General features: G+C 63.3%; 90 protein-coding genes, 1 tRNA gene and 1 pseudogene (2 of these 92 only partly in view). 55 read left to right on the plus strand and 37 right to left on the minus strand.

Annotated features, from left to right (window positions below; translation table 11 throughout):
- The 3 genes from dtd to ACXJJ8_RS06070 all read left to right on the plus strand — a co-directional run.
- On the plus strand, positions 1-53 hold the end of the coding sequence (gene dtd, locus ACXJJ8_RS06060; RefSeq protein ID WP_499027683.1) for a D-aminoacyl-tRNA deacylase. It extends 388 nt beyond the left edge of the window; 53 of the gene's 441 nt are visible here — the last part of the coding sequence; its start codon lies off the left edge, out of view; the stop codon is at positions 51-53.
- Positions 54-114: 61 nt separating this feature from the next.
- Positions 115-1,974 carry an RNA polymerase sigma factor RpoD gene (gene rpoD, locus ACXJJ8_RS06065; RefSeq protein WP_499027685.1) on the plus strand — a complete coding sequence of 620 codons (1,860 nt, stop codon included), beginning with the start codon at positions 115-117 and terminating at the stop codon, positions 1,972-1,974.
- A gap of 53 nt (positions 1,975-2,027) precedes the next feature.
- Positions 2,028-2,318, plus strand: a complete 291-nt coding sequence (locus ACXJJ8_RS06070) for a DUF6916 family protein (protein WP_499027686.1) — start codon at positions 2,028-2,030, stop codon at positions 2,316-2,318.
- Here ACXJJ8_RS06070 and ACXJJ8_RS06075 read toward each other — a convergent pair.
- From ACXJJ8_RS06075 to ACXJJ8_RS06090, 4 genes are read right to left on the minus strand one after another with little or no spacing between them, the layout of a single operon-like run.
- A complete protein-coding gene (locus tag ACXJJ8_RS06075; protein WP_499027689.1) occupies positions 2,311-2,814 on the minus strand; it encodes a GNAT family N-acetyltransferase in 504 nt (167 codons plus the stop codon). The genes ACXJJ8_RS06070 and ACXJJ8_RS06075 overlap by 8 nt on opposite strands.
- On the minus strand, positions 2,814-3,353 hold the full coding sequence (locus ACXJJ8_RS06080; protein ID WP_499027692.1) for a phage tail protein: 540 nt from the start codon (positions 3,351-3,353) through the stop codon (positions 2,814-2,816). The genes ACXJJ8_RS06075 and ACXJJ8_RS06080 overlap by 1 nt, the downstream gene beginning before the upstream one ends.
- Positions 3,354-3,368: 15 nt before the next feature.
- Positions 3,369-3,896, minus strand: a complete 528-nt coding sequence (locus ACXJJ8_RS06085) for a phage tail protein (RefSeq protein WP_499027694.1) — start codon at positions 3,894-3,896, stop codon at positions 3,369-3,371.
- 19 nt (positions 3,897-3,915) lie between these two features.
- A complete protein-coding gene (locus ACXJJ8_RS06090; protein ID WP_499027696.1) occupies positions 3,916-4,461 on the minus strand; it encodes a phage tail protein in 546 nt (181 codons plus the stop codon).
- A gap of 256 nt (positions 4,462-4,717) precedes the next feature.
- Between ACXJJ8_RS06090 and ACXJJ8_RS06095 the strand changes: the two genes are divergently transcribed.
- The 6 genes from ACXJJ8_RS06095 to ACXJJ8_RS06120 all read left to right on the plus strand — a co-directional run bounded on the left by ACXJJ8_RS06095 (position 4,718) and on the right by ACXJJ8_RS06120 (position 14,907).
- Positions 4,718-10,546: a putative Ig domain-containing protein gene (locus ACXJJ8_RS06095; RefSeq protein ID WP_499027698.1), complete on the plus strand. Its 5,829-nt coding sequence runs from the start codon at positions 4,718-4,720 to the stop codon at positions 10,544-10,546.
- Positions 10,547-10,559: 13 nt separating this feature from the next.
- Entirely contained in the window at positions 10,560-12,188 is a 1,629-nt protein-coding gene (locus ACXJJ8_RS06100) for a flavin monoamine oxidase family protein (protein WP_499027700.1), read from the plus strand.
- Between the two features lie 67 nt (positions 12,189-12,255).
- Positions 12,256-12,331 (plus strand) — tRNA-Ile (locus tag ACXJJ8_RS06105).
- Between the two features lie 177 nt (positions 12,332-12,508).
- A complete protein-coding gene (locus ACXJJ8_RS06110) occupies positions 12,509-13,723 on the plus strand; it encodes a tyrosine-type recombinase/integrase (protein ID WP_499027702.1) in 1,215 nt (404 codons plus the stop codon).
- A gap of 121 nt (positions 13,724-13,844) precedes the next feature.
- Positions 13,845-14,447: a DarT ssDNA thymidine ADP-ribosyltransferase family protein gene (locus ACXJJ8_RS06115; protein WP_499027706.1), complete on the plus strand. Its 603-nt coding sequence runs from the start codon at positions 13,845-13,847 to the stop codon at positions 14,445-14,447.
- 55 nt (positions 14,448-14,502) lie between these two features.
- Positions 14,503-14,907 carry a GIY-YIG nuclease family protein gene (locus ACXJJ8_RS06120; RefSeq protein WP_499027708.1) on the plus strand — a complete coding sequence of 135 codons (405 nt, stop codon included), beginning with the start codon at positions 14,503-14,505 and terminating at the stop codon, positions 14,905-14,907.
- A gap of 44 nt (positions 14,908-14,951) precedes the next feature.
- Here the strand turns inward: ACXJJ8_RS06120 and ACXJJ8_RS06125 are convergent, their stop codons facing one another.
- The 7 genes from ACXJJ8_RS06125 to ACXJJ8_RS06155 form a co-directional block, all read right to left on the minus strand.
- Positions 14,952-18,350: a TM0106 family RecB-like putative nuclease gene (locus ACXJJ8_RS06125; RefSeq protein ID WP_499027711.1), complete on the minus strand. Its 3,399-nt coding sequence runs from the start codon at positions 18,348-18,350 to the stop codon at positions 14,952-14,954.
- Between the two features lie 146 nt (positions 18,351-18,496).
- Positions 18,497-18,922 carry a hypothetical protein gene (locus ACXJJ8_RS06130; protein ID WP_499027713.1) on the minus strand — a complete coding sequence of 142 codons (426 nt, stop codon included), beginning with the start codon at positions 18,920-18,922 and terminating at the stop codon, positions 18,497-18,499.
- Complete coding sequence (locus tag ACXJJ8_RS06135; RefSeq protein WP_499027716.1) at positions 18,922-19,104, minus strand: hypothetical protein; 183 nt, start codon at positions 19,102-19,104, stop codon at positions 18,922-18,924. The genes ACXJJ8_RS06130 and ACXJJ8_RS06135 overlap by 1 nt, the downstream gene beginning before the upstream one ends.
- Before the next feature lie 109 nt (positions 19,105-19,213).
- Positions 19,214-19,711, minus strand: a complete 498-nt coding sequence (locus ACXJJ8_RS06140) for a hypothetical protein (protein ID WP_499027718.1) — start codon at positions 19,709-19,711, stop codon at positions 19,214-19,216.
- A 272-nt stretch (positions 19,712-19,983) separates the two neighbouring features.
- The gene (locus ACXJJ8_RS06145; RefSeq protein ID WP_499027721.1) at positions 19,984-21,210 is read right to left on the minus strand and encodes an endonuclease domain-containing protein; all 1,227 of its coding nucleotides are present in this window, start codon (positions 21,208-21,210) and stop codon (positions 19,984-19,986) included.
- A 179-nt stretch (positions 21,211-21,389) separates the two neighbouring features.
- Positions 21,390-23,270: an ATP-dependent nuclease gene (locus ACXJJ8_RS06150; RefSeq protein WP_499027723.1), complete on the minus strand. Its 1,881-nt coding sequence runs from the start codon at positions 23,268-23,270 to the stop codon at positions 21,390-21,392.
- Positions 23,271-23,393: 123 nt separating this feature from the next.
- Positions 23,394-24,227, minus strand: coding sequence for a helix-turn-helix transcriptional regulator (locus ACXJJ8_RS06155; protein ID WP_499027726.1), 834 nt, complete (start codon positions 24,225-24,227; stop codon positions 23,394-23,396).
- Positions 24,228-24,316: 89 nt separating this feature from the next.
- Here ACXJJ8_RS06155 and ACXJJ8_RS06160 point away from each other — a divergent pair, with 89 nt between their 5' ends.
- The 12 genes from ACXJJ8_RS06160 to ACXJJ8_RS06215 all read left to right on the plus strand — a co-directional run bounded on the left by ACXJJ8_RS06160 (position 24,317) and on the right by ACXJJ8_RS06215 (position 38,913).
- The gene (locus ACXJJ8_RS06160) at positions 24,317-25,747 is read left to right on the plus strand and encodes a Wadjet anti-phage system protein JetA family protein (RefSeq protein WP_499027728.1); all 1,431 of its coding nucleotides are present in this window, start codon (positions 24,317-24,319) and stop codon (positions 25,745-25,747) included.
- Entirely contained in the window at positions 25,747-26,358 is a 612-nt protein-coding gene (locus ACXJJ8_RS06165; protein ID WP_499027731.1) for a DUF4194 domain-containing protein, read from the plus strand. The genes ACXJJ8_RS06160 and ACXJJ8_RS06165 overlap by 1 nt, the downstream gene beginning before the upstream one ends.
- The gene (locus ACXJJ8_RS06170) at positions 26,345-29,761 is read left to right on the plus strand and encodes an SbcC/MukB-like Walker B domain-containing protein (RefSeq protein WP_499027734.1); all 3,417 of its coding nucleotides are present in this window, start codon (positions 26,345-26,347) and stop codon (positions 29,759-29,761) included. The genes ACXJJ8_RS06165 and ACXJJ8_RS06170 overlap by 14 nt, the downstream gene beginning before the upstream one ends.
- Before the next feature lie 40 nt (positions 29,762-29,801).
- Positions 29,802-30,986: a Wadjet anti-phage system protein JetD domain-containing protein gene (locus ACXJJ8_RS06175; protein ID WP_499027738.1), complete on the plus strand. Its 1,185-nt coding sequence runs from the start codon at positions 29,802-29,804 to the stop codon at positions 30,984-30,986.
- Positions 30,976-33,534, plus strand: a complete 2,559-nt coding sequence (locus tag ACXJJ8_RS06180) for a DUF8426 domain-containing protein (protein ID WP_499027742.1) — start codon at positions 30,976-30,978, stop codon at positions 33,532-33,534. The genes ACXJJ8_RS06175 and ACXJJ8_RS06180 overlap by 11 nt, the downstream gene beginning before the upstream one ends.
- Before the next feature lie 8 nt (positions 33,535-33,542).
- A complete protein-coding gene (locus tag ACXJJ8_RS06185) occupies positions 33,543-34,811 on the plus strand; it encodes an McrC family protein (protein WP_499027745.1) in 1,269 nt (422 codons plus the stop codon).
- 345 nt (positions 34,812-35,156) lie between these two features.
- The gene (locus ACXJJ8_RS06190) at positions 35,157-36,113 is read left to right on the plus strand and encodes a DUF932 domain-containing protein (RefSeq protein ID WP_499027748.1); all 957 of its coding nucleotides are present in this window, start codon (positions 35,157-35,159) and stop codon (positions 36,111-36,113) included.
- Positions 36,114-36,126: 13 nt separating this feature from the next.
- Positions 36,127-36,447: a hypothetical protein gene (locus tag ACXJJ8_RS06195; RefSeq protein WP_499027750.1), complete on the plus strand. Its 321-nt coding sequence runs from the start codon at positions 36,127-36,129 to the stop codon at positions 36,445-36,447.
- 67 nt (positions 36,448-36,514) lie between these two features.
- On the plus strand, positions 36,515-37,489 hold the full coding sequence (locus ACXJJ8_RS06200) for a YqaJ viral recombinase family nuclease (RefSeq protein ID WP_499027752.1): 975 nt from the start codon (positions 36,515-36,517) through the stop codon (positions 37,487-37,489).
- Positions 37,490-37,505: 16 nt separating this feature from the next.
- Positions 37,506-38,408, plus strand: a complete 903-nt coding sequence (locus ACXJJ8_RS06205; RefSeq protein WP_499027755.1) for a recombination directionality factor — start codon at positions 37,506-37,508, stop codon at positions 38,406-38,408.
- A complete protein-coding gene (locus ACXJJ8_RS06210) occupies positions 38,405-38,641 on the plus strand; it encodes a hypothetical protein (RefSeq protein WP_499027758.1) in 237 nt (78 codons plus the stop codon). The genes ACXJJ8_RS06205 and ACXJJ8_RS06210 overlap by 4 nt, the downstream gene beginning before the upstream one ends.
- An 89-nt stretch (positions 38,642-38,730) precedes the next feature.
- Positions 38,731-38,913 (plus strand): hypothetical protein, encoded by a 183-nt coding sequence (locus tag ACXJJ8_RS06215; RefSeq protein WP_499027760.1) that lies wholly within the window; start codon positions 38,731-38,733, stop codon positions 38,911-38,913.
- Positions 38,914-39,208: 295 nt separating this feature from the next.
- Here the strand turns inward: ACXJJ8_RS06215 and ACXJJ8_RS06220 are convergent, their stop codons facing one another.
- The 16 genes from ACXJJ8_RS06220 to ACXJJ8_RS06295 form a co-directional block, all read right to left on the minus strand.
- Positions 39,209-39,958, minus strand: a complete 750-nt coding sequence (locus tag ACXJJ8_RS06220; RefSeq protein WP_499027762.1) for a MobA/MobL family protein — start codon at positions 39,956-39,958, stop codon at positions 39,209-39,211.
- A 243-nt stretch (positions 39,959-40,201) separates the two neighbouring features.
- The gene (brxL, locus tag ACXJJ8_RS06225) at positions 40,202-42,268 is read right to left on the minus strand and encodes a protease Lon-related BREX system protein BrxL (RefSeq protein ID WP_499027765.1); all 2,067 of its coding nucleotides are present in this window, start codon (positions 42,266-42,268) and stop codon (positions 40,202-40,204) included.
- On the minus strand, positions 42,258-44,879 hold the full coding sequence (gene pglZ, locus ACXJJ8_RS06230; RefSeq protein WP_499027767.1) for a BREX-1 system phosphatase PglZ type A: 2,622 nt from the start codon (positions 44,877-44,879) through the stop codon (positions 42,258-42,260). The genes brxL and pglZ overlap by 11 nt, the downstream gene beginning before the upstream one ends.
- A 2-nt stretch (positions 44,880-44,881) precedes the next feature.
- Positions 44,882-48,400, minus strand: coding sequence for a BREX-1 system adenine-specific DNA-methyltransferase PglX (pglX, locus tag ACXJJ8_RS06235; RefSeq protein WP_499027769.1), 3,519 nt, complete (start codon positions 48,398-48,400; stop codon positions 44,882-44,884).
- Entirely contained in the window at positions 48,400-52,017 is a 3,618-nt protein-coding gene (gene brxC / locus ACXJJ8_RS06240; RefSeq protein WP_499027772.1) for a BREX system P-loop protein BrxC, read from the minus strand. The genes pglX and brxC overlap by 1 nt, the downstream gene beginning before the upstream one ends.
- A 20-nt stretch (positions 52,018-52,037) precedes the next feature.
- Positions 52,038-52,616 (minus strand): DUF1788 domain-containing protein, encoded by a 579-nt coding sequence (locus ACXJJ8_RS06245; protein WP_499027774.1) that lies wholly within the window; start codon positions 52,614-52,616, stop codon positions 52,038-52,040.
- Positions 52,613-53,206, minus strand: coding sequence for a DUF1819 family protein (locus ACXJJ8_RS06250; protein WP_499027776.1), 594 nt, complete (start codon positions 53,204-53,206; stop codon positions 52,613-52,615). The genes ACXJJ8_RS06245 and ACXJJ8_RS06250 overlap by 4 nt, the downstream gene beginning before the upstream one ends.
- Positions 53,207-53,390: 184 nt before the next feature.
- Entirely contained in the window at positions 53,391-53,603 is a 213-nt protein-coding gene (locus ACXJJ8_RS06255; protein WP_499027778.1) for a helix-turn-helix domain-containing protein, read from the minus strand.
- Positions 53,604-53,731: 128 nt separating this feature from the next.
- A complete protein-coding gene (locus ACXJJ8_RS06260; RefSeq protein WP_499027780.1) occupies positions 53,732-55,225 on the minus strand; it encodes a YfjI family protein in 1,494 nt (497 codons plus the stop codon).
- A gap of 5 nt (positions 55,226-55,230) precedes the next feature.
- The gene (locus ACXJJ8_RS06265) at positions 55,231-55,638 is read right to left on the minus strand and encodes a hypothetical protein (protein WP_499027782.1); all 408 of its coding nucleotides are present in this window, start codon (positions 55,636-55,638) and stop codon (positions 55,231-55,233) included.
- On the minus strand, positions 55,635-56,075 hold the full coding sequence (locus ACXJJ8_RS06270) for a helix-turn-helix transcriptional regulator (protein ID WP_499027784.1): 441 nt from the start codon (positions 56,073-56,075) through the stop codon (positions 55,635-55,637). Before ACXJJ8_RS06270 ends, ACXJJ8_RS06265 begins: the two co-directional genes overlap by 4 nt.
- A gap of 197 nt (positions 56,076-56,272) precedes the next feature.
- Entirely contained in the window at positions 56,273-57,892 is a 1,620-nt protein-coding gene (locus tag ACXJJ8_RS06275; RefSeq protein ID WP_499027786.1) for a hypothetical protein, read from the minus strand.
- Positions 57,893-57,930: 38 nt separating this feature from the next.
- Entirely contained in the window at positions 57,931-59,025 is a 1,095-nt protein-coding gene (locus ACXJJ8_RS06280; protein ID WP_499027788.1) for a hypothetical protein, read from the minus strand.
- Entirely contained in the window at positions 59,025-65,147 is a 6,123-nt protein-coding gene (locus ACXJJ8_RS06285) for a hypothetical protein (protein WP_499027790.1), read from the minus strand. Before ACXJJ8_RS06285 ends, ACXJJ8_RS06280 begins: the two co-directional genes overlap by 1 nt.
- Positions 65,148-65,629: 482 nt before the next feature.
- Positions 65,630-65,764, minus strand: coding sequence for a hypothetical protein (locus ACXJJ8_RS06290; protein ID WP_499027792.1), 135 nt, complete (start codon positions 65,762-65,764; stop codon positions 65,630-65,632).
- A gap of 427 nt (positions 65,765-66,191) precedes the next feature.
- Entirely contained in the window at positions 66,192-66,704 is a 513-nt protein-coding gene (locus ACXJJ8_RS06295) for a hypothetical protein (RefSeq protein ID WP_499027797.1), read from the minus strand.
- Between the two features lie 157 nt (positions 66,705-66,861).
- Here ACXJJ8_RS06295 and ACXJJ8_RS06300 point away from each other — a divergent pair, with 157 nt between their 5' ends.
- From ACXJJ8_RS06300 to ACXJJ8_RS06345, 10 genes and pseudogenes are all read left to right on the plus strand, one after another.
- Positions 66,862-67,707, plus strand: a complete 846-nt coding sequence (locus tag ACXJJ8_RS06300; RefSeq protein WP_499027799.1) for a hypothetical protein — start codon at positions 66,862-66,864, stop codon at positions 67,705-67,707.
- Positions 67,704-69,191, plus strand: coding sequence for a DUF2779 domain-containing protein (locus ACXJJ8_RS06305; protein WP_499027801.1), 1,488 nt, complete (start codon positions 67,704-67,706; stop codon positions 69,189-69,191). The genes ACXJJ8_RS06300 and ACXJJ8_RS06305 overlap by 4 nt, the downstream gene beginning before the upstream one ends.
- A 185-nt stretch (positions 69,192-69,376) precedes the next feature.
- Positions 69,377-70,366, plus strand: coding sequence for a hypothetical protein (locus ACXJJ8_RS06310; protein ID WP_499027803.1), 990 nt, complete (start codon positions 69,377-69,379; stop codon positions 70,364-70,366).
- 166 nt (positions 70,367-70,532) lie between these two features.
- Positions 70,533-71,210, plus strand: coding sequence for an AAA family ATPase (locus ACXJJ8_RS06315; protein WP_499027805.1), 678 nt, complete (start codon positions 70,533-70,535; stop codon positions 71,208-71,210).
- Positions 71,211-71,216: 6 nt separating this feature from the next.
- Positions 71,217-72,887: a P-loop NTPase family protein gene (locus ACXJJ8_RS06320; protein WP_499027807.1), complete on the plus strand. Its 1,671-nt coding sequence runs from the start codon at positions 71,217-71,219 to the stop codon at positions 72,885-72,887.
- On the plus strand, positions 72,859-74,565 hold the full coding sequence (locus ACXJJ8_RS06325) for a GTPase domain-containing protein (protein ID WP_499027810.1): 1,707 nt from the start codon (positions 72,859-72,861) through the stop codon (positions 74,563-74,565). The genes ACXJJ8_RS06320 and ACXJJ8_RS06325 overlap by 29 nt, the downstream gene beginning before the upstream one ends.
- A 137-nt stretch (positions 74,566-74,702) precedes the next feature.
- Positions 74,703-74,987 carry a hypothetical protein gene (locus ACXJJ8_RS06330; protein WP_499027812.1) on the plus strand — a complete coding sequence of 95 codons (285 nt, stop codon included), beginning with the start codon at positions 74,703-74,705 and terminating at the stop codon, positions 74,985-74,987.
- A 127-nt stretch (positions 74,988-75,114) separates the two neighbouring features.
- Entirely contained in the window at positions 75,115-75,675 is a 561-nt protein-coding gene (locus ACXJJ8_RS06335; RefSeq protein ID WP_499027814.1) for an RNA-binding protein, read from the plus strand.
- Between the two features lie 20 nt (positions 75,676-75,695).
- On the plus strand, positions 75,696-76,085 hold the full coding sequence (locus tag ACXJJ8_RS06340; RefSeq protein ID WP_499027816.1) for a DUF1801 domain-containing protein: 390 nt from the start codon (positions 75,696-75,698) through the stop codon (positions 76,083-76,085).
- Positions 76,082-76,409 (plus strand): annotated as a pseudogene (locus ACXJJ8_RS06345) (low molecular weight protein tyrosine phosphatase family protein). Before ACXJJ8_RS06340 ends, ACXJJ8_RS06345 begins: the two are co-directional and overlap by 4 nt.
- A gap of 1 nt (position 76,410) precedes the next feature.
- On the opposite strand, the gene ACXJJ8_RS06350 reads toward ACXJJ8_RS06345, so the two are convergent.
- Entirely contained in the window at positions 76,411-77,058 is a 648-nt protein-coding gene (locus ACXJJ8_RS06350; RefSeq protein ID WP_499027818.1) for a helix-turn-helix domain-containing protein, read from the minus strand.
- Between the two features lie 189 nt (positions 77,059-77,247).
- On the opposite strand from ACXJJ8_RS06350, the gene ACXJJ8_RS06355 reads away from it, so the two are divergent.
- From ACXJJ8_RS06355 to ACXJJ8_RS06390, 8 genes are all read left to right on the plus strand, one after another.
- Positions 77,248-79,269 (plus strand): serine hydrolase domain-containing protein, encoded by a 2,022-nt coding sequence (locus ACXJJ8_RS06355; RefSeq protein WP_499027820.1) that lies wholly within the window; start codon positions 77,248-77,250, stop codon positions 79,267-79,269.
- A gap of 54 nt (positions 79,270-79,323) precedes the next feature.
- Positions 79,324-80,340 (plus strand): dipeptide epimerase, encoded by a 1,017-nt coding sequence (locus tag ACXJJ8_RS06360; RefSeq protein WP_499027822.1) that lies wholly within the window; start codon positions 79,324-79,326, stop codon positions 80,338-80,340.
- A complete protein-coding gene (locus tag ACXJJ8_RS06365; RefSeq protein WP_499027824.1) occupies positions 80,337-81,662 on the plus strand; it encodes a peptide MFS transporter in 1,326 nt (441 codons plus the stop codon). The genes ACXJJ8_RS06360 and ACXJJ8_RS06365 overlap by 4 nt, the downstream gene beginning before the upstream one ends.
- Before the next feature lie 64 nt (positions 81,663-81,726).
- On the plus strand, positions 81,727-84,051 hold the full coding sequence (locus tag ACXJJ8_RS06370) for a TonB-dependent receptor (protein WP_499027827.1): 2,325 nt from the start codon (positions 81,727-81,729) through the stop codon (positions 84,049-84,051).
- Positions 84,052-84,079: 28 nt separating this feature from the next.
- Entirely contained in the window at positions 84,080-85,096 is a 1,017-nt protein-coding gene (locus tag ACXJJ8_RS06375) for an N-acetyltransferase DgcN family protein (protein WP_499027829.1), read from the plus strand.
- Positions 85,093-86,220, plus strand: a complete 1,128-nt coding sequence (locus ACXJJ8_RS06380; RefSeq protein ID WP_499027831.1) for a YkvI family membrane protein — start codon at positions 85,093-85,095, stop codon at positions 86,218-86,220. Before ACXJJ8_RS06375 ends, ACXJJ8_RS06380 begins: the two co-directional genes overlap by 4 nt.
- Positions 86,221-86,246: 26 nt before the next feature.
- The gene (locus ACXJJ8_RS06385) at positions 86,247-87,845 is read left to right on the plus strand and encodes a serine hydrolase (RefSeq protein ID WP_499027834.1); all 1,599 of its coding nucleotides are present in this window, start codon (positions 86,247-86,249) and stop codon (positions 87,843-87,845) included.
- 46 nt (positions 87,846-87,891) lie between these two features.
- On the plus strand, positions 87,892-89,205 hold the full coding sequence (locus tag ACXJJ8_RS06390; RefSeq protein ID WP_499027838.1) for a metal-dependent hydrolase family protein: 1,314 nt from the start codon (positions 87,892-87,894) through the stop codon (positions 89,203-89,205).
- A 3-nt stretch (positions 89,206-89,208) separates the two neighbouring features.
- Here the strand turns inward: ACXJJ8_RS06390 and ACXJJ8_RS06395 are convergent, their stop codons facing one another.
- Entirely contained in the window at positions 89,209-90,876 is a 1,668-nt protein-coding gene (locus ACXJJ8_RS06395) for a TPR end-of-group domain-containing protein (protein WP_499027841.1), read from the minus strand.
- A gap of 143 nt (positions 90,877-91,019) precedes the next feature.
- Between ACXJJ8_RS06395 and ACXJJ8_RS06400 the strand changes: the two genes are divergently transcribed.
- From ACXJJ8_RS06400 to hemC, 4 genes are read left to right on the plus strand one after another with little or no spacing between them, the layout of a single operon-like run.
- Positions 91,020-91,700: an alpha/beta hydrolase gene (locus ACXJJ8_RS06400; protein ID WP_499027843.1), complete on the plus strand. Its 681-nt coding sequence runs from the start codon at positions 91,020-91,022 to the stop codon at positions 91,698-91,700.
- A 2-nt stretch (positions 91,701-91,702) separates the two neighbouring features.
- The gene (locus ACXJJ8_RS06405; protein WP_499027845.1) at positions 91,703-92,770 is read left to right on the plus strand and encodes a sensor histidine kinase; all 1,068 of its coding nucleotides are present in this window, start codon (positions 91,703-91,705) and stop codon (positions 92,768-92,770) included.
- Positions 92,771-92,783: 13 nt separating this feature from the next.
- A complete protein-coding gene (locus tag ACXJJ8_RS06410) occupies positions 92,784-93,527 on the plus strand; it encodes a LytR/AlgR family response regulator transcription factor (protein WP_499027847.1) in 744 nt (247 codons plus the stop codon).
- Positions 93,528-93,565: 38 nt separating this feature from the next.
- Entirely contained in the window at positions 93,566-94,474 is a 909-nt protein-coding gene (gene hemC / locus ACXJJ8_RS06415) for a hydroxymethylbilane synthase (protein ID WP_499027849.1), read from the plus strand.
- Here hemC and ACXJJ8_RS06420 read toward each other — a convergent pair.
- Genes ACXJJ8_RS06420 through ACXJJ8_RS06435 form a run of 4 tightly spaced genes read right to left on the minus strand, consistent with a single transcriptional unit; the run spans position 94,468 to position 99,407 of the window.
- On the minus strand, positions 94,468-95,418 hold the full coding sequence (locus ACXJJ8_RS06420; protein WP_499027852.1) for a dimethyl sulfoxide reductase anchor subunit family protein: 951 nt from the start codon (positions 95,416-95,418) through the stop codon (positions 94,468-94,470). The two genes, hemC and ACXJJ8_RS06420, sit on opposite strands and share 7 nt — an antisense overlap.
- A gap of 8 nt (positions 95,419-95,426) precedes the next feature.
- A complete protein-coding gene (locus ACXJJ8_RS06425; RefSeq protein WP_499027854.1) occupies positions 95,427-95,771 on the minus strand; it encodes a heavy metal-binding domain-containing protein in 345 nt (114 codons plus the stop codon).
- Between the two features lie 10 nt (positions 95,772-95,781).
- Positions 95,782-96,534 (minus strand): 4Fe-4S dicluster domain-containing protein, encoded by a 753-nt coding sequence (locus ACXJJ8_RS06430; protein ID WP_499027856.1) that lies wholly within the window; start codon positions 96,532-96,534, stop codon positions 95,782-95,784.
- The gene (locus tag ACXJJ8_RS06435) at positions 96,531-99,407 is read right to left on the minus strand and encodes a molybdopterin oxidoreductase family protein (protein ID WP_499027859.1); all 2,877 of its coding nucleotides are present in this window, start codon (positions 99,405-99,407) and stop codon (positions 96,531-96,533) included. Before ACXJJ8_RS06435 ends, ACXJJ8_RS06430 begins: the two co-directional genes overlap by 4 nt.
- A gap of 49 nt (positions 99,408-99,456) precedes the next feature.
- On the opposite strand from ACXJJ8_RS06435, the gene ACXJJ8_RS06440 reads away from it, so the two are divergent.
- The 9 genes from ACXJJ8_RS06440 to xerC are packed head-to-tail and all read left to right on the plus strand — an operon-like array spanning position 99,457 to position 108,698.
- Positions 99,457-100,425: a helix-turn-helix transcriptional regulator gene (locus ACXJJ8_RS06440; protein WP_499027862.1), complete on the plus strand. Its 969-nt coding sequence runs from the start codon at positions 99,457-99,459 to the stop codon at positions 100,423-100,425.
- Positions 100,425-101,336, plus strand: a complete 912-nt coding sequence (locus ACXJJ8_RS06445) for a patatin-like phospholipase family protein (RefSeq protein ID WP_499027864.1) — start codon at positions 100,425-100,427, stop codon at positions 101,334-101,336. Before ACXJJ8_RS06440 ends, ACXJJ8_RS06445 begins: the two co-directional genes overlap by 1 nt.
- A gap of 60 nt (positions 101,337-101,396) precedes the next feature.
- Positions 101,397-101,594, plus strand: coding sequence for a hypothetical protein (locus ACXJJ8_RS06450; RefSeq protein WP_499027866.1), 198 nt, complete (start codon positions 101,397-101,399; stop codon positions 101,592-101,594).
- A gap of 47 nt (positions 101,595-101,641) precedes the next feature.
- Entirely contained in the window at positions 101,642-103,810 is a 2,169-nt protein-coding gene (locus ACXJJ8_RS06455; protein ID WP_499027868.1) for a prolyl oligopeptidase family serine peptidase, read from the plus strand.
- Between the two features lie 21 nt (positions 103,811-103,831).
- Positions 103,832-105,973 carry a S9 family peptidase gene (locus ACXJJ8_RS06460; protein ID WP_499027870.1) on the plus strand — a complete coding sequence of 714 codons (2,142 nt, stop codon included), beginning with the start codon at positions 103,832-103,834 and terminating at the stop codon, positions 105,971-105,973.
- Between the two features lie 13 nt (positions 105,974-105,986).
- Positions 105,987-106,256: an LPS translocon maturation chaperone LptM gene (gene lptM, locus ACXJJ8_RS06465; protein WP_499027872.1), complete on the plus strand. Its 270-nt coding sequence runs from the start codon at positions 105,987-105,989 to the stop codon at positions 106,254-106,256.
- Between the two features lie 10 nt (positions 106,257-106,266).
- Positions 106,267-107,127: a diaminopimelate epimerase gene (gene dapF / locus ACXJJ8_RS06470; protein ID WP_499027875.1), complete on the plus strand. Its 861-nt coding sequence runs from the start codon at positions 106,267-106,269 to the stop codon at positions 107,125-107,127.
- Positions 107,124-107,798, plus strand: a complete 675-nt coding sequence (locus ACXJJ8_RS06475; RefSeq protein WP_499027877.1) for a DUF484 family protein — start codon at positions 107,124-107,126, stop codon at positions 107,796-107,798. Before dapF ends, ACXJJ8_RS06475 begins: the two co-directional genes overlap by 4 nt.
- Before the next feature lie 18 nt (positions 107,799-107,816).
- Positions 107,817-108,698, plus strand: a complete 882-nt coding sequence (gene xerC, locus ACXJJ8_RS06480) for a tyrosine recombinase XerC (RefSeq protein ID WP_499027880.1) — start codon at positions 107,817-107,819, stop codon at positions 108,696-108,698.
- Here xerC and ACXJJ8_RS06485 read toward each other — a convergent pair.
- Positions 108,695-109,888 carry an OmpA family protein gene (locus ACXJJ8_RS06485; protein WP_499027883.1) on the minus strand — a complete coding sequence of 398 codons (1,194 nt, stop codon included), beginning with the start codon at positions 109,886-109,888 and terminating at the stop codon, positions 108,695-108,697. The two genes, xerC and ACXJJ8_RS06485, sit on opposite strands and share 4 nt — an antisense overlap.
- A complete protein-coding gene (locus tag ACXJJ8_RS06490; protein WP_499027885.1) occupies positions 109,885-110,592 on the minus strand; it encodes a M23 family metallopeptidase in 708 nt (235 codons plus the stop codon). The genes ACXJJ8_RS06485 and ACXJJ8_RS06490 overlap by 4 nt, the downstream gene beginning before the upstream one ends.
- Positions 110,593-110,784: 192 nt before the next feature.
- Here ACXJJ8_RS06490 and hslV point away from each other — a divergent pair, with 192 nt between their 5' ends.
- Positions 110,785-111,324 carry an ATP-dependent protease subunit HslV gene (gene hslV / locus ACXJJ8_RS06495; protein WP_499027887.1) on the plus strand — a complete coding sequence of 180 codons (540 nt, stop codon included), beginning with the start codon at positions 110,785-110,787 and terminating at the stop codon, positions 111,322-111,324.
- 35 nt (positions 111,325-111,359) lie between these two features.
- Positions 111,360-112,703 (plus strand): ATP-dependent protease ATPase subunit HslU, encoded by a 1,344-nt coding sequence (gene hslU, locus ACXJJ8_RS06500; RefSeq protein ID WP_499028605.1) that lies wholly within the window; start codon positions 111,360-111,362, stop codon positions 112,701-112,703.
- Positions 112,704-112,715: 12 nt separating this feature from the next.
- On the opposite strand, the gene ACXJJ8_RS06505 is transcribed toward hslU, so the two are convergent.
- Positions 112,716-113,201, minus strand: a complete 486-nt coding sequence (locus tag ACXJJ8_RS06505; RefSeq protein WP_499027889.1) for a cupin domain-containing protein — start codon at positions 113,199-113,201, stop codon at positions 112,716-112,718.
- A gap of 83 nt (positions 113,202-113,284) precedes the next feature.
- Between ACXJJ8_RS06505 and ubiE the strand changes: the two genes are divergently transcribed.
- A complete protein-coding gene (ubiE, locus tag ACXJJ8_RS06510; RefSeq protein ID WP_499027891.1) occupies positions 113,285-114,043 on the plus strand; it encodes a bifunctional demethylmenaquinone methyltransferase/2-methoxy-6-polyprenyl-1,4-benzoquinol methylase UbiE in 759 nt (252 codons plus the stop codon).
- Between the two features lie 292 nt (positions 114,044-114,335).
- On the opposite strand, the gene ACXJJ8_RS06515 is transcribed toward ubiE, so the two are convergent.
- Positions 114,336-115,343, minus strand: the 3' portion of a protein-coding gene (locus tag ACXJJ8_RS06515) for a carbohydrate binding family 9 domain-containing protein (RefSeq protein ID WP_499027894.1). 1,245 nt of this gene lie beyond the right edge of the window; only the last 1,008 of its 2,253 coding nucleotides appear in the window; its start codon lies beyond the right edge, outside the window — the gene reads right to left on this strand; the stop codon is at positions 114,336-114,338.

A 115,343-nucleotide genomic window follows, 5' to 3' on the forward strand; every position in this document is an offset into this window, starting at 1 on the left:
TGGTCGTTCGTCTCGTCAATGACGGGCCGGTCACTTTCCTTCTCCGACCCTGATCACCCCCCGGCGGGTATAATGCCGGGTTCCCTCAGACCCTCATAAACGGTGGCGCACCACATGGCAACCGAACGCCAGGCCCCCCAGTCCGACATCAAGCAGCTGATCAGCAAGGGCCTGGAACAGGGATACCTGACCTACGCCGAAGTCAACGATCACCTGCCCGACGACGTCGTCGATCCCGAACAGATCGAAGACATCATCGGCATGATCAACGGCATGGGCATCGAAGTGCACGAAGTTGCACCCGACGCCGAAACCCTCCTGCTCGCCGGCTCGTCCGGCGGTGGCCGCGAAGTCGACGACACCGCGGCCGAAGAAGCCGCGGCCGCGTTGACCGCGCTGGACTCCGAAGGCGGCCGCACGACCGACCCCGTCCGCATGTACATGCGCGAGATGGGCACGGTCGAACTGCTGACGCGCGAAGGCGAAATCGCCATCGCAAAGCGCATCGAGGAAGGCCTCAACCAGATGCTCTCGGCACTGGCGAGCTTCCCGTGGTCGATCCAGCTGCTGCTGGAGGAGTACGACCTGCACAAGGCCGGCAAGAAGCGCCTGGCCGAAATCGTCGCGGGCTTCAACGACATCGAGGAGCCGGTCGCCGAGATCCCCGTCGCCGCCGCCGAAGTCGACGAGAACGCCGCGGAAACCGAGGAAGAGGAAGTCGCCGAAGGCGAGGAAGCCGCCGAGGAAACGGGCCCCACCGGTCCGGACCCCGCCGAAGTCCTGCGCCGCATGGATGCCATGGGCGCGCTCTACCAGAAGTTCCAGAAGTCCTACCAGAAGAACGGCCCGACCGCGAAGCCGGTCGCCAAGCTCCGCGAGGAGATGGCCGAGATCTTCATGACGCTCAAGCTGCCGCTGCCGCTGACCGACACGCTGGTCCGCAAGCTGCGCGACGTCGTGGGCGAGATCAAGGACCACGAGCGCCGCATCCTCGACCTGGCCACGCGCGTCGCGCGCATGCCGCGCAAGGATTTCCTGCGCGCCTGGGAAGGCAACCAGACCAACCTGGGTTGGGTGGACGACGTCCTCAAGCGCAAGCAGAAGTGGTCCTCGGGCCTGCGCGACGTCAAGGAACAGATCGTCGCCGAGCAGGAAGCCACCATCGCCGTCGAGCAGGCGCTGTACCTGCAACTGCCCGACATCAAGGAAATCTCGCGCGCCATGGCCTATGGCGAGGCGAAGGCCCGCAAGGCCAAGAAGGAGATGGTCGAGGCGAACCTGCGCCTGGTGATCTCCATCGCCAAGAAGTACACCAACCGCGGCCTGCAGTTCCTCGACCTCATCCAGGAAGGCAACATCGGCCTGATGAAGGCGGTCGACAAGTTCGAATACCGCCGCGGCTACAAGTTCTCGACCTACGCCACGTGGTGGATCCGGCAGGCCATCACCCGCTCGATCGCCGACCAGGCACGCACCATCCGCATCCCGGTGCACATGATCGAGACGATCAACAAGCTCAATCGCATCTCCCGCCAGATGCTCCAGCAGTTCGGCCGCGAGGCCACGCCGGAAGAGTTGGCGAAAGAGATGGACATGCCCGAGGACAAGATCCGCAAGGTCATGAAGATCGCGAAGGAACCGATCTCCATGGAGACGCCGATCGGCGACGACGAGGATTCGCACCTGGGCGACTTCATCGAGGACACCAACGTGGAGTCCCCGATCGAAAGCACCACCAACATCAACCTGTCCGAAACGGTGCGCGACGTGCTCGCGGGCCTGACGCCGCGGGAAGCCAAGGTGTTGCGCATGCGCTTCGGCATCGACATGAATACCGACCACACGCTGGAAGAGGTCGGCAAGCAGTTCGACGTCACGCGCGAACGCATCCGCCAGATCGAAGCCAAGGCGCTGCGCAAGCTCCGCCACCCCAGCCGGAGCGAGCAGCTCCGCAGCTTCCTCGACATCGATTGATCGCAACAAAAAGAAGCCCCGCGAAAGCGGGGCTTCTGCTTTAACATGCACGCATGGAACTGCTCAGCCTCGAACACTTCGCGCCGCACGTGAACACCATGTTCTCCGCGCATTACGCCGGGATGGAAGTGCCGTTCGAACTCGTCGAAGCGCGCGCGCTGCAGCAGCGCACGCCGCAGGGCATGCGGGCGCCGTTCTCGCTGTTGTTCCGCAATACCTCGGCGGTGGTGTTCCCGCAGCAGATCTACCCGATGCGCCACGACAAGCTGGGCGAGGTCGGCATCTTCATCGTGCCCATCGCGCAGGAGCGCGGCGGGTTCCTGTACCAGGCCGTCTTCAACTGAGCGACGCCGTCCACCGCATCAAGGCGTGCGTGCCCGTGTCGCCGGCCAGGGAAAATCCCAACTTCTCGTAGAGGCGCCGCGCATCGCGGTTCTGGTGCGCGACGTGCAGCGTCACGGCGCAGCCGTCGTCGGCCGCATCCTGCTGGCATTGCCGCAGCAACGCGCCGCCGATGCCGCGCCCGCGCCAGTTCGCCTGCAGGGCGATATCCACGATGCGCCACTCGCCCGCCTCGTAGGAGCGGTCCACGATCCAGCGCCCGATCGCGCCCTCGCTTTCATGTTCGATCGCGAGGAAATCCGCGCACGCATGGTGTGCGATGAAATGCTTGTGCTGCAGGCCGTACTGCTGCGCGATCAAGTGCTCGCGTGCGATGGGGGGCAGCGGAATCCACGTCAGTTCCGGCCGCGATTGCGCGAACAACGCGCGCTGCCATTCCGTATCGGCATCGGTGAGCGCGCGAAGGCGGCAGCCCAGCGCGCGCAATTGCGCGGGCATCAGTTGCGCGACGGGAAGATACCTTCCAGCGCGATGCAAAAGTTCATCGCGAGGTAGGGCTGGCTGTTTTCATGCGGCTGCGAACCGCCGGAGAGCGGGCCGAGCATGGTCGGCGCCATCGTCGTGTTCGGCGAGGCGTTGAACGTGCGCGAGGTGGTGCTTGCGGCCAGGAACGACAGGCCGCCGTTGGCCACCGGCGTGCCGGTACCGCTGCCCGCCGCCGTCTGCGAATACGCGTTGAGGCCGTGGGTGTGCGTGGGCATCTCCAGCTGCGTCAGCGCCACGGTTGCCGTGCCGAAGGTTTCGCCGATGACGCGCGACGTCAAACCGGGGCCCTGGCCCTCGGCGACGGCGGCGCGTCCCGCGAAGTTCGGCAGCTGGAAATTGGTCTGCCCGTTGCCGCCGTACGTCGTGCCGAGCAGCGAGAACAGCGCGGTGTTCTGCGCGATCGACAGCGTCGCGCCATTGCAGAACGCCCAGCCCATCGGATTGAAGTTGAATCCGAAGATCTGTATTTCGCCGATGAAAGGTTCGGTCACGTCAGTCTCCGCGGATCAATTCTGGCTCGGGAAGATGCCTTCCACCGCGATGCACCAGCGCGCGGTCAGGGACGGCATCGTGTTGTCGTGCGGCAGGCTGTTGCCGACGGGCGTGGTCGCTTGGGCCGACATCGCCGCGGCGTTGTTGCCTACGAGCGTGTTGACGTAGAACGTGTCGCCGCTCACCGCCGCGGGCAGCAAGCCCGGGCCGGGGGTCGTCGAAGTCGCCGCGGCCGTCGATGCGTAGATCGGATGCGTGTGCACTGGAACCTGCGCATTGGTCAGCATCACGGTTTCCGTGCCTGCGCGCTCACCGATCACGCGATTCGTCAGGCCGGGACCCTGGCCCTGGTGGATCGGCGCGCGGCCACGCAAGTCGGGCAGGGCAAAGGTGGTGATGCCGTCTCCGCCGTAAGTGGTGCCGACCAGCGCGAAGAGCGCATCGTTCATCGCGATCGACAACAGTTGCCCCGAACAATCCATCCAACCGCGCGGCGCGAAGTTGTAGGGGAAGAGGCGGATTTCGCCGAGATAGGGAGTCATGTCGCGGTCTCCTGCGGCATCAGCTGCGCGAGGGATAGACGCCCGAAAGGGCGATGCAGAAATTCAGCGCCATGTAGGGCTGCATGTTGTTGTGCGGCTGGTTCTGGCCGGAGAGCGCAACCGAAGATGGATTCATCTGCACCGTCGCGCCCCCCGCGGGCGCATACAACGGCACTGCGCTGCCCGCGGTGTTGGTGCTCTGCGCGAAGATGCGCGCACTCGGCAACCGGTTGTTGCCCGCGGCCGTGGATGCGGTCACCTGGTGCGCGTGCGAGGGCACGTTCGCGTTGGTGAGCGTGACGTTTTCCACGCCGCCCACTTGCCCTTGCTGCATGTTCGGTTGCCAGCCCGGATCGACGGAACTGCCCGCGCCCACCGGCGTGCGACCGCGCAGATCCGGCAGCGCGAAGGTCTGGACGCCATTGCCGCCGTACCAGGTGCCCAGCAGCGAGAACAACGCCGTGTTCTGCTGGATCGACATCAACTGGCCACTGCACTGCGCCCAACCTCTCGGCGCAAAGCCGAAGCCGACCAGCATGACCTGGCCAAGGTAGAACTCGGACATCGCGTTGTTTCCCCTGCGTCGACGAGGCGACGGATCCCGCGACGACACCGTTTCCCCCGGCCGTCGCGACGCGACACTGTGCAGGCAACACGGCTCGCGGGCAAGTACTGGAACGAATGTCTCCTTTCGGTAGCTGAAGGCGTCACGCTTTCCCTTGCCATCGCGACGTGTTTCAATCCCTGACGTTTTTGTAACCGCGCGCGTCGCCCCGGGGATGGGGCCGTGCGAGGGATCCGGGGAACCAGGGGACATCCGAATGCAGCTCTCGATCACGCGCCGCGCGTGCGACGTCCGTCGCTTTGCGTTTCTTTTTTCGTTGTTGCTGTGCTTCGGCGCGCTCTTCCCCTCCCTGGCGTTCGCGCAGGACTCGGCGTATTGCCCGCAGGTCTTCGCGACCGTTGCCAAGGGCGCGTCGGTCCAGATCGACGTGAGCGATTGCGACGGCCCCTTCGACGGCGGCATGAGCGAACCCTTCGCAGGCTTCGGCGCGAGCAGCGGCACCGTGACGATCGAGCCGAACAACGCCGGCACGCAGTTCGTCACCTATGCGCACGGCGGTAACACGGCGACGTCCGACACCTTCTTCCTCGAAGACAACGACGGCGCGATGGTGCAGGTCAACATGACCATCACCGCGCCGGCATCGGCGATCGTCGTGTCCCCCGCGAGCTTGCCGGCGATGACGGCGGGCACCGCGTTCTCGCAGGCGCTTTCATCCACCGGCGGCAATGGCACGTACGCCTACACACTCAACGGCGGCGCATTGCCCGTGGGTTTGAATCTCGCGCCGGGCGGCCTGATCAACGGCACGCCGACGCAACGTGGCCCCTACAGTTTCACCGTGCGTTCGACCGACGGCGCCAGCGCGTTCGTCGACAAGGGTTACACCGGCAGCGTTGCCAATCCGTCGCTCGCGCTGGGCGCATCGACGATCAACGTTCCGCAGAATGTCGCAACGTCGCAGTCGCTGACCGCCACCGGTGGCGTCGCCCCTTACGTCTTCACCATCGAATCCGGAACGCTGCCCGCGGGCCTCACGCTCTCCGCCGCCGGCCTGGTCAGTGGCACCACGAACGTGGCGACCGGCAACTACACGGTCACCGTCCGCGTCACCGATGCAAGCTCCGGCCCTGGCAGCTATTTCGAGCTCGAAACGCTGACGATCGCGGTCTCCGCATTGCCGTCGGTTTCGATTTCCGTCGCCCCGGCAAGCGTCGCCGAAGATGGCGCCACCAACCTGGTTTATACGATCAGCCGTGGCGCAGCGAGCAGCGGCGTGTTGACCGTGAACCTGACCTACGGCGGCACCGCGACGGCGGGCACCGATTACGCCGGCAACGCCGCGACGGTCAACATCCCCAACGGCAGCAGCAGCACGACGATCACGCTCGATCCTGCGAGCGATGCCACCGTGGAAGCCAATGAGACCGCGATCGTCACCGTTGCCACGGGTGCCGGTTACCTCGTCGGCGCCCCCGCCGCCGCCACGGGCACGATCAACAACGACGACGTCCCCTCGGTTTCGGTCACCGTGTCGCCGGCATCGGTGACGGAAGACGGCGTTGCGAACCTCGTCTACACCCTCACGCTCGACCAGCCATCGCTTGCACCGATTTCGGTCAACTGGGCCTTCGGTGCGGGCTCGGCGACGCCGGGCGTGGATTTCGCCAATGTCAGCGGCCCCCTGGTGATCGCCGCAGGCGCCACTAACGGCCAGATCGTGGTGGATCCGACGGCGGATGCGACGATCGAAGCCAATGAATCCGTTCTCGTCGTCCTCAACCCGGGCACCGGCTACACGATGGCGCCGCCAATCAACGCCACCGGTACGATTCTCAACGACGATCTTCCGACGCTGTCGATCAACGACGTTTCGATCGCCGAAGGCGACGCAGGCACCACGACTGCCACGTTCACCGTTTCGCTGAGCGCGCCCGCGCCGGCCGGCGGCGTCACCTTCGACATCGCCACGCAGGGCGGCACCGCGACCTCCGGCACCGACTTCGTCGCGCAGTCGCTCACGGGCCAGACGATTCCGGCGGGCAGCACGACCTACACCTTCTCCGTCGCCATCAACGGCGACGTGTTGAACGAAACGAGCGAAACCTACTTCGTCAACGTCACCAACGTCGTCAACGCGCTCGTCGCCGATGGCCAGGGCCTGGGCACGATCACCAACGACGATGCGGTGCCGTCGATTTCGATCGACGACCTGTCGACCAACGAAGGCAACGTCGCGACCACGGCCAACGCCGTCGCGGTCCGGCTGAGCGCGCCCAGTGGCCAGACGGTCACCGTGAACTACGCGACCGCCGACGGCACGGCAACCGCCCCCGGCGATTACGCGGCGACCTCGGGGACCGTCTCCTTCGCGCCTGGCGCGACGACGCGGACGATCGTCGTCGGCATCGTGGGCGACATCTCGCCCGAAGCGAACGAAACCTTCAACGTCAACCTGTCGGCGCCGGTCAACGCGACCATCGCCGACGCGAGCGCAACGGTCACCCTCCTCAACGACGACGTGCCGGTCAGCATCACGACGGCCACGTTGCCGAACGCCGCGGTCGCCGCGCCGTACACCCAGACGATCACCGCCACTGGCGGCGCCGCGCCGTATTCGTACGCAGTCACCGCGGGTGCATTGCCCGCCGGCCTGACCCTGTCGCCGCTCGGCACGGTGTCCGGCACGCCGACCGCCGGCGGCACGTTCAACTTCACCGTGACCGCGACCGACAGCAGCCCGTCGCCGGGCCCGTTCACCGCGAGCCGGGCCTACACGCTGGTCGTCAATGCAGCGACGATCACGTTGCCGGCCACGACGCTGCCGGGCGGTACGCTGTCGCAGGCTTACAACGCAGCGCTCAACGCCGCGTCGGGCGGCACCGCGCCGTATTCGTATGCGGTCGCGAGCGGCGCATTGCCGAACGGTTTGACGCTCAATGCATCGACCGGCGCGATCACCGGGACGCCGACCGCGATGGGGACGTTCAACTTCACCATCGTCGCGACCGACGGCAGCGGCGGCAGCGGCCCGTATTCCTCGGCGCCGCGCGCGTATTCGATCGGCATCACCGACGTCACGCCCGTCGCGAATGCAAGCACGCACGCCGCGGCGTACGATTCCGCCGCCGCCGCCGTGACGCTCGACATCACCGGCGGCGCGCCGACGAACGTTGCCGTCGCGACCGGTGCGTCGAACGGCACCGCAACGGCGACCGGCGTGACGATCAACTACCAGCCGAACGCCGGCTTCGCGGGCACCGACAGCTTCACCTACACCGCGACCAACAGCGGCGGCACGTCCCCGCCGGCGACGGTCACGGTGACGGTCGGCAACCCGACGATCGCGATCGCCACGACCGCCGGCTTCAACGCCACGGTCGCTACGGCCTACACGCAAACCTTCACCTTCAGCGGGGGCGCCGCGCCGTACGCCGGCTACCAGGTCACGAACCTGCCGGCGGGCGTGTCGATCACCGGCACCACCGCGAACAGCGTCACGATCTCGGGCACGCCGACGCAGGCGGGTACCTTCGCCCTCGCCGTGTCGTCGACCGACAGCAGCACGGGCAACGGACCGTTCACCACGACGCAGACGTTCTCGCTGGACGTCGCGGTGCCGACGCTCGCACTCGCGCCGGGCGCGACGACGTTCAACGTGCCATACGCGACCGCGTTCTCGCAGGCCTTCACCGCGAGCGGCGGCGTCGGTCCCTACACCTACGCGTTGACCGGCACGCTGCCGACCGGCGTGACGTTCGCCGGCGACACGCTGTCCGGCACACCGACGATGCCGGGCACGTACAACCTCACCCTCACCGCGACCGATGCCGGTTCGACGGGCGTGGGCGCACCGTTCACCGTCGCGCAGTCGTACACCATCGTCGTCGCTGCACCGTCGATCGTCGTCACGCCGGCCACCGTGCCGAACGCGACGGCGGGCACCGCGTATTCGCAGACGCTTTCGGCGACCGGTGCCGTCGCGCCGTACACCTTCACGATCACCGCGGGCGCGCTGCCCGCGGGCGTGACGTTGTCGACGAACGGCGCACTCGCCGGCACGCCCAGCGCATCGGGCACGTTCAACTTCACCGCGCAGGCGAGCGACGCGAACGGCCAGGTCGCGACGCAGGCCTACACGCTGATCGTCGCGGTGCCGGCCATCGCGCTGACGCCGGCCACGCTCGCAGGCGGCACCGCGGGCACGGCCTACACGCAAGCGCTGACGATCTCCGGCGGCATCGCGCCGTATACGGCGACGCTCACCGGCACGCTGCCGACCGGCATCGCGTTCGATACGACGACGCGCACCTTCAGCGGTACGCCGACGCAAGCCGGTTCGTTCAACGTCTCGGTCACCGTCGCCGACAGCACGGGCGGTACCGCGGCCACGGTCACCAACGCGTACACGCTGGTCATCGCGTCGCCGACCTTGTCGCTGACGCCGGCCACCCTGGCCGCCGGCACCGCGGGCGTTGCGTACGCCCAGAGCTTCGCGACCACCGGTGGCATCGCGCCGTACACGTATGCGCTCACCGCAGGCGCGCTCCCGGCCGGCTTGGCGTTGAATGCATCGACCGGCGCGCTTTCGGGCACGCCGACGGTGGCGGGCAACTTCAACTTCACCGTCGCCGTCGTGGACAGCACGACCGGTACCGCCGCCAGTGCATCGAATGCGTACACGCTCGCGATCTCCGCGCCGACGATCACGATCACGCCGACGACGCTCACGGCAGGCACGCAGAACCAGGCCTACGCGCAGACGCTGACTGCGACCGGCGGCTCCGCGCCGTACACCTTCGCCGTCACGACGGGTGCGTTGCCGGACGGGCTCACGCTCGCATCGGGCGGCGCGCTCTCGGGCACGCCGACGGCGGACGGCAGCTTCGCCTTCACCATCACCGCGACCGACGCGATGGGCTTCACCGCCTCGCAGGCCTATACGGTCGCCGTGATCTCGCGTCCGGACCCGACGCGCGATGCCGAAGTGCGCGGCCTGCTGGATGCACAGGCGCAAGCGACGCAACGCTTCGCCAACGCGCAGATCAACAACTTCCAGCAACGCCTGGAAAGCCTGCACGGCGCGGGTGCACGCGGCCTGAGCAACAGCCTGAGCCTCAACGCGCGCATGCGTTGCCCCGAAGCGTTCCGCGGCGCGAAGCAGGATCTGTGCACGCCGCAGACCGCGCTGCAGAATGGCGCATCGCTCGCGGATGCGCCGGACTCGGATTTGCCTGCGACGACGGCCGAGGGTGCATGGGGCGCGTGGATCGGTGGTGCGATCCGTTCGGGTTCGACCGATGCGCGCAACGGTGCGGCCGGCGCCGATTTCGAAACCGACGGCCTCAGCGCCGGTGCCGATTGGCGCCTGTCGCAGTCCTTCGTGTTCGGCGCGGGCGTCGGTTACGGCCGCGACCGCAGCGACGTCGGCGAACGCAACAGCAACGTCGATGGCGAATCGTTCTCCGTCGTCGCCTACGCCAGCTACCACCCGGGGGAGACGTTCTTCCTCGATGGCCTGCTCGGCTACCAGGACATGCGCTTCGACCTGCGCCGCTTCCTCACCATCAACGGTGGTTCGGTGACCGGTGCGCGCGATGGCACGCAGTGGTTCGGTTCGCTGTCCAGCGGCGCGGACATCGTGCAGGGCAACGTGCAGTACACCCCGTACGCGCGCCTGGATGTCTCGCGCGCCACGCTCGATGCCTACACCGAGCAGGGCGACGCGGTGTATGCGCTGGCCTATGGCGAACAGAACGTCGATGCGACGACCGGCAATGTCGGCCTGCGCGTGGAAATGAAGAACGACACCGATTGGGGTGCGTTCACGCCGATGTTCCGCGCCGAATACCAGCACGACTTCAAGGCCGACGGTTTCACGACGATGCGCTACGCCGACCTGATCTCCGGTCCCGTGTACGGCACCGACGTGGCGGGCTTCGATCGTTCGCGCTGGATGCTCGGCCTGGGCGCCAACTTCGTGTTCGACAGCGATTTCTCGATCCGCGTCGAATACCGTGGCGTCTTCGGTTCGTCCGGCGATCGCGACAACGCCTTGCAGTTGATCTTCCAGAAGTCCTACTGAGCGGGGAACCGACATGAGCCGTAGCCGCACGATGAGTGAACTGCTGCGCATCGCCCGCCTCGCGGAGCGTTGCGAGCGCACCGGCGAAAGCGCCGACGACGCGATCGGCCAGGAGGGCGTGCAGGACGAAGACCGCCGCCGCCTGTTCCAGGGCGCGACCGCAGGCGCCGCGATCGCTGCGGCCGGTGTCATGGCACCCGGTGCATGGGCCGCGGCGACGCAGGCCGTGCGCACCGTCGTGGCGAAGACGACCAACACGCGCGGCGTCGCCGTCATCGGTGCCGGCATCGCGGGCCTGTCGTGCGCGACCGAACTCGCGCGCCTGGGCGTCAATGCACGCGTGTTCGAAGCGGGCACGCGCGTCGGCGGCCGCATCTTCAGCCTGCGCGGCTTCTTCCCCGGCCAGGTGGCCGAACGCGGCGCCGAATTCATCGGCACCTCGCATCACGTGATGCTCGGGTACGCGCGCCAGCTCAAACTGCAGCTCGAACCGTTCAATCGTGCCGGCGCCGAGAAATTCCACTTCGCCGGCCGTGCGTATTCCGAATCGCAGGTCGTCGACGAATACCGCGCATTCTCCGCCGCCATCGGCGACGAACTCGCACGCATCCAGGCGCCGACCGCCGACAAGCACATCGAAGCGGCGACGCTGCTCGACCTGATGAGCCTGTCGGACTTCCTCGACCTGTACGGCGCGGGCGATCTGCTGCGCGCGATGATGCAGGCCGCGTGCGAAGCCGAATTCGGCGTCGAACCGGGCGAACTGAGCGCGATCGCGTTCCTGCGCTTCGTGCACGGCGATCGCCGCACGAAGTTCGGCGCCTACAACGACGGTCGCGAAGACCACCTGCATGTCGTCGGCGGCAACGACCTGATCACGACGGGCCTGGCGGCGAAGTTGCCGCAGCCCGTCGCGCTGGGCCATCGCCTGGCCGCCGTGCGCAAGACCGCCGGTGGCCTGGTGCGCCTGACCTTCGCCGTCGCGGGGCGTTATGTCGACTACGACCACGATGCGGTCGTACTCGCGCTGCCCTTCAGCGTGCTGCGCAAGGTGGAATTCGATGCGAGCGTGCAGATGCCCGCGTTCAAGCGCCTGGCGATCGAGCAATCGCGCACGGGCGATGCGAGCAAGCTGATGCTCGGCTTCAACCAGCCCTATTGGGCGACGCGCAACAACGCGACGGGCACGGTGTCGGCCAATCTCCCGCGCCTGCGCAACACCTGGGAATCCAATCCCACCCACGGCGCCGCAACGCGCGCGGTGCTCACCCACCACGTCGGCGGCGCGGCCGCGCGCCTGCTGCGCCAGGAAACGATGCAATCCGATGCGAAGGCGTTCCTGGGCGACCTCGAACGCGTGCTCCCGGGCGCCGCGAGCGCCGTGCGCCGCGACACGCGGGGCAACCTGCAGGCCGCCGTGCAGAACTGGTCGATCGACCCGAACGCGCTGGGCGCCTACCCCGCGCCGCGCCCCGGTTACTTCACGACCATCGCGCACAACGAAGCCAAGCCGATCGGCAACATCTACTTTGCCGGCGACCAGACGAGCAGCTTCTACGAATGGCAGGGCTTCATGGAAGGTGCGGCACTGTCGGGGTTGCGTGCGGCGAGCGAGGCCGCGGGTTTGATGTTGGGGCGGTGAGCCGGTTTGCGCACGGAACCAACGAAGCCCCGCGAAAGCGGGGCTTCTGCTTTAATGCCCGCGCGACGGGCCTATAGCTCAATGGTTAGAGCAGAGGACTCATAATCCTTTGGTTCCAGGTTCGAGTCCTGGTGGGCCCACCACATAGCTGCCCTCTGACGTCCGTAGATGTCCGAGATCAGGCAAAATTCCCCGTAAACATAGCGGATTGCTGTCATGCAAGGTCCATTGCTATCCGCTTGCATCCGCAAGAAATGCGAGTAGCGTAGTGAGTATTGGAGCATGTGATTTGCTCCGCTACTCGCAAATCCACTACTCACATGCTCACAGATGCAAAGCTTCGTGCGCTCAAACCGAAAGACAAGCTGTACCGGGTTGCTGATTCGAATGGATTGACCGTTGAAGTCAGTACGTCGGGGGCGAAGCTGTGGCGCTATCGCTACCGGTTCGCTGGGAAGGCGACCATGGTTGCTCTTGGTGACTACCCGGCGGTCTCGTTGGCAGAGGCTAGGTCGGAGCGGGACCGCATGCGGACGCTGCTCAAAGGCGGTGCCAATCCCGCCCACGTCAAACGCAAAGAACGGGCTGCCCGCATGGAGCAGGTGGCCACCACCTTTGGTGCCATTGGCCTCGAATTGTTGGATAAGAGAGCCAGGGAGGGGCTGGCCCCACAGTCCGTGAAACGTGAGCGGCGTCTGATCGACAAAGACTTGGCGAGCGTCCGGGATCTTCCGATCGTCGATGTCACGGCGCCCCTACTCTTGGACGCTCTTCGAAAACTGGAAAAGCGCGGCATCGTCGAGACCGCCCATAGAGCGCGTGCGCATGCTGGAAGGGTTTTTCGGTACGCCATTGCGACTGGTCGCGCAGAGAGCAATCCTGCAGCCGACCTGGCCGGAGCTTTGGAGCAGCCCAAGACCGTTCACTTTGCGAGTGTGACGGACCCAGCCATGATCGGGAGCCTGTTGCGGGCGCTATACGCCTACAAGGGTTCTCAGGTAACGACCACCGCATTGAAGCTAGCGCCCATGGTGTTTGTCCGCCCAGGGGAACTGCGAAGCGCGCGCTGGACAGACATCGATCTGGATGCGGCAGAGTGGCGTTACACAGCCAGCAAAACTCGCACACCCCACATCGTCCCGTTGGCCAGTCAGGGAGTGAAGCTTCTCCGCGATCTATATCCGATCACCAAACGCAGTGCTTTTGTGTTTCCAAGTGTCAGGGGTGCAACTCGGGCGATGAGCGAAAACACAATCAATGTCGCGCTGAGGACTATGGGGTATGACGGAAGCACTATGACAGGTCATGGTTTCCGCGCGATGGCGCGCACTGTACTTGATGAAGTGCTGGGATTCCGGCCGGACTACATTGAGCATCAGCTAGCCCATGCGGTGCGCGACCCCCTTGGGCGTGCATACAACCGCACTGCACATTTGGCGGAGCGGAAGAAGATGATGCAGGCATGGGCAGACTATCTTGATCAGCTCAGAGAAGGCAAAGGTAAAGTCGATTCGACTCGATCGAAGGTCAAGTAGCTCTTCTTCTGCCGCGTTACGCAGTGCCGACCATTTCCACCCTTGGGACGTCAGAGCATGCTGATCTGGCACACCGTTGGGGCTTAGTATTTCGCAAGTGCCCGCAGTGAGGTCGTTGAGGGTGAAAGAAGACTACCGAGCGAAGATCCAATCGATCGCGAAGGATCGAGAGGTTCGTTTTCTGCTGCACTTTACGCAAACAGCTAACCTGCCTGGGATCGTAACGCACGGGCTTCTTCCACGACGCGAACTGGCAAAACCGACGTACTCGGCATACGCCAGCGATCGGTGCCGACTGGACGCGAACGATGATGCAGTTTCCGTCTCAATCTCACGCGTCAACGAGGCGATGTTCGCGTCGAAACGCCTTAAGAGTGGGCATCCGAATTGGCTCATTCTCATTCTTTCATCTGAGATTCTATGGACCCACACTTGCAGGTTCTGCTGGTGCAATGCTGCAAGGAACGAGATCAAAAATCATAGAGGCTGGCTTGGCGGACCTTGGGCCTTATCCGAAATGTTTGCCGAAAGCGGTGACGCGAGAGATGGTCTCGCGCGCAGCCATCCAACTGATCCCGAAGCCGAAGTTCAGGTGATGGAGGCGATTGCGCCGAAATACATCCTCGGTGCCGTGGTTAATCAAGCAGAAGTGGTGGAGCCTGTGCAGACAATCTTGAGTGCGATGTTCGATGGGCCGCCGCCTGTGCTGGTTGCTACTTTTTGATCCTTGAGGTTGCCCAGCATCGCCGGGCACATACACGTTAGGGCTCACGCGAAGCATGGCTACCCTCCAACTATTTCTCGACGCATTGTCTCACTCGGCAGGGGCCGCTGAGGCATGGTTCATGGCTGAAACATCCGCAAAGAGCCGAGAAGACTACTTTGCCAAAGGCAAGCTTGGAGATCCTGGCAATGGAGCGGTCTACGCTTACTTCTGCAAAGACGGCATCCCGCTTTATGTCGGAGAGGCGAGTCGTCCCATCAAGCGACGGATGCACGACAAGACGTCTCCGCACAAGAATGCTCAATGGTGGGAGTCTTGGGAGATGGTCCGCCTCTTGCCGGTCGCAGATCGCACTGACAGACTCACGCTTGAGCTGCTACTTGTGCTCGCACTCAATCCGAAGTTCAACGTCAAGCCAGGTCAAAGGCAGCTCAGCGAAATGTTCCGGCGTGAGCCATAACAGTTCATCAAGCCGGAAGCTCACGGCGTAATGGCGCCGCCAGCCTAGGCGATCGGCGTGGCCATCTCGAGGTAGCGGCAGAAGGCGTTGGCCAGCTGCATCTGGCGAGGCGTGCGACAATTCACTTCGAATACCGACGGCGAGCCGACCAGCACGCATACGCACTTGGCGCGCGAGGTCGCGACATTAAGGCGGTTTAGGCTGTACAAGAATTCCATCCCGCGCGGCGCATCCGCGTGGCTGGAGGTGGTCATCGAATAGATGACGATCGGCGCTTCCTGACCCTGGAACTTGTCGACTGTGCCGATCCGCGCACCGGGCAGGCGCGCGCTCAACTCGGCGACTTGCGCGTTATATGGCGCGATGATCAGGAGGTCCGACAAGGTCACGGGCCGCACCGTGCCGTCCTTGTCGGTCCAGGTCGTGTCGTTGGAAAGGATCTCTTGCACCAGCTCCTTCACCGAGTTGGCTTCTTCCGGCGACGAGTTTTGGTTGCCGCGGGTGGGGACGGCGAGGAAGCGGAGGCCGGCGCCACTGACCCGACCTGACGAGGTTATGGTTTGGTTCTCTAGGCCGGGCCGGGGGTGCAAGCGGCTGGCGTAGAACATTTCCGAGGTGAAGGCGCAGATCGAGGGGTGCAAGCGCCAGGTCTCTGCCAAGAACAATCCGCGATCGGCGGCGATCGTAGGCGCCGATCCGAGGACATGATGCAATGCCGAGACCTCGGTGCCGTCCGGGTGGCTTCCTTGGATGGGCTGCTCCAGTTGTTGGGGATCGCCGAGTAGGACCAACCGCGGCGCCACCTGACTCACCGCGAGTACGTTGGCCAACGCCATCTGCGCCGCCTCGTCGACGAATAGCACATCCACGGACTCCACAGCTTCCTGGCTGGCCCACAGCCAAGCTGTGCCGCCAGCGACATGTGCGCCCGCAGCGAGCGCAGAGAAAAGCATCGCGGGATTCTTGGCGAAGCGCAGGTGCGGCAAGTCAGTTTCCATTTCCCGTGGCTTTTGCACGCACTGCACGTCTAGCCCTGACGCGTTTGCCGCCTTGATCACCTCGTCCAGCAGATGGCGGATCACCTTGTGGCTGGTTGCGCACACGCCAACCTTTTTACCGGCTTCGACCAACGCGCAGATCATGCGCGCACCGGTATAGGTCTTGCCCGAGCCCGGCGGGCCCTGAATCGGCAGGACGCCGCCCTCCAACGCCAGCGCCAATCGACACGCTGCGTCGAGCGCGGCTTCGTTCTCGATTTGGATCGTCTGCGCTCCGAGTCGGGGTGCCAGTCGTAACAGAAGATCCCGGCCGGCCTGAAACGGACCCGCGCCCTCAATGCCATTTGCAACGACGTACTCCCCGAGGCGCACAAGCGAATGCGCCAGAACTTTGGAGTCCACCACCTTGTGGCGGAACACCGCTTCCGGGTGGAGCTCGGCGGTGTCCTTGCGCTTCTTGATGTCGACCCAACGCTCATCCCACGAGATCGCGTGGATTTCGCCGAACTTCTCGCCGCCCAAGCTCCGTAGCTCGTCGCCGCTATGCGCTTCCCCCTCCTGGGGCGGAAAGGTGTAACGGTGGATAGGTGCCTTAGCGGTGCCGCCCTGCTCGCTGTCGAAGTGCAACCCCGACACGCCAGCACGCTCGTCGAGAAGGTCATCGGCGGTCACCGCCGCCAAGCGGAAGTACTCCCACCACACTGCTTTTTGCTCGCGGCGATGCCAATCCAAGGTATGTCCGAGCAACCAGCGCCCGTGCTGCTCCGCACTGCGGTCGGCGACATCTACCGGGACGCCCTGGATCAGCTGCGCCACCAAAGCATCGATCTTGGTCTGCCATTCGCCCAAGGCCTCGCTCGGGGCCGCTTCTGGCGGCGCCGGACGAGGCACCCCGGTACCATGTTCGATCAGAACGTCACGCTGGGCCTCCAGCCAGTCGCGCAAGGATCGTGTCGACTCGCAATCGTCGCGGTTGTAGCTCGCAACCTTGGTGCGCGTGTCGGCATCGATGAGGTCCAAGTCGCCGAGTTCGAGCGCGGTCTGGACCTTGGTCAGCGCTTGATTCGCCTCGGGGAGCGACGTAGCGCGCGTGAATCCGTACAAAGGTTCAAGTTTCTTGATCGAATAGCTTTCGACGCTCGCCCGCAGGCCCTGGCGCACCACCGCGAACAGGTCGACCAGACAACGGCCCCGCAGCAGTGTGTCGATCTCCTCCTCGCGAGTCGCATAACGGCCCATCAAGCGCTTCAACGCCGCCGGCTCATAGGGGGCGAAGTGATAGATGTGCAGGTCGGGGAATTCGGTCAGGCGTTGCATTACGAAATCGATGAAACGCTCAAAAACCTGCTTCTCCTCTTCGCGCGACACCGCCCAGTCCCCGACGTAGACGGAGTTGCCGTCGGTGTCCTGGTACCGATAGCCGAACAGGTACTCCAAGCCACCCTCCCCGGCGAAGGGATCGCCTTCGAGGTCCAGGAAGATGTCGCCGGCGCAAGGCGCGGGCAGGGCCGCGAGCCCGAATCCGGCCGCGATTGGCAGCAGTTCGTGTACAACAACGCCTGTCTGACGCCCCACAAATTGGATGCGGGCTTGATCACGCGCCCGCTCGTAAGCCTGCATTGAACCGCGCGATGGCTTCCAAGGAAGCGGCGACGGCACGGCCGCGAGATCGGCCAGCGTGTTTATGCCGTGGGCCGTGAACTCGTCGATCTGCGTCTTGCTGATGCCAGCAACCAAGCTCAGGTGATCATCGGCCCGCCGCTGCGCGTCGCAGCGCGGCTGCCAGTGACACACCTCGCAGTGGGCCGTTGGATCCGGATAAGTTTCGGGGACGGCCTGTTGCACGACCGCCGATTCCAATGCCTGCCGTACGTAACGGTAGTAGGCGGCGAACTCGTCCATGCGGTACGGCTGCAGCGCGTAGCCGGTCCACGGGGCCACGATGTAGCCGGTGTCCGGTCGCTTGACTTGGAACGCCTCGACCAACGCGGCGTACAGGCACAGCTGTAGCACGGCGCCCGCCTTCGTTTCGCGGGCGAGCTTGGTATCGATGACTTCATAGGACCAGGCGCCGAGGGCACTCGGACTGTCAACCCGCTGAAGCACGTCCACCCGCCCCACGAAGCCATGCCAGCGGAGGGCGCCCTGAACGATGATTTCGTGCCCAGCGCGCATCGCGTCTACGGTTTGCTCGACGGCGGAGTCATCTTCGCCGACGACCTCGATCGCCGTGACAGACCGTCCTTGCCCCCTGAGATGTTCGACAAAGCCCTGCTCATGCCGCGCGCCACGCGTCCGGAGCAAGTCCAACAACGGGTCCCAGCGGGCGGGCTTTGCCAAGGTCCCGTTCGCGACCTCCAGATCCAAATGGGTCAAGTGTCCACAGTTCAGGTGCCCGATTAGATCGGACGCGCTGAGCAACAGGGCGCCGCCGTGCTTGTGCATATCGCCACCGAAGTTTGGTCTGGACTCAGCTGCATTCTAGAGGCGTTGGTAAGCAACCACTCCGTCCTTGCATGCGGTAGCGTGAATCCGACGAATCAGCTCACGACCCAAAGCAGACACTCGCTCTCTGCGAGAGGTCGTCCGCTCTACCCGATATGTTGCTGGCCCCTGCTTAGCAACACGGTGCGTTTGGCCAGCTGCCTTAAGGTCCCGCGATGAAGCCATACGAGCCCACACATTCCGTACAGGGCAAGTGATGCCATCGCATTTGCCGGGCGAAAAATCAATGCGCCAGGATCAACAAAATGCCAATAGATGGCATACGTTCCGTCCACGGAAAACCAAGTCCAGAATAGAGCCTGTGGGAACCGCTTCCACCGCCTCTCAAAAAACGCCCGCAGGCTGCACGGCGCGGTGAAGTACGTGAACCCAGCCATGATGAAACTGATGGGTACGTCCCAGTCCGGAAGTCCGGAATGCCGTGCACCAATCAGCAGGAAGATGATTCCGCAGGAAAGGCTGAACAGTTTCCACGGCCGCACATATTCGGATGCAGAGTAGAGGTAAGTCATCAGATGCGCCGGTTCTTCGAAACGTCGTTATTCAAAGTCGAGTTTTCGTCTTCGTGCTCAAAGAACTGCTCAAGCCCGAGCAACGGTTCGGCGTGCGTTCCCCGCTCGGACTTCGATACAAGATATCCAAGAACGGCGCAGCGCGCGAACGCGGCCAGTTCGTCGCTATAGCCTGCTGTCATGACTGCGACCTTTTCTGCTTAATCGTCGTCGCTGATGAGTGCTGCGCACCTTCCTTATGGCGCGAGCCCCGTTCATCCTCATCGGAACGAGTTCAACGCTAGCCGCTGGCTAGCATGGGGCTTCTTGCTCTGCCTCAAACGACTCGTCGTCCTCCGCTTCAGCATCGTGCGCATCAGGAGAGGCGAACAGCTCCGGCTTTCCTTGCTTCAACCACATCTTCTTGACCACTTCTGAAGCTGCCATCTGCTGCTCAATGAAAGATGCTCCTCGGTCCTCAAGCAGTCCCACGTAATGAATCAAAATTTTAAAGTTCCTCTTGTCCTCAAACAGTCCGCGGACAAACGATTCCGGTAGACCGTTTCGAAGCGTCAACTTTCGGGCACCGTAGAGGAACTCATCACGCCGGTCTTCTTGCATGATCCAAGACGGAGGATGACTTGATCTGCCTGCGAGCAGGTCACGCCCTGCACCAAGTTGCCTAGCTTCATGGCGGCGTGACTTTGCTTGCAAAAAGGCTCGCACCACCACTAGTACGAAGTAGCCAGCAAGGGATAGCCCGTATGTCGGCCAAGCCAAAGCCAAGGCTATGAAGAAAAGAATGATCATTGCCGAGCTCCCCTGCTATTGGACAATGTAGCTTCCCATCAACAATGCATTCAATCCGAAGCCGCTTCTGGGCTCGACTTAGTTCAGTTGTTATCCGGCACCTTTCCAGCAAGTCTCCGGCGGCCGCTTTTGGCCGAAAGCGGACCTGGTCAATAACAGCGCAGTGGTCAGCTCAGACCGGAACTTGTGATCAAGCCGATCGGTACGCGCAGCCAACGAGGGGCCATGAAGCCGAACGGGTAGCTGGTGCGTCAGGGCAGCACCAGCATGACTCAGCTGCCTCGCTGAGCTCGGACTGCACGCCATTCCGCTATGAGCTTCTGAGCCTCTTCCAGACGGAAAGCTTTCTCTATAGCGGGATCAAGTGGAGGGTCAGATTCGCCGGGAAATCTGAAATTGGCGGGTGACGCGTGCATCGCATCATTTCGCCGTTTCTGCGCTTCGCGCTGGGCTTGCCGACGTCCTTCGATTCGCTTGCCCAGCTCGACACCAAACTCGCCGTCGGTTTTCCATATTTCATTGATGGCCATCTCCACTTCAAACTCAGCGTGAAGCCTAGTCGTCGCCTCCTCTTTCTCCCGCTTCTTTCGCTCCTCGTCCTCTCGGACCCATCGATGCATGTTGCGAAAGCCATCGTCGAGGACTGCAGAGGCCGATGCGATCCGCGCTCGTGGCGTGGGGTTGCTCTTGGGAGCCTTGGGCAGGAGGGCCGGCAGATTCGCCAACGCCTCACGCACGCGCCGCGCGGTCTCGGCGGGGTTGCTGAGGACGACCTTTGCCGGTATCCGAAGAACAGTGAACCCACGCGAGACCATGTACGCGTCGCGTTCGGCGTCCTGTGCCTTCGCTTCCGGGGAGGAGTGGTAGGCCGCCCCATCGACTTCCACGATCAGGCGCTCGCCCACCATGAAGTCGGCGCGATAGGGCGGGATCAGCACCTGCAGGAGCAGGACGGTGTCGCCTTTGCGTAGCTGGCCCTTGACCGGCACCAGGCCGAAGGCATTGATCATCGTGTGGAGAAACGCCTCTTCCGCCGGCGATTCGCAGTCCTTCAGCCAGTAGGCGCGCCAGTTCGCATCTGACGAAGTGATTCCGGCTCTCGGATCGTCGTCTTCGAGGGCCTTTTCGTTGCGCAGCGCGATTTCGCCCAAGACGCTGAACGCAAAGAACGCCGCTGGGATGAAGAGCAGCGGGAACACGAACCCCAGCAGGCCCAGCACGATGGCCGCCAGCGCGCGCACTGGAGCCGGCCACTGCTTGGACTCGACTTCCTTGCGTTCCGGCAGTCGGGTGTAGGTGGGCTCGTCGAGCGGTGTTGCGCCGAAGTCCATCGATGCAGGCGGTTTCACCGGCTGGGCGGAGTGCCCGGGGGCCACTCGCAGGGCCACCTCGTCCGCCCTGGCCACCGGCGGATCGATCGCGGCCTTGGCCAGGTCCCGGCCGAGCGTAATGAATATGCCGCCCTTGGAGCCCGGCTCGCCGCTCTCAGATTCCGTCATAACGCCCCTGTGGTGCCTCTTTCTGCAAGGGCGCCCTGCAAACCAGCGCCGCCACGCTGCCCGCCTGATTATGCATGCCGATCCTAGTGCGTCGCCATTCTGGTCAGCCTAGGCCCGCTTCCGACCCATAGTCACCACGCAGAGGAAGGTGTCAGCAGCTTTGCCTGTCCCTTGCATGACTACTTCCCCTCTGCCTTCGCCAGGATCTGCATGAGCATCTCCGGCACTGTTCCCTCGGCCATGAGGGTGGCTGTCCGGTATGCAAGTTGATTCTTTGCGAGAGTGATACCTGCCCCAGTTTCGACCTTGTTGCAGGCCGTGATCCACGCGCTCCAGTTGGCTGACAGAAACGATTCAAGGTGATCCTCAAAGATCGCGACCTCCTGGGCAACGATGGCAGAGGGAAAATCCTCTTCGGTTCGGCCAAAGTATTTCAGCGCCGCGCGATTCGCCGCTACATGACTCCTCCGCTCTTCGTCGATCTTGTCTTGGGGCTTCCCATTGTCCCTCGCGCGTGTTTCAAACCCGCCATCCGCATCGAAGAGCGCAAAGACAGGGATACCGATCGACGTCAGGATCGCGTGCGCCAGCAGGATCAAAGTCTTGCCTCCTGCGGGGACGATGGAGATGCCGGCAGCCTCAAGCGAACCCACAGAGGTCTTGTCACCAATTCCGTAAAAGACTGACGACTCTGTTGTGCCTTCCACGATGAAGGCGCGATGCGCGAATAGCGCCACGGCAAGCTGATTCGCCACGATGCCATCGAGTCCGCGATCTACAGCGTCGGCGTTCATTACCTCATTTAGCTTCGCCTTGACGTCGGCAACAGTTGCGAAGTGGACAGTGACCACAGGGGTCTCGTCGGATGACCTCGTCAGTCGTCTAACTTGATCGAAGTGTCGAGCCTCAAGGAAGTAAGGGCTATGAGTCGCATAGGTCACCTGGATGCGCTTTCCGGCGTCCTCGGCAAGTGACCTCAGTACCTTTGCAAAGGTCTGGGCCTGAATCGGGTGCTGATAGAGCTCCGGTTCCTCGATTGCCAGGCAGATAGCACCCTCTGCCGACGCGGCACCCGATTGCGCTAGAAGTTGGAGCGCCGAGATCAGAAGCGTGCGCTGAAATCCGTGCCCCTGTCGCTCCACAGCGGTCTCGGTTGTGCCATCGAGCACGGCCACATCGAATGTGGTTCGAGGTGCCTTTAGTTGCACCTCGGCAGGAGCAACTGTGACAGCCCGACCAGGCGAATAGGACGTGACGACCTCATTGAGCCGCGTCGTCACGGACTCGAGCTGCGCCTTGAACTTCTCCTCGTAGACCTTTTGTTGCTTCGCGCGCGACTCCTCGACGATCTGCGCAATCGCCTCATCGGCGGCAGTGCGATCGACTGAACGCTCAAGGATTCGACCGATGATGCTTGATCTCCCGTCGATCGACTCCTCGCTCGCCCGCAAGTCGGCAGTGACCAAGACGAAGTCAAAAAGGCCGCTCATCTTGCCGCCGCTGTTGAAGCCGAAGAAGTTGGTCTGCAGGGGCTCTGGCGCTTCAATGAGTTGCTCGGTGTGACCGGCCTCCCAGGTCGTCATGGCTTGGTTGGCAGCGTCGACACTGGCCCAGGCTGGGAGACCAAGCGATGGGTCTGAGGTTCGTAGCTCGTTGTAAGCGGACTTCTTTTCAGCAGCCGATCCCTTCCCGCGGATCGCGTTGAACGGCGCGTAGCTCTTCGAGTTCGCAGATAGGCTCTCAGTCCCGTCTGGGCTGCGACGCTTCCAAGCGGTGAAAGTTGTGACCCCAGTTGGGGCGTACTTGCCAAGTTCTTCACGATCCCTGTCGGTGATGTCAGCGAATGTGATCTGAACCTCGATGTTCTCGTCAATCGCACCGAAAGAGCAGTCCTTCTCCGTCAGACAACCAGGCTTCCCGTTGAAGTACCAATCAATGGCACGAAGCACAGTTGACTTGCCGGCGCCGTTCGGTCCAATGAAAGTCGTGACGGAGTCAAAGGGGATCGTCACATCCTTCAGAGTGCGGAAGTTCTTGATACGAACGGATTGAATCTTCATTCGGGTCTTGGGTCCTTGTGCCTTCGCCAAAGATCGAGTCGCGAGCGCCGACTCGCTGCGCGTAAACAAGAGGTTTCTCGCCTGAGCGACGCGATGAGAGGCGCTTCAACTAAGTGCCGCAGCCTATAGCAGAGCTCCTGGTGGAAGTTCGCTTGGCTCATGCACCGCGAGAATGAAGTCTGGTGGGAGCTGCCTGCTGGTATCGATCGCCGCCCTGTACGCGTGGACAAGGTACTTGGACACGGGAAGGCGGACTTCGAAAACCCGCGCAACGGTGCCCGCCATGTACTCATCGCGAACGAGTTGGGCCTGGGCAGCACTCAAGTGTGGGTGCGGGATCAAACGAAGCGTTATCAGCGTGTCCCACACCTGGTCTTCCTCTGCTCCTGGCAGCAGCGAATACGCAGGATCGTCTACTCGGCTGATCCGGCCGAGGTTGAAGTCACGAAACTCCTTGGCCCTGTCGCAGTACGCGCGAACGTGCCAGCGCGGTCCGGCTTGGATGAGAGCGTGGGGCCGGATCGTGCGCTCGTGTGCTTCTGGATTGTTGAGCGATCGATACTCGATCCGGATCTGCTTGCCCTCGCGAATCGCGGTGTGGGTTCGAGAGAACGGCCCGTGCTGGATATGCGTGGCGTGCTGTTGGGCCGAGACGAGCTCGACGCCCGCGCGCAGTCCACGTAAGGCGAGCGTGCCCACTAGGGCTTCGTACTCACTGAATCGACCATCCGTGAGCTGCGGGCGCGCGTACGGCGTGACGACGTACGCTCGGGCGCCGGTGTCGTACTGGCAGTTGTCGGGTACCAGATCGGCGTAAGCAGCCATGTCGCGACTGAGGACGGTGCCGTGGACGTCGAAGATCTCGGCCAGACGCGGTCGGGAGACCTGGCCCTCCCATAGCAGCAGAATCTCGACTGCTTTCAGACGTTCTTGGTGGCCGCGGGGGGTCTTTGCCATGGCGCCGACGTGGGCTGGGTTTCCGGTAGCATAAAAGTATCGGACGTTTTATGCTACCGATGCCGTGGCCGGGGACCCGAGGCTCCAAATTGGACCAGGAAGCTGTCGCACCGCTGTTCGATCGACTGCCGGAAGGCATCTTCCGGCCCTTGGGCGTGGCTAACAGCCGCCACTACTGGGACGTTCTATCGAGGGTGATGTCGACGCTCTGGGGCGACGACGGTCGCGCCCCGGGCGAGGAGGTGTCCAAGACCGTGGTGGTTCGAGTCATCGAGTCGTGCATCGTGGCCGATGATCCCTGGGACGGCGAGCTGCAGACCCCAGTGGGGGTGCTCAGCCACATGATCTTCAAGACGCTTTCCGAAGCGGGATGGTTCTCGGTGCGGCGCCGCGGCCTCGTCGATATGGTCACAGTGAAGCCGCGGATCGGCATGCTGTTCACGATGCTCAACGAGTTCGCCCGGCAGGAGCCCGAGTACATCGGCGGCCAGGTGCGATCGATTCTGCTCAACCTGCGCTCGGTCACCGAGGACAGCAGCGATCCCAATGCCTGCAGCGCCTACCAAACCGCTGCCAAGCAGGCCCGGCAGTGCATGGCGCACATCGTAAACACCGGGTGCCGCGTGCAGGACCTGATGGACAGCCTGGTGGAATTAGAGTCCGCACGCGACTTCGTCCATGGCTTCTTCACCGACTTCGTCGAGCGGGTGTACATCGCCGACTACAGCGAGCTACGGACCCGCAACCATCCCCTGCAGTACCGCGGCCAGATCATCGAAAAGACTTACGCGCTGCAGGATGACGACGCTTCGCGTGAGCGACTGGTCACCTGGTACGTCGAACACATCGGCAAGGGGGACCGGGAGCGCGGGGAGGCTGCCTACCGGCGTGATACCCACCAACTGCTGCGCCTGAACAACATCGAGGATCACCTCGCCCGGCTCGACGAGGAGATCAACATCGCCAACCAGCGGGCGCTGGCGCTGATCGAGTACAAGTTGCGCGCCCCGAAACACCTGGACAAGCTCATCAGCCGGGCGTGCATCGCGCTGGCGGAGATGGAAGAAGATCACCCCGCCCTACCGGGCGACGCCGGCGGCGTGCACTGGTCGGCGCTCGCGCTTGCCAAGCCTCGCAAGCCGCCCAGGGAGCAGGTGGCCACCGCAGTCGAGGCGATCGAGCTATCGGATGAGGAGCTGGCGATGGAGTGGCTGCGCCGGCGCATGGTCGAGAACCGCAAGGTCACCGCGGTGCAGCTGGCCAACTATGTCGCGCGGATGCTCGACGACAAGCAGCGGGTGGACTCAGACGCTCTCGAGGTCGAATCGATCAACGACCTGTGCTGCTACCAGCGCCTGCTGCTGATCGCTTCGCGTGACGACGGGCCTCTGCAGTTACGTCGGCACGACCCCGTCATGCAGATGCTGCGCGGGATTCGGGTGCGATTCGAGGATGAGCACATGACGAACAACGAATACATGACCCATCGACGCTTTGTCGTCGAACGCGAGAGAGCGTGATGGCCAACTGGGAACGACTGGCGGCACAGAGCAACGGGATCTACGAGGAGCACGATTACCAGCAGGCAGCCTATCGGCTGATGATGGAGCAGGTGATCTACGCCGGCGACCGCGGCGGGCGCTTGCCCTATGAACTGGTGACCCGCCACCTGGGGCCTTTCCGCGACGTGTTCGAGCAGTTCGGGATGACGATCACCCATAACTCGCACCACGGCTACGTCGTCGCAGTCCCGCGCCACGCCTTTGGTGCCCGCATGCGGCTGGAGGAGACACGGCTGGCGCTGCTGCTGCGACGGGTCTACGACGACCGGATCAACGCGGTCGACATTGTGGACGGGGAGGCCTTCGTCACTCTCGAGGAACTGGAGCAACTCTACAAAGACCTGCTGGGCCGTCAGCTCCCCGACCGCGGCGAGATGCGAGATCTCGTTCGCTCACTCAAGCGGAACGGCATGGCCCGCGAGATCGAAGCGGCAGACGACCAACCCTTCCAGATCGTCATCCGCCCGGCGATCACCGACATCCTGGGCCAGACCGCACTGCTGCAGATAGCGGCCTACGGCGTCGACCCCGAAGTCGTCGAAGAGGAGGCCGATGATGAAGCAGCTTGAGTCGATTGGTCTGGTCCAGTACTTCCTCTATACCCGGCAGGATCTCGATGTCGGTTGGAACACGGCTTTCCTCGGGCCCAACGGTACCGGGAAGACGGCACTCCTCGATGCACTGCAGATCGTGCTGCTCGGCGTCGATCGCAACCGGATCCACTTCAACGCCTCGAGCGAAGGCAAGCGCCGGGCCCGCAGCCTTCGCGACTACTGCCTCGGCGTGTACGGACAGCGGCCGAGCGACGTGTGCCGGGACTCGGCCAACACGTACATCAACCTCGTGTTCCGCGATCCCGATACCGGTGTGGCGGTAACCGCCGGCGCCGCCCTGTCGGCGACTCTGGACAGCCAGGATCACACCTTCCACAGCCTCTACATCCTGCCCGGCGTCGCGCTGCGTACCGAGCAGATGATCGAGGTGCAGGGCGGAAAGGAGATGGTGTTGCCCTGGCGACGGATGCAGCACGAACTCGCTGATCGGTGCAGGGCGGTTGGTACGTCGCCGGTGTTCACCATCAACGGCGAGGAGTTCTCCCGCCAGTTGTTTGGTGCGCATCTGGCCGAGCGCGGCGAGTCGCCGAACTATCGGGCGATCCGCACGGCGTTCGCTCGATCGCTCAAGCTCAACCGCGACGTCGATGATCTCAACGACACCCTGCGGAGCCATCTGATCGAGGCGCGACCGACCAATGTCACCCAGTTCCGGGCCCGGCTGGATCAGTTCCGAGAGATTCAGCGCACCATCCAGGAGCTCGCCGCGCGCCTGGCCGAGGCCGAGGCCGTCGAGAAGCAGTACCGCGCGGTCAGGCAGCACTTCGTCAAGGCGGCGAACTTCGGATATCTGAAGGCCGTGTACCTGTCGGAACGGCTCGGCGAGCAGGTAGGCGAGGCGACTGACAGCATTGAGGATCTTGAAGGGCGGCAGGCCGCGGCAGAGGCGGCGCTGAGTAAGGCAAAGGTTGACGCCGCGGAAGCACACAAGCGGCTGGTCATCGCGCAGGTGGCGCTGAACCAGGATCCCGAGTTTCTTCGCCAACTCGGCAGCCGGACGGAGCTGGCCAAGGGTCGCGAGGGACTGGACGGGCTGCGAGCGGTGTTCGTGGACGATGTGGGCCGGCTGGGCGGCGCCGTGCGGCGCTTGGTGGGCAACAAGGATCTGGCCGGCGTGCAGGGAGAGGGTGCGAAGGCACTTGAGCATTTGTCCGCACTGGCTCAACTCGCGCGGCGAGAAGAAGAGATCCAGCCCGAGGACATCCTGGTGGTGGCCAACGCCATCGGCGCGCTGCACAAGGCGGTCGACGCCGTGCGGATGGATCTGGTCCAGCAGTCGGTCGAGGCGGACCGAACGTTGACTTTGGCTAAAGGCGACGTCGCTCGGGCCGGCTCGGGTCGCGCGCCGCTCCGGCGCGAAGTGGCAGGTCTACAGGCGCTGCTTGAGGACGCCGACATCCGTACCACGCCCGTGTGCGACTTGGTCGAGGTCAAGGATCCGGAGTGGCAGCCCGCGATCGAGGCATACCTCGGGCGAAACGTCGATGCCCTGCTGGTCCACGACCCGGCGCAGGAGACGGCTGCGATCGATATCTATCGGCGCAACCGCCGTGACATCTACGCCGCCAAACTCGCACTGAGTACCCGCACGCGCCCATGGCAGGCCCCCGGTGGCGGCAGGTATGCCGCCCAGCTGATCGCCGGTGACGACAAGGGGGCGCTGCGCTTCCTGCAGGGCGAGCTGGGCAAGGTGGAGTTGGTAGACAGCAGCGAGCAACTGCGCGTGGGCCGCAAGGCCCTTTCGCGCGACGGCATGGTCAGTTCCGGAGGTGGCGTCGACCGCCTGCGCCTGTCGACGGGAGCGGGCCTGCGCATCGGCGGGGTCAGCAACGATGAGCAGCTTCGGGCGGCCCGCGAGGCACTGCGAAAGGCGGATGAGCACCACGAAGCAGTCAGGCACCGGCTGCAGCTGGTGGCGGACATTGGCCAGGCGCTGGCGTCGACTGGCGACAGCGACACCGTCCAAAAGCGCCTTCAGTCGACCGTCGGCCAAATCGTGAACCAGCAGGCGGCGATCAACCAGGCGGAGATGATCGTCGAGGCGGGCACTTCCGGCGGGGTAGTCGCGCTGGAGACCGCTGCCATGGTGGCGGCCGATGAGCACGACGCAAAGGACAAGGCCAAGACCGCAGCCTCCAACGAGTTGACGAGGATCGGATCGGTTTTGGGTGGCATGCGTGGGCAGCTCGATCGCCTCGCGCGCGAACAAGCCGAAGCCCGGGAGGCGGAGTCGGCCGCACGCCATAACCCGCTGTGCGACCTCAACGCGGCCGAGGAACTTCGACAGGTAGTGGATGCCAAGACCGACGAGGATGCGGCCGCCGCGATCGACGAGTGCAACAAGCAGCACGAGGACAGCACCGGCAAGGGCAACAACGCCAACATCAAGGCGTGGGGCCTTATGACCACCTACTTGGCCAACTACCAGCTCGAGAACCACGAGATCCGCGATCAGGATTGGCAGCAGGCCCAGTCCATGATCCATGGCGAGATCAAGCGGATGTCCGAATTGGAACTGGTCGAGAAGAAGGACGAGGCCGACCGTGCGTATGCGGCCGCGGTCGACGTTTTCCGGTCGGACGTGGCGCATACATTGCTCAATGGCTTCGATGCGATTGAGGAGCAGATCAAGGGACTGAACCGGATCCTGGACAAGGCGCCGGAGTTCACCAACGGCGAGCGGTATCAGTTCAAGGCCACCAAGGTCGACCAGCACCGGAAGCTCTACGAGTTCCTGCAACGCGTGCGGGAGATGGGCGAGAGCGAGGCCACGCTGTTTGGCGGCTCCGGTCCGATCCCTGAGGAGTTTCGGCTGCTGGTGGAAGGCGACGGCAAGGGCTCGCCGCTGCAACTGGAGAACAGTCCGCTCAATGACCATCGGTTGTTCTTCAGCTACGACGTCGACATCTACGCCGGCGGCGAGTTGAAGGGGAAGCTCAGCAAGCGGTTCGGGCCCGGCTCCGGCGGCGAGCACCGCACGCCGCTCTACGTCATCTTCGGTGCCGCGCTGGCCGCCGCGTTCGGCAAACCGGCGGGCACACCAGGGTGCGGCGGGTTGATCATGTTGGACGAGGCGTTCGAGAAGATGGATGCCCAGAACGTGCGCGCGACTGCCGAGTACCTCAATGCCCTCGGACTGCAGATGGTCATCGCCGGCCCGGAATCCGACCAGGCAAAGATGTCGTCGTTCCTCGACGTGTATTGGGACATGGCGCGGTTCGGATCGAAGCGGATCCAGCTGTTCCGCAACGAGGTGAAGCCGGCTGCCCGGGAGTTGCTAGCCAGCGACATCGTCGCCGTGCATCCGGAACTGATGGAGGAGGCCTTGGCCGAGGTTGCGGAGCCCGGAGGTGGCTGAGGGGCGGCGGCCGGTGCTGTGTGTGTGGGTGGAGACCGTCTTGCGCGAGCAGTTGCAGCGCGGCGAACGGAAGCGGGTAACCGGATCCACGGCTGCCCCGCAGAAATCAAACCTCATGCCCACCAATTCGATCTACTGGCGACAGAGCTTCGACGAGCGCATGCGTGGCCACGAGCAGATCCAGAGTGCGGTCAGGCGAGGCGCGGTGGTGGCGGGTTGGGGCGACCAAGGCGGCGAGGATCGACCGCTGGAGTGGGTGCGCGTGCGCGACGTGGATCTGCTGGCCGACCTGCTGGGCCTGAGCACGAACGTGGATCAGCTGCAGGCCGCCAAGGAGGGGCTGACTTCTTGGCTGGAGCGCTATCCGCGCCTGAGCGACGTGCTAGAGGCGTGGGCCGCGCTGCGCCGAGTGCGTGCTTTGGGAGCAGACTCCTGGCACTCGTGGCGAGATGCCCTGCACGTGCTCGATGCCTTGGCAGCCAGGTCCGGGGAGGATCAGGTCATCCGTGTCCTCAGTGGACGCCTGTTCTCGGATACGAAGCGGATCGAACAACTGCTACCGCAACTCGACGTGCTGTCCGGGGAAGGGCTGGCAAGTCGACCACGTGGCAAGTGGGAGGTGCTCAAGACGCTCGGCTTGGTCAAGCAGCCGCTACCGCTAATGGTCGCTGGGGCAGGCACCATCCTGATGCAGCAGGGGCCTGATTGCACAATCGCGCGGCCCTACGTCGGCGTGGCGCCGCGGAACGTGCGTGGTCTGGCGGCTTCGCCAGCATGGGTACTGACGATTGAGAACCTGACGACGTTCCATCTGGTCGCTGAGGCGATAACGGGCAGAACGGATGGACTGGTCGTGTTCACCGGTGGCATGCCATCGCCGGCATGGGTTGCTGGTTTTCGTCGACTGACCGATACGCTCTCGCAATCAGCGACGTTCTACCACTGGGGAGATATCGACGTCGGTGGTTTTCGGATTGCGGCTCGCTTGCGGGAGGTTGCGGTGCCGGAAGACGCGTCGATGCAACCATGGCTCATGGATGCAACAACACTTGTCGGTGGACGAGACGTGTCTGATTCGATACGCGATGCCATGAGATCAGCGGCGGTCAGTGCGGGATGGTCAATGCTCCAGGAAATGCCAGCAGTGACCTTGGAACAAGAATTGCTCGAAGTGAAGTTGCCCGACACCACAAGAACGAAAGGGAAGTCACCTGATGGCGAGTAAGTTCACTTGGATTCCCGTGTTCAAGGCAGTGGCTGCCTGGCTGGTCGATTACGAGGGTCGCCAGCCGGAGCTGGTTGAAATTCTCAAAGAAGTTGGCATTGATGCCGGTCTCGACGACAAAGACGAGACCGGAAATACGATCTCTTTGCAGGAGATTGATCCGTTCACCTTCTTCTGCATGTTTACGAAGTATCGCGTTGAGAAGCGGAAGCGGCTGTTCGCCAAACTTATTGAAGTGGTCGGACTAGACGTGCCGCCGCCATCCGACTTTGATGGCGTCCCGACCGCCAATGCCATGAAGGTGTGGATGTTCCCTTCTAAGGCAAACCGCCAGGACTGGATGATCCCCACGCTCTGGAAGCTGTTCAAACAAAGTAAGGCAGAACTTGACCCGGATACGTTCGCACGGGCGCTGCAGGTTCCAAATACCGGATTTGCGAAGCTTACCGAGGCGTTGTTCTACGTGGACCCCGATCGCTATTTCCCGATCGACGGGCAGACCCGTCCATGGCTTGAGGAAGCGGGCGTTCCCATTCCAAAAGGAACACTGTCCGCATACATGAGCGCCCTGGACGAAGTGCGCAAGCGTTCAAGTAAGCCGTTCGCACTGTTGTCCCATGACGCATGGGAGAAGAATCAGGCAACGCCCTTTGACGCTCAGGTAGCAATGGATTACCTGGACAACCGCTTTCCAGGTACCTACAGCGGCACATCTCACATCGCCGCCTATCGCACGCCGACAGGACGGCAATTGGCCTTCGATCCAGGCACCAGTCCGGTCAAGAAATCCGCATTGCAGGTATTCCTCAATGCGCGCCCTCCGCACTTTCAGGACGATCAGGTGGGCGAGTATCCGCCGGCGAAAAGTCGAAACCATCATCTGGGCAGCCACGCACCGCATCTGGCTGCCGGACAGCAGGCCTACACCGTACGCGTGTCTTCATTGCCGGAGTTGGTCGAACTCTGCGACTGGTACGAATCGAAGCCGCTGACACCCTCAACCGCCGACTTACCGACTTCCAGGCCTGTCATGACCGTCCAGCCACTGAACCAAATCCTCTACGGTCCGCCGGGCACCGGCAAGACCTACGCCACCATCAACAAAGCGCTGGCAATACTCGACCCCGATTTCGCTTCAAAGCATGCGAATGATCGTGCCGCAATGAAGTCACGGTATGACGAACTGGTGGCCGAACACCGAATTCGATTTGTTACCTTCCATCAAAGCTTCAGCTACGAAGATTTCGTCGAAGGCCTGCGCGCTGATAGCGAAGGTGGAACCTTGCAATACCGGGTGGAGCCAGGCGTCTTCCGAAGCATCTGCGACGACGCTCGCGGATCAGCCCAGGTCGCCTCTGATATCGGTGTTAGAGAGGATGCGCGCATCTGGAAGATCTCTATCGATGGCACGGTAGTCCCCAGTCAGACGCGCAACTACTGCTTCACTCATGGCGAGGCCCGAATCGGCTGGAGCGCGGTGGGCGATCTGAAGAGCGAGCACCTGGTCGAGGTCCCTGCTTATGCCAGTCTTGGCACCAACGACCGCAGCTCCTTGCGAGACTTTTCGCAGGAGATCGAGCCTGGCGATGTTCTGCTCTGCATCGGATCAGAGGAGCAGTTCCAAGCCGTCGGTGTCGTCCAAGGCGGGTACGAGTATCAGGCGACGCCGCCTGCTGGCGTGCGTCCCGACTACGTCAATATGCTGCCGGTTCGCTGGCTGGCTACCGGTCTCTCACTCGACATCCGTCCACTCAACGGCGGGCGCAAGTTCACCTTGAAGACCGTGTATGAGCTTGGGCGCTTCGGCTGGCCAGAGCTCGCTGACTATCTGGAGACTTCCTCCGTCAAGCTGGACGGCGCCGCGCCAGCGCAGGAGTCCAAGGGGCTGCCGCACGTGCTCATCATCGACGAGATCAACCGCGGCAATATTTCGCGCGTGTTTGGTGAGCTGATCACCTTGATCGAACCTTCTAAGCGGAAGGGGACGGAAGAAGCGCTCGAAGTCATTCTTCCGTATTCCAAAAAGAAGTTCAGCGTTCCGAACAACGTCTACCTGGTCGGCACCATGAACACCGCCGACAGGTCCCTAGCCGGTCTGGACATCGCCTTGCGCCGTCGCTTCAAGTTTGAAGAAATGTCGCCACGACCTGACGCCTTGGCTGGCAAGAACGTTGCCGGTATCGATCTGCAGGATCTGCTGCTCGCCATGAATCGTCGTATCGAGATTCTGCTGGGACGAGACTACCTGTTGGGACATGCCTACTTCCTTGAGATCGACAATCTCGCCGGGTTGTCTGACGTGTTCCGCCGGCAGGTACTGCCCCTGCTGCAGGAGTACTTCTTCGAGGATTGGCAGCGCATCGCCTGGGTTATGAACGACCAGGCCAAACCGGACGACGCCCACAAGTTCCTGATCAAGGAAGTCGCAAGCCTAGGCGATGTCTTTGGTGCGGGAGTGGATCTTCCGCAAGGCAACGATTTGTGGCGCATCAATGACAAGGCTTTCGACAAGCCCGAAAGCTACGTCGGCATCCTCAACGCCGACTGATCATCCAGATGCACGCTGTTACCGTCCGCGAATACGCTCGGATCACGACCGGGCCAATGATCGGCGCCAATGGGCTGGACCAGGCTACGGTGTCCGAAACGGCCTTCGATTGGCTGTGCAAGGAAAGCGAGCGCCTGCGCGAAGCCGGCGCGGGGCTGGTCCAATTTGAGGGACGACGCTGGCTGCGCCTGGACAACTACGTTGGCGTGCTCGAGGCGCCAGACGGGACCCGCATCGAGATACTGCCCAAGACCTTTGATGAAGGGGATGACGCCACCCAGGCAAGACGCTTGTTGCAAAGGATGCTTCAGCGCTGCCTGCATCTAGAGCCGCGCATCAGCGCGCCGACCGGACTGCAGGTCTTTGACGGCCCGCTGACCGAATGGGTGATTCACCAGTTCCTGACGGCCCTGGACACACTGGTCAAGCGTGGTCTGCGCTTCGAGTATCACGCTATTGAGGAGGAGCGCCGGTTTCTTCGTGGCCGCTTGCTCGTCGGTCGGCAACTGCGACAACCACCGGGGCGCGCCCACTATTTCCAGGTGGAACACGAAATCTTCGACGCCGATCGTCCAGAGAATCGCCTTCTCCGCTCGGCACTGGACAAGGTGTGCAAGCAAGCCAAGGAGGCAGGCAACAAGAGGCTGGCTTACGAACTGGCCCACCAGTTGCTCGAGATCCCGCCAAGCCGGGATTTCGCGAAGGATTTCGCCCAGTGGCGAAGCGATCGATTGACGGCGCACTACCGACCGGTGCGCCCATGGTGCTCGCTCATTCTCAACGAGCAGAACCCGTTGACGGTCCTGGGGGACTGGACCGGCAACAGCTTGCTGTTCCCGATGGAACAGGTGTTCGAATCCTATGTCGAGGTTTGCCTCCGCTGCGAACTGCGTCCGGGTCAAACGCTCAAGGCACAGGCCGCCAGCCAGTATCTTGCGACGCACAACGAAAAACCGTGGTTCCAGCTCAGACCGGATTTCCTACTCCTCGAAGGCGGCACCTCAACGGTTCTGGATACCAAGTGGAAGCGCCTTGATGCAAGCAAGGGCAACACAGAAGACAAGTATGGTCTGTCTCAGGCCGACTTCTACCAGCTCTACGCCTATGGTCAGAAGTACCTCGGCGGCCGCGGGCGGCTTGTGCTGCTCTATCCACAGACTGCAACTTTCCGTGAGTCGTTGTCGCCGTTCTTCTTCAATGATCAGCTGCGGCTGGATGTTGTGCCGTTTGACTTGACCTCAGGGCAGTTGGTCGGTGGGATGCCTAGCTCTAGCTAGGCACAGCGCCATTGTCGTCTCGTGGCGCGTCTGACGCTTACAGCAATCAAGCGAGACTGAAACGAATTTCAAACCTATATCACCCACTCGAAGCCGGTGGAGTACCGCTTCGCGCTTAGACGCACCGCTCGATGCGTCCTAACCGGGTGACTGATGTGATGAGAGGCAAGTTCGACGCGATCTACTGCATTTTGGTTGTGGCCGCCGCTGTTCTTGTCGGCATTGTCAAATGCACGACATGCCGCCCACGAGGCCCCTGATCCAATCCACTTCTGGCATCCCCCACAAGGCCCGGCATTGCGCCGGGCCTTGTGCGTTTATGCCCACAACGAATGAGGAACAGCAATGCACTTGGTTGAAACCATGGCTTACGCCGGCGAACGCCCGTGGCACGGGCTGGGCAACAAGCTGGCCCAACAGCAGCCTATCGAGGTCTGGAAGAGGCAAGCCGGGATGGACTGGACTGTCGAGGAATCAGAGGTTCGCTACATCACTGGCGGCAACGGCGTTGGCGTCATCAATGCCTTCCCGGAACAGAAGGTGCTTTACCGCTCTGATACCAAGGCGCCGCTCGCCGTGGTCTCCCGGCGCTTCCAGGTGGTGCAGCCGGGCGAAGTGCTGGAGTTCTACCGCGACCTGACCGCCAACAACGGATTTGAGCTGGAGACCGCCGGTGTGCTCCGCGAAGGTCGCAAGTTCTGGGCGCTGGCGCGTACCGGCCAGAGCACGACCCTCAAGGGCCGGGACAAGGTCGACGGCTATCTACTGCTGGCCACCGCCTGTGATGGCACGCTGGCAACCACCGCACAGTTCACATCCGTACGGATGGTCTGCAACAACACCCTGCAGATCGCGCTTGGCGATCGCAATGGGGCGATCAAGGTGCCCCATCGCAGCCTCTTCGATGCGGATGCCGTGAAGCGCCAGTTGGGCATCACGGTGTCGTCCTGGGATGGCTTCGTCGCCCGGATGAAGGCACTGTGCGAAAGACCGCTGGATCCGGATTCCGCCGAAGGTCTGCTGCGTCGGGTGCTCACCTACGCTGGCCCGGAGGGCAAGCGTGCCGTGGTCAACGAGCAGGCGTTGGCCAGCGTCCGCTCCCTGTACGACGGCGGCGGGCGAGGTGCGCTGATGGCATCCAGCCGAGGTACGGCCTGGGGCCTGCTCAACAGCGTCACCGAGTACGTCGACCACAATCGCAGGGCTCGTAGCGAAGACCACCGCCGGGACGCGGCCTGGTTCGGGCAGGGCGCCCAGATCAAGCAGCGGGCGTGGGACGAGGTTATGAAGTTGGTGGCGTGAGCCGGTGGACGCTATGCCCATCGACTCACTCGATATCGCCTACATCGCCATCGGTGCCAAGCAGGCGCTCGCAGACTGCGACGCCCTATCTGATGCCCTGCCTGCATTCGAGGGGGAGCTCGGTTACATCCAGGCCTGCATTGACCACGCAGGCATGCTGGATCGCGTATGGCGGGAGTCGGCGGAGACATTCCCGGGCGCCTGGTGCTACGAGGTGGCCGAGCCATTCGGCTACGGCTTCGGGAAGCATCTGCTACATGGCGGTAGGTCGACGGATGCGGAACGCATCCTTCGCGCCATCGTTGGCGGATGCATGGAGCACGCGATCACGTAGTGCGGCGGAACTTCGCAACGACACAAAGCCCGGCCACTTGGCCGGGCTTTTTACTTCTGGAGGATCCATGAAAGAACGACACACGGCCCTTCGCCTGGTCGAGACGAAGGGGCTCGACCGGGAGGACTGGCTGGAAGTGCGCAAGGGCGGCATCGGCAGTTCGGATGCTTCTGCCGCGATCGGCCTCAACCCCTACAAGAGCCCGCTCGAACTGTGGATGGAAAAGACCGGTCGCACGATTGCCAACGAGGAGCACGCGGGCTTTGACGACCCCAAGTATTGGGGCACGTTGCTGGAGCCCTTCGTCGCCGTTGCCTACCAGCAGAAGACCGAACGACGGGTCCGCAAGGTCAACGCGGTGCTTCAGCACCCGACCTTCCCCTTCATGCTGGCCAATATCGATCGGGAAGTGGTCGGCTGCCCCGACGTCCAGATTCTGGAGTGCAAGACTGCCGGGGAGTTCGGCTCCCGCCTGTGGCGGGACGGCGTGCCGGAATACGTGCAGATTCAGGTCCAGCACCAGCTGGCGGTAACCGGCAAGGCGGCTGCCGATGTCGCGGTCCTGCTATGCGGCCAGCAACTGGAGGTCTTCCGCATCCGCCGGGACGAGGACGTGATCGGCCGGCTGATCGTCCTGGAAGCCCGGTTCTGGGAGCACGTCGAGACCGATACCCCGCCCCCCGCCGATGGCAGCGAGTCCTCGGCTCGAGCCCTGCGGCAGCTGTATCCGGGCGGTGGCGACACCCTGGACTTCTCGGAGAGCCAGCACTTGTCCCAGGTGTTCGCGGACCTGCGCGCGCTCCGGATTGAGCTTGACGCCAAAGGCCAGCACGCCGAGGCGCTCAAGCAGGCGTTGCAGGAAGCCATGGGCGATGCCTCGCGTGCCGTGTTTGCCACCGGCGAAGTCACGTTCAAGCGGTCCAAAGACGGCAGCGCGCTCGATGCGAAGCGCTTGGCGAAGGACTACCCCGACATTGCGGCTCGCTACACGGTGCCACGCCCCGGCAGTCGCCGGTTCGTGGTCGTGGAGGACGCCGCCTGACTCATTGGAGAGCTACATGCTGAAAGGTCTTGCGATTACCCCGCCCGTGGTCGGGCGGATCTCGATCGGCCGCGTGATTGAGCGCAACGGCAAGCGGCTGCCGGAAAAGGACGACCAGTTCACCCTGACCAGCCAGGTGCAGAACCGGGATGGCTGGGTGCTGCATCCGCTGGACGAGCTGTTGCGCCGGGATGGCGGGGGCAAACTCCGCTCGATCCCGGTCCGACTGCTGTTCAACGACCCGTCGCTGAACCTGCGGGCCGACTACACCCTGTTCGACCGCAGTACTGGTCGCCCGGTGTGCGTCGGCAACGGCGAGAGCTGCCGCCGGCGCGGCGGGGAGGAGGGCATCGAGACCTTGCCCTGCGTCGGGCCGGACCTGTGCCGATTCGCCGAAGGCGAGTGCAAGGCCTACGCCCGCTTCAATGTGGTGATTGGCGACGGCGAGGAGGATGCCCTGGGCAGCTTCGTGCTGCGGACGACCTCGTTCAACACGATCCGGACGCTTGCAGCCAGGTTGCAGTACTTCAGCGCAGTCTCGGGCGGGCGGTTGGCCTGCATGCCACTGGAACTCAAGCTCCGGGGGAAGAGCACGGCGATGAGTCATCGCACGGCGATCTATTACGTCGACCTGGTCGCACGAACGGGGATGACGCTCGAGCAGGCGATTGCCGAGGCGCAGGTGAAGGACGCGCAACGCAAGGACAGTGGGTTTGACCAGGATGCGCTGGATGAAGCCGCCCGGCGCGGTTTCGCCAATGGCGCGTTCGAGGAGCTGGACGAGGACGTGCCGGCGGTGGCCGAGGAGTTCTACCCCGAGGCAGGCGGCGCGGGTCCGGTGACGGGAGCAGCGGAGGAGCGGCCTGCCAGGCTCAGTGATCGGCTGCAGGACAAGGTCGCCCGCATAGGCAGTGGATGATCAACAACGAGGAGAAGATGATGTTCAAGCTAATTGGTGGTGCCGTCGTGTGCGGCTTTGCGCTGTATGGGTTGGCGATATACCTGGACCGGACAAACGTGAAAGTGGTGTTCAACTTGGGTGATGCCCGGGAGGCGGCCAAGGCGGCAGACATTACTGCCGATGCGGACGCAGCGGATGCCAGCGATCCGACAGCGGTAGTTGGGTCGGATGCCGTGCCCACTGCTGCCTGACACTTGCGGAACGACAACGTGGGAGGTTCGCCGAAGGGACGCGCAAGCGTCCCTTCGGCGTTGTGGAACACGCAAAGGGAGTAATGACGATGCAATCGAATCTGGCCTTGTACGTGCGCAGCCGGACCCGCCTTTATGAACCGGCCACGTCGGAACAGGTGCTGCAGGCCGCGCAACTGATCGTGGATGCACGCATGCATGCAACGCGGCATGTCGTTCAGCGATACGAACGCGGCCTGCGACTTCTTTCGGGACAAACTGGGCAGCAGTGAACGCGAGGTATTCGCCGCGGCCATGCTAGGGGAGTCGAACCCAGGCAGACGCGACGACCAGTGTGTCGCGAAATGACGGTCACGGGACGATGGCTTGACCTAATGAATGACAATGGCGTGCCCGGGTGAGCGCTTCGGTGCTGCCCGCGCTACTCCATGCCGTTTTTTTTTGGCTTCCGCGGTTGGAAATCATGTTATTCATGCTATTCGTGGCACGAATAACATGGAATGCACTGGGCGCCGCCAGTCCAACGGGGACCATGCGGGCGATTGCGAGAACCAACAGGGAGCAGCCTCAAGTGCATCGTTCCGCGCGCGTTGCGCCGCCATGCGATCCCATGTTCCCGCGATGCTTCTCGAGGTAGGACTCGCGTTCCTCCGGTGTCATTTTCCGAATTCGTGCCGGTCCAAGGTAACGCTCGGGGTCTCGTTGGATGCCGCGCTGCCGGAGCGTGCGATGGTCGACACTAAGAGCGTGCCCGTACTTGGCTAGGGAGGCATTGATTTCGTCGGCTGCCGCCTTCCGTTGGGCAATGGCATGGTTACGTATGGCTAAGGGCGTCTTGCCGCCGCTGTCCTTTCGGCAACCACCTTTCTCTGGGTGCTTCACGTTGGGGCGTCGGAACATCTGTTCCGGAGGGCGCTCAATGCCGTCCGGAAGGCGGTCACAGATGACGAGGTGGATGTGCGGGTTCAGCTCACCCTGCAGCGAGGAACGTGACATGTGCAGCGCAAACTGGAATGGTTTTGGCCCAGCCAAACGTCGCGCTTCGTTCCACGCGAGCTCCTTGAGTTGGTCGATCGTCAGTACGTTTGGCAGGGAAATCGTGAAGGAACGAAAAGTCGACCCATTCTTACGTTCGTATCGGTCGGATGCCTTCCAGAGCAAGAGGGGTTGGTCTTTGGCGAAGGCCGGCATGTTGCCGTGGCCGGTCGCCACCAGGTCGTCGCGGGCTGCGTAGCACCCTTCGCGGGTGATGTAGGCCAAGTGGTCCGCGGCAGCGCCGTGCTTACCGCTCCGAATGCCGAAGTGCAGAGATTCCATGGGTTGACCCTTTCTTTGGTGCATGAAAAAAGCCAGCGAGGGTGGCCTCGCTGGCTCGGTGGTGGTTGTGATGCAGTTTGACGTGTGAGTAGGAAACGGTTAGTGCACGTCGGCTATTCCGTCCTAGTTCTTAGGAGCGATAACAACCTGTGTGCTCTCACCTGCGTGTTCAATCAATTCCGCCTCATACAGTACTGAGATGGATGTAATTATTTCCAAGAGCGCCAGACACATGCCTGCTTGCTAATCAACGCCCAACGCCTTGAACACGGCGTCTACAGGGTCCGAATAGAAGCTGGTCTGGAACTTGGCAAACAGTTCTCCAGGCACCGACGGAATATCGCCAACGCTGCTCATCGGCAGCAGGATTCGCTTTGCACCTGCGTCGAACGCAACCTGCATGGATTCTGCGAGATTGCGTGCAGGGCTAATGGTTCCTCCCAGCGACATGTCGCCCAGGACCACCATCTGACTCTGGACTGAGCGCCCGAGTCCTGCCGAACAAAGCGCGATAAAGCTCGATAGGGTCATCGCTTCAGGCGCGCCGATGTTCTGGAGCTCGACAAGGTGGAGATGGAAATCATGCTCGCTAGGTTTGATTGACGCACTGACGCGGCCGGCATGCGCCTTGAAATAGTCGAAGCCAACACGCACCGATTCCTTGGCCGCAGAACCTGAGATCGACAGCTTGCCGTTGCCAGCCATGGTCTGGATCTCCAGCCGGTAAACTCCAGGCATCCCGGCAGGCCCCATCGTGATTGTGTACAACGTACCGGGGGCACTACCGCCTTCTGGGATCAACCCGCCGCCGCCCTGTTCGGGAACGGCAATGAATCGTTCCTCGCGATTCTCCAGGTCGATATAGGAGAAGTGGACGTCATAAAACTCCATGCCTCCGATCTTCTTAAGCTGCTCCTTGATCCGGCGTCGCGTCTCAAGCGCGTACTCTAGGCACTGGCGCACCTGCTCCTTGTTGTATTCGCCGTGCGGGCATAGCAGTTTCAGAAGACCTGACACCGTGCGGCGCACCGCGATCGTGTCGCGTTGGTTAAGGTTGTTGCCCAGCTTGAAGTACCGGTCTATCGCGTCCGAGAAACTGTGCTTACGCATCTCGCGCAAGTACTCGGCCAGGTAGTCCACAATCAGACCGAATTGATTGGTGAAGAATTCCGGCCGCATCTTAGGAATTTCCCAGCCCGGGACATAGGCGTGGAAGCGGTCGAAGAATGCGGAATCGATCATTGCCTCCGGGAATGGCGCCAGCAGGTGCGAAGTCTTGACCAGCGACTCGACGCTCTGATTGATGTTGCCGATAAAGACCATCGATGCGTTGGCGTTAATCGCTTCGCGCCCGCGACTGAAGGAACCGGATGCCATGTAGTCCTTCATGATCTGCACTCCATCATGGTCCTTGAAGCGGATGCCGGCCACCTCATCGAACGCGACCACATCCCAAAGGCCCACCAAGCCAACGGTACGGGCACCCATGTTGTAGAACAGGTTGGCCACCGTCGTCTGGCCGCCGGAGACCAGGATGCAGTTGGGGCTGATCTCCTTGAAGATGTGGCTCTTGCCGGTGCCGCGTGGGCCGAGCTCGCAGTAGTTGTAGTTGTTCTCGACTAGGGGAATCATGCGCGTCAGCAGATGCCACTTGGCGCGCCGTTCGAAGCTGGTCGGCTCCATGCCCGTCGAACGGAGCAGCACGTCGATCCACTGCTCATCGGTGAAAGCCTTGCGTCCATCGAACAAGGCCTGCATGTCCATGTTCGGCATCTGAATAGGTTTCAGATCCTCGACGACAAAGGGCGAGCCCTTCTGGTTGTCCTCGTACAAGTAACGCAGCGTCACGATGCACCAGATACCACCTGCCAGCAGCTTCTCGAACTCACGCACGAAACGATGCGAGATCTCGGCGTTCTTTACGCTAAGGTTGGACAGCAGCGCCTCGTAGACATCGCGCTTGTCGTTGAGCTTGACCGTGACCTTGTCGATGATGCGGTAGGTGCCGCTCTCGCGGATCTTCGACTTGACCTTCTCTGCTTCGTCTGGCCGCACATAATTCTCGCTGAGCACCCGCTTGACCGTGGTCAGACCGGCCTGGATCGTGGCCTCGTCGTCGGATGCGCAATACATGCCCAGCAGATACTCCAAGACATAGACCGGGACGTTCGCGCCCTCCTTGATTAGCTTGGTCAGGTCTTTGCGCACCACCTTGCCGCTGAAATGGCGGTTCAGCAGCGTGTCCAAGTCATGCGAAGCGTGCAGGTCGCCCGTCGCACTGGCCATTTCGATTGAAGTTTCAGAAGTCATTGGAAAACGCCAGGTCGATTCGCAGTGGGGCTCGCAGTACTTCGATGTTGGTCTTCGCATCGCGCCCGACCAGGTAGTAGTCCTTGAGACGGTCGTAATGGCCGGATCGGATCGTCAGAATCACCTGTTTGACGCGCTCACTCAGGACGGCCGAAGCGCTGTCAAATGTCACGGTGGCTTCGTCGCTGATCAGCGTGTCACCATCCCGCAGAGATACCTTCAGCGTTCGCGCCAGCACTTGGCTGCCAGTGGCCTCGGTCTGGATCAGGTCGAACTTCTGCGTATTGGTCACTATCTTGTTCGAAAGACCCATCAGGCTCACATCAACAACGCGCGTGCGCCCCTTCGCGGACTCGGACTCGCGCACCGTGATCAGCGGGACGATCACTTCCTGTGGCATCGCCGAGCCATGCACGAAGCGTGCACCGCCCGCAAAGTGGAACCGCATTGCACCTTTTGGCAACCAGAAGTCCACACTCCCCTCATTCGGCTCGGTGCGCGCCGTCGTCCTAGTCGATCCAGCCCACACAGCTGGATTAGCGGGCAAGTTGCGCCCAATCAGGTAACGCTTCTTAGCGCGCAGCGTTCCGGCGGGCTTCTCGGTCAAAGCGGCCTTGCTGGCGTGATCCAGTGGCGACTCCTGGTAGAGGAAGCCGTGATCGGCCGTCACCAGCACAGTTGATCCGTTCAAACTGTTGATGATGTAAGAGATGATCCGGTTGAGCTCGATCACCGTCTGCGCCACCGCATCGAAGGTCTTGCCTTCCGACCCCTGCTTGTCACCGGTCATGTCGATCAAGTCGTGATAGACGTATATCACGCGGTGATCGCCCACCAGCTCGCGTCCCTTGGTCTTGCCAAGCTCCAGCAGGTCCGCGGCACGCACGGCGATGCCGTCATAGCGCCCCAGCTGTGCATTGCGAGCCTCAAGCGTAGCGGCAGGTTGCCCGTCGACTAGCACGTCCAGGCTGTCCCCGCCCTTGTAGGCCAGCGAGTGATGTGGCAACAGCGCGGCCATGCCGAGCGACGTGTAACTGGGCAGCACGCTCAGCATTGCGTCCAGCTCGGCGACAAACCGGTTTTTGGCATTGATGTCACGCGTCAGCTCCTCGCCCGCCTCGTAGCGAAAGGCATCCGAAATGAGGACGAAGACGCGCTTCGTCGTGTTGAGCAGTGCGGCGACCCGGTTATCGAAGAACTGGTTCTGTGGCACCAGGCCATACACACGCCACGTCTCCAATAGCCCGCCGGCACCCTCCAGAACGCTGGCCCACGCCGAAGACACCGTGGGCACGAACCATCCGGAATAACCGGCTTCGATCAGCTCGTTCAGTTCGTGCAGCACGCTCCAACCCATTGGCTCCACTTGGCTTGAGGCGTAGTGAAAGTAGCGATACAGCTGATCGAAGCGATATAGCTCGGCGCGGTAGGCCTGGACCGCTTCGCCTGCGCCGGCGAAGCTGATTCCCGCGGTATGACGTTCCTTGAGCTCAAAGAACCCTGCCGCCGCCTCCAGCGCCGAGTAACAGCTGGCAATTGCGCGGACCTCGTCGTTGTCGGTGGCTAGGCGCATATCGGCCCAGTGGCCATCGCGTCGGCGATCGATGATCGGCTGAATCGCCGCCAGTGCAGCGCCGCCCAGCTGCATCACCCGGCCTTTTAGGTCGTGAATGATGCGCCGCTCCACTTGGGCGAAGGTCATGCACTCCAACAGCACCTCGGCCGGGTAGTCGGCGATCAATGCGTTAATCCGCAACTCGTCGGCAATCGCTGCCGATAGGTCGGTATAGGCGCGATAGCGGTTCAGGTCACTGCGCCAGCGACCTGCAATGACTGAGGCGTTGCCAGCGAGCAGCTTCTGGGGCAGCTGCAGATGCGCCAGTGCGGCGGGGACGTCCGAAGCCAGGCTCCGGGCAAAATCGGTGACCAACACCCGGCGCAGCAAGTCCGCCAGGCTAGGTGCAGTGGCGTCATAGCCAAACGATTCCTGCATCAGCTGCCAGAACGCTTCCTCCAGTCCATAGCCCTGCAACTCGCTCCAGGCCTTGGGCGGATCCCCAATCCCGTGACGCCCCTCCAACCACAGGCCGTGCATCAGGTGCATTGCCAAGGACAAGGCATCGGCCTCGTCGCTGCGCAGGGTGACTGCAATCATCTTGCGGTCGATGTCTGCTTCGCCATCCGTTGGCTGCAGCAGTCGCTTCAGCTTTTGGCGTCGCGCTTCAGCTGCCAGAAACTTCCCGCGTACGCGAAGGTGCGACCCAAGCGCCGCATTGCTTAGCCCCAGTTCGTCCAGACGGACCGAGGTCAGGTCTGCGCGGAACGGCTGCGAGCGCAGGCGGATGTCTAGCAGCCAGTCGGACGCAGGGTCGGGTTCGGCCTTGTTGCTGTACAACAGGAATCGGCCCGAGGGGTTCGCTTCAATGTGTCGCTTAGTCGCCAATGAGGGCGCTGCATCGAGGCGAATCATCTCCACGTCGAAGCCGAGGTCAAGCCCATCCAGCACGTCGGCAAACTCGCCGTCCACGTCATGCCAGAACACGATGGGTCCGGCCAAGAATCGCGCGGACAGTGCTTCGGAAATCCAAGGCGATTTCGACTCGGCGGCCATGGTCAGTCCTCGTCCTTGGTGCCGACCACCGCCTTGACTTCGGCCAGTAGGTCGCCGAACTTGCCGTAGTTCACTTTCACGCCATCATCCAGATCGAGCTCGATGCGCATATCGGCGTAGTAGCGCAGCTGCTCGTCATAGGCCAGCAGTTCCAGATGTTGCTTGCGCAGGCTTTCCAGCTGGTTGTTCGCGCGATTGCGTACTGCGATGGAACTGGCGGTTGCTGTGTCGCGCTCCAGCTGTTGGATGCGTGCCTGTATCTTGCCGGCTAGCGGTACCACGTACTCAGCGCGCATTCGCGACAGCGTGCCGGCGTTATAGCGGTGCAGATAGACCAGCGCCTGGAATGCACCCTGTTTACCGCTGGAGAACAACCAGTAGATTGGGCGCTTCTTGTAGGTCTGCAGGTGATCCTTGAAGAACTTGTCTGCCAAGTAGCGGCGGATCGTCTCTTCGGGCGACTCGCTGGCCTTTCGCCCCAGACTCTCCGCCAGCCAGGCCATGTTCTGTTCCAACGAGTCAGCACCCCATACGGCAAGTAGAAACTCGCGAACACGCAGTGCGGCGTCGTCCTCGAACCACAGGTCCACGGTGAGCGGGACAATGCCGTCTGCATCGGCAGGAAACCTGGTGTAGCTCGACATATCAAAGCCGACGTTGCCGCGCTGGGCGTAGGTCACCCCAGGTGCATCAAGGCTGTAACGGCCCATCATGCAACCAATGACATACGAAGCCAGGTCTCTCGCACAGGAATCGTAGGTAGGGCGAGCGAGCAAGATGTGCTTATCGTCTAACTTGGCAGTCTCATCCAGAGCAATACCGTACGCGGATGCGGAGTAACGATCTACATCTCCCTCCAGTTTCTTGGTCGCTTCGATGCGACTTTGACTCTTAGCTAGATGTGACGCGCAACTCGCCTCCAGCGTACCGTCCGACTCCGCTAAAAGAGGAAGGCCGGAGTAGTTCCAAGAAGTTTCAGCGCTATCCCAATCGGAGCGTGCGAGCTCGACGAGCTCGGCAACAGCGGAGACCAATTCATCTTCCATTTTACTAACCGGAAGAGGAAGAACGTTGTAGTAGCCAACATCAAAATGGAGTGTCTGACTCAACGCGCCGACAAAAGTCTGGACCAAGCGCGAGTTGAGCAGCCCCAAGATCCAAAGGCGCTCGTATGGATTATCGCAAAAAGCAGAATGCGCTGAATTGGCAAAAATAAAGCCTGCGTCCTGCAGCCGAAACGCCGTGGTGATCGTGATATCGGACCAGGTGATCGAGGGCTGAAAGTAGTACGCCTCATTTCTAACAGCCGCGCCGGGCCGGCCTTTTATCTCTGCACCGCCATCTCGCCAGTCGACAACGAATTCATTGTTTCCATACCACTTTCGTGCCCTGCCACCTTTGTTGTACGGGACCCATCGCTGATCCTGGCCAGTTCGACTCTGTTCTTCGATGGGCGGGAAGCGAATGTCCCGAATATCGACCTCGTGCCACGCCCGAACAAACGTTTCATTATCCGATGTGGACATTCCTTGTCGTGCTTGCGCGACTGAGGCTATCGGCGTGCCTTGCAAAAAAGCTCTTCGAACATCGCCCTTGGCCCAGTAACTGATCGGGGAGCCTGGAATTTCGAAGAAACTATCAGAACTTCTAAAATTAAACTCCCTCCGATCTAGCTTCCGCTCAAAGATCAGTCGTTTGTCTGCGGCATGAGGGGCGTCATTGCAATTAACGTAGATGCCTAAAAACGAGGTTATCGGCCTCTTTCTGGCACAGAACGCCGCCGCAAGAGCTACCTTGCTGTTGAGGCTTGGAAAACTATTGAAGCCGATCTGGACAAGTGTGGTGAGACATGCTGCAGATAGAACTCTTTCCCGAAGGACTGCGAATGAACTCTGAAACATCCAGTTCTGCAGACCAACGAGTGCAAGCTGGCCAGCAGAAGAGCAGAGATCGAGGCCCCGCTCGATGAAGCAGCCACAAAGGTTCTCTGAAGAGCTGGGATATGCATTCTTTACATAGGCCTTCAGCTCACCGCTCATCAGCTTGACGCCCATGTAGGGCGGATTTGCCACAACTACGTCGTAGCGGTTCGCCAGCAACTCAGCCTGTTTCACGAGTTGCGCAAGACGCGCGATCAGTGCCGACACGAGTAAGTCTGGAGCTGGCGAGCCGCAAAGCCTCTTCAGATTCGGCAGCTTCGCTACTAATTGCTCTGGAAGGTGAATGAGTGACCCAAACGTCGTGGCGTGCTCAAACAAAGTCTTCAACTCGTTGAGATCACTAAGCTCCAGCCCGTAATCACCCAGGTTCAGGCCCTCACTCAGCTGTCCCGCGTCAAACCCTGCGCTGTCAACGAGCGCCATGACATGCAGTTTTACTCCTCGCTCAAACAGCCTTCGGTCATCCGCCCGTCCCTTCATCATCAGCGCAAATCCGGCCAGCTGTGCCGCGCGCTCATCGATGTCGAGACCGAACAGGTTCCTCTCGAGGATCAGCTTAGGCACGTCGCGTTGCTGGTAGCCGCGCTCTAGGTAGATGGCCTTGAACAGCTCATAGGCCTCGACCAGGATGTGCCCGGAGCCGCAGGCCGGATCGATGAGGGTCAGCGCTTCGGGGTTGAGGGCGCTGGGTGTGATGGCGGCAAGATGCGCGTTGACATCATCAGTCTGCGCGGCGGGCTCAATGTAGTACTCCATCTGCGCCCTGATCGGTGAGTCAGGATAGGTCGCCAGCCACTGCGCGCCCAGCGAGTTCTGCACCATGTACTTCACGATCCAGTTGGGCGTGAACAGCTGGGTCGCAGCCGGAATATCTTCCGACTTCACTACCTTGCCGATGACTTGGTCCTTCTTCTCCGAGATGTAGAACTGGTATAGCCAGCCGATGATCTCGATCTGCTGCCAGTCTTCCTCGGGAATGGACTGCACGAGCTTCGCGACCACCGAGTCGGTGAGCAGCAGGTTCTCCGGCAGCAACAGCTCGGTTTCGTCACCCAACGGCTCGAACAGGAACGGCAAGGCCTGATGCAGTGCGTTGCACTGAGCGATCAGGATCAGCCGATACAACTCAGAATCCCGATTGGCTAGTCTGAGTTCGCGCACGGAGTCGACTGCCAGTCCCGGAAGCGCACTTGATTCGGCTAGGTCCAGCGCATGTGCCAGCACTTCGGGCAAGCCGCCCTCTGGGTTCGACAATACTCGCCGGCCATGGCCTAGGTAGTCGTGAACTTCCATGAAGCGCAATGCGGCCAGCCGGTTGAACCAGGCATAGGCCACAGCTTCGATAGTTTGACTGAAGCCGTGTTGCTTCATCCGCGCGATCAGCTTGTTGCGCTGCTCGTAGACCTTGAGCGGCCATGGGCGGCCGGCGATCATCACCAGATCCCCCGAAACCTCGGCGTCCGCTACCTGCAGCACGCCCTTAGCCTCACTGAGGCCCAGCAGATTCGCGCGCGCCGTGACCGTGGCGATGAAGTCCTTGCGCGCCTGAGGTGCGTAGCTCTTGAGATGACCTGTATTCATTACTGGATCCGGATCCGCTTGCCTGATTTCAGGATGGTTGCAAAGGCTTCGCGCAGACTCTCGATGTAGACATCAACCTCCGCCTCGGATTCGAGGTAGGGCCGGGTTGCCAGCTCCGATGGGCGCACGGTCTGTGACGGCTTGGGGGCGTTTGTCGTTGGCTTGGCGGCACTGCCACCGGCAACGCCCGATGCCGCGGCGGTGGACGCATTCTTTGCGGCCTGCTGCTTCATCCAGTCGATGATCCGGTCCATGGCCTCATCCAGCAGTTGCCCGGCGCCCTGTTCCAGGTAGCTGATCTCCGGAAGGCTGGCAGAGGCGCCAATCTTCAGCTTCAGTTGCTGCAGGGGATGCAGGGCTGCGTTGCTGAGGTCGGCGTCCGCCGACGAGTCTGACAACGCCTGGGTGACTTCGGCGATCTTCCTGTCCACCGCCAAGAGTGCGGCTTGCCGCCCGCTCTGAACCAGAGTCTCGTTGCTGGCTTCTACTGTGGCGATCAATGAGTCGATCCGACTGATCTTGCCGTAGGGGGACCGGTCCTCGCGGATGGCGAGCATTTCGGCGAGTGCCGCGCTGACCTTGGCATTCCCTGCCAGTGCCGCGCTGTTCGCGGAGAAGCGCGCCGCTGCGGTCAGAAGCTTTCGCCAGGCCCCAAGCTGACTGGTATAGAACCCATTGATGTCAGTGAAGTCTTCTCCCGCATCCAGCCAGAGGTCACGATCCTTGTTCAGCGCTTCAATGAACTCGTACGGATCGCGCACCGCCAGTTGCCTGGCGATCAATGCCAACAATGCTTCGATCTTGTCGCCGCCCGGATGGTGCTGCTGCGCCGACAGGCCCTGGGCTGATTTCAGCTGTGTCTGCCAGTCCTGCAGCCGGCCGCGGAAGTCATTGACCACGCCGTCTTCGTCCTTGCGCGGCAACGACGAGAACAACTGGCGATACAGGTCCGCGACTCGGTTGATGCTGCCGCTATCGGCCGTCTTGCGCTTGAGGATCGAGATCTGCTTGTGCTGCACCGCCTTGGAGAGCGGATCAAAAGCCGATTTCGGCTCCAAGTCCGAACCGCCCATGGTCAGCTTGATCTCGCCCGCCATGAACAGGCGGGTGACCAGTAGCACGACCTCCCAATCCGGCTTCCAACCAAAGGGAATACCGGTGAAGCGGTCGACGACATCCGACAACAGCACGCGATTCTGCGTCGCCGTGAGCTGCAGGTACTGGCGCACCTCGTCGAGTGCCTGTGGATTGCCTTCCTCGCCGCCGAGCGCAAGCTGGCGCTGTCCAAGGTCGTCGATCGCCAGCAAGGCTCGGATCTCGGCCAGTGGATCGTTCTGTCGCACCTTGAGGTAGGGCAACTTGTTGTAGGTATTGGTGATCAGATAGTTGATCAGCTCATCGAGCAAGGTCGACGGGCTGGCCGCCTTGGACTGCACTTTTTGCCCCTTGGCATAAGAATCGCCCTGGACCATCAGTTCGCCAATCTGCGCGACCAGACGTTGCCTGCGCTCGCGGTTCTCATCCTTGCGTTCCAGCAGGATCTTCCTCAGCGACGGCGCCGCGCTGCCGGCTTTGGGGCTGTCGACATATTTCTCGATCTGCCGGTAAAGGGTGAGCTCGACGTCCAGACGCTCGCCTTCGGCCAGGCGGATCAGTGCACGGCCATGCCCTTCGGCGCTCAGCAGGATGCATTTGTCGGGCTTGAGCAGCTCGTAGTCGTCACCGAGCGGGGTGCGCACGTCCAGGCTCAGGGCGTGGTTGGCATGGCGGTAAGGCAGCCCATCGAGTAGACGATTGAACTCGTAGTCGGCCTTGGTGTCGCGGTGGCGGACCTTCGTCTGAGATGCCAGGACTTCCTCGAACACGATTTCTGCGAGCAGCTTGGATTTCTCGGCAGCAGAGACCTCGACGTGACCGATCTCCCGCGCGATGTCGCGCTCTTCGTTGGTGAGGAAGAACCACTGATCGCCATTGCGATTGACCAGGCGTTGCCGCTCAAGCCGTTCGAGGCTTTGCTGGATGCCGCGTTTGAGCTGCAGCTTGTCGGTATCGATCTCGGACAGGCACAACGTCGCCAGATTGTCTATGGTGGGCTTGACGACTTCCGCAATATGGCGGATCAGAAACAACACCTTGAGCAGGCGGATGTCCTGCGGCTCCAGCGACGCATCCTCGCCGGCTTGATCGATGGCCCGTTTGACGGCAGTGTCGAGGAAGCTTTCGATCGAGGGGTAGAAGTCGTAAAGCGGTACGAGCGCGTCAATTCCTCGCCCAGCGTTCTGCTTAGCCGCGGACTGGAAGGCATCCAGTAGTGAACGTTCACCACGCGAAAGATGCTGGCCCGTGGCGCCGACCTTGCGGATTGCTTCGAAGATCTTCTGCAACAGCGTGAACTGATAAGGCGCGAACGGATAGTTAGCAACGTAGTCGGCAGCGTCCCGGTAGCTGCGCATGATCATGGAGTTGCCAACGAACGACAGCTGGTTGTTGATGATGTCGCCCTTTCCTTCGAAGACGTCCCGCAAAGCGTCATGCGCCGCTTCGGTCTTGGCCAGGAGACGCTCGCCGATCACTTCATCGGTATTGGAGCTGGCCAACGACAATCGGGTGTGGAAACGACCTTGGATCTTGGAAAAGTCTTGCGAGCGCGCCTTGTTGGCCTCCCCCAGCGCGGCGTCGATGTCTTCCTGGCTGGTCACGATGACCCAGGCGCGACCGTTGCACAGCGTGCCAAGTTGCTCAGTAATGGTCTGCAGGGTCAGCATCAACTGGGTATTGGCGCCAACGAACTGCCCGACTTCATCGACCAGGAAGATTACGCGGTGGTCTGCGCCCTTCGTCTCCAGGTAATCACGAAGAAGCTTGGCAAAGCCTTCGATGTTGATCGTGAAGGTGTCCTGGGCATCATCGAACCATTTGGCCGCGGATGCGTCAGACATCTTCAGTGCGACGGCCAGCGCGGCGACGACTTCATCGCGCAGAAAGTTGAACGCGTCACGCTCGGAAACCCAAGCAGCGCCATGTGCCTTCTGGAACTCGGCTTGGAACACCTCATAGGCCCCTCGCGACACTAGATGGCGTTCCATCTGGGCGATGTGCGGTGCGTCTCCCGAGAAGCCGAGCTTCTCGTTGAAGACGCGCAAAAACACCTGCAGGATCGCGTCCCGGTCTGACTTGCTATCAGCCTTGGCGTCAATGTTGAATAGGATGACGTCGGCGCTGCCGCGCGTGGCACGCGAGATATCTGCCAGCAGCAGAGGATCCTTGATCTTGTGCTCATCGAAGAAGGCAGCCGCGCGGCGCTTCTCGCCCGTCGCCGGATCAGCTGCTTCGTAGTTCTCAAGCAGGTAGGAAAGGATCTTGATGAAGTGCGACTTACCAGAGCCAAAGAATCCGGACACCCACACGCCCATCCGGTCCGTTAGGACCGAGTCCCGTGGGTTATCCATGGCCGCCAGATAGGCATCGAAGAACTTGCGCAGGTGCTCCGCGAGCTGCTTGGTGACGACGTACTCGTCAAGTTCCTGCCAGATGCTCCCCGCATCCCGCTGGTCGGCCTTGATGACGCCATTGATCGGGCGATCGATTGGCTTGCGGAATAGGTCCCGGATCTTCATGGTTGGTGTAGCCCCCTGTGTCATTCGACTAGCCGGAACGCCCGGTAGTAGTGGTCGTCAGCCAGCTTGTTGAATAGTCGTAGCGAGAACCCGTCGTATCGACCGGGATAGAACATCACAACCGGCACATCCTCCATGGCGGACTGCAAACCGGTCAGAAGCGTGTGCGAACGCAGCATCGGATAGGCGGCGCCTACTCCAGTGAGCAGCAGCATGTCGACCTGATCGAAGTCGATCTTGCTGGCGATACGCTCTGCCAGCTTGTCTTCCTTCAGGACAGGTCTCAGGGCGGCCAACGCGGCCTCATCGCCCTTCTTTGCCTGAATGTCCAGCACGCGTGCATAGAGGTTTCGATCTTCGAGCAGGTCGATGATGAGATTGAACAGATTGACGACCGCCGGCCGAATTGGCGGTTGGCGCTTGGCCATGCTTGGCAGCAGCACGTCATCGACGAAGCTGCGCATCTCCATTTCATGATCGGGTGGATAGTCGAAGATCCAGAAGCCGATCTCATTGCCCAGCCCTTTGTTGTTCAACAACTCGTCAGACGACAGCCGATCAGCAATCTTGTTAAGGCGGGTACGAAAATCGTCGGTCATTCGGTCAGCTCCATGAGCTTGAGCGTGCGTTTTTCTCCGGCGTTCTTCAGCGCATCCGAGACGGCCGGGTGGATGTGAGGCTGAAGCAAACGCAAGGACCGGGTGGTTTCCAGACAACGCGCCTCGGCGAGGATCCTAAGGACGACTTGCAACAACTTGCGCCGAGTGGATTCGCTCCATGTGCCGACGGCTGGATCCCTGGCTTGGCAGTCCGCAAGGAACTGCTCCCACTCCCGGGGGGCAAGCGTCATCTCGAGCCTGCGGATATGATCCGTGACCACATCCTTGACAAAGTCACGCAGTAACTCGCTGTGCTTGAGCGCGGCGGCAAATAGCGCTTGCGTGGCCACTTCCTTGTCACCAGTGGCAACCAGCGGCCACAACGAAGGACTGATGGCCTCCAGCCGGAACCGGATCAGGCGAGCCTGACGGATCGCGGTTGCCGGCGAACCCTTCTGCAGAACATTGTCAATTCGAAGGGCCCGATCCCATTCGGAATCCGTCACGCCGGCGATCAATAGGCGCGCAACAATGCGGCTTTCCGGGAGCATGAGTGACCCCGCAGACAGATCAGCCTGATAGTTCTTCAAGCGATCACCCTCTCGCAGAAGGCAGCAGCCGTTGGCGTCCTGATGCTGGTCACGGCACGCGTTGGCCTGTGCCCTCCGAGGATTTCGTGGGGGGCGTACCTCAAGCCGCGATAGGCATGCGGTGATCGCATTCGGCGGCCCGTTCGCATTGCGTACGGGTGGCGCCTGGATGCATAGGAGGACTTCATCTGGACTGGCCCTCCACGAGGCTTGTCTGGGCCGCGATCCAAGCCTCGATGTCCAACTTGCGGAAGCGCCAGGAACCCCCGACCTTGAATGCAGGAATGCCGTTGGCGGCGGCGAGGCGATAGATTGTCCGCTCGGTGACCTGCAGGTATTCGGCGACCTGTCTGATGGTCAGGATTTCGGCCTCTGCGGTCGATTTCGATCGTGCCATGCGGGTCCCCCGTCGGAGCGAGGAAGATAGTACAAAATTTTCAAGGTTGTCGGCGCCCCCCAGGCGACCAAGCAAAAAAAGCCCGCCGGTCCGGCGGGCTCGATGGTGGGCGGGTGGTGACAGTTCGCTTAGATGATTGGGTGCGCGTTGAAGTACTGCGCGTTAAGCGCAATGACTTCGGTCGGCTTCTTGCTATCCCCGTACTTCACGCGCTTGGTCCAGATCGCTCCGCGCGCGGCCAAAAGCTGGAGTGCGCTATGGAGCCGGCTACTGTTGCGTATGCCGCAGTACTGGCGCACGTGGTTCTTCAGCACCTCGCCCACTGCCGGAAGATGGTAGTTCCCGTACAGGTAGGAGTAGACCTTGTCCGCATCCAACTCCTCCGGAGAGCGTTGCAGAGGCGGGGAAAAGAGCTGCTTGTACTCGAGCAGATGCCATGCGGCGATCTGCTCTGCGCGAGCGAGCGTCTCTGCGGAAATCCGGCCGATCGCGCCGATGCGCCCCTGCGGGTCGTCCGGGAGGCTGGAGGTGTCGATCTCGAAGCAGTGCAGGAGACACGCAATGCGGCCGACCATGTCCATGTACTTGTTGCCGAAGTCGCTGATGTCGTGGAGGAACTGGCCAGGCCGAAACTCGACCTCGACATTGCCCGCGATCTGAAGCCACAGCACCTTGGCTTGCTCGTCAAATTCAAGAATGTCTCGACTCACCCGCCCCGACTCCAGCATCCGCTTGTAGGCGGAGAGCAATTCGCGAAGGCGCGCATGGAAAGACGGGATGTGCTCAAGCGTCGGACTCAGTCTCGGCTGCCGGCCCCCCTGGATCGAGGGAGACCTTGAGAACAGGAAGCGGGCGCAGAACCCAGAACGCTGCACGATCTTGCCGCGCTTGGCGAAGAAATCAGACAAGACGTCCGGCTGGATCATGAAACTGATGGTCAGGCGCGGATCCCGTGCGATGAAGATTTCACGCTGTGCGCGATCAAGCGGCATCAACGGCTTGCCATCCCACAGGTTATTGAGGAAGCCGTAGTGGCGCATCACGGTGCTGGAAAGCAAGGTCTGGCCTTCGTCCGAGAGTAGGGCCATGGCCTTTCCATCGCCCTCCAGCGCCTCGAACATGGAGCGCTTGGTAACATCGGAATAGATGAGGCGATGCGTCATGACCTCGCGCGGTTCCTCGGCCTCGACAGCCGAGAGACGTGCCTCGGCCGTTGCGAAATCACCCGCGGACACCAAGTCGCCGTAGTCCTTGCGAGCTCGGTTGTAGACGACGATCCAACGTGCCATTGCCCTTTTATGCGCCTTCTTCCGTGCCTCGTCATCCAAGATGGCTTCCATGTCGTGGTCGTACAGAGGGGCGCAAAGGGTTGACTCGGCCGAGGACTTACGGTCACCAGAAATGGCCGCAATGGCTTGGTAGAGAACACAAGGACGGAGATTCCCCGACAACGGATGCCGCCAGTCGAACAGCGGGGTCAACACAATCGAAAGCGCGGTCAAGCAGGACGTGCCGGCAATGATTTCAGTGACCTGGGAATGCTCAGCCAGTTCCTTCGCCACGCGGTAGATGCGCGGCGGAAAAGCATGGATGGGATACGGCTGCTGGTTGGAAATGAACATGGCAGTTACTCCGAATAGGTCTGCGGGAAGTCGGCGGATTCGCTCAACGAACCGCTCACCTGGGGGTGGAGTGCGTGGTTCTGCTGGGCCAACTTCAGGGGGTGACCACAGGCGACACAGCAGACGGCATTGCCAGCATCGTCACGGCGGGCGCGTTCCTGCTCGAGCATTTCGTTAAACGTGCGGGCGCAGACCTTGGCCTGGACCAGCTCGTTGAAGGCCGCCAGGATGTCCTTCAGCAGCTTGCCGCTGGCGAGATGGGCCTCGAGCTTCGGATAGAGATCCCGGAAGTACTGCTGGGTGAGCTCGCGCTTCGTGGGCTTGGCCTTCGCCAGTAGGCGGTCGAGCTTGTCCTGGAGAGCGAGCGTGGCCTTGTCTTCGACTGCAGTCGCGGGGATGACATCGGCGCTCACGGCGTCACCCCCGCGTTGATGTCAGCCTTGGTCGAGGGACGCTTCCAGCGTCCGTACTTGGGCAACGCTTGCGCGGGCTTGCGGGAAGCATTGGCGCGGGCCTCGAGCCACGCTTCGATCTCGTCTGCAAACCAGACCGTCGCGCTGCGGGGCGAATCGTCCAGCTTGAACGAAGCCGGGAACGTGGGGTCCCAAGCGGGATCCTTCGGGTTCTGGCGCGCCCAGAAATGGCTCTTGCCGTCGCCGGTCATGCCATATGCGGTCTTGGCGCGCACCGCCCGGCGAACGGGCTTGAAAGTCACCAGATCGCCCGGGTGAAGCTGACCGAGGATGGTCTGCATGACGACCAGCAGGTGGTGGAGATCCGGCTGGTGGTGGAGTTCCGGGTAGGTCAGGCTGCCCTGACGGCTTGCGGCCAAGTGATTGAAACTAGACATAAAGTCCGTCCTTACGATGGGTTGAGCCGAGGCGTGATTGCCTTGGCGTTTCCTATCGTCAGCGCCAGAACGAGGCGCGAGGTCCGGACTTTTTTGGACGACATCGGACCTGGTTGGCCATGCAGGTCGGTCCGGACCGGCGCGGCCGATATGCCGCTGTCCCCAAGCGGCGCGGCCCAAGGACTTGGAAGGCCTTCTCAGGCGCAGAGACCGTCGGGCCTAACGCCAAGCAGGCGTGTTTCCAGTCCCGAAAGGTTTTTCTCGATCACGGCAATGTCATTGGGTCGTACGCACTCGACAACCTTGTCCCAAAGTAGCCTTCTCAGGGAAAACTTGAGCTCGGCAACTTCGTGGTTGCCTTCAAGCGCATCCTGGACCCACTCTCTTCGGTTGTGCCAAATCTGAAGAAACCCTTCCTGTATCTCCTTGGCGCGTGCGTAATCAGCAAGGTCGATGCTTGTCTCTAACGGAGTCACGATGGACCGAGGTTGGCTGTTATCGCTAAACACGCGAGGTCGATACCGGGTTGGGTACCTCAGTGCCTGCGATGTCGCGCATAAGGCGCTGACGATACTGCGAAAGCTGATCGCAACCTGATCGCGCGGCAGGGCCCAAGCGCGACCAAATATCCGAATGCGATAGAGCAACTCATTTGCGAGCGCGACACTCCGCGCATACTTCGCATCGCTTGGGCGAAAGCCGAGTGCTTGCTCGATCAGATCGAGTAGGAGGCCAGAATTCTCGTTGGCGAAGCTAGGAAAGCCGGTAAGCCAGAAATTGTCTAGCGTGGTGTCGACGTAACTCCGCCTTCCGCTTGTCAGGATGCTCAGCGCGTCAATCATCTCATCCGCGATGGGAGTAATCGGCGATGGTGGTCGGGCCTTATCCAGGATTTCAGCGTGAGCTCCAGCGAAATGCAGGAACTCAAATCGGTCCATGTGCAGATACAAGTCCAGATCGAGGCGCGGTGACTTACGAGGAGAGACAGTGTTGGGCGATACATCAATAGCGGCGACGACTGCGCTCAGCGTTCTGTAATCGTTTTGGATGCCCAGCCTTTGACCAGACGAGTAGGCGACTTTGTCGAGGTGGCAGCGGATTGCATCCATGCGCTCGATGAGCAAACAAAAGGTGGAATCAATTCTGTCCCGCGTTTCGTTGCTGATCTCTATCCCGATGTATGCCTTTAGGTCGTTGAGGAGAAAGGTGTTGTCTTCGCTCTTCTGGATGGGGTGCGCATCGCGCGCCTCGAACGAATACTTGCCGAATGACGTATTGAGGAAGGTCAGGAGCCTGCACTCCCTCCTTTCGTTTGAAAACCTGGAATCTGGCATCATTCTATCGAGGAGGTAGATGACCCGAATCGCATTCTGCTTGTCTTCGTAATCACCAAATCTTCTGCCAGTGATTGCCTTCAAAGTGTCCGTGATGCTTTCGAACTCCTTTTTCAGTGAATCCGGGTCGGCATTCAAGGGTATCGAGCGTTGCGCCCTTGTCGGAAGGCTCTCGTGTTTCTCTGTTCGAATCTTTCTCGCCAGGTCCGCCAGCGTGAGCCGATCTTGCGGGATTCTCTTTGAGCTTCCGAGGTGGTAGGGGCTGAAAAATAAACTGGCTCTTTTAGAGTCATCCAATCCGTGCCTGAGCATCGCGTCTAGCAATGTTACGGGGCCCGTTGGGCCAATCGTGAGTGTCTGGTTCCTCGAGCGAATGCAATCTTCGTCACTTCCAAAAATGAACTCACGAGAATAGGGGGGCACCCCAAGCCTGGCCGCGAGATCTTGGAGGTGCTGATCGAGAATTGATTTATCCAGACGCATCGGATTCCTGTGGACCAGTCGTGCGTGCGAGATTCTGGTCAAGAAAGCAGGTCCGCAGCTTCTTCGGCACTGATTGGCGTCAAGTGAGCAAGCTTATTCCTGAGATCTCGCAGCGTCTCCACGTTGCGCAGGATCTCCGTTGGAAGCTTGAAGACTCGTGCCAAGTGCAGTAACCCGCCCAGCTCCACGTCATGAAGGTCTTGGACGATTTCACCATTCAAATGGGCAGCTGGCGGAATCCTCCTGGTGGCCTTAACGCGCTCGGCTAACTTCCGGCGCTTCAACTCAAGCAGTGGTAGTAGTTCGGCAGCTTGCGCGGCCCACAGCCGCATTCTCAGTTCGCTGCTCGGGTCGCCGCTTTGCCAAACTGCAAGTGCGTGCTGAACTTGCTCCCCGTCGATCTCCGACGTGCCCCCTAGCTCCCAAGATGCGCCGCTTGGGGGCTGGACCTCGTCAGTCGCCGCTATGGACGTGAGTGCGGACATTGGGTCGAACAACTCGCGCCAGTCAAGGTGAAGCAGTTTGTCGACCAGATCGAGGTCCCAAGAACCAATTCTGCAGATGATGCGCGCAATAAGTTTTGCGCGAAGATCTATCGATCTCCCATTGCTTCGCCGAAACTGCAGAATGTAGCTGAGAACGTCGGCCTCGCTGATCTGACCATTCCAAACGTACGGCTCCAGAGCCGGCGCCCTACCGATGAATTCTGCGCGGGGAATGCCGCGGGCAATCAGTAGGATCTGAGATCTATCGAACACGCCAACGGAACGGCTCGCGCTCGCATAATCCTCAAGAAACGTCTTCCACGTTCTCCAGTTCTCGACAGACACTGATTCGACAAACAAGATGCGTTTGTCGCTCAGGTTTGACAGCAGTGAGGCCACGGTCCTAGCTGTTGGCTGCGCGGTACGAAGCTCGAGCTCCGAATAAAGCTCATCGATGGGCAATCCATTCCCTGGAGTAAAGGGGCGGGTTAGGCGGAACCCTTCGTCGCCCAGACGATACTCAAGCGTTGTGGAAAGGTCAGGAATGGCATTCATTGGCGCCGCGATGGCAACATTCGAGCCATCGCGCAGCGCTTCTACTATCCCATTGACGAAGCTCGCTGGCCCAGGCAGCAACCAGCGATTCATCAGACCCCCCGGCCACGCAGCACGCAGGACGCAATCGGATCGACGGTCCAGTATCCAGCGCCCTCACGCCGCGTAATCCCAAGTAGTTCGCCCCACCTGAGGCTCATGTCTACGAGTCCCTGGTCGGCTTCAGCAATCATTGCCAAGTCGCTAGAAACGAGCGGTTCGTTGAATTGAGCCAGGACATTGATGATCTCCGTCGGCTTGGGAACGTCCAAGCCAAAACGGCTGCTCCATGACTTGATGGCGCCAGTGTCATTCACGAGCCATTTCTCAGCCGCACTGAGTTTCTCTTTAAGCTTCCTGAGCTCGCTGCATTCTCCGGCGAGTTCCGTAATCAAGTTGGGCCAAAGGCCTGTGGCATAAGCAAGGCGGCGTCGGTCCTCAGCATCCAACTGAAGCTGCTGTTCTTCAAGCCAGTGTCGCAAGAAGCCATCACTCCACTGAAGAAGTGAGATCCACGGCAAATCCTTTCGCGCGGAACTTGCGTGGTCGCTAAGCTGCCGCCAAAGCGTCGAGGGATCGGCAACGAAGACGAGGGAGGCGAACTTGTTGTCGGAGCGAAGGCTCTTTAGCTTTTGAGCCGCCTCGTCAATCCAAAGGTTTGTCCAGGGAACCGTTTCAGGGATGACAAAGACTGAAACCTGATCCTTTGGACGGTCAACTAGAGCAACCTGCAATGCGTTGGAAAAGGTATTGCGGTCATGGCAATTACTAAGGATGCCCAGGGACGAGCCCCCGCCTAGGTAGTCCTCCAAACTTGCCGCAACGTCACCAATTCCAGACGCCTCGGTGCCTGCGACAATGGTTATCTCATTCGATCGTTGAAGGAGACGGCTCAGCTGTTGGTAGGTGAACACGTTGCGCTTTGGCTGCGATGGCGCACGTCGGTAAGGCGGCCTGAAGGTGGATGTCTCGAACTCGACGACGGGCTCCCGTTCCTTATTCAGTACCGTCTCGATCTCTTCTTGCGTACCGAGTAGCAGCAAGACGTTCGGATTTCGCAGGACATAGTTTCCGGAAGCGAGCTTGCGCAAGACACCCAGGCCGACCATTTCGTCTAGGAGCACACGGAAATCGAGCTCACTGGTGTCACGAAAGCCCTCCGCCCACCAATGCAACGCACCGGTCTGTCGGACGAGCTGCCAAGGCGTGCCGTCGCTCTGGGAATAGCGGCCACGCAGCAAATCCAATGCCATCGCGTAGGCGAGAACTTCGTACCTTGGATCGAGCTGAAGCGTGAGTCGGAACTTGGCTCGGATCTCGTCGCGCAGGGCGTCGCTGGAATAAACCTGTTCGATATCCCGATCAGACACCGTGTATCTAGGGCCGCTGGCCTTCTGCCGACTCGCCACTTGACTCAACACATGACGCAAGAGATGGGAGCAGTACAGCTGTATCAGGCTCGGGTAGTAGTTGGTCTGGGCAAGAATTCGAATGACCAAGCCCTTAGACTCGAAAGCAAAGCCTGCTGCGGCCATTGGCCTCCGGATGAGGTCGGCGGCTTCCCTGACTTCTTCTCCTTCCCGCAGAGGTCCGATCTCAATTGGCTCACCGAAATGTGCCAAGGGGTGATTCGGGTGCTCCGTCATGCGAAGCACGTTGTGCAAGCCGGCAAAAACGACCTTGAAGCGCCGCTGAGTGTCATCCATCAGCTGCTTCAGCTTCCGCGTCTCCTCAAAGTCATTCCGTCCATCCTGTTCGAAGAAGCGATCGGCTTCATCCAACAACAGCAAGATGCGCCTATCGCCATCAACGGAAAGAAAATCGCGAATGGATTTGATTACGGCTTCTGCGCCCTGCTTCTTTCCAGGAGCAGGAGCGACAGATTTGGCGTCAAGGACGTTGAGCTCCTTTAACTTGTCGTGCAGGGTCAACCAAATCTCACTTGTGGCCAGGCTAACGCCGATGCCTTCCGCACGGAGGTCAATCCACTTCGAGAAATGACCGCTCCTAGGGGTATGGAATGACTGCTCAGCGCGCTTCAAAAGTGCGGTCTTGCCAAGCTGTCGACCGCCATAAATGAAGCACCGGCCATTCAACCCACGTACTGCCTCGAGTTCGGCCGATCGCCCGTAAAACATTTCGGGCGGGACCAAGCCTGCAGTCGCGTCGTATGGTGATGCGTAAGAGAAAGGTAGTGCGATATCTAGCCAGGCGGAGAGACGAGAGCCAGTCGCGCAGCAAAGATAGATGAGCAGATTCTCATCAAGGAGGGCGAACGACCTGCGCTTGGTCTTAGCCAGTCGGCTGAGATCCCTCCACTTTCGTTCGGTTACACGGCCAAAATACAAGAGGATGGTAGGTCGACTGGTAGATGCGTCACCAACCCATTGCAGCAGATCGTCTTCTGTGGGGCGTCCCCACGCGCATATCACTCGGTACCTTCCATTGGCAAAAGATCCAAATGCGGGCAGCGAACAGATGTGCCGGTCACCGATTGGGGTCGCTTCGAGGTTCCAAACCTCTCGCCCGGAAACGCGCTCGATCCGCTGAATGTCTTTGACGGTGAAGCCGAGCCCAGTAAGAAGCTTCTTCAGCCGCGTCGATTCTCCAGTCTGTTGGCTCTTCATGTCCGACCATGCGCTGAACATGTCGGATGCCTGCGCGCGTTGCGCGCCGTCGACTCTTCCAGAATTCAGGCCAGGAATCGCCTGGCCTTGACGGATGGTTTGCTCGATCGCCTCACGGCGATTGTTCCTCTCAAGCCAACTTTCGATTGCTTGCATGGAGCCAGGAAAGAATGCGTTGAATCCCTCGCGCTCCTGCTCCTCTAGTTCCGTAGGAGTTGGCCGACCTTGCTGGAGCCAGTGGAGAAGCTCGTTTGCATAGGTGATGTCACCATCATTGAGCGCTTCCTCAATCTCCTTGGCCGATTGCTCGGTTGCTTCGGTGAGCGAAATGCCCTGAAGCACCATGCGCACGTCGCTCTTTCTGGCCTCGCGCGCGGCCTCAACGCGCTCGCGGATTTCCTTGATATCGCTTGTTACACGGTCGAATCGGCGCATGTCTTCAAGTTGGGACTCCCAGCGTGCCAGATCACTTTCAATCTGGCCGCGATCGGCGTCCTGAAGGTAGCCGTATGCCGAGCCGACCTCGACCAATCGCCTGCAATCAACAATCTCCTTGCGCGTAGCCTGCTTCCAGCGATCTTTGGCCTGCCGAATCTGGCTCGAGTCACCGTCCATCAAGCCAGTGCTCGCCATCATTTCGGCGCCAAGTAGATCTCCGCGTTCGAGTCTGAGCCTGAAGGCCCTCTCAGCCTGGTTTTGGCCGAAGGCGGTGCCAGCGACATGCGCTAGGGCTTCCTCAGCGCCGTCTTCGAGATCCCACGTTTCCGACACCGAGAGTTCCGGAATAAGCAACAAGGCTCGGCCAAGAATTTCCGCAGGCGTAGGCTCGACTTCCCCTAGAAGAGTGTCGTTTTCAAACAGCGACAGAAGTCCATGGATTGCCGACAAGGCTTGTCGTTGGCCGCTCTCAATCAACCCCCACTTGTCGTCCTCCGGCGTGGCACGGAGTTCCTTTTCCACGGCCGGCATACTGTCCCGCAGTGCCGTGTGTACCTCTTCCAGAAGGCCCCGGAGACGATCTCCGTGCCCGCCAAGCAGCTCGACATGGGCGAGCCACTGTCTTGGGAATGTAAGCGCCTCCTCAATGTTTCGAACGAGGTGCTCAAGCGCGCCAGCGTGGATGTCTTCACCTCTGCGACGCATGAGAACCTTTCGATCGGTTTCATGGATGCGGCGCATGACGTAATCGACATCGGATAGCGCGGCTAGCGACTCCTTAACGCGACCCGCATCTGAAATTCGGTTGTGTATGACAGGCGCAACAATGGAGTCGATGTCGCCGCCAGGGCGGACCATCTGTTTCCAGACAGCCGTGGCCGCAGAAAACTTGATGGTGTAGTTCGGCGCCTGCTGGTGAAGCCAGTCCTCAGCTGCGCGCTGTAGCGCCTGCAAATCGGAGCGGATGGCTGCTTCGCCCCGCGCCTTCCGCAGAACAGCTGGCTCCACTCGAAACCCAACTAGCCTCGAACTCAGCCCTCTTAGTCTCTGCACAAGTGCATAGAGCGCTGGATAGTGGCCGTCCTGGTGCAGGTATCCAGCGACGCTAGAGGCGGCCGTACCCGGCGCCAGAATCATCGGACGCAACGTGGCAGCCACTAAGAGCAAGTTCAAAGCGGCATGCCAGGACCTCGGGGAGTTGGTTGCGTAGTCGTCAAGACTAAGCTTCTCGAATCGAGTCGCTAGGGCGGTTTGGACGGCGCCATCCGGCAGCATCAACTCCCTGGCCAAGGCAGTTGCCGCGAGCAAGTCCGGCGGTGGAACCCTAGTGCCTTCGTGGGCGTGCTCTATCCATTGCGCCGCGTGGAATGCCAAGGCTGGCATTCCCGTTGACAGGTATTGCCACACCGGGCGGCAGGCTTCACCAGCGACGTCGTTGTAGTCGCTCTGTTGCGCGCCCATCTCAACAACTTCTGCTTGTGGCGCTGGCTTCGTGTCGCCGGTTGCTCCGCTCGTCGATTCAATTGATCGGAGAGCTGTCTCCGCGGTCTCAAAAACTGAAGCAGCCGCTTCCGCCGAGTTGACCGGCCTCTCCGGCGCTTCGTCAGGAGGGGCTAGGACGACTTCAACGTGGCTTGAAATGGTCGCCTCACTCTCCGTGTCGGCAGCCGTTACGGAAGGTCTGGTTTCTTCGGCTGTATCAGAAGTTCGCTCAGCAGTGCCTTCCAGAAGATCAACGTAATTGACTGAGTAGTCGTACGGCTCGCCAAAAGGCGACGCCGCGTCGATCAGTCTCTCTTGCCGCGAATCCCGAGTTGCTTCAGCATCCAGGCGTGCCCGTCGAGCGTCTGTGTGACGACGCTTTGTGGCAGCTTGTTCGGCAAAGCCTTTTGCCAAGCCAAGATCACGTTCTGCAGCCAGAACAATGGCGTGAGTATTCGCCAGGTCTTGGGCAGCCTGGATATAGGCGTCAGCCGCTTCGTTTCCACGCAGGAGTGCGGCGGCGGCGTCATCAGACAGCTCCTTGAGTTCTCGTCGGCTCTCGAATGCAAGTTGCCAGCGAGCGTCAATCTGCCTGATCAGATCTTCTTCCAGCCAATCAAAGCGTGCACTCGATGCGAGGGTGCGTAGATACGCCATCAGGTTTCGCCGGCGGTCCTCGAACTGCTGAATCTCGTCCGGCTCCCTGCTGGGGAGGGTGGCTGAGGCAGCTTCAAACTCCGCGGCTAGCGATGCAAGATCCGAAACCGCGTCGCGTGTTGGGTGCTGCTTGAGTTCATCCGACACCTCATCCAAGCGACGCAAAAGATGTGCCCATACGGCGTCATTTTCTTGAGTGTCGGCTGTCTCGCCTGGCGTGGCGGAGTGGTCGCTGGATGTAGCCTCGCCATGTAGGGGCGATGACTCATGGTCATCAGTGACCGAATGGTCGACCGAGCGGGCATTGCGCAGTTCCCCGAGCTCTGGCTCGAGCGCTGGACAAATGGTCAACGCGTGATCGATGAACCATCCAGTCCAGGAAACCGATGACAGAGAGAAAATTGCATGACCGACCTTCCTTCGGCGGTCGGTGTCGATAACCTCCCAGTCCTCAAGGGCTTCGAGAATCTTCGGCCACAGCATGAAAAGACCGAGTGCGTCGGGTGTGCCTCTATCGCCAGATACATCCTCAATTCGCTCGCGGATTCTTTCCCATTCCGGGCATGACTCAATGAGCAGCTGCTCATCCAGCGTCAGCGACCTCCAGTTGGCGTCGAAGGCATCCAGAATTTGAATGTCGATGGCAATCGCGTAAGGAAGTGTCCCCGAGCAGGTTTTGCCATCGGCGCTCCGTTTCATGAGATACCAGAAGGTATCGAATCGTTGGGAAGCGTCCAGGAAGTGAGTCAGGACCGCTTTGTCGCGCACATTGGCGTTGGCTGCGACTTGCGAGGGTACGTGGTGAACTGCGTGTCGAAGAGCCCGTGCTTCCAGATCTTGCTTGCGATCCCTGTTTAGCCCCGCCTGCCGTTGCATTAGCGACAGAACCGAAATCGATCGACCCTCGATTGTTAGCAAGGATGCGGGAAGCCCAAAGACTGGATTGTGCGTGTAATGCTCGTCGACACTCATGAACTGCTTTCCCCTGCGTAAGCGTGTATCAGGCTCCAAGTTGCGCCTGTCTCGGGGGCCTCCCCATCGGAGGTATGACGCTGTCCCGATTGGCTCCCCGCCTTCGATCTTAGAGTGCGCTGTTACGCCTCGTCTAACTTCGAGACGGATGTCGAGCGGAGCCCGGGACGAGGTCAGCGATGTACAGTTCGAGTGGCCTTTACACTGCGGAGCTCGTCCGGCAAGGTCCCATTCGTAGGGCTTCTAGTAGGCGTCGCTCGCCCTCTGTGGGTCCGGGGGCTCTCTGCCGAAGGGCATGGTCTGCGCAAGGGTGCGGGGGCGCATGGGCACCTAGTCGAAGTGTGAGTAGCGGTGTGAGTAGTCGCGCAGCATGCGATTACAACTAATCAAGCAGAATCAGTGATGTAGCGCAGGATTACGAATGATGGTGGGCCCACCATCGATTCAACAACTTGCGCGTGACCTGACCGCGCCTCCGTAAATCACTCCAACGGTTTCACGCGCGGCACGCTCTTGTCGTAGCGCTTCATCATCGCCTCGGACACGCCGAGCGCATCCTGCTTCTCCGCGCGATTGCCGACGGTGTCGGTGCCGCCCTTGCGCGTGAGATCATGCAAGCTGAGGCGATCCTTGCAGCGTCCGCTATCGACCCAAAGCGGACACGTATTGGCAACGGTCTTCTTTCGGTGGCATCGTGACTGTGCGTCACGCGCGTAGCATGTCTCCCGTTGCGTGATAGCGTTCCCGCTTCCAGGGGAATTCGTTCCGCGATCTCACGGGGGAGAGAAATGGGTTCAAGAACGCCTGCGGTTTTGGTTACGGCCATCGTCGTCGCCGCAGGTTGCGCCGCGCAGAAAGAGCTGTTGGTCACAGGAGCAAGCAGAGCGGGTGGCGTTCTCAATGCTTTTGTATGAAAGCAACGAGTTCCGGCGGGTGTCCTATGACGAACAACAGGCCCAGGGGCTCGCAGCGGGGCCGCGATGTCGGGGAATCTGCGGGCGCCGGGTCGGGCGCACACCTTTAGGAGGGGGACCATTTGCCGCGTCAGATCGGCGAAACCACGATCCTGCAGGCGTCGTAGCGCGCCAACCTGCCGTGCGACTCGGTCCAGCCCACGGGCATGCATTTGCGGATGCTGATGCCACCATGCGCGGTCTTGTCGTCGAAGCGCGCGTCTTCTGCGGGGGTGATCCAAGCCAGCAGTGTCCATTCGCGCACGACGCTCGCCACCTGCCAGGCGCGCGGATGCTGCCGGAAGTCGGCGACTACGGTCGGCGGCAGCTCTCGCGTCTGCGCCTCCGATAATGGCAACGGCGTGGTGGCCGGTGCCTCGCGCAGCGCCACGCGCACGCGCTTGCCGATCTCACTGACGGGAACGGCATGCTCCTTGACCAGCCCGCATGCACCCCAGGGCTTCTTTCCCTCTACCTCGCGCTGAATGCGCGCCGCGTCGCTTGCGTACCGGACGCCTTGCGCGCCGACCGAGCAGACCGTCGCCTTGCGCACTGCATGCACGAAATGCGCGTTCCGCACCGTCACGTCGGGCAGTTCGTCCATCAACTTGGCCGCCACGAGGCAATGCCAGAAGAAATTGGTGGCTTCACTCGGCTTTGCAGTCATCTACACTCCGGTCGGGGAAGAGGGGATTGCGTCGCTGCGGGTGAGACCGTCACGACGCACCGTGCAACCCGCGCAGGGGCTGCGTCGTTCGAGCATGGCACGAACCACCGTCAGGGGAATAGAGCAATTGGGCAACGAGAACAACCTTCGCCATTGGCTGGGCGTCCACGACGACTACGTGCGCTACTGCCGCGAGGAACGGAATTTCGCGGCGGTGCTGTACCACCTGCTTCTCGAGGACGCGCGCTTGCGATCGTTCCTGGTGTTGACGGGGCGCGACGCGGACCTGGCCTCCGGCGCTCGTGTGTATTTCGAGTACGCGCATCTGCGGGATCTCTGGGCCGCCGCGGCAAGGGACGAAGCCAGCGACGCGGAGAACAACGCGCGCTACCGCGACGCCATTGCGTGCATGCTCGGCCGGCCCGACGTCGAGCTTCCGACAGACTGCCAGGAGTTCAACGAATTCTTCATCGGCAAGGGCGCGAAAGCGGCGTCCGCCCGATACATCCGGATGCCCTCGCGCTGGAGCGATTCGCAGTTCCGCAAGTGGTGCGAACACGCGGACCGATCGTTCGCCGAACGCGTGTGCGCGTTGAAATGGTCCTTCAACGCGAAGCCGGACTTGGTCCTGCACCTGCGCGACGACACGCTCGTGTGCATCGAGGCCAAGCTCGAATCCGACGTGGGCGGATATCGCGTCGACACGGACCATCACGAGGGTCCCTTCCGCTGGAAGCAGACGCGGCTGCAGGAATTCATCCTGCAGGACATCCTCGGATACTCGACGGACTTCCTCATCATTTCGAAGAATCGGAGGCAAGACGTGCAGGCGCCCTGGCGCCGCTTCACCTGGCACGAAGTCTTCGAAGCCTTGCGCGACGACGAAAACGAAGCGCGGATGGTGGGCGAGTTCCGTCGATCGCGGTTCATCGCCGCATGAGCCGCCTGCCCTGGCTGTCGAAATCCCGCATCCAGTCCGGCCGCCAGTGCCACAAGCGCCTGTGGCTCGAACTGAACGATCCGAAGGCGTCGCGATGGACGACGTCCGCGCAAACGCGGCTGGACGAAGGGACGCGCTTCGGTGACCTGGCGCGCGAACTGCTCGGCGGCGGCCTCCTGATTTCCGCGGATCATCTGCACGCCGACGAGGCCCTCGTGGACACGGCGGCGCAATTAACGCGCCCGCTCACCGACGTGCCGATGCTGTTCGAACCGGCCTTCGCGCATGACGGCGTCCGCGTGCGCGTGGATGCATTCCAGCGCCACGGCGACCACGACATCTTGATCGAAGTGAAATCGACGACGTCGGTGAAAGCCGAACATGTCTGGGACTGCGCGATCCAGACCTGGGTTGCGCGCGGCGCGGGCCGCAACGTCACGCGCGTCATGCACGGGCACGTCGATTCACGCTTCGTGTACCGGACCGAAGGCGATTACGAAGGATTGCTGAATCTCGTCGACATCACGGCGCAGGTCGAGGCGCTGATCCCGCATATCCCGCGGGTCGTCGACGAGCTCAAACAGGTGTCGATGCGCCCGATGCCGGCCATCGCCACGGGCAGCGGGTGCTTCGCGCCGTACGAATGCCCCTTCCTGTCGCACTGCCGATCGACGGAGCCGCCGGGACCCGATTTTCCGATCGATCTGCTGCCGCGCGCAGGCGCCGAATTGCTCGAACGATTGGCCGGCGCCGGTCATCTCGATCTGGGTATGGTGCCGGAATCCGCGCTGGCCAACCCGTTGCACCGACGCGTCGTGGCGGTCACGCGCACTGGCGATCCCTTCGTTTCGGACGATCTGGCGCGCCTGCTCGGTGACATCGCCTATCCGCGGTCGTACCTCGACTTCGAGACGATCACCTTCGTTGTGCCGCGGTGGCTAGGCACGCGCCCGTTCCAGCAGTTGCCGTTCCAGTATTCGCTCCACGTCGAAGGGGGCGACGGTGCGATGCAGCACCGCGAATTCCTCGATCTCTCCGGGCAGTCGCCGCTGCAGGGATTCGCGGAGAGCCTGCTCGACGCGATCGCGCCGCAGGGCCCCGTACTCGTCTGGAACCGCGGCTTCGAAAGCACGCGCCTGCGCGAACTCGCCGCTACGTTCCCTGCGCACGCATCGGGCCTGCTCGCGATCGTCGACCGGATGGTGGACCTGCTGCCGATCTATCGCCGGCACTACTACCACCGCGAGATGCGCGGTTCGTGGTCGATCAAGTCGGTGCTGCCGACCCTCGCGCCGGAGCTGGACTACGGCAAGCTCGAAGTCGCCGACGGCGGCGAAGCGCAGAAGGCTTACCTGCGCGCCATCGATGCCACGACGACCACGCAGCAACGCGCGCGCCTCCGCACGCAGATGCTGGCGTACTGCGAACGCGATACGTGGGCGATGGTGCGGCTGGCGAATGCGTTCGCGCCGGTGGTGGCCTGATCGCGCGACACCCGTTCGAATACTGATCTCAAAGGGGGGAAGGAAGCATGGACGTCCGGAAGATCTTGGGTATTGCCGTGTTCGCATCGCTGGTGGGCTGCTCCAACGGGGGATCCGCCGTGGGCGGAGCCGCCGAATCCGTCGCGAACACCGCTGAAAACGTTGCCGCCAACGTCGAGCACGCAATGGCGACCGAATCGAACGGATGGAGCGTGCAGGTGGAAAACTCGGCGATCGACGGTCGCGTGCTGCATGCAAGGAAAGCCTACGCCTTCGCCAATCGCGGGACGTGGTTCGCGGTCGACGTGAAGTGCGTCGAATCCAACGCCGACGTCGGGGTTTCTATCGAGTCCTACGAGGGCGAACCCGCGTCGGCGTCGCCGGGCAGCGCATTCGCCAGCAACATCGTTCCCAACCTGTTCGGTGGCGCGACCACGCTTCCCGTCGGGCGGGCCAGGCCGGCGGGATTGGAGGTCCGGGCGCTCGGCACGCTCTTCACGATCAGCCAGACGTTCTCGAATCGCATCGAAATGCGGCGACCTGCCGTGTTCGAGGACGTGGTGCGATTGCCGACCGAACTTCGTGGCATCAACGGCAGCGAAGTCAACATCGTGCGCGTGGTGCGGGACATGCTGCCCCTGAGCCTGGAGTTGAACAACGGTATGGGTGCCAGCGAAATCGTCATCGATCCGGCGCCGCAGGTCGTCGAGACGTTGCTTGCCTGCGGTGGCGATGCCGACTTGGTGCCGGCGGAAACGGTGGCGCGCCTGCAGGCCGAACACGCGCAGCAACAAGCGCAGGAACAGGCCGCGAAGGAAGCCGCGGAAGCACGTGCTGCACTGGAAGAAGCCCAACAGGCGGAAAAAGCGCAGGCACAGGCCGCCGCGGCGCGTGCGGATTTTGGCGAACAATGCCGCAACCACGGTGATACCGATCGCTACCTCGACGGACGAAAGGTCGATTGCAGAACGGAATTCCCGGAGGAAACCGCCGCGTTCAACGCGGAAGTCGACGCCATCTATGCGGTGCCGAAGAGCCACGGGTTCCTCTGCGCATCGAGGGGCATGCGCGAGGACGTGGCGAGCTTCGCGAAGCGAAACGGCCTGGAGTGGGCGCGGGCCCACGTTCGGCAGGATTGGTGCGGGAACCTGGTGAAGATGGACAAGCAGTCGTGACCGACAGGGCGATCGCATGACCAACGTTTATGCGGGTCCTCCGTACTTCTTCCTGTGCAAGCGCTGCGGCCACGGTTTCAGGCGCGACATCAAGTTCGGATTGCTGTGTCCCAAGTGCCGGTCGCTGCGCGTGAGCCGGACACCGTTTCCCTGCAAGTAGTTTCCGATGATGCAAGAACAACAACTGCCAAGAGAGAAATTCGGTCGCCTCTACCAGGGGATCGCCGCCTCCATCGAATCGGCTTCCGCCGATCTGCAAGCGTTGGAGATCACGCACGAAGAGGGCCGGAAGAACCGGCAGGATGTGCTGACCGTGCTGCACGAGGCGGGCCAACGTTTCCGCGACGAACTTTCCTTGCTCGAACGCCACGCCGAATGGGAGCGGCTGACCGTCGCGTTCTTCGGCGAAACGAACGCCGGCAAGAGCACGATAATCGAAGCACTGCGCATCCTGCTGGACGAGGAAAGCCGGCGGGCGGAGTTGGCGTCGGCCAAACATGATCTGGGCGCGTTCGAATCCCGGTTGGCCGAGCAGGCGGCGTGCGTGGTTGCCGCGGTGGAGTCGGCCGAACAGGAGCAGGCGCAAGCACGGCGCGACTTCAGCCAGGCGCAGGACGAAGCGCTGCGCCGATTCAAGCAAGGCTTGTCGGAGGCCGTAAGCAGCTTCGAAGCCAGGCAGCTCGACGCGGCCCGCGACCTGCAGGACAAGGTGCGCGCGATCGGCAAAATCGTCGAACGCGAGAATGCGCGCCGCATCAATGGGCGGTTGTGGCAGGCACGGGTGTTGTTCACTTTGCTGGGCACGGGCCTCGGCGCCCTGGCCATGTTCGTGCTGCAGGGCTGAGCGCGCATGTCCAGCTTCGGAGAAGCGGCCACGATGCCCGCGAGAACCGCGCGGCAGCAGCTGGCGCAAGCGCTCGACGCTTTCACGCAGTCGTCGGTCGAGCTCGAACGGCAGCGCCAGCGTGCCCGCCGGATCGACGGACGCATCATCGGCACCGGGCAGGCGGACTACACCAAGGCCAACACGCATTACCGCCTCCGGATCGCGGGCAAGCCGTTCCAGCTGATCGACGCGCCCGGCATCGAAGGTGACGTGAAACGCTACAGCCACCTCGTCGAGGAGGCGGTGGCCAAGGCCCACCTGGTGTTCTTCGTCAACGGGACGAACAAGAAGCCAGAAGCGAAGACGGCCCGCGAGATCGGGCGATACCTACGGCGCAACACGCAAGTGTTGCCGATCGTGAATGTCCGCGGTCTCGCCGACGCCTATGAGTTCGAGGAAGACCGCGGCGCCATCGCCGACAACAAGGAGGCTGCGAATGCGCTCCTGCAGACAGAGTCGGTCCTGCAGGCCGCGCTGGGTGAAGGCGTCGTGTTGCCGGGGCATTGCGTGCAGGGGAACCTAGCCTTTTCCGCCCTCGCAATCGACGTGGATTCCGGTCTCACAAGTATCCATCCGGACCGGCAGGATCTCGCGCGTGCACAGCGTGGCTACCTGGAGGCGTTCGGTTCGGCTGCCGACATGCTGCGCTTCAGTGAGGTGTCCGCGTTGGTCGATGTGCTGACTGCACGCACGCGCACCTTCGAATCCGACATCGTGGAGAGCAACAAGGGGCAGGTCCTCGCGCTTGTCGGACAGACGAAAGGCACGCTCGCCCGGATGCGCGAGCAGCACGCGAAATTCATGGCGTCGGTGGCCCCGCACTTCAATGCCTGCCTGAAGGAGGTCGAACGCGTACGCGACGACACATTGCGTGATACGCGTGCGGAACTTCAAGGCGCCTCAAATACGTTCTTCGTCGATATCACCGCCGCATCCGACGAGGTCATCGAGCGCAACTTCGGCAACGTCGCCGCGATCGATACGAGCTTGCGGGAAGCAATTGCAGCGCATCAAGAAACCCTGGGCCGGCGCTGGAAGGAACGGTGTGACGGCGCAAGCAGCAGGATGGAGGAGGACGTCGCAAACGCGACACGACGTCTTACCGAGGATGTCGACCGGATGAACCTGCAGTTGCGACTCGAAACACCGTTGCCGCGCAACAGCCTTGGTCTCGACGCGGGCCACCTGGAAATGGATCTCTCGCTCACGGACTGGGGCGGCATGGTCGCCGAAGTCGGGAGTTATGCATTCCTGGGCTTTGAAATCGGAACCACGTTCCCGGGATACGGCAATCTCATCGGCGCTGCCGTGGGCGTGGTCGCGGGGCTGGTCAAGGTCATCGCAAGCTGGCTAACCGGCAAGCGCGATCGCATCCGCAAGGCGCAGAAGCAGATGCACGCGCAGATCGAAGCGCTGCAGATCAAGCAGAAGATCGAAGTTGACGCGCTGCACGCACAACTGTCGCAACACATCACCACCGCGCTCGATCAAGCCGCCCGCCAGCCAATCCTGCAGTCGAAGGCGGCCCTGGCCCGGCCCGGCGCGCTCCTCGACGAGCAGATCAAAGCGTTGTCGGACATCAGCAATCAGATAAGGGAGATGCCGCGTGGATCAATTCACGAAATTCGCTGCTGAAAAGCTTTCGGTGCTCCAGGCCCTCGACGAACTCGAAGGGCTCCTCGGAGAGATGCAGGCACTGGGCATCGATACCGCCCAAGATGCGGAGAAAGTCGGAAAAGCCAGGGAGGCCATCGCATCCGACGCGCTGCGGATCGCCTTGCTCGGCGCATTTTCGGACGGCAAGACGAGCGTCGTCGCGGCGTGGCTCGGGCGCGTTTTTGGCGACATGAAGATCGACATGGACGAGTCGTCCGATCGCGTCGTGGAATACACGCCGGCGGGTTTGCCCGATAAGTGCCACATCGTCGACACGCCCGGCCTGTTCGGCGACAAGGAACTGACGGAAGCAGGGCGCCAGATCATGTACGAGGAGAAGACCAGGCGCTTTATCTCCGAGGCGCACCTGATCCTCTATGTGGTCGACGCCACCAATCCGCTCAAAGAAACGCATGGCGATGTCGTGAGGTGGGTGCTGGAGGACCTGCAGAAGCTGGACTCGACGATCTTCGTCATCAACAAGATGGATGCAGTGAGCGACTTGCGCGACGAAGCAGCCTTCAACGCGCAGGCCGTCATCAAACGCGACAACCTCAAGTCGAAGTTGCAGCGCGCGGCAGGCCTGAGCGATGCCCAACTTAACGCGCTCAACATCGTCTGCGTGGCCGCCAATCCCAATGGTCGCGGCCTGCCGTTCTGGTTCGGCAAGCCGACCGAATACGATGCGCGGTCCCGCATTCCGCAATTGAAGGCCGCGACGATGGCGACCCTGTCGTCTTCGGTCCCCGACGTGTTGCGGGCCAAGACTGGCATGGATGTCGTGCGCGACATCGTCGCGGTCAAGATCAAAGCCGTGGAGCAGCAATTCCAGGCGTTGTCGCAAGGCAGGGCGCAGATCCTGCAGGAAATCGAGCGCGTCGAAGAGTCGATCGGTCGCGGCCGGCGTGAAGTGTTGCGACACGCCACGAGCCTCGGCGAAGAACTCGACGCGCTCGACAAGACCTTGATGGGCAAGCTGCGGCCGCTGGAGATGGAAGACCTGCGTACGTATCTCGAGGACGAGATCGGCTGGATCGGCGACGAGGTCGGCATGAAGTTGCAACGCCGGATCAAGTCGATCGTCGACAAATACGCCGAGCAATCCGCCGAGGTCACCAACCAGGTGGTCAAGGATGTCGCCCGCCAGATCGACAACACGAGGTCCTTCCTGGAATCGATGGGTGGCAAGGCGGCGGGATGGGCCGGGGATGGCCTCAAAGGGCTGCAGGGCATGAGTCCCGAGGCCATCAAGGGCGCGATCTTCGTCGCCCGGGATCTGCTCGGGAACATGGGTGTCGTGATCAAGTTCAAGCCTTGGGAGGCAAGCAAACTGGCGGGCGGTGTTGCCAAATGGGCGGGGCCTGTCGCCGCCGCGCTGCAGGTGGGCGGCGACGTCTACCAGCACTACAAGCAGTCCGAACTGGAGGCGAAGCTCACCGAGGCGAAGGAGAAGATTGGAACGGAAGTGCGCATGGCGACGCAGCAGGTCCGTGCGCACCTGGCCGATGACCCGTCCATCTTTGCGTTCCTAAGTCCACAGCTCACGGAATTCGAACGTGTCCTGGCCTCACTTCGGCACGAACTAAACAAGATCGACGCCGGCGCGGTGGCCGTCGCATCACTCAAGACCCGGTTGAATGCCTTGAGTCCCAGGTAACGCAGGGAACGCCACAGGGCATGAAGAAGCCGATCCCCGCTGCTTCCCTCGACGGTTGAAAACCGCGGGTCGAACGACTGCGCGCAAGAACACGCTGTCCGCGGGTGCGCAGGCGGCCCCCTCCAGATAGCGCGCCCATGGCTGTTGTGCAACAGCACTGCCACGCCGATGGTGAGGCGATTCTCGATTACTCGGGCATCCCCGGGACCATGACGCATCCGCATCACCATCCGGCGTTCGTGCTGTATGCGCTCGCTCCGTTCGAGCGGGATAGCCATCTGCAGGATGGCAAGGTCCTGCACCGTTCGTTCAAGCAAGGCGACGTGCTGTGGTCGCTCGGCGCAGACGCACACCGGAGAGAACACCGGCAAGGCGCCGTCGCATGCGTTGATCGTCGAGTCGAAGCCGTCGGGCGCGAGTGATCCCGCCTGCAAGGGTTCGCCCGTACCCTGAGGTTCGAGCCTCGCCTCGGGATCCGGGGTGACGCTGAACGCCCGACCTTTCGAGCCTGTACGCTCACGCCTCCCACGGCAGCGAATCCCCCATTCCATGCAATCCGACGCGCGCCCGATCCCGGCCACCCTCCTGCTGCACAAACCGGTCGGCTTCGATGCGCTCGAAGGCCGTCGCCAGGCTGCCGGACTGGTCAAGCCCGACGCGCGGTGGAGCGAAGACCCGACGGGCATCGAACTGCTGGACCAACATTTCTTCCGCCTCACGCCGTTGGTGTCGCTGGATACCGAAGACAGCGGCCTGATGGTGTTCACGCAGGACGGACGCATCTGGCGGCATCTCACGGAAGACATCGACCGCATCGAGCAGGAGTTCATCGTCGAAGTCGACGGCGAAATCGCGCCCTACGGGTTGATCAAGCTCAATCACGGATTGCGCTTCGGTCGTCGCGAACTCCCGCCGTGCAAGGTGAGTTGGCAGAACGAGATCCGCTTGCGCTTCGCGATCAAGGCGCCGGAACCTGGGCAACTGCGCGACATGTGCAGGCAAGTGGGACTACGGGTTGTCGCGATCCGGCGCATCCGAATCGGCAAGGTGCCGTTGGGGAAGATGCCCGTGGGGGCGTGGCGTTATCTTCCGGTCGGCGAAAAGTTCTGAGCACTCACGGGGTGTCGTACATGGCAATGAAGAAATCCATTCCTGCCGCATCCCCCGACGCGTATGTCGCTGCGCTCGATGATTGGCGCAAGCCGCTCGTCGAACGCTTGCGCAAAGCCATAATGTCCGCAGGCGCGCTCGACGAGCGCATCAAGTGGGGCCACCTCGTCTACTTCCACAACGGTCCCATGCTGTTGCTCCGTGCGGAAGACGAGCGCGTTTTGTTCGGTTTCTGGCGCGGCAAACGATTGCGCGAACTCGAGGATCGCCTCAAGGGCGGCGGAAAATACGAGCTCGCGACGATCGAATTGAAGGAAGGCGACACGGTGACACCTGCAAAGGCGAAGCAACTCGTCGCCGCCGCGATCACGTTGAACGACACCCTGGGCGATCCCACCGCGAAGGCATGACCAACGTTCTGTTCCTCTGCAGCCAGAACCGCTTGCGCAGCCCGACGGCGGAGCAGGTGTTCGCCGATTGGCCAGGGTGTCGAGACCGCTTCCGCCGGTCTCAACCACGACGCCGGGAATCCGCTGACGCCCGAGTTGTTGCAGTGGGCGGACCTGGTGTTCGTCATGGAACGCGCGCATCGCAACAAGCTGTCGACGCGTTTCCGCGCGCACATCGGTGGCAAGCGGATCGTGTGCCTGGGCATCCCGGACGACTACGCCTACATGGAGCCGGCGCTCGTCGCGCTGCTGCAAACGAAGGTGCCGCAGCACCTGCGCAGGTGACTCACTTCACCGAAACCAGCTTCCCCGACATCTCGTCGTGCATGTGCATCATCGATTCCATCATCTGCTCGTCGGCGCTGGAACACACGCCGAGCAGCAGCACTTCCTCGCAGCCTTCGGCGGCGATGTACGCGTGGCCCATGTTCGAGTCGATGTACACCGATTCGCCGGCTTCGAGCACGATCGGGTCGTAGAACTCGGTGTGGACTTCGGCGCGGCCTTCGATGACGTGGATGTATTCCTCGCCGGGGTGGCGCACGAGTTCGCCGAATTCGGCGATGCTCTTCGCGCGCACGCGCGTCAGCACCGGGATCATGCGCTTGCGGCGCAATTCGGGGCACAGATAGAAGTAGTCGTAGTTCGGCGTGGTAACGCGCACGGCGTCGTCGATGCGGCCGATGCTGCGGCGGGCGGTGACCGCCGGTTCCGGCGCCGCGGTTTCTTCGGCGAACAGTTCCGACATGCGCAGGTTCAAGCGCTGGCTGATCTGCAGCAGCTTGTCGTACGTCAGGCTGAGGCGGTCGTGTTCGACCTTCGACAGCGTGGACAGCGGAATGCCGCACCGCTGGCTCATTTCCTTCAGGGTCCAGTCGTTGCGCGTGCGCAGCCCGCGGAGGAGTGCGCCGATCGTCGGGTGTTGCGGTGCCATGCGGTTTCCGTGCCCTCCGGCCTGGTCGACGCCCCGTTCAGGGGCGCCTTGCGGACATTACTGGAGAGGATTCTAGGCTGAAATGACCAAAGTAGGTTGACAATTCTCCGATCAGGACGGTTATTCTCCTTAACGGCCAAAACACCCCGCGAGTGGGGCGGCCATCGAGATCACTCTGGGGAGAGGAAGATGCGTTTGATCCAACGTCCGTTGTTCACCGCCTTGCTGGCGCTCGGTGTCGCGTTCACCGCGGCCGCGCAGCAACCGCCGGTGACCGTGCCGCCCGCCGTGCAGGCGCCCGCGACTTCCGCAGCGCCGCTGGCGCCCGATGCGATGCCCGCGCCGGCAGACCGCATGACCGCCACCGATGTCGAAGCGTGGCTCGATGGCTTCATGCCCTACGCGCTGGAGCAGACCGATGTCGCCGGCTCGGTGGTCGTCGTGGTGAAGGACGGCAAGGTGCTGCTGAAGAAGGGCTACGGTTTCTCCGACGTGGCCAAGCGCACGCCGGTCGACGCGGACAAGACGCTGTTCCGCCCCGGTTCGATCTCCAAGCTGTTCACCTGGACGGCGGTGATGCAGCTGGTCGAGCAGGGCAAGCTGGACCTCGACGCCGACGTCAACCGGTACATCGACTTCAAGATCCCGCCGTACGAAGGCAAGCCGGTCACCTTGCGCAACATCATGACCCACACCACCGGCATGGAAGAGGTGGTCCGCGGTCTGATCGCGAACAACGAAAGCGAGATCCTCCCGCTCGACGCCACGCTCAAGCACTGGATCCCCGCGCGCATCTACGCACCGGGCACCACGCCCGCATATTCGAACTACGCCACGGCGATCGCCGGTTACATCGTGCAGCGCACGTCGGGCGAACCGTTCGACAAGTACATCGCGCAGCACATCTTCACGCCCCTGGGCATGAAGCACTCCTCCTTCAGCCAGCCGGTGCAGAAGGAATTCCTCGAGACGACGTCGAAGGGCTATTCCACCGCGTCCGACGGCAAGGCCAAGCCCTACGAGTACATCAACCTCGCACCGGCCGGCAGCCTGACGGCCACCGGCGCGGACATGGGCAACTTCATGATCGCGCACCTGCAGAACGGCGCGTTCGACGGCCAGCGCATCCTGCGCGAGGAAACCGCGCACGAGATGCACGAGACCGGGCAGACCTCGGTCGGTCCGCTCAACAAGATGATGCTCGGCTTCTATGAAACCACCGCCAACGGCCATCGCGCGATCGCGCACGGCGGCGACACGCAGTGGTTCCACAGCGACCTGCAGCTGTTCCTCGACGACAACGTCGGCATCTACGTGTCGACCAACAGCGCGGGCAAGGAGGGCAGTGCGCGCCTGATCCGCGACGGCCTGGTGACCGCGTTCGTCAATCGCTATCTGCCGCCGAAGAATCCGGCGCCGAAAGTCGCGGGCGTCGACGCCGCGACCGCCATGCAGCATGCGCAGATGATCGCCGGCACCTACAACAGCAGCCGCCGCGCCGATTCGAACTTCATGAACCTGGTCTACATGCTCGGCCAGATCAAGGTCGTCGCGAACGAAGACGGCACCATCAGCTCGCCGATGTTCTCGACCTACAGCGGCGCACCGAAGAAGTGGCGCGAGATCAGCCCGTTCGTGTGGCAGGACACCAACAGCGGCGACCGCCTGGCGGCCGACGTCGTCGACGGCAAGGTCACGCGCTTCAGCGGTGAGCCTTACGCGTCGATCATGGTGTTCCAGCGTGCGTCGTTCTGGCAGACGCCGGCGGTGTTCCTGACGATGCTGATCGGCAGCCTGGCCGCGTTGTTGCTGACCGTGCTCGCGTGGCCCGTGTCGGCGATGGTGCGCCGCCACTACGGCACGAAGTATTCGCTGGTCGGCCAGGACGCGCGCGCGCATCGCTGGATCCGCATCGCTTCGCTCGCCGTGCTGGTGTCCTTCGGCGGGATGTTCGGCCTGGTGGTCGCGATGCTGTCGAACTTCGACCTCATGACGCCTGCGCAGGACGGCATGATCATCGCGGTGCGCTCGCTGGTGTCGATCCTCTTGCCGGTCGGTGCCGCCATCGCGCTGTGGAATGCCGGGAAAGTCCTGGCCAGCCATCGCAGGAAGTGGGCGAAGGTGTGGGCCGTCGTGCTCGTCGCGGCGTTCCTCAGCCTGCTGTTCATCGGTTTCGCTTGCCACGTCATCGGCTTCTCGGCCGACTACTGACGGACCCCCGCGCGGCGGCCACCCGGCCGCCGCGCCTTTTTCCGGGAATTCCCTGTGATCCAGACCGACCGCGTCGAGCTCGTGCTGCGGAATGAATTGCTGCGCCTGTCCGAGCCTTTCCGCATCTCCGGACATGTTTTCGAAGCATCGCCCGTCACCGTGGTGAACCTGCGCCAGGGCCACGCCATCGGCCGCGGCGAAGCCTCCGGTGTCTACTACCTGCGCGACGAACCCAGCGACATGCTGCGCACGCTCGATGCGATGCGCGATCGCATCCAGGCGGGCATCACGCGCGATGAATTGCGCGAGATCCTGCAGCCCGGCGGCGCACGCAACGCACTGGACTGCGCGTTGTGGGAACTCGAAGCGCGCGTCCTGGGCATTCCTGCCTGGCAACTGGCCGGCATGGAAAAACCGAAAGCGCTGACGACGACGTTCACCGTCGGCGCCGACCACCCCGAGGTGATGGCGGAGAAGGCACTGGCCTACACGCATGCCCGCGCGATCAAACTCAAGCTCACCGGCCACGTGGACCTCGACATCGCGCGATTGAACGCCGTGCGCGCGGTGCGCCCCGATGCATGGATCGGCGTCGACGCGAACCAGGGCTACATGCCGGCGACGCTGGAGCGCCTGTTGCCCGCACTCGTCGATGCGAAGGTCGCGTTGCTCGAACAACCCTGCCGTCGCGGCCATGAAGCCGAACTCGATGGTGTCGACCGCACCGTGCCGATCGCCGCCGACGAAAGCATCCTGTCGCTGGTCGAACTCGAAGAACGCGCGCATCGGTTCGATGTAGTCAACATCAAGCTCGACAAGTGCGGCGGCCTCACCGAAGGCCTGTTGATGGTCAAGCGTGCGCGCGAACTCGGCCTGAAGGTGATGGTCGGCAACATGGTCGGCACGAGCCTGGCGATGGCGCCGGCGTTCCTGCTCGGGCAGTTCTGCGACATCGTCGATCTCGACGGCCCGATCTTCCTGCAGCGCGATCGCACGCCGGGCGTGGTGTATTTCGACGGCCTCGTCGATTGCCCGCCCGCAGTGTGGGGTTCGCCGGACGTCGTGCTGTGAGCGCGTTGCCGCAAGCCATCGCCAAACCCGGCTGGCTGCGGCAACCGCCGGGGCTGGCGATCCTGTTCTTCACGCAGATGTGGGAGATCTTCTCCTACTACGGGATGCGCACGCTGCTCGTCTATTACATGACGAAGCAGTTGCTGTTCTCGCAGCAGCACGCCTCGATGGTGTACGGCGTGTACATCGCGACGTTCTACTTCACGCCCCTGCTGGGCGGCATCGTGTCGGACCGTTGGCTCGGGCGGAAGCGCTCGGTGATCATCGGCGCGGTCGTCATGTCCTTCGGCCATTTCCTGATGGCGTCGGAATCGATGCTGTATTTCGCGCTCGCGGCGATCGCGTTGGGCAACGGCCTGTTCCTGCCGAGCCTGCCGAGCCAGATCGACGATCTGTACGCGAAGGACGATCCGCGGCGCGGCTCGGCGTACAACTTCTACTACGTGGGCATCAACGTCGGTGGGCTGCTTGCGCCGCTGGTGTGCGGCACGCTCGGCGAGTTGTACGGATGGCACTACGGCTTCGGTGCGGCGGGCGTGGGCATGTTGGCGGGCCTTGCGATCTACACGCTGGGCGGAAAGTGGTTGCCGCCCGAGCGTCCGAAGGTGCAGGACCTCGCACCGTCCGCGCGCATGCCGTTCGCACAGATGAAGCAACGCATCCTCACGCTGTCGGCCGTCGCCGTGTGCGTGATGATCTTCCGCGGCGCATACGAACAATCCGGCAACACGATCGCGTTGTGGGCCGACGTCGGCCTGGATCGCACCGTCGGCAACCACGTCATTCCGATGACGTGGTTCCAGTCGCTCAATCCTTTCCTTGTGATCTTCCTCACGCCGGTGCTCGTCGCGCTCTGGACGAAACAGGCCCGCGGCGGTCGCGAACCGGCTCCGGCGAAGAAGATGGCCCTGGGTGCATTCGGCGTGTCGCTGGCATTCCTGTTGCTCGCGCTCGTCGACGCGAGTGCGCAGGGCCACGCGCACTGGGTGTGGCTCGCGGCGTTCTTCGTCCTGTTCACCGCGGGCGAGCTCTTCATCCTGCCCATCGGGCTGAGCCTGTTCGCGCGATTGGCGCCGGCCGGTTACGCGGCGACATCGATCGCGGCCTGGTACTTCGCCTCGTTCGGCGGAAACCTGTTGGCCGGCGGCCTCGGCACCTTGTGGAGCGCGATGGGGCACGCGGCGTTCTTCGTCGTGATGGCCGGTGTCGCCGCGCTGGCGGGAACGCTGCTGCGATCGCTGCACGGTGCGGTCCTCCGCGCCGAATCCATGAATACGCGCATCTCCGACGAGCGGCGCCTGATGCCATCCATAACCGATTGACAATTTTCCGATCAGGATGCTTTCATCCTGATAAGGCCACGAAACACCTTCTGGGGAGAAAGGCATGCAACACAAGCAACGCGCCAATTCGATGCGCCGTCATTCGCTGACTTCGGCAATCACGATCACCTTGGCGCTCGGCCTCGCGGGCCCGGCCCTGGCGCAGCAGGCCGCGCCGGCCGATGCACAAGCCGCGCCGACCGCGCAGGAACTCGACGTCGTCACCGTCACCGCGAATAAGCGCACCGAGAACATCCGCGAAGTCGCCACCGCGGTGACCAAGCTGAGCGGCGATCAGCTCGAAAACATCAACGCCACGCAAATGTCCGACTACGCGAACTACGTACCGGGCCTGCAGGTGCAGGATTCGGGCTCGCCGGGCAAGACGCAGGTCTCGATGCGCGGCATCGCGGCGATGTCCCCGGGATCGACGGTCGGCACCTATGTCGACGAAGCGCCGATCGGTTCCAACAGCCTCTACCAGCAGGCCACGCTGTTCAACCTCGACCTGCTGCCCTACGACATCGACAGCGTCGAAGTGCTGCGCGGCCCGCAGGGCACGCTGTACGGAGCCGGCGCGATGGGCGGCCTGATCAAGTACGTGATGAAGAAGCCCGACACCACGCAGAACGAGTTCCGCATCGGCATGGGCATCGCCGATACGCAGGGCGCCGACGGCGCGTCGTTCAACTATCGCGTTGGCGGCAACCTCGTGCTCGCGCAGGATGAAGTCGCACTGCGCGCGAGCTTCGCGAGCAACGAGCCCAACGGCTACGTCGACAACCTCGTCAACGGCCGCGAAGACATCAACGATGCCTCGCAGAGCAACGGCCGCGCTTCGATCCTGTTCAAGACCGACAAGGCGAGCGTGCAGTTCGCCCTGATGAAGCAGAAGATCGACAGCCCGAACAACTCGACGATCGCGCTCGACCCGACCACGCACGACGACATCTACGGTTTGTCGAACTTCGTCGGCGTCGACGAAGTCTTCAAGAAGGACATCGAGAACTACGCGCTCACCGTCGACTACGACCTGGGCTGGGCGAACCTCGTGTCGGCCACGAGCTATTCCGACATCTCCACCTCGATCACCAACGACCTGACGTACTCCTACGGCGACTACCCGCTGCTGTTCGGTCTGCCCTCGGGCAGCGCGTACATCACCCAGGATCTGCGCCTCACGCAGTTCACGCAGGAAGTCCGCCTGAGTTCCAAGGCCGATGCGCCGTTCGAGTGGCTCCTCGGCGGTTTCTACGACGACGAGCGCGGAGACAACCACCAGTTCGTGGGGCTGAACCAGTTCGACGGCAGCCCGCTGCCGGCCCCGTTCGACTCGATCGTCGGCGTGCTCGGCGATCTGTACCTGCCGAGCACCTACGAAGAAACGGCCGTCTTCGGCAACGCGGCGTACAAGTTCAACGATTGGTTCAAGCTCGGCGCCGGCGTGCGCTGGTCGCGCAACAAGCAGGAGTTCACGCAGGACGCCGTCGCCGGCCTGCTCGCGCCGATCGGCACCGAGTTCAACACCTCCGAAGAAGACGTGACGACGTGGAGCATCACGCCGCAGTTCCAGGTGTCGGAAGACGTGATGGTGTACGGCAAAGTGTCGACCGGTTACCAGCCCGGCGGCCCGAACGTCGTCATCAACGGGCTGCCGCCGCAGGTCGATTCCTCGACGCTCACCAGCTACGAGATCGGCATGAAGTCGGCGTTCGCGGACAACCGCGTGCTGCTGGACGTCGCCGCCTACCAGATCAAGTGGGAAGACATCCAGGTCGCCTCGCTCGTCAACGGCGTCAGTGGTTTGGTCAACGGTGGCGAAGCGACGAGCAACGGTCTCGAAGTCTCCGCGAATTTCCGCCCGATCGACGGCCTGACGCTCGGCGTCAACGCGGCCTACAACGACGCGAACATCGACGAGGACTTCCCGCTCATCACCGTGCCAGGGGCCACCGGCGGGCAATCGTTCATCAACACCGGCCTGAAGGGCGATCGCATGCCCTATGTGCCCGACGTGACCTGGTCGGCGACGGCGGATTACTACCTGCCGTTGACGGGCGATTGGGGCATGAACGTCGGCGGCGGCTACCGCTACGTCGATGACCGCATCACGGAAACGACGTTTCGCCAAGTCGATGTCGGCGGCGCCGTGGAAGGCACCACCATCACGCGCGGGCTGGACATCGACAGCTACCAGGCGCTGGACCTGTACCTGTCGGTCTCCAACGCGAACTGGTCGATCCGCGGTTACATGAAGAACGCCTTCGACGAGCGCGCCTACTCGACGATGGCCAACGTCACCAGCCCGGTCACCGGACTCACGCACCACACGTCCGCCACGCCGATCATGCCGCGCACCTTCGGGATCGAGGTCGACTACCGCTTCTGATCAAAAGACCCGAACGAAGATCGCCGCGATGACGAACGTTGCACTACCCCAGCCGTACCTGTTGTTCCTCGGCGATACCACCGAACCGGGCTATGCGAAGACGGCGTTCGGGTTGCGCGATTGGGCGCCCGAACGCTGCATCGGCGAGTTCTGGGTGCCGGGTGCGAGCGTCACGACGGGCCTGCCCTTCCTGACACCCGCGCAAGCGCATGCGAAAGGCGCGCGGGCGATGGTGATCGGCGTCGCCAACGCAGGCGGGTTCATTCCGCCTGCGTGGCTCGACGCACTGGTCGAAGCGATGGAAGCCGGGCTCGATCTGATCGGCGGCATGCATGCGCGCCTTCGCGATTTCGCGCGACTGCGCGAAACTGCCGACAGGCTCGGCCGCAGCCTCATCGACATCCGCATTCCGCCGGAACGCATTCCGGTCGCAACGGGCAAACCGCGCACCGGCCGCCGATTGCTCACGATCGGCACCGACTGCGCACTCGGCAAGAAATACACCGCGCTCTCGCTCGCGCGTGCGTTCCAGGCCCGGGGCGTCGACGCGACGTTCCGCGCGACGGGACAGACCGGCATCCTGATTGCCGGCGGCGGGATTCCGATGGATGCAGTCGTGGCCGACTTCGCCGCCGGGGCCGCCGAGCTCCTCACGCCCGATGCGGCGCCGAGGCATTGGGACGTGATCGAAGGGCAGGGTTCGTTGCACCATCCGGCCTATGCGGGTGTGTCGCTCGCGTTGTTGCATGGCAGCCAGCCCGACGTGATCATCGTGTGCCACGAACCAGGGCGCGAACGCGTGCTCGGTCATGCGGATTATCCGGTGCCGGGTTTGCGCGAAACGATCGAGCTCGCGTTGCGACTGGGCGCGCGCACCTCGCCGCGCATTCGTTGCGCGGGGGTCAGCCTCAATACCGGCAAGCTCGACGCGCAAGCGGCTGCGGACGTGATCGCCGCCACGAGCGAACGTCTCGGACTGCCGGTTGCGGATCCGATGCGCGGCGGTGATGCCTTCGATCGCCTCGTGTCATCCTGCCTGGCATGAGCAAGCCCGCGCACACCGGGCGCTTCCAGCGCTGGATCCTACCGGGCCTGGCGTTCAAGGCCGCCGTCATCGGCGGCGGCTACGCGACGGGCCGTGAACTCGCCGAGTACTTCATCCCGAGCGGCCCGCAGGGCGGCGTCATGGCGATCCTCGTCGCGATGTTCGCCTGGAGCGCGTTGTGCGCGCTGACCTTCGCGCTCGCGCATGCGACGCGCAGTTACGACTATCGGACGTTCTTCGCGAACCTGCTCGGGCCGTTCGCATTCGTTTTCGAACTCGCGTACCTGGTGTTCATGGTGTTGATCCTCGCCGTGTTCGGCGCGGCGGCAGGCGCGATCGGGCACGCGGTGTTCGGCTGGCCGACGCTCGCCGGCACGCTGCTGCTGATGCTGGCGATCGGTGCGTTCACCGCGTTCGGCAATCATTCGGTCGAACGCTTGTTCAAGTACGTTTCCTTCCTGCTGTACGGCGTGTATGTGCTGCTCGTCGTGTTCGTCCTCACGAAATTCGGCGGGCAGGCCGCGCAACAGTTCGCCACGCCCGTGCCGACCGATGGCTGGCTGTCCGGCGGACTGACATACGCCGGTTACAACATCGTCGGCGCGGTGATGGTCCTGCCGCTGGCGCGCCACTTCCTCACGCGGCGCGATGCGGTGGTCGCCGGCGTGCTCGCCGGGCCGCTGGCGATGCTGCCGGGATTGCTGTTCTTCATCTGCATGATCGCGTGGTACCCGTCGATCGGCGCCGAAGCGTTGCCGTCGGACTTCATGCTGCGCCAACTGAACATGCCCGTTTTCCACGTGCTGTTCCAGATGATGATCTTCAGTGCGCTGCTCGAAAGCGGCGCGGCCTGCGTGCACGCGGCGAACGAACGCATCGCGGCGACATGGCGCACGTCGCGCGGCGCCGAGCTTTCGAACGTCGCGCGTTTCGCGATCGCTTCCGCGCTGCTGGTCGGTTCGATCTTCATCGCCTCGCGCTTCGGCCTGGGCGAATTGATCGCCCGCGGGTATCGCGGACTGGCCTGGCTGTTCCTCGTGGTCTACGTGCTTCCGCTCCTCACCGTCGGCGCGTGGCGCCTGCGCAATCGCGCGCCGCGATCCGTCGCCGCGCCCCAAGCCTGAAACCCCTCTTCGAAGGAAACCGGTCGATGTCCCGATCCCTTGTTCGTTCCGCGCTCGCGATGGCGACGCTGCTGGTTGTCGCCGACGCATTCGCCGCGGTGCCCACCGATCTCGACGCCCGCGTGGAAGCAGCGATGCGCGCACACGGCGTGCCGGGCATGGCGATCGCGGTCGTGGAAAACGGCAAGCCGGTTCTCGCGAAGGGTTACGGCGTGCGCAAGCTCGGCGCGCCCGAGCGCGTGGATGCCGACACGATCTTCCCGACCGGTTCGACCGGCAAGGCGATCACCACCGCGGCGCTCGCCGTGCTGGTCGACGACGGCAAGCTGCAATGGGACGACAAGATCATCGACCACATGCCGTGGTTCCGCATGTACGACCCGTGGGTGACCAACGAGATGACCGTGCGCGACCTGCTCACGCATCGCAGCGGCCTGGGCCTCGGCGCCGGCGACCTGATGTTCGTCCCGAGTTCCTCGCGCAGCCGCGCCGACACCGTGCGCGCGCTGCGCTACATCAAGCCCGCGACGAGCTTCCGCAGCGGCTATGCGTACGACAACCTGTTGTACGCCGTCGCGGGCCAGTTGATCGAGGAAGTCAGCGGACAGACGTGGGAAGTGTTCGTGCGCGAACGCGTGCTCAAGCCGGCGGGCATGTCCAGTTCGGTGACCGAGCAAGCGGCGCGCTTCGCCAATCCGAACCGCGCGTGGCCGCACGCGCGCCTGGGCGGGCGCGTGCGCGGCCTCGGCGACCAGGGCGTGCTCGACGAACGCAAGACGCTCGGCGACAACGCCGCGCCGGCCGGCGGCTTGTCCTCCAGCGCGAACGACATGGCGCACTGGATGCAGGTGCAACTCGGCCACGGCACGTGGACCAACGCCGACGGCAAACAGGTGAAGGTGTTCAGCGAAGCGCAGTCGCAGCAGATGTGGACGCCGGCGATCCTCACGTCCACGCCGACGTACCCGGGCAAGCTCGCCGCGTTCTCGCCGAAGTTCTCCGCCTACGCGCTGGGCTGGAGCGTGCGTGACTATCGCGGCTTCAAGGTCATCGACCACGGCGGTGCGGTTTTCGGCGTGCAGACGTACATCGCGCTCGTGCCGGAGCGCAACATCGGCATCGCGGTGCAGATCAACTCCGAAGACTTCCAGGTGATGCGCGGCATCGCGATGGAACTGCTGGACAGCGAGCTCGACGCGCCGAAGACCGATTGGGTCACCGCGTTCGACGAGTTCGCCGACAACCGCATCCAGGGCGGCGTCGCGGCACTCGACGCGAGTGCGAAGGAGCGGGGCCCGTCGCCGGGCAAGGCGTCGTTGGCGACCGCCGATTACGCGGGCCGCTACAACGACCCGTGGTACGGCCCGATCGAGATCAGGAATGAAAAGGGCGGCCTGCGCATCGACTTCACGCGCACGCCCGGCATGGTGGGCCACCTGGAGCACGCGCACCACGACACCTTCCGCGCCGTGTGGGACGACCCGAACATCGAGCCGGCCTACGTCACCTTCGGCCTGGATGCCGAAGGCAAGATCGCGCGCGTGACGATGAAGGCCGTCTCGCCGATCGCCGACTTCAGCTTCGACTACCAGGACCTGCTCTTTACCCCGGTCAAGAAGCAGTAACATCGATCCGGCGGGACCGTACGTCGCCCACGACCAGGGGAACGGAATGCGCCGGATCGTTGGAATCGCTTGCCTGACTGCAGTCGTCGGATTCGCCACGCTCGCGGGAAATGCGCAAACGCCGGCGCCCACGGCGGCGCCGATTGTTTTGCGGGCCGCGCATCTGTTCGATGGCGCGAGCGGGAAGCTCGTCTCCCCGGGCCGGATCCTCGTGCGTGGCAAGACGATCGAAGCCGTCGGCAGTGACGTTGCCGCGCCCGCGGGTGCGCAGGTGATCGATCTGGGCGACGCGACGCTCGTCCCCGGGTTCATCGACGCGCACACGCACATGGCGAGCGACTACGACGAATCGTGGACGCGCGGTTTCTACAATTCGATGATGCGCCTGCCCGCGGAACAGGCGTACCACGCCGAGCACAACGCGCACGTCACCTTGCAGGCTGGCGTCACTACGATCCGTGAAGTGGGCGCGCCCGACTACGTCGATGTCGCGCTGCGCAATGCGATCGAACAGGGCCTCGCCGAAGGCCCGCGCATGCTGGTGTCGGTGCATGCGATCGGTTCGACCGGCGGCCATTGCGATGCCCCCAACTTCCCGCCCGGCGTGGTGCGCGAGTTCGGCGAGAAGGATGGCGTGTGCAACGGCGCCGATTCCTGCCGCCGTGCGGTGCGCGAGCAACTCAAGGCCGGCGCGGACAACATCAAGATCTGTGCGTCCGGCGGCGTGTTGTCGGAAACCGATCCGGTCGACGTCCCGCAGCTCACGCCGGAAGAACTGCGCGCCATCATCGATGAGGCGCATGCCTGGCGGCGCAAGGTCGCCGCGCACGCGCACGGCGACCGCGCGGCGCGCATGGCCGTCGATGCGGGCGTCGATTCGATCGAGCATGGCAGCTTCCTCACGCCCGAAACCCTGCAACGGATGAAGGACAGGGGCGTGTACCTGGTGCCCACGCGCATGGCGGTGAAGTTCGTGCTGCAGCAGGCGGACACGTACCCGCCGCAGGTCGGCAGGAAGGCCCGCGAAGCCGCGGCGTCCCACGGCGCGATGATGCAGAACGCGCTGCGCATCGGCGTGCCGATCGCTTACGGCACCGATGCATCGGTCTATCCGCACGGCATCAACGCGCAGGAATTCGGCGATTACGTCGAACTCGGCATGGCGCCCGCGCAGGCGCTGATGACGGGCAGCGTGGGGTCCGCGCGACTGCTGGGCATCGACAAGGAGACGGGCACGCTGGAAGCCGGCAAGTTCGCCGACATCGTCGCGGTGCCCGGCGATGTGTTGCAGGACATCCGCGCCACCGAGCGGCCGGTGTTCGTGATGAAGCAGGGGGAGGTGGTCCGCAAGGATCGCTAGCGGTCACTTGATCCGCGACAACAGGGCCTCGAACCGCGGGTTGCCGTGCAGCGGGTCCAGGTCGCTGTCGTGTTCCATCCATGCGCGGTCGCCCCATCCCAGCGCGACGGCTTGCTCCAGTAGATCGATCGCACGCTCGGTGTCTTCCTGCTCGCAGTAGAAGCACGCGAGGTTGTAAAGCACGACCGGTTCGTCCTGCGCCTGTTTCAGCGCCTGTTCGGCCATCAGGATCGCGCGTTCCTTCTCGCCGACGCGATACAGGTCCTGCGCGGCGAAGTACAACGCGCGGGTGTCGTGCGGATTGAGCTTGATGTGGCGTTCCAGCGTGTTGAGCGCGCCGAGACGGACGCGCATCTCTTCCTGCTTGCGGCCCAGCGATGCCAGCGTCTGCGCGAGGAACATCGGCACCTGGAAATCGGCGGGATTCACTTCGGCGGCGCGTGCGTATTTCTTCGCCGCGTTCTCGTGGTCGCCGCGCGAAGAGCATGCGAGGCCGTAGTAGTACCAGGCGTCGAACAGGTTCGGGTTCTGCGCGACGGCGGTTTCGAATTCCTGTTGCGCGGCGTCGTATTGCTCGCCGATCAGGAGCGCCAGGCCGCGCGAGGCGTGCGCTTCGGCCGATTCGGGATCCAGCACGACGGCCTGCTCGCTCGCGCGATTGGCGCGCATCGCATTTTCGGGCGTGGCCGCGGCGTAACGGAACAGGTGCGAATAGGCGTCGGCCATGCCGGCGTAGGCGAGCGCGTATTTGGAATCCACCGCGATCGCCTGTTCGAACATGCGGATCGCGTGTTCGTAATCCCGGCGCGCCATCGAATACATGTAGCTGCGGCCGCGCAGGTAGTAGTCGTAGGCTTCCGGGTCGGAGGTCGCCACCGACACCAGCGCGCGACGTTCCTGCGGCGTCAGCGTCACCTGCAGCGCCTTGACGATGCTGTGCGCGATGTCGTCCTGGATGGTGAACACGTCCTTCATTTCGCGGTCGTAGGTCTCCGACCACAGGTGCGAATCGGTGCCCGTATGGATCAGCTGCGCGGTGATGCGCACGCGTTCGCCCGCCTTGCGCACGCTGCCTTCGAGCAGCGTGGTGACGCCGAGGTCGCGCGCGACGTCGGGGATCGTGAAGTCCTTGCCCTTGTAGGCGAAGGCGGAGGTGCGCGAGGCCACCTTCAATTGCGGCAGTTGCGTCAGCAGGTTGAGGATCTCCTCGGCGATGCCGTCGCTGAAGTATTCGTTCTCCGCATCGCCGCTCATGTTCACGAAGGGCAGCACCGCGATGGTTCGCCGGCCATCGACGACGGGCGAAGCGCGGGACGCTTGCGCGGGGGCCTGTGCTGCGGCCTCGACGGGCGGCGGTGTCGATGCAGGCGCGGGAGGCGGCGCCGGTGTCGGCGTCGACACCACGGGTGCGGGCTCGGCCGACAGCGGCGGCGTGCGTTCCAGGCCGCGCGGCCCGGCATCGAACATCCAGGCCATCGCGATCGTGATCGGCAAGCCCAGTACGACGAGGGCGACCACCAGCGTGACCGTCCAGGGCGGCAGGTGCAGGCTCGGCAGCACGGTGGCGGCAACCTGGATCACAAGCCAACCGGCGATGGCGTAGACGATCAGCACGCGGACGACACGCCGCCGGCGCAGTTCCGAGAAAAGCCGCCCGAGCGAACTCGACATGCGCCCTCCGTCGGGAACGCGAAGACGCGCCCCCATCGTCGAGCAAACGGGGCGAACGGCATGCCTCGGACAGCCGCCGCCGCATCCTCCTTGTTCTAGACTGCGGCCAAGGGCACTGCGGAGCAGGGCCGCGGGAGACATCCATGGACGCCATCGACCTGCTCGAAACCATCGAGGAAGAAACCGGACCGGATCCGCGCTGGTCCGTGCTGTGGCTGCATGGCCTCGGCGCCGACGGGCACGACTTCGCCCCGCTGGTGCCCGAACTCGTGCGCCCCGAATGGCCGGCGATCCGCTTCGTATTCCCGCATGCGCCCGTGCGCGCGGTGACCATCAATGCCGGCATGCGCATGCGCGCCTGGTACGACATCCGCGATTTCGACCTGGCCAATCGCGCAGATGCCGATGGGGTCGCGGTGTCCACCGCGCAGGTCGGCGCGTTGCTCGACCGCGAACAGGCCCGCGGCATCCCACCCGAGCGCATCTTCCTCGCCGGTTTCTCGCAGGGCGGGGCGATCGCGCTGGCCGCCATGCTGGGCCGCAAGACGCCGTTGGCCGGGATCATCGCGCTGTCGACCTACATCCCGATGTCGCACGACATCGCCGGCGAGAAAGCGACCGAGCAGGCGCGCAAGCAACCGATCTTCCTCGCGCACGGCGATGCCGATCCGGTCATCCCGATCCAGGCCGGCGTGGCGACCGCGAAAACGCTCGGCGACCTCGGGTTCGACGTCACCTGGCGGTCCTATGCGATGCCGCACGCGGTATGCCCGGAGGAAGTGCGCGACCTGCGCGCGTGGTTCGACCGCAGGTTCGCCGGCTGAGCATGGAGTCCACGCCCGGCGAGCCCTGGTTGCCGGACCTGTGCCGCCTCGGGCGGCTTGCGATCATGCTCGGCGTGGCGGAGCTGGTGGTGTGCATCATCGCGCTCGCCCCGGCCTCGGAGGCCGAATGGACGCCCGCGCGCTTCGCTTCGGCCAGTGCGTTCGCGTTGTGGCTGTCGCTCACCGTCTCGGTGGTGTTGTGCGTCGCGCGCCGGTCGTTGTCGCAGATGCGGCCGTGGATCGGTGGCACTGCGGCGGTGCTCGTGGCCGCGCTGATCGCCGCCACGGGCGCGGCGCTCGTGCACGCGGTGGATCGCGGCCTGGCCCTCGGGCTGGTGCCGGAAACAGTGCGCCTCCAACGGTTCATCGGCGGCAGCGCGGCGATCGCGACGCTGATCGTCAGCGTCGTGCTGCGCTACCTCTACGCCGTCGATGGCTGGCAGAAGCAGGTGCGCGCGAGCGCACGCGCCGAGGCCGATGCGCTGCAGGCGCGCATCAAGCCCCATTTCCTCTTCAACAGCATGAACACCATCGCCGGCCTGGTCCGCCGCGACCCGGACGTCGCCGAGCGCGCGGTGCTGGACCTTTCGGACCTGTTCCGCGCGGCGCTGGGCGCGGGCGAGGGCGATTCGACCCTGGCCGAGGAAGTCGAACTGGCCGAGCGCTACCTGTCGATCGAGCAACTCCGGCTCGGCGACCGCTTGCAGGTGCGCTGGCGCGGGCGCCAAGAGACGCTGCCCTGGCAGCTCCGCCTCCCGCGCCTGGTGTTGCAGCCCCTGGTCGAAAACGCCGTCCTGCATGGCGTTTCGCGCCTCCCGGCGGGCGGGACCATCGACATCGAGCTCGCCCTGCGGCCGGATGGGCTGCATATCAGCGTTCATAACCCAGCACCCCCGCCGAGGGAACGGGACATGACGCCGAATGACGTGCCCACCCCGGGCAGGGGCGGGAGCGGCCACGCGCAGCGTTCCATCGCGCATCGGCTGGCCTATGCATTTGGTTCCAAGGCCCGCGTGACCGGACACTGGCACGAGGGCTACTATCTGGCTGAGCTTCGGGTCCCGCTCTAGCAGGAGGTCGCTCGTGAGAGTGTTGATCGCCGACGACGAACCCCTTGCGCGCGAGCGCTTGCGCGACTTGCTTGCGGAACAGCCCGGGATCGAGCTGGTCGCGGAAGCCGGCGACGGGCGCGAGGCGCTGCATGCGTGCGCGCAGCACCATCCCGACCTGGTGCTGCTCGACATCGCGATGCCGGGCATCGATGGCCTGGAGACCGCGCGCCACCTCGCCGCGTTCGAACCCCGCCCCGCGGTGGTGTTCTGCACCGCGTACGACGCGCATGCGCTGTCGGCCTTCGAGGCCGCGGCGATCGACTACCTGGTCAAGCCCGTGCGCCCCGAACGCCTGGCCGCAGCGCTGGAACGCGCGCGCACCTTCGCCGCGGGCCGCAACGGCAACGGCGCCGCCCTCGACGGCGAACCCCGGCACGAGCAACACCGCACGCACCTGTGCGCGCGCCTGCGCGGCAGCCTGCGCCTGATCCCCATCGAAGACGTGCATTACCTCCAGGCGGAGGAGAAGTACGTCGTCGTGCACCATGCGCGGGGCGAGGACCTCATCGAGGAATCGCTGAAGTCGCTGGAAGAGGAATTCGGCGACCGCTTCGTGCGCATCCACCGCAATTGCCTGGTGGCGCGGCACGAGATCGTCGAACTCAAGCGCGCCCCCGACGGCCACGTGCAGGCCGTGTTGCGGCACGGCGAGCATCCGCTGGAAGTGAGCCGGCGCTGCGTGGCGCACCTGCGCGAGACGGTGAAGCACCTGTAGTCCACGCGCGGGCTGCCCTGGCGGACGATAATGGGCGCATGAAGACGCTCCGCATCGCCACTCGCAAATCCCCGCTGGCCCTCTGGCAGACCGAACACGTCGCCGAGCGATTGCGCGCTGCGCATCCCGGCCTCGAGGTCATGCTCGTACCGATGAGCACGCGCGGCGATGAAGTCCTCGATCGCTCGCTTGCCGCGATCGGCGGGAAGGGTTTGTTCCTCAAGGAACTCGAAGTCGCGATGCAACACGGGCAAGCCGATTGCGCGGTGCACTCGCTGAAGGACGTGCCGATGGTGCTGGAGCCGGGCTTCGCCTTGCCGGCGATCCTGTTGCGCGCCGATCATGCGGATGCCTTCGTCAGCAATCGCTACGACAGCATCGAAGACCTGCCGCACGGTGCGGTGGTCGGCACCTCGTCGCTGCGGCGCCAGGCGCAGCTGCGCGCGCGGCGGCCGGACCTCGACCTGCGCGACTTGCGCGGCAACGTCAACACGCGCCTTGGGAAACTCGACGCAGGCGACTACGACGCGATCGTGCTCGCGTGTGCAGGGTTGGCGCGGCTTGGATTCCAATCGCGCATTCGCCTGCGACTGGATGCACCCGAATGGCTGCCCGCGCCGGCGCAGGGTGCCATCGCGATCGAATGCCGCGACGATACGCCGGGCACGTTCGCACTGTTGGCTGCACTCGATGATGCGGCCACGCGCGAATGCGTCGAGGCCGAGCGTGCGATGAATCGCGCGCTGCACGGCAGTTGCCACGTGCCCGTGGCCGCATTGGCAAGACGCGCGGGCGCGACGTTGCACCTGCAGGGGCTGGTGGGGTCGGCGAACGACGGGCGCGTCGTGCGCGCGGAGTCCACGGGATCGGATCGCGAGGCGCTGGGCCTGGAAGTTGCCAAGCGCCTGCTGGCGCAAGGCGCTCGGGACTTCATCGACGCTCAGTAGTAGAGCGTCACCATGTGTTTCGCCTCGGCGAAAAAAAGCCAGCGTTCGACGAAGGCACCGGCGAGGGCGCAAAGCGCGGCGGCCGTATACCAGGGCGCCGGATTCGCGTGCGCGAGCAGCCCCGCGGGCAACAGCAACACGGCCGGCAGCACTGCGAACAATGCGATCGCGAGCAAACGCAATTGCTTCGCATGCCTGCGCGCCACGACGAAACCCATTTCCTTCGTCAGGTAGTTCGCTTCGGTGTGCGGGCGTTCGAAGACGGTTGCGGTGCGCTGCGGCAATCCGATCGCGTCGCCGCGCGTGGCGGGCAGCGGGACGTCGATGTCGCGCCAGTATTTCAGCTTCAGCACAAGCAGCACGATCGCGATCAGCGCGCCCGCGAGCGCAGCCATGTTCGACATCGGGCGGTTGAACAAGGTGGCGATGGCACAGAAGAGCAGGCCGCCGGTGAACAGGCCGAAGGCTTGGTAGACGTAGGGGACGAGGCGGTGGCGCCAGGCGGGAATGGGCGTCAACGAGGCGTAGATCATCGCCGTGCAGTGGACGGTGATCAGGCTCGCCAGCATTGCGAGCAGCGCGACTGCTTTACCCGGCGCGCCAAGAGCGACCCCGCCCCAGGCCTGCCCTGAAAGCAGGAACGGGAGACAAGCGGTGGCGAGCAGGATCGCAATCGCGAACGTCCCCATGGCCGCGACACCCTCGCGCGACAACCACGACGTGCGCCATTGCGAGAACGCGCGCCACGCGCGGAGCGGTTTGCCCAAGTGCAGCATCGAGCTGAGCAACCCGATCGTCGACAACACCACCGCCAACACGATGCATGCGAGCAACGTGCGCGCGGCACTCTGGCCCGTCAGCGCATGCCATGCCGCCCAGAACAACAATCCATACCCCGCGCCCGACAGCGTGGTGAAGAAGATGACCGAAAGCGCGGGATGCATTTAAGGCATCACTCCAACACGACCGCGGTGCCCGACGCCGACACCATCAGCATCGACCCGCCATCCTGGATCTGGATGGTCTCGTAATCCAGGTCCACGCCAACCACCGCGTTCGCGCCGAGTTCGCGCGCCTGTTCGATCATGTCGTTGACCGCTTCGGTCTTCGCCTTGCGCAAGACCTTCTCGTAGGACCCCGAGCGGCCGCCGAGGATGTCGCGGATGCCGGCGAAGAAATCACGGAACATGTTGGCGCCGAGGATCGCGTCGCCGCCGACCAGGCCCTTGTAGTCGACGATGCGGCGGCCTTCGACCGCGTTGGTGGTGGTGACGAGCACCGGCGTTTGATCGGACATGGCGGGATCCTCAGCGGCGGAAGATGCGGTCGAGCCAGCGTTTCGGCGTGACTTCGACGGTGGGTTCTGCGATGGCGGCATCGTCCCCGCCACCCGCGCGACGCGGCCGCGGCGGGAGATAACGATTGACCGGCGCGTAACCGAGTTCGGGCAGCAGCGGAAGGCCGCCGCGCTCGGCGACGAGCTTCGAGACCTTCGATTCGGGATCGCCGAGATCGCCGAAGTGGCGTGCACGCGTCGGGCACACCTGCACGCACGCAGGCTCACGCTCGGCTTCGGGCAGGTTCTCGTTGTAGATGCGGTCGACGCAGAGCGTGCATTTCTTCATCACGCCCTCAACTTCGCTGTACTCGCGCGCGCCGTACGGGCAGGCCCACGAGCACAGTTTGCAGCCGATGCACTTGTCTTCATCGACGAGCACGATGCCGTCCGACGCGCGCTTGTAGCTCGCACCGGTCGGGCACACGGTGACGCACGCGGGCGTTTCGCAGTGCAGGCAGGAGCGCGGGAAGTGCAGGGTCATCGCCGGCTGTGCAGGCGCTTGATCCGATGCCGGCACCTGCTCGAGTTCGTAACTGTGGATGCGGTTGAACCACACGCCCGAGGGATCCTTGCCGTACGGCTTCTCGTCGGTCACCGGGCCGGCCATGCCGCCGCTGTTCCATTGTTTGCAGCCCGTCGCGCACGCGTGGCAACCCACGCAGGTGTCGAGGTCGATGACCAGCCCGAGCTTCTTCTTCGACGGCGGCGGCAGATCGGTCATGGCAGCGTATCGTCCGTCGAAGTCTTGCTCGGGTGTTCGTGGTTGCGCGCATTCGCGCCGTAACGCAGCGGATGGTCGGGCGCTTCGGTGAACCGCAGCGGCGCGAATTGCGGCGCGCTTTCGCCCGCCGTCTCCGACTTCGCGATCCGCACGCGCAGGTCGAACCACGCCGCCTGGCCCGTCACCGGATCGGCGTTGGCGTAGTCGCCCTTCGGCGTGACATCGGAAATCAGATGGTTGAGCAGGAAGCCCCGCTTGCCCTCCGGCGCGTCCTTCGACAAGCGCCATGCACCGCGGCGCTTGCCGATCGCGTTCCAGCTCCACACGGTGTCGGGCTGCACGTTCCCGGCGAAACGCACCTCCACGGTGATCGTGCCGTTGTGCGAAGTGACGTCGGCCCAATCGCCTTCCGCGAGTCCATGGCGCGCGCCCGTCAAGGGGTGCACGTACAGCGCGTTGCGTGTCTGGATCTGCCGCAGCCACGCATTCTGCGAGCCCCATGCGTGATACATGTACATCGGGCGCTGCGTAATTGCGCTCAGCGGATACGTGTCGCGCGAGGTCTGGTCGTGTTCGAACGGCTCGTACCAGATCGGCAGCGGATCGAAGTACGTCGCCACGCGCGTGCGATGTTCATCCGGCGGCTGGTGCGCACCGTGCCCCTGCGCCGCAAGGCGGAACTTCTGCAGCGTTTCGGAATACAACTGCATCACGATCGGCTGCTCGTTGGGGACGAAGCCGAAGCCGTGGGCCCAGCGCAGATAATCGCGATTGGCCATCTTGAAATAGCGCGCGGATTCGGGAATCGGCGTGTGCCAGAACCCGCCGTTGTCCATGTATTTCTGCAACTGGTTCGGATTCGGCGGCCCCTTGCCTTCGAGCGACCCATCCGCGCCACGCCAACCCGCGAGCAGCCCGACGCCCGGCATGCGCTCGTGGCGCACGATGTAGTCGGCGTAGTCGCGGTATTTCGGCGTGCCGTCGGGTTCGACCATGCCCGGCAGGCCCAGGCGCGCGCCGATTTCGAGCAACACTGTCTGGAAGCCGCGCACGTCGCGCGGACGGCCGTCGTCGGTGGGTTGCGTGGCCGGATCGAAGATCGGGTGACGAATCGCGTCGCCCGCACCGTCGGCATCGGAGATCGGGCGATCGAGCAGCGAGATCGCGTCGTGACGTTCCAGGTAGGTCGTATCCGGCAGGACGAGGTCCGCGTACGCGACCATCTCGGAGGCGTATGCATCGCTGTAAATGATGTGCGGGATGCGGTACTCGCCGTCTTCGAACTTGTCGGTGAGCCAGTGCATCGTCTCGCCGGTGTTCATCGCCGAGTTCCAGCTCATGTTCGCCATGAACATCAGCAGCGTGTCGATGCGGTAGGGGTCGCCCGCCCACGCATTGCGGATCATCGTGTGCATCATGCCGTGCGCGGCGAGCGGATACGCCCACGAATACGCATGGTCGATGCGGCGCGGTTGGCCTTCGGCGTCGACGACGAGATCCTCGGGCGCATGTACGAAACCGAGTGGCGCGGCATCGAGCCCGCCATCGTCGCGGCGCTGCTTGCCGGGGCGGTTCGCCGGCGGGATCGGCTTGGGAAACGGCGGCTGGAAGCGGAACGAGCCCGGCGCATCCACCGCGCCGAGCAGCAACTGCAGCAGGTGCAATGCGCGGCAGGTATGGAAGCCGTTGCTGTGCGCGCTGATGCCCCGCATCGCGTGCATCGACACGGGGCGGCCTTCCATCCGTGCGTGTTCGCGGCCCCAGCTGTCGGTCCATGCGATGGGCAGCGTGAGCTTCGAAGCGAAGGCCGCGCTCGCCAGTTCGCGTGCGATGCGGCGAATGGTGTCGGCTGGAATGCCGCAGCGTTCGCTGACCGCGTCGGGGGAATACTGCGGGTCGAGGTAGCGTTCGGCGAGCAACTGGAAAACCGGGACGACTGCGCGGCCGTCCTGCAACGTGTATTCGCCGACGACTGCCGGGCTGATGTCGATCGCATTCGCAGGCTGCGCGCCATCGGGCGTCCAGCACAGCGCCTCGCCGTTCGCATCGCGCGCGAACAGGCCGTCCTCCGCGCCACCCGGATTGCGGATCACCAACCAATGCGCGTTGGCATAACGCACCAGGTAATCCAGGTCGATGCGGTCGCTGCGCAGCAATTCGTGGATCAGTGCGAAGGCGAACAGGCCATCGGTGCCGGGCCGGATGCCGATCCACTCGTCGGCGATCGCGCCGTAGCCACTGCGCACCGGGTTGACCGCGACGATCTTCGCGCCACGCGCCTTCAGCTTGCCCAAACCGAGCTTGATCGGGTTGGAGTCGTGGTCTTCGGCGACGCCCCACAGCATCAGGTATTGCGTGTGGTCCCAGTCGGGTTCCCCGAATTCCCAGAACGAGCCGCCGAGCGTGTACAGCCCGCCGGCCGCCATGTTCACGGAACAGAACCCGCCATGCGCCGCGTAATTAATCGTGCCGAATTGCTGCGCCCACCAGCCCGTGAGTGCCTGCGACTGGTCGCGGCCGGTGAAGAAGGCGAGTTCGTCGGGATTGCGTTCGCGGATGGGCGCGAGCCAGGAGGTCGCGAGTGCCATCGCTTCGTCCCAGGGGATTTCCTTGAATTCGCCCTTGCCGCGTTCCCCGGTGCGGAGCAGCGGGCGCGTCAGGCGCGCCGGCGAGTAATGCTGCATCAGCCCGGCCGAGCCCTTGGCGCAGAGCACACCGCGGTTCACCGGATGGTCCGGATTGCCCTGGATGTAGCGGATCCGCCCTTCGAGCGTCCACACCCTGATACCGCAGCGGCACGCGCACATGTAGCAGGTGGTGGCGTGGACGGCGTCGCCCGGGGAGGGCGACGGGTTGAGCTCGGGCTCGCGCATGGGACGCATTGTAGGAGAAGCGGTCGGCGGCATCTGCTTTAATTCACCCATGGACCGCTACGAACGCATCAACGCCCTCCACCGCCTGCTCAAGGCGGCGCGCTATCCGGTGACCGTCGCGCGGTTGCAGGACGAACTGGGCTGCTCGCGCGCCACCGTCTACCGCGACCTCGCCTTCCTCCGCGACGGCCTGATGGCGCCGGTGGTGGGCGATGGCGAGGCCGGCTTCAAGTACGACGCGAACGAGGACGATCGCTTCGAGCTGCCCGGCCTATGGCTGAACTCCGAAGAGCTGCATGCCCTGCTCGCCGCGCAGCAGTTGCTTTCGCGCAGCGGCGGCGGGTTGCTGTCGACCGCCCTCGCGCCCCTGCAATCGCGCGTGGAAAAACTGCTGGAGGAGCAGGCCGGCGGCAAACGCTGGCCGGTCGAGCGCGTGCGCGTGATCGCCAGCCGCCCGCGACGCCTGGATGAACATTCGTTCCGTATCGTCGCCTCGGCGGTGCTCGGCCGCCGTAAATTGACGTTTGACTACCGTGCGCGTTCGACGGACGAAAAGACGCGCCGCACCGTCTCGCCGCAGCGTGTCACGCACTACCGCGACAACTGGTACCTCGATGCATGGGACGAGGACCGCGAGGGGCTGCGGAGTTTCGCCGTCGACCGCATCGCCTCGGCAAAGATGCTGGACGGCGAGGCGCGCGACATCGAGGACGCGCAGCTCGACGAACACCTGGCTTCCAGCTACGGCATCTTTTCCGGCGCGCCGAAGAACTGGGCGACGATCGTATTCAGCCCGAAGGCCGCGCGCTGGGTGGCCGACGAACGCTGGCATTCGCAGCAGCAGGGCCGCTTCCTGCCCGATGGTCGCTACGAATTGAAGCTTCCGTACAGCAATTCACGCGAGTTGCTGATGGATGTGTTGCATTACGGCAGCGATGCGGAAATCGTCGAACCGCCGGCGCTGCGTGAGCAGGCGCGCACGCTGCTCGCGCTCGCCATCTCCAATTACGAGCGCTGATGTCGCCCGCCGATCCTCCGAAAATCCGCAGCGGGGAAAAGATCGCCCTGGTCCTGGGCGCGGGCGGTGCGCGCGGGCTCGCGCAGATCGGCGTGATCGAAGCCCTGCAGGCGCGCGGCATGGAGATCTCCGCGATCGCCGGTTCGTCGAGCGGCGCGCTTGTCGGCGGCCTGCATGCGTCGGGCAAGCTGCCCGAGTATCGCGATTGGCTGCTGTCGCTGGATCGCCGCGCGATGTTGCGGTTGCTCGATCCGGGGTTCGGGCGCTCGGCCTTGTTCGAAGGCACGCGTTTGATCGCGGCGCTGCGCGAGATCGCCGGGTCGCCGAAGATCGAAGACCTCTCGATCGACTTCACCGCAGTTGCCGTCGACGTATTGCGCCAGCGAGAAGTGTGGTTGCGCGAAGGCGACATGTGGGACGCGATCCGCGCGTCGTTCGCGATCCCGGGCTTGTTCACGCCGCACATGATCCATGGGCGCGCACTCGTCGATGGCGGCCTGCTTGCGCCGCTGCCGATCGCCGCGACGCGCTTGTCCGACGCGCATCGTCTGATCGCCGTCGACATGCACGGTTGGCCGCAACGCCCGCCGGGCGAACCGGCGGAAACCGACGCGCCTTCCGGCCCCACGCCGAACCACCGCAGCTGGCTCACCGCATGGATGCACACGCGCGCCTCCGACGCATCGGCCGATGCCGCGCGCGTGCGCCTGGGCTTCACCGACCTGATGGCGCGCTCGCTGGACACGATGCAGGCGCAGATCGCGCGCGTGCAACTCGCGCTGGACCCACCCGAACTGGTCATCCGCATCCCGCGCGATGCGTGCCAGTTCTACGAATTCTGGCGTGCGAAGGAGTTGATCGAGATCGGGCGGAAGGAAGCCGACAAGGCGCTCGATGCCGCGGGTTACTGATCGCAGCCCGTGAGATGACGCAGCCGGAAGCTTCGCTCCAACGTCAACGGAGCGAACCCCATGCACCCCGCCCAGACCACCCGCCTCGCAAGCCTCCTGCGCATCGTCCTCACCCTCGGCGTTCTCGCCGTCCTCCTGCTCCCCGCCGCACGCAGCAACACGCCCCTCGGTTTCCTTCCCCTGTGGTTGATCGCCATGCCGGCGAGCGCGCTCTGGGCGCTGCGCCGCGTCCGCGCCGGGTGGGTGCGCGCCCGCTGATCGGGCCGTGATAGCGTGACGGCCCTCCCATCGATGCCGGAGCCGTCATGCCCCAAGGGTGTCCTTTCCGCCTCGTCGCAGGAATCGCCTTCGGGCTTGCCGCCGTGAGCGGCGTGGTCATCGCGGCCGATGGGATCCCCGCGAAGCAGGAGCCCGCCGTGGCGAACGACGACCCGTATCAATGGCTCGAGGACGTGAACGGCGACAAGTCGATCGCCTGGGTCCGCGAACAGAATGCGAAGAGCGAGGCCGAACTCGCCACCACCCCGCAGTTCCGCAAACTCGAATCCGACATCCGCGCCATCCTCGATTCGACCGCCAAGATCCCGGGCGTCGAGAAAATCGGCCCGTATTACTACAACTTCTGGAAGGACAAGGACCACGAGCGTGGGCTTTGGCGCCGCACCACGCTCGAGGAATACCGCAAGCAAGACCCGAAGTGGGAAACCCTCCTCGACCTCGACGCGCTCAATCGCGCGGAGAAGGAAAACTGGGTGTGGCATGGCGCCGATTGCCTCAAGCCCGATTACACGCGCTGCCTGATCGCGCTCTCGCGCGGCGGTTCGGATGCCGATGTCACGCGCGAATTCGACCTCACGACGAAGGATTGGGTGAAGGACGGCTTCTTCCGCCCGGAAGCCAAAGGCGGCATGGGTTGGATCGACCGCGATACCACGTACGTCTTCACCGATTTCGGTGCCGGCTCGATGACGCCATCGGGTTACCCGCGCATCGTGAAGCAATGGTCGCGCGGCACGCCGCTCACGCAGGCCATCAAGGTGTACGAAGGCCGGCCGGAGGACATGTACATCGCCGCGGCGCGTGATTTGACGCCGGGGTTCGAGCGCGACTTCGTGTATCGCACGATCGCGTTCTACAACGATGAGCTGTATCTGCGCCAAAAGGACGGCAAGCTGACGAAAGTCGACGTGCCGAACTCGGCGAACAAGTCGGTGCACGGCGAGTGGCTCGCAATCGAACTGCGCGATCCGTACACCGTCGACGGGGAAACCTATCCTGCCGGGTCCCTGCTGCTCGACAACTTCGACGATTTCATGGCGGGGAAGCGCGACTTCAGCGTGCTGTTCACGCCCGATGAGCACACCTCGCTCGCCGGCTTCACATGGACGAAGACCGGCATCGTGCTGAACGTCATGCGCGACGTGCGCAGCGAGCTGATCGCGAAGCGTTTCTCCCGCCTGGATCGCAGCGGGAACATGGTCGGTCCCGATGGTTGGGTCTCGGTCCCGATCGAGGGTGTTCCGTCGATGGGCGCGCTGACGGTTGCCTCCGTCGACGCAGACGAAAGCGACGCCGTCTGGATTACCGCCACCGACTACCTCACGCCGACGACGCTCGCGATCGCAGACGCGTGGACGAACCCGGCGCCCGAAGTCCTCAAGTCGAACCCGCAATTCTTCGACGCCACCACGCACGTCATCGAACAACACTTCGCGACCTCGAAGGACGGCACGCGCGTTCCGTACTTCCTCGTCAAACCGAAGGGCGCGAAGAACGACGGCGCCACGCCGACGCTGCTCTACGGTTACGGCGGCTTCGAAGTGTCGATGACGCCGTCGTATTCCGGCGGCGTCGGCAAGGGCTGGCTGGAGAAGGGGGGCGCGTATGCGGTCGCCAACATCCGCGGCGGCGGCGAATACGGCCCGCGCTGGCACCAGGCCGCGCTGAAGGCCAATCGCCACAAGGCGTACGAAGATTTCGCGGCGGTTGCGAGCGATCTCGTCGCATCGAAACTCACCACCCACCAGCGCCTCGGCATCATGGGCGGCAGCAACGGCGGCCTGCTGATGGGCAACATGCTCACGCAGTATCCGGAATTGTTCGGCGCGATCGTCGTGCAGGTGCCGCTGCTCGACATGAAGCGCTACAGCCACCTGCTTGCCGGTGCCTCCTGGATGGCCGAGTACGGCGATCCGGATACGGCCGACTGGGAATACATCAAATCCTTCTCGCCGTACCACCTGTTCGATGCGGGCAAGACCTACCCGCCGGTGCTGTTCGCCACGTCCACCAAGGACGACCGCGTGCACCCCGGCCATGCCCGCAAGATGATGGCCAGGATGCTCGCCGCGAACAAAGACGTGCGCTACTACGAGAACATCGAGGGCGGCCACGGCGGCGCGGCGAATAACGCGCAATCGGCGCACATGAACGCGCTGGCCTACACGTTTCTCTGGAATGAACTGTCGAAGTAACCCGCCCCTAACGGACCCGACATGAAACTCACCCCCTGCCTCCTCGCCCTGACGCTGATGACCTCCACCACCTTTGCTGCCGATCTCCCGCAACCCCCCGACGTCGCCAAGAAGCCGCACGTCGTCAAGGCCCCGCACGGCGCGCAGCGCAACGACGAGTACTACTGGCTGCGCGACGACACGCGCAAGAACCCGGAGATGCTCGCGTACCTCAACGCCGAGAACGCGTACACCGACGCCGTCATGGCGCCGTTCAAGCCATTGCAGGAAAAGCTGTACGAGGAAATCGTCGGCCGCATCAAGCAGGACGACAGCTCGGTGCCGTACCGCGAGCGCGGCTACTGGTATTACACGCGTTACGAAACCGGCAAGGACTATCCGGTCTACGCGCGCCGCAAGGGCGCGATGGACGCCGCCGAAGAAGTGCTGCTCGACGTCAACACGATGGCGGCCGGCAAGGATTACTTCAGCGTCGGCGATTGGGAAGTCAGCCAGGACAACACCCTGCTCGCCTGGGCCGAGGATGCCGTCGGCCGCCGCCAGTACACGATCAAGATCAAGAACCTCGCCACCGGCGAACTGTTTTCCGATGAAGTGACGGGCGTGGCGCCCAACCTGGTCTGGGCCGACGACAACAAGACGCTCTTCTACGTCTGGAACGACCCGAAGACGCTGCTGACCACGCGCATCCAGAAGCACGTGCTCGGCACGCCGGCCACCGCCGACGAAGTCGTCTACACCGAAAAGGACGACAGCTTCTACATGGGCGTCGGCCGCACGCGCGACGACAAGTTCATCTGCATCCAGGTGGACAGCACGGTGTCGAGCGAATTCCGCTGCGCGCCGGCCGCCGACCCGAAGACCTTCGCCGTGCTCGCGCCGCGCGAACGCGACGTCGAATACGAAGCCGACCACCACGGCGGCCGCTGGGTCATCCGCACGAACGCCGATGGCGCGAAGAACTACAAGGTCGTGACCGCGGCCGATGGTTCGACCTCGCGCAAGGACTGGAAGGACTGGATCCCGCACAGCGAGGCGGTCTTCATCGACGGCTTCGAGCTGTTCGACGGTTTCACCGCCGTCGCAGAACGCAGCGAAGGCCTGGAACGCCTGCGCCTGCTGCGCCCCGACGGCAAGTCCGAGTACGTCAAGGCCGATGAACCGGCGTACGGCATGGGCCTGTCGGTCAACGCCGAACCGGACACCGACTGGCTGCGTTACACCTACACGTCGATGACCACGCCGGCCACCGTGTACGAACTCAACACGAAGACCGGCGAGCGCAAGCTGATGAAGCGCGACCCGGTCCTCGGCTACGACCCGGACAAGTACACGACCGAGCGCCTGTGGGCGACGGCGAAGGACGGCACGAAGATCCCGGTCTCCGTCGTCTACAAGAAGGGGTTCAAGAAGGACGGCACGGCCGCACTCCTGCAATACGCCTACGGCAGCTACGGCTCCTCGACCGACCCGGGCTTCAACCTGCCGGTGGTGAGCCTGCTCGACCGCGGCATGGTGTACGTGCTCGCGCACATCCGCGGCGGCCAGGAAATGGGCCGCAAGTGGTACGACGATGGCCACCTGTTCAAGAAGAAGAACACCTTCACCGATTTCATCGATGTCACCGACTTCCTGGTGAAGGAAGGCTACGCCTCGAAGGATCGCGTCGCCGCGTACGGCGGTAGTGCCGGCGGCTTGTTGATGGGCGCGATCGCGAACATGGCACCGGAGAAATACCGCGTGATCCTCTCGCAGGTGCCCTTCGTCGATGTCGTCACCACGATGCTCGACCCGTCGATCCCGCTGACCACCAACGAATACGACGAATGGGGCAATCCGGAGAAGCAGGACTACTACGACTACATGCTCTCGTATTCGCCCTACGACAACCTGAAGGCGCAGGCCTACCCCGCGATGTTCGTCGGCACGGGGTTGTGGGATTCGCAGGTGCAGTATTTCGAACCGGCCAAATATGTCGCGCGCCTGCGCGATCTGGACACCGCCGGCCCGGATCGCCCGGTGCTGTTCCGCATCAACATGGATGCCGGGCATGGCGGCAAGTCGGGGCGGTTCCGCCGCTACCGCGAGTTGTCCGAGATGTACGCGTTCCTGCTGACGCAGCTCGGGGCCGCCGACGGCGTGCAAACCGCCGCCGCGAAGTGACACACTGGCGCCCATGACCCGAGTCCGCCGCATTGCCGTCGCCCTGTTCGCCGCCCTGCCGCTCGCCGGCTGCGGCAACAAGGGGCAGCTGATCCTCAATCCCGAACCGCAGGAGATGCCGCCGGAAGTGGCGGCATCGATGGCACCGCCGTCCAGCGCGACGGTCGCGCCGGCGCCCGCCACTTCGGTCGTCCCGCCCGCCACAACGACGACGGCACCGCCCGCCGCAACGACGACCGCACCGCCGGCCGACACCGATGGAACGCCCGGCACGCCGCGCTGAAATCGATCCGATGACCCAACCGCATCCGGCCGGCGGCCGCGCCCTGCGCTTCACGAAAATGCACGGCGCGGGCAACGACTTCGTCATGGTCGATCTCCGCCATGGACAAGCCGTGCCCGATGCGGCGCTGTGTCGCGCGCTCGGCGATCGCCATGCGGGCGTCGGCTGCGACCAGATCATCACGATCGAAGCGCCGCGCAACGCAGCGTCCGTCGCGAGTTATCGCATCTGGAACGCCGATGGTTCGCAGGCGCAGCAATGCGGGAATGGCGCGCGCTGCGTCGCCGCGTTCGTCGTGCGCGACGGAACGGCGCAGGGTACGCGCTTCGAACTCGACAGCCCCGCGGGCACGCATGCAGTCGACGTGTTGCCCGGCAACCGTTATCGCATCGCGATGGGCGTGCCCGATTTCGTGCCGGAGCACGTGCCGCTCGCCACGCAGGGCGGCGCGCGCGACACCTACGAGATCGACGTCGACGGCACGATGCTGCGTTTCGGCGCCGCATCGATGGGCAACCCGCATGCGCTGATCGAAGTCGATGACATCGCCACGGCGCACGTCGAATCGCACGGCCCCGCCTTGCAGCGCAGCGCCGCGTTCCCCGAATCGGTGAATGTCGGTTTCGCGCAAATCGAATCGCGCGACCGCATCCACCTGCGCGTTTACGAACGCGGCGTAGGCGAAACGCTCGCCTGCGGCAGCGGCGCATGCGCAGCGGCTGCCATCCTGATGCGGCGCGGCCGCATCGACCGCGACGTCCTCGTCGCCCTGCCGGGCGGCGAACTCCGGATCGCCTGGCCCGACGAGGCCAGTGCGATCACCATGGCCGGTCCGGCCGCATTCGTTTTCGAGGGGGAGTGGTTGCCATGAGCGAGACGACCGAAAAACTCGGTGCCCACGAAGTCGCCGCCTGGTTGCGCCGGCATCCCACCTTCCTCAAGCAGTTCCCGGACCTGGCGATCAGCCTGGTCGTGCCACGCGAGGACGGGCCCGCCGCATCGCTGGCGAGCTACCAACTGGAAGTGTTGCGCGACAAGAACCGCGAACTCGCGCGTCGCCTGCAAGAGCTGTTCGCCAACGCACAGGAAAACGAACGTCTCGCCGTGCGCACGCACCAGCTTGCGTTGGGCCTGATGCGCCAGGACACGCCGTCGGCCACGTTGCGCGCGATGGCCGCGACGCTCGAAGAAGATTTCCAGGGCGATCTCGTGCGCATCCTGACCTTCGCGCCCGTCGCGGGCCTGGACGATGCCGATTGGTGGCAGTCGATTCCCGCCGGCGATCCGCGCCTGGCGCCGTTCCGCGATGCGATCACCGACGGCGAGCCGATCTGCGGCCGCCTGCACCCGGACAAGCACGCGTTGCTCTACGGCGTGCGCTCCGAGGAAGTGCAATCCACCGCACTGCTTTCGATTCCGGGTATCGGGCTGATCGGCGTCGGCAGCCGCGATCCCAACCGCTTCTTTCCGGGCATGGGCACGCTGTTCCTGCGCATGATGGGCGAGACGCTCTCGGTCGCCCTGCAGCGCTTCCCGGGCTGACGACGGCGCATCGCGCGCATGGGCCCGGTCGCCGACTACCTGGCGCATCTTGAAGTGGAGCGGCGCATGTCGCCGCATACGCTCGAGGGCTATCGTCGCGACCTCGAAGGCTTGCAGGCGTACGCGACCGCGCACGGGCTCGACATCGAAACGCTCCACACCGAGCAATTGCGCGCGTTCATCGCGTCGGAACATCGCCGCGGTTTGTCGCCGAAAAGCCTGCAGCGCCGCCTGTCCGCGTGCCGCAGCTTCTATCGCTGGCTGCTGCGCCACGGCCGCATTCCCGCCAATCCCGCGCAACCGATCCGTGCGCCGAAGGCGCCGCGCAAGTTGCCGCAGATCCTCGATCCCGATGAGGCGAAGGTGTTGGTTGAAGTGCCGACCGACGTCCCGCTGGGATTGCGCGACCGCGCGCTGCTCGAACTGTTTTATTCCTCCGGCCTGCGCCTGTCGGAATTATGCGCATTGCGCTGGCGCGACCTCGATTTGGGCAGCGGCATGGTCACCGTGCTCGGCAAGGGCAACAAGCAGCGCACGGTGCCGGTGGGTTCGTTCGCGCGCGCCGCGCTGGGCGCATGGAAAGCCGAGCAGCAGCCGTCCGCCGACGATGCATTCCTCTTCCCCGGGCGCAATGGGCCGCTGACGGCGCGAGCCGTGCAACTGCGCCTGCGGACGCTCGCACAGCGGCAGGGCTTGTTCAAGAACGTGCATCCCCACCTGTTGCGCCACAGTTTCGCGAGCCACGTGCTGGAATCTTCCGGCGACCTGCGCGGCGTGCAGGAACTGCTCGGCCACGCCGACATCTCGACCACGCAGATCTACACGCACCTGGATTTCGGGCACCTGTCGAAGGTGTACGACGCGGCGCACCCGCGGGCCAGGCGCAAGAAGCCGGTCTAACCCGGCGTTGCGCCGCAAGGCACGATGCGGAATTCCACGCGCCGATCGAGCACGTCGATGGCGTCGTCGGTGCCGGTGCCGATGAGGTTGCGCTCGAAGCCCATGCCGAGCGCCTTCGTGCGCGACTTCAGCACCGGCGCCTCCGCGACCAGGCGCTTCTGGATGTAAGTGGCGCGACGCAGGGACAAGGCCTGGTTCATGGCCGGTTTGCCCGTGCGGCTCGTATGCCCGGCAATGTCGAGGCAGACCTTCGCCGCGGCGGTCTCGCGCCCGATCTGCCGCAACCACATCGGATAAGGACTGTTGATGCGCGGGTCGACATGGAACGCCGTGCCGCCCGGCTCGAAGAGGAACTTCACGCTCAGTTGCCGATACGCGATGCCCATGGCGACGACGCGCGCGAACGCCGCTTCGGCCTGGTCGGCCTGCCCGAGTTTCGCCGTGGACAGGTAAATGCCGTTGAGAGCGCGCAATTGCTCGCCGAAGGGCACGGCCAGCGCGCTGCGATATTCCCCGAGCGCCTCGCGGTAGCGCGCCTGGTTGTAGAGATCGGTCGCTTCGTCCAGCGCCATCGCCGTCGCGATGCGATCGAGGTACACGCGATCGCCCGGTTGGCCGCGCGGCGTGCGCGCGGTGCGCACGTAGCCTTCGACGACCTGGTCCTTCACCAACACGGGGCTGTCGCGGTAGTAGGGCAGGGGCGCATGGTCCAGCCCGTCGTCGATCGCGAGCGCACTGGCCTGCGCAGCGACCAGGCCGCTGTCGAGCGCGACAAGCGCGAGGTCGATGCGCAAGGTGCGCGCACCCGCGGCGCCATCGCGCGACAGCGTGCTGACCAGCAGATAGTCCGCGTTGGCCAGGTGGGTCGAACGGAACGGCAGGATGTCGAATTGCCTGTACGTCGCGCGCAGGTGCGCTGTCGCGGTGGTGTCGAGCCGCTGCGTGGACAGGGTTTGCTGCGCGGTTTCGGCATCCAGCGTGGGGTCGTGCACGATGCCGCGCGTGGACAGTTGCGCGAGGACCGACGGCAGGCCTTGCGCCTGCGCGACCAGCGCGTCGGTGGCGTTGCGCACGGCGTCGTCGAACGCAACGGGGCCTTGCACGGCGACGGGTTTCGTCGCGCACGCGCCGAGCAGCGCCAGCATCGCGAACACGCCGCACATGCGCAGGGAAATCGATCGCTGTTTCATTCGGCGCATCCTCGGCGAAGGAGTTCGAGCTCGTCCGGGGCCAACGATTCGAGGGAAAACTTCTGCAGCAAGGACACGCATCGCGCCGGACCATTGCTTTCGTCGAAAGCCACGAGCGTGCGCGATGCCATCGCATCGCGCAGGGCGGCATCGGCCCATTTCACCGGATCCACCGGCTTGCCACGCTCGCGCACTTCGAAGTGGAGGTGCGGCCCGGTGGCGATACCCGTGTTGCCCACCGCGCCGATCGTGCGTCCCCTGTCGACGCCATCGCCGGCCCGCACGTCGATGCGGCTGAGGTGCGCGTACACGGTGGTGCGTTCGCCCGCGCCATGGTCGATGTAGACGACCTTGCCGAACCCTTTCTGGCGGCCCGCGAACGTGACGCGTCCATCGTCCACCGCGCGCACCGGCGTGCCGTGCGGCGCCGCGAAATCCACGCCTTGGTGGAAGTGCAGCGTCTTTTTCACCGGATGACGCCGCGCCGCGAACCCCGACGTCTTGCGCACGGGGTTCAGCGACGCCAGGAGCGTATGCACCAGGCCGCGCGCCGATGCTTCGTGTTCAGCGGCCGGTGCGAGGACAGACGCACCCCCCGCATCCACCTCGGCCGCACGCGCGCCGGCCGTGGCGAATGCCGCCGGCAGCGCGACCGCGAACGCGACGACGCGAAGGAATCGGCAGGAGAATGGGACGGAAGACATCGGAATAGTCTGTCGGGGCCACTGCGCTCAACAGAACCGGAACGTTCGCCGACGCAGCCCCGACGTCTCGTCGATCCGTTCACGGGCGAGGCCCAATGCTTTGCAGCGACGCCTCGAGGCCTGCCGGCATCACGCTTGATCCGCCGGCGGCCGTCCCCACCTCGACAGGAACCGCTCCGGAGCCAATCCCCCATGGATCCCAACGTTTTCCACGCCACCACCATCCTGTCCGTCCGCCGCGACGGCAAAGTCGCGGTCGGTGGCGATGGTCAGGTCACCCTCGGCAACACCGTGATGAAGGCCAACGCGCGCAAGGTGCGTCGCCTCGGGCGCGGCGGCCAGGTGCTCGCCGGGTTCGCGGGCGCGGCGGCCGACGCGTTCACGTTGTTCGAACTGTTCGAATCGAAACTCGAAAAACACGGGCAACTCACCCGCGCCGCGGTGGAATTGGCGAAGGATTGGCGCACCGAGCGCCGTCTCGGGAAACTCGAGGCGTTGCTGGCGGTCGCAGACAAGGAGACCTCGCTCATCGTGTCCGGCACGGGCGACGTGATCGAACCCGAGGACGGGATCATCGCGATCGGCTCCGGCGGCCCGTATGCGCTGTCGGCGGCACGCGCGCTGTACGCGCACACATCGCTCGACGCGAAGACCATCGTCACCGAGGCGTTGAACATCGCCGGCGACGTCTGCATCTACACGAACCGCAACATCGTGGTGGAAGAGCTCTGATGAACAACCTTGCCGTCCAAACCTCCTCTGCCAGCATGACGCCGCGCGAGATCGTGCAGGAACTCGACAAGCACATCGTCGGCCAGCAGGCGGCCAAGCGCGCGGTCGCCATCGCGTTGCGCAACCGGTGGCGCCGCATGCAGCTCCAACCCGACCTGCGCGACGAGGTGATGCCCAAGAACATCCTGATGATCGGCCCCACCGGCGTGGGCAAGACCGAAATCGCGCGCCGCCTTGCGACGTTGGCCAACGCGCCCTTCGTGAAAGTGGAAGCCACGCGCTTCACCGAAGTCGGCTACGTGGGCAAGGACGTCGAGCAGATCGTGCGCGACCTCGCCGACACCGCGGTGAAGATGTATCGCGAACAGGCCAAGCTGCGCGTGCGCACGCAGGCCGAGGATCGCGCGGAAGACCGCATCCTTTCGGCGCTGCTCCCCAAGCGCCAGGTCGCCACCGTGTTCGGCTTCACCAACGAAGAGACTGGCGAAGAGGTGTCCCCGGAGGAAACCGCGACGCGTTCCAAGCTGCGCAAGCAACTGCGCGCCGGCACGCTGGACGAACGCGAAATCGAACTGGAGATCGCGATGAACGTCGGCGTGGACATCATGGCGCCGCCGGGCATGGAAGAGATGGGCCAGCAGCTGCGGCAGATGTTCTCGCAGGTCGCCGGCGGCAAGACGCACACCAAGCGGATGTCGATCCAGGCCGCGCGCCCGCTGCTGATCGAAGAAGAAGCAGGCAAGCTCGTGAACGAAGACGACGTGCGCGCCGCCGCGATCGATGCATGCGAACAGCACGGCATCGTGTTCATCGACGAGATCGACAAGGTCGCCAAGCGTTCGGAAGGCTACGGCGCCGATGTCTCGCGCGAAGGCGTGCAGCGCGACCTGCTGCCGCTGGTGGAAGGGTCGACTGTGAGCACGAAGTACGGGCCGGTGAAGACCGACCACATCCTGTTCATCGCATCCGGTGCGTTCCACCTGGCCAAGCCGAGCGATCTCATTCCCGAAATGCAGGGCCGCTTCCCGATCCGCGTCGAACTCTCGGCGCTGAGCAAGGCCGACTTCGTCCGCATCCTGACCGAGCCGCGCGCTGCACTCACGCGCCAGTACGTCGAGTTGCTGAAAACCGAAGGCGTGTCGCTGCGCTTCGACGACAATGCGATCGAACGCCTGGCCGACATCGCCGAGCAGGTGAACGATCGCCAGGAAAACATCGGCGCGCGCCGTTTGCACACGGTCATGGAGCGCTTGCTCGATACTTTGAGCTTCGAGGCGCCCGACAAGGACGGCACGTCGCTGACGATCGACCGCGACTACGTGGACCTGCACCTGGGCGAACTGGTGCAGGATCCGGATCTGTCGCGGTACATCCTCTAGGAGCGACGTCCTTTAAGGCTTCGCGTTGCGCGGATCGTCCTTCGGATCGACGTAGTTGATCTGGAACGGCCCCATGCCGTTGACCTGCACGACCGCGCCGCCCTTCGTCGACGCTTCGTGCTGCATCTTCGCGGGCAGGTTGACGTAATCGCCGGGCACGAAGTCGGCGTCGTGCGCCTTGGCGCCTTCGTCCATCGCCAGGTGGAAATCGCCTTCGATGATCGTCACCTGCTCATCGGTGGGATGCCAATGCCGCGGGATCTTCCCGCCCGCGGGGGCCTTCAGGCGGATCGCGAATGGCCCTGACTTGGCCGGATCGCCGTACAGCACGGCGGCCTGCACGCCCTTCGGAAGAAATGCCGGGCCCTCGCCCCATTTCGTGTCGGCCGCCTTGACCATGACGTGCGCTCCCGATGCACCTGCATCCGGCGACGAGGCGGACTGCGCCAGCGCAAGCACGGGCACGAGGGCGAGCGTGAACAGGGCAGTGGTCTTCACGGTGGGGCTCCCGTCGAGGTGTCCTCCCGCCAACGCGCCGCGCAGACGGAACCGGCCTTCGCGTTGTGCGCGATAATCCACGCATGAGCCAGCCCAACGACCGCGACACCACCCATTTCGGCTTCCGCGACGTGCCCGTGGGCGAGAAGCAGAAGCTCGTCGGCGAAGTCTTCTCATCGGTCGCCGGCAAATACGACCTGATGAACGACCTGATGTCGCTCGGCATCCATCGCGTGTGGAAGCGTTACTTCGTCGCGACCGCGCAAGTCAAGCCCGGCGATCGCGTGCTCGACCTCGCGGGCGGCACCGGCGACATCGCAGCGCTGTTGCGCGATCGCGTGGGCGACGAAGGCGAAGTCGTCGTCGGCGACATCAATGGCGCGATGCTGCGCGTGGGCCGCGACCGCATGACCGACCGCGGCAACGTGCGCGGCCTGTCGTACGTTCAGATGAACGCCGAATCCCTGCCGTTCCCGGACGCGAGTTTCGATCTGGTCACCATCGCCTTCGGCCTGCGCAACGTGACCGACAAGGACGCCGCGCTGCGCGAAACGCATCGCGTGCTGAAAGTCGGCGGCCAGATGCGGGTGCTGGAATTCTCCGAAGTGAAGGCGGAGTGGTTCAAGCCGATCTACGACTTCCATTCCTTCAAGGTGCTGCCGCAACTGGGCAAGCTGTTCGCGCAGGATGCGGGCAGCTACCAATACCTGGCCGAGTCGATCCGGAAGCACCCGCCACAGGAACAACTGAAGTCGATGATGGAAGCCGCGGGCTTCGAACGGTGCTCGTTCAAGAACCTCAATGCCGGCATCGTGGCTGTGCATACGGGGTACAAGGTCTAACAGCTTTCTCTTCGGTTGGATGCCTCGCCTGATCGATCTTCCTCTTCGGTGACCTCGTTCCTCTTCGGAGGGAGTCGGACCAAGTACAGATCGCCGCGAAGGCGCCGACGCCCGAGAGAGGACATCCAGGAGAACGCGCGGCCGGAGCTCGGCTCCGCGATGTCCTCGACGGGCAAGGTGCCGCCCGTCTGGTGTGCTGGCAGTTGGTGCGCACCGTTCAACTAGCGGCCGATGCGCCCATCTGGTGGACGCGATGCCACCGAAGCGGTGCTGGTTCTGCGTATGGCGCCCTTTAACCCGGCTGCCACGCGTAGCTGATCTTCAGGAACAGACTGCGCGTGTTCGCGAACATGTCGCGCACTTCGTCGTCCTCGAAGCCGCCTTCCGAATAACCCGCGTACAAGGCGCTGCGCGGGTTGAGCTTGTATGAATACAACACTTGCGCTGCGACGTCGCTCGAATGGCGCAGCACCGGCGTCGCGTACAGCGCCGGATCGCGATCGATGTCGCTGCTCTGCACCGACAGGCGCACGCGCTGGCGCGGATCGAACTGCCAGCTCAGGCGGCTGTCGAGCACGCGCGCGTCGTACGCGGTGCCGCCGTCGCGGTTCAACCGCTGCAAGGTGTACGCCACGTTGAGGTTGATGCCGCGGCCGATGTCGAGTTGCACGAAGGGCTCGGCGTCGACGAGGTGCCCCGTGCGCGAGGCGAGCAGATCCAGCGCGGTGCCGTCTTCGAAGTTCCCGCCGACCTTGATCGGCGCCCACGGCACGAGCTCGAAGTAGAACGACCCCCACTGCTCGTCGAACATCTGCCCGTTCCAGAAGCGCGTGCGGGAGAGGCCGCCCAGTTCGTAATACCCCTGGTGCGAAGCGCGCGCGGCGAGGTAACCCTCGAGTTCCTTCTCCAGCAACTGCCGGTCGAAGCGATGGGTGATGTCCCAGTCGCCGTTGAATTCGATGCGGCTCACCGTCGAACCCTTCGGCATGAACCACGTGTGGCCACCACCGATCGTTTGCTTGTCGTAACCGACCTGCGTGATGAAGCCGAGGTCCGCGCGGAAACCGTCGTCGACCGCCTGGTGCTGCAGGTTGAAACGCCAGTTGCGGTTGGCGAAGCCGTACTTGAGGAACAACGCGTCGCCCTTCGGCGCCGTGTCGCGCAAGGACAGGCCATCGGGATAGACCGAATCGCTGCCCAGCCACTGGCCGATCAGCGTGTGTTCGTCCTTCTGGTAATGCGCGTCGATGCCGCCCACCGAGTTGCGATAGCCCTCGCCGGCGCGATACGTCGCGATCGC

It is taken from the genome of Lysobacter sp. P5_C4, from assembly GCF_054049695.1.

Bases quoted from the DNA above. Each gene is read 5' to 3' on its own strand.
- ACXJJ8_RS06335 (WP_499027814.1), top strand. From the start codon at position 75,115: ATGCAATCCGACGCGCGCCCGATCCCGGCCACCCTCCTGCTGCACAAA.
- ACXJJ8_RS06285 (WP_499027790.1), bottom strand. From the start codon at position 65,147: ATGAGTGTCGACGAGCATTACACGCACAATCCAGTCTTTGGGCTTCCC.
- lptM (WP_499027872.1), top strand. From the start codon at position 105,987: ATGACCCGAGTCCGCCGCATTGCCGTCGCCCTGTTCGCCGCCCTGCCG.
- brxL (WP_499027765.1), bottom strand. From the start codon at position 42,268: ATGACTTCTGAAACTTCAATCGAAATGGCCAGTGCGACGGGCGACCTG.
- ACXJJ8_RS06150 (WP_499027723.1), bottom strand. From the start codon at position 23,270: ATGAAGATTCAATCCGTTCGTATCAAGAACTTCCGCACTCTGAAGGAT.
- ACXJJ8_RS06450 (WP_499027866.1), top strand. From the start codon at position 101,397: ATGCACCCCGCCCAGACCACCCGCCTCGCAAGCCTCCTGCGCATCGTC.
- ACXJJ8_RS06145 (WP_499027721.1), bottom strand. From the start codon at position 21,210: ATGACGGAATCTGAGAGCGGCGAGCCGGGCTCCAAGGGCGGCATATTC.
- ACXJJ8_RS06195 (WP_499027750.1), top strand. From the start codon at position 36,127: ATGCCCATCGACTCACTCGATATCGCCTACATCGCCATCGGTGCCAAG.
- ACXJJ8_RS06310 (WP_499027803.1), top strand. From the start codon at position 69,377: ATGGCGACCGAATCGAACGGATGGAGCGTGCAGGTGGAAAACTCGGCG.
- ACXJJ8_RS06390 (WP_499027838.1), top strand. From the start codon at position 87,892: ATGCGCCGGATCGTTGGAATCGCTTGCCTGACTGCAGTCGTCGGATTC.
- ACXJJ8_RS06435 (WP_499027859.1), bottom strand. From the start codon at position 99,407: ATGCGCGAGCCCGAGCTCAACCCGTCGCCCTCCCCGGGCGACGCCGTC.
- ACXJJ8_RS06340 (WP_499027816.1), top strand. From the start codon at position 75,696: ATGGCAATGAAGAAATCCATTCCTGCCGCATCCCCCGACGCGTATGTC.
- ACXJJ8_RS06280 (WP_499027788.1), bottom strand. From the start codon at position 59,025: ATGAATCGCTGGTTGCTGCCTGGGCCAGCGAGCTTCGTCAATGGGATA.
- brxC (WP_499027772.1), bottom strand. From the start codon at position 52,017: ATGAAGATCCGGGACCTATTCCGCAAGCCAATCGATCGCCCGATCAAT.
- ACXJJ8_RS06090 (WP_499027696.1), bottom strand. From the start codon at position 4,461: ATGTCCGAGTTCTACCTTGGCCAGGTCATGCTGGTCGGCTTCGGCTTT.
- ACXJJ8_RS06155 (WP_499027726.1), bottom strand. From the start codon at position 24,227: ATGGCAAAGACCCCCCGCGGCCACCAAGAACGTCTGAAAGCAGTCGAG.
- ACXJJ8_RS06460 (WP_499027870.1), top strand. From the start codon at position 103,832: ATGAAACTCACCCCCTGCCTCCTCGCCCTGACGCTGATGACCTCCACC.
- ACXJJ8_RS06140 (WP_499027718.1), bottom strand. From the start codon at position 19,711: ATGATCATTCTTTTCTTCATAGCCTTGGCTTTGGCTTGGCCGACATAC.
- ACXJJ8_RS06420 (WP_499027852.1), bottom strand. From the start codon at position 95,418: ATGCATCCCGCGCTTTCGGTCATCTTCTTCACCACGCTGTCGGGCGCG.
- ACXJJ8_RS06445 (WP_499027864.1), top strand. From the start codon at position 100,425: ATGTCGCCCGCCGATCCTCCGAAAATCCGCAGCGGGGAAAAGATCGCC.
- ACXJJ8_RS06125 (WP_499027711.1), bottom strand. From the start codon at position 18,350: ATGCACAAGCACGGCGGCGCCCTGTTGCTCAGCGCGTCCGATCTAATC.
- ACXJJ8_RS06075 (WP_499027689.1), bottom strand. From the start codon at position 2,814: ATGCCCGCGCAATTGCGCGCGCTGGGCTGCCGCCTTCGCGCGCTCACC.
- ACXJJ8_RS06110 (WP_499027702.1), top strand. From the start codon at position 12,509: ATGCTCACAGATGCAAAGCTTCGTGCGCTCAAACCGAAAGACAAGCTG.
- ACXJJ8_RS06305 (WP_499027801.1), top strand. From the start codon at position 67,704: ATGAGCCGCCTGCCCTGGCTGTCGAAATCCCGCATCCAGTCCGGCCGC.
- ACXJJ8_RS06180 (WP_499027742.1), top strand. From the start codon at position 30,976: ATGGCGAGTAAGTTCACTTGGATTCCCGTGTTCAAGGCAGTGGCTGCC.
- ACXJJ8_RS06400 (WP_499027843.1), top strand. From the start codon at position 91,020: ATGGACGCCATCGACCTGCTCGAAACCATCGAGGAAGAAACCGGACCG.
- ACXJJ8_RS06185 (WP_499027745.1), top strand. From the start codon at position 33,543: ATGCACGCTGTTACCGTCCGCGAATACGCTCGGATCACGACCGGGCCA.
- ACXJJ8_RS06245 (WP_499027774.1), bottom strand. From the start codon at position 52,616: ATGACCGACGATTTTCGTACCCGCCTTAACAAGATTGCTGATCGGCTG.
- hslU (WP_499028605.1), top strand. From the start codon at position 111,360: ATGACGCCGCGCGAGATCGTGCAGGAACTCGACAAGCACATCGTCGGC.
- ACXJJ8_RS06385 (WP_499027834.1), top strand. From the start codon at position 86,247: ATGTCCCGATCCCTTGTTCGTTCCGCGCTCGCGATGGCGACGCTGCTG.
- pglZ (WP_499027767.1), bottom strand. From the start codon at position 44,879: ATGGCCGCCGAGTCGAAATCGCCTTGGATTTCCGAAGCACTGTCCGCG.
- ACXJJ8_RS06275 (WP_499027786.1), bottom strand. From the start codon at position 57,892: ATGCGTCTGGATAAATCAATTCTCGATCAGCACCTCCAAGATCTCGCG.
- ACXJJ8_RS06130 (WP_499027713.1), bottom strand. From the start codon at position 18,922: ATGACTTACCTCTACTCTGCATCCGAATATGTGCGGCCGTGGAAACTG.
- ubiE (WP_499027891.1), top strand. From the start codon at position 113,285: ATGAGCCAGCCCAACGACCGCGACACCACCCATTTCGGCTTCCGCGAC.
- ACXJJ8_RS06330 (WP_499027812.1), top strand. From the start codon at position 74,703: ATGGCTGTTGTGCAACAGCACTGCCACGCCGATGGTGAGGCGATTCTC.
- ACXJJ8_RS06490 (WP_499027885.1), bottom strand. From the start codon at position 110,592: ATGTCTTCCGTCCCATTCTCCTGCCGATTCCTTCGCGTCGTCGCGTTC.
- hemC (WP_499027849.1), top strand. From the start codon at position 93,566: ATGAAGACGCTCCGCATCGCCACTCGCAAATCCCCGCTGGCCCTCTGG.
- ACXJJ8_RS06085 (WP_499027694.1), bottom strand. From the start codon at position 3,896: ATGACTCCCTATCTCGGCGAAATCCGCCTCTTCCCCTACAACTTCGCG.
- xerC (WP_499027880.1), top strand. From the start codon at position 107,817: ATGGGCCCGGTCGCCGACTACCTGGCGCATCTTGAAGTGGAGCGGCGC.
- dapF (WP_499027875.1), top strand. From the start codon at position 106,267: ATGACCCAACCGCATCCGGCCGGCGGCCGCGCCCTGCGCTTCACGAAA.
- ACXJJ8_RS06190 (WP_499027748.1), top strand. From the start codon at position 35,157: ATGCACTTGGTTGAAACCATGGCTTACGCCGGCGAACGCCCGTGGCAC.
- ACXJJ8_RS06095 (WP_499027698.1), top strand. From the start codon at position 4,718: ATGCAGCTCTCGATCACGCGCCGCGCGTGCGACGTCCGTCGCTTTGCG.
- ACXJJ8_RS06165 (WP_499027731.1), top strand. From the start codon at position 25,747: ATGGCCAACTGGGAACGACTGGCGGCACAGAGCAACGGGATCTACGAG.
- pglX (WP_499027769.1), bottom strand. From the start codon at position 48,400: ATGAATACAGGTCATCTCAAGAGCTACGCACCTCAGGCGCGCAAGGAC.
- ACXJJ8_RS06430 (WP_499027856.1), bottom strand. From the start codon at position 96,534: ATGACCGATCTGCCGCCGCCGTCGAAGAAGAAGCTCGGGCTGGTCATC.
- ACXJJ8_RS06220 (WP_499027762.1), bottom strand. From the start codon at position 39,958: ATGGAATCTCTGCACTTCGGCATTCGGAGCGGTAAGCACGGCGCTGCC.
- ACXJJ8_RS06370 (WP_499027827.1), top strand. From the start codon at position 81,727: ATGCAACACAAGCAACGCGCCAATTCGATGCGCCGTCATTCGCTGACT.
- ACXJJ8_RS06170 (WP_499027734.1), top strand. From the start codon at position 26,345: ATGAAGCAGCTTGAGTCGATTGGTCTGGTCCAGTACTTCCTCTATACC.
- ACXJJ8_RS06395 (WP_499027841.1), bottom strand. From the start codon at position 90,876: ATGTCGAGTTCGCTCGGGCGGCTTTTCTCGGAACTGCGCCGGCGGCGT.
- ACXJJ8_RS06315 (WP_499027805.1), top strand. From the start codon at position 70,533: ATGATGCAAGAACAACAACTGCCAAGAGAGAAATTCGGTCGCCTCTAC.
- hslV (WP_499027887.1), top strand. From the start codon at position 110,785: ATGGATCCCAACGTTTTCCACGCCACCACCATCCTGTCCGTCCGCCGC.
- ACXJJ8_RS06135 (WP_499027716.1), bottom strand. From the start codon at position 19,104: ATGACAGCAGGCTATAGCGACGAACTGGCCGCGTTCGCGCGCTGCGCC.
- ACXJJ8_RS06255 (WP_499027778.1), bottom strand. From the start codon at position 53,603: ATGGCACGATCGAAATCGACCGCAGAGGCCGAAATCCTGACCATCAGA.
- ACXJJ8_RS06405 (WP_499027845.1), top strand. From the start codon at position 91,703: ATGGAGTCCACGCCCGGCGAGCCCTGGTTGCCGGACCTGTGCCGCCTC.
- ACXJJ8_RS06070 (WP_499027686.1), top strand. From the start codon at position 2,028: ATGGAACTGCTCAGCCTCGAACACTTCGCGCCGCACGTGAACACCATG.
- ACXJJ8_RS06215 (WP_499027760.1), top strand. From the start codon at position 38,731: ATGCAATCGAATCTGGCCTTGTACGTGCGCAGCCGGACCCGCCTTTAT.
- ACXJJ8_RS06210 (WP_499027758.1), top strand. From the start codon at position 38,405: ATGATCAACAACGAGGAGAAGATGATGTTCAAGCTAATTGGTGGTGCC.
- ACXJJ8_RS06100 (WP_499027700.1), top strand. From the start codon at position 10,560: ATGAGCCGTAGCCGCACGATGAGTGAACTGCTGCGCATCGCCCGCCTC.
- ACXJJ8_RS06455 (WP_499027868.1), top strand. From the start codon at position 101,642: ATGCCCCAAGGGTGTCCTTTCCGCCTCGTCGCAGGAATCGCCTTCGGG.
- ACXJJ8_RS06425 (WP_499027854.1), bottom strand. From the start codon at position 95,771: ATGTCCGATCAAACGCCGGTGCTCGTCACCACCACCAACGCGGTCGAA.
- ACXJJ8_RS06485 (WP_499027883.1), bottom strand. From the start codon at position 109,888: ATGAAACAGCGATCGATTTCCCTGCGCATGTGCGGCGTGTTCGCGATG.
- ACXJJ8_RS06200 (WP_499027752.1), top strand. From the start codon at position 36,515: ATGAAAGAACGACACACGGCCCTTCGCCTGGTCGAGACGAAGGGGCTC.
- ACXJJ8_RS06380 (WP_499027831.1), top strand. From the start codon at position 85,093: ATGAGCAAGCCCGCGCACACCGGGCGCTTCCAGCGCTGGATCCTACCG.
- ACXJJ8_RS06295 (WP_499027797.1), bottom strand. From the start codon at position 66,704: ATGGACGAACTGCCCGACGTGACGGTGCGGAACGCGCATTTCGTGCAT.
- ACXJJ8_RS06320 (WP_499027807.1), top strand. From the start codon at position 71,217: ATGTCCAGCTTCGGAGAAGCGGCCACGATGCCCGCGAGAACCGCGCGG.
- ACXJJ8_RS06260 (WP_499027780.1), bottom strand. From the start codon at position 55,225: ATGTTCATTTCCAACCAGCAGCCGTATCCCATCCATGCTTTTCCGCCG.
- ACXJJ8_RS06375 (WP_499027829.1), top strand. From the start codon at position 84,080: ATGACGAACGTTGCACTACCCCAGCCGTACCTGTTGTTCCTCGGCGAT.
- ACXJJ8_RS06440 (WP_499027862.1), top strand. From the start codon at position 99,457: ATGGACCGCTACGAACGCATCAACGCCCTCCACCGCCTGCTCAAGGCG.
- rpoD (WP_499027685.1), top strand. From the start codon at position 115: ATGGCAACCGAACGCCAGGCCCCCCAGTCCGACATCAAGCAGCTGATC.
- ACXJJ8_RS06120 (WP_499027708.1), top strand. From the start codon at position 14,503: ATGGCTACCCTCCAACTATTTCTCGACGCATTGTCTCACTCGGCAGGG.
- ACXJJ8_RS06350 (WP_499027818.1), bottom strand. From the start codon at position 77,058: ATGGCACCGCAACACCCGACGATCGGCGCACTCCTCCGCGGGCTGCGC.
- ACXJJ8_RS06270 (WP_499027784.1), bottom strand. From the start codon at position 56,075: ATGTCTAGTTTCAATCACTTGGCCGCAAGCCGTCAGGGCAGCCTGACC.
- ACXJJ8_RS06300 (WP_499027799.1), top strand. From the start codon at position 66,862: ATGGCACGAACCACCGTCAGGGGAATAGAGCAATTGGGCAACGAGAAC.
- ACXJJ8_RS06475 (WP_499027877.1), top strand. From the start codon at position 107,124: ATGAGCGAGACGACCGAAAAACTCGGTGCCCACGAAGTCGCCGCCTGG.
- ACXJJ8_RS06355 (WP_499027820.1), top strand. From the start codon at position 77,248: ATGCGTTTGATCCAACGTCCGTTGTTCACCGCCTTGCTGGCGCTCGGT.
- ACXJJ8_RS06205 (WP_499027755.1), top strand. From the start codon at position 37,506: ATGCTGAAAGGTCTTGCGATTACCCCGCCCGTGGTCGGGCGGATCTCG.